A 114788-nucleotide genomic window follows, 5' to 3' on the forward strand; every position below is an offset into this window, starting at 1 on the left:
CGGTTTTTATTGTAATCAATAATTTTACCGGCATCTACAGCTGCCGGATAATTAATTTTGATATTTGGATCAACCAATGGCTTGTTAAAGCCTAAAAACACTTTACCATCCGGATCTATACGCTTGGTACTTACACGGAATTTTTCGGGTGTTTGCTTAAACAAGTTCAACTGTACATTCGATGTATCTGATTTTAAGTTGATTGTTCTTTTAGAAAAGGCAATCAACTCATTATCATTGTTATAAACTTTATCTGGCGACGCTTCTTTCAAAGCGTATATGGTATATCTGCCTTCATGTAAGTTATTGAGCGAGAAGTTACCAGCTGAATCTGTAGTGGTATAAATACTGGGCTTCTTTTTACCAAATAAAGCAGAGTCGCGCTCAATTGGGAAAATCATTACCGTTGCATCTTTCTCTTTTTCAGAATTAAGAGTATTGGTTACGCTACCTGATATACTCAATGAATCAATCACATTACCGGTCGAAAAAACGTAAGTGAAATTTTTCATTACGTTGCTTTCATTTACATCGGCAATGGCCTTACCAAAATTAAATACATAAGTAGTGTTTTTTAATAAGGTATCCTTAAGGCTAATTACTAATGATCTCCCTTTGGTATTATATTCCGGTGATTTTTCAAAAGCCGGACTTACACTAATTTCCTGGTAGGCGTTCGAAAGTTTGAAATATTCATCAAAGTCCAGCTTAATTTCTTTTGCTGCAAAATTTCGGGTCATGTTGGCTGGGGTAGCTTTAAGTAGCTTTGGTGGCGTACGATCTCGCGGCCCGCCCATGGGTCTTTGAATATTGGCACAGCCATATAAAACTAGTCCGGCTATAATTATGAGGATTTGAATGTAAAAACTACGAATGTGTTTTAAAGGCATTTTTAAGCGATATAAGCGATTTTGCTATTTTTTAATATAAATATATTAAAAGTAAAAAATAATGGCTCTAATAAGATATATTAAAGCTATTTTTAAGTGCCATTTTTAAAAAATTGAGCTTACCTGGATATATGCACCATCAGCACAGATATGTCTGAAGGTGATACACCTGATATACGTGAAGCCTGGCCTAAAGTGCGTGGCTTAATACGCATCAACTTTTCCCGAGCTTCTTTTGACAGCGATACCAATTGCTGATAGTTGAAGTCGGGATTAATTTCCTTATCCTCCATCTTCCGCATCTTCTCTACAATCTCCAGCTCCTTATCAAAATAACTCTCGTATTTAATTTTTATTTCAGCCTGCTCAATAGTTTCCTTATCATATGCTGAAAGTAATAAAGCTAATGACTCATCAGCTTTCCTTAAATCATTAAAAGAAACCTGAGGGCGGCTAAGTAACGAAAACAATCTAACATTTTGAGAAAGCGGGGATGTGCCTAATTCATCCAATAATGTATTTACTTGTCCTGCTTCTACCGACTTGTTTTTGGTGTAAGCTACAATTTCATCAGAGTTTTTTACTTTTTGTTTTACTTTGTCTAAACGCTCATCACTTATCAAGCCCAACTCATGGCCAGTAGGGGAGAGGCGAATATCAGCATTATCCTGACGAAGCAACAACCGATGTTCGGCACGTGAGGTAAACATACGGTAAGGCTCTTCGGTACCTTTTGTAATCAGGTCATCAATCAACACACCGATGTATGATTCTGATCTTTTTAAAATCAGCTCGTGTAAATCATGTACTTTTTGGTGTGCATTTATACCTGCCATTAAACCTTGTGATGCAGCTTCCTCATAACCTGTGGTACCATTAATCTGGCCAGCTAAAAATAAGTTGCTGATCAGTTTTGTTTCCAGGGTAGCCTGTAATTGGGTAGGCGGAAAATAATCATATTCTATAGCATAGCCTGGGCGGAACATCTTTGCTTTTTCAAAGCCTGGTATTTGCTGCAATGCCCGGTATTGTACATCCTCTGGTAATGAAGTAGAAAATCCGTTTACGTAAATCTCAACGGTATTGAAACCTTCTGGCTCTACGAAAATCTGGTGACGTTCGCGTTCTGCAAACCGGTTAATTTTATCTTCAATAGAAGGGCAGTAGCGTGGACCTAAACCTTTGATGCGCCCGGTAAACATGGGCGATTTTTCGAAACCTTCTTTCAAAGTTTCATGTACGGCAGCATTAGTATACGTAATCCAGCAGCAACGTTTCTCGGTTGGGCGTTCGACATCGGTGTAGGAGAAGCGACCGGGATCTTCATCACCCCATTGTTCTTCCATTACACTATAGTTCAAACTACGGCCGTCAATACGAGGGGGAGTACCGGTTTTCATCCGTCCTGCTTCAAACCCTAATTCAACTAATTGCTCAGTTAAACCGGTAGCAGATTTTTCACCGGTACGGCCACCGCCGAAACGTTTCTCGCCGATATGAATTACACCGTTTAAGAAGGTACCATTAGTAAGTACTACGGCACTACATTCAATCTCTATACCGAGTGAAGTGCGTACACCACATACGGTGTTATTTTTTACTACTAATGATGTAACCGTATCTTGCCAAATGTCTAAGTTGTCTGTTTGCTCTAAAGTTAGCCGCCATTCTTCGGCAAAGCGCATACGATCATTTTGTGAGCGTGGGCTCCACATTGCCGGTCCTTTTGACAGGTTAAGCATCCGGAACTGAATGGTGGTTTTATCAGCGATGATACCAGAGTATCCACCGAGTGCATCTACCTCTCTTACTATTTGTCCTTTTGCTACGCCACCCATTGCCGGGTTACAACTCATTTGTGCAATGGTGCCCATGTTCATTGTAATCAGCAAAACTGACGATCCCATGTTGGCTGCTGCTGCCGCTGCTTCACAACCAGCATGACCTGCTCCAGCCACTATTACATCATATTTTTTAAACATCTATACCTCCATGTTCCACGTGGAACTATACGCAAATTTACCACTCCTAATCTCATGTTTCACGTGAAACTTTAAATAATGATACTAACGCTACAAACGTCCTTATGGGGCTTATATTGCTTATACGTAAGGTGTAGAGTTAGCTGAAGTGGAGTGTTTGCAAAGATACATATTATTAGTATAGATTAGCAGTTAGTATTGAGCTAGCTTTTGATAAGTCATGGTTAAAGAGTCTAAAATTCGCCACCTTGCTAACGGAAAGACTTAAAACTATTACTTGTCTGTAACTGTTTATGTACCTTTGAAATTACGTATGAGTAATCCTTATCAACGAAAAAAGCGATGGAAATATTTACTGTTGATTTTTGCAGTAATCATTGCCGGCAGCTCTTTATTGTATACCCAATATCTTGTTAAAAACATAGCCCGATCTGAGCGAACACGTGCACAGGTGTGGGCACAAACTATGAAGCAAATCCTATCATCGGATGATAACGATTTCCTAAACTATGTATTCCTGGTGCGTGATAGTTTATCTGTACCAGCCATTGTAACTGATGAAACGGGGGAGTTTAAATTTACCAAGGGGTTAGACTCTACCAAAACGTTCATCAAGATGGATGGCATTACAGATGTTGACGGTAAGAAAGCCCCAAAGTATGACCTGGAATATTTTCAGCGTGAGCTGGCCATTATGAAATCGCAGCATGCACCTATCAAGATTCCAATTTACAGCAATACCTATTGGATGGTATATTATAAGGATTCCTTATTGCTTACACAATTGCGGGTTTTCCCTTACATACAGCTTACTATCATAGCTGTGTTTTTAATGGTAGCATATACGGCATTCAGCTCATCCCGAAAGTCAGAACAGAACCAGGTATGGGTAGGTCTGGCAAAAGAAACGGCTCACCAGTTAGGTACACCCATATCATCCTTACTGGCTTGGCTTGAATTGCTGAAGGATAAATTTAATGCCGAAGACGATCCACTATTGGCCGAAATGGCTAATGATGTAAAGCGCCTGGAAATTGTAGCCGACCGTTTTTCTAAAATCGGGTCTAAGCCAGTTTTAGAACCGCATTCTGTTTACGATGCCGTAAAAGATTTTGTAGACTATTTTAGAGTACGGGTAACAGACAAAATCAGTTTTGAATTACATGGAGATTCTAAACTAATGGCTGGCATCAATATACCCTTGTTTGATTGGGTAATTGAAAACCTTCTTAAAAATGCGGTCAATGCGATAGAAGGGAAGGGGAATATCCGAGTGGATATAACACCCAGTAAAACCAAGAATCAAATTTATATTGATGTAACAGATACCGGCAAAGGTATACCACGCTCTAAATTTACTACCGTTTTCAGGCCGGGATATACCACGCGTAAACGCGGCTGGGGACTTGGTCTATCGCTCACTAAACGTATGGTTGAAAATTACCACAACGGCCAGATCTTCGTAAAAGATTCAGAGGTAGGAAAAGGAACAACTTTCCGGATCATCTTAAAAAGTATTAAAAATGATAACCCCGCCACAACCTGATGAATATGCATCCTTTTATGCCAACTATGTTAAGCTGGCTACCGAAAGGGGAGACGTATTAAAAACCCTTTCAGGCTTAAAGGATAGTACGCATAAGCTGCTATCCCAAATACCTCAAGAAATGGAAGACTACGCTTATGCCGACAGGAAATGGACCATTAAACAATTGGTAAGCCACATGATTGATGCGGAGCGTATTTTTGCTTACCGCTTATTGTGCATTAGTCGTCAGGATGGAACTAATTTACCAGGTTTTGATGAGGAAGAGTATGTTGTAAATGCAAATGTAAACGAACGTACATTAAAAAGCTTGGCCGACGAATTTAAAGCAGTCCGTGAAGCCAATTTGTATTTATGCAACGCCATCCCTTCATCCAGATTATCATTTAAAGGTTTGGCCAATAATTCACCGGTGTCAGTAAGGGCGTTGCTTTATATTATGGCTGGTCATGAATTACATCACCTAAATATTTTGCGGGAGAAATATCTATAAAAGAGCTTCTTCATAATTTTGAAGAAGCTCTTTATTTCCTAGGCGCTAGTTATATTAAATCTTTCTCCGGTACATATATGCTCTGCTTTTCTGTCGTAACCGTTTCTTTCTTTTCAATGCGATAAGACAGAAACAGGCCTAAGCCGCCAAATATGGCAATTAAACTAAAGTAGATAGCTTCGTTTTCATCTGCTGAAGCTGTAAATAATGTTCTGTCGAGTACAAAGGCCAAAAATAAGCCGATTCCCGCACCTATTAATAATAACCCCCATTTCAAATTCTGGTAAGGGGCAGATTGCGATTTGTATCGGCGTGGATCCATGCCACGTTCAATCATGGCCAGTCGTTCTCTTTTACTTAAATATACGATGCCGAATATCATGGCAAAAAAGCCAAGTGGTACTAATATTCCGATTAATTCTTTAGAGACTTCCATATGTTTAATTGTTTGTGTTATATAATTTGTAAACCTTCACCGGTGTATTTGTAAGCTATGACCACATGGTTTAAAAGCAGGTTACACTTATTCATAAAAAAAGTGTAAATATTTTCGGTAGATTATTTTCAATTTACTGTAACCTGAACTACGCCGGCATCGTCAGAGCGGTAATTACAAATGCAGAGCAAACTTTCGGATATAGAATTAATAGAAGAAACCCTGGCGGGTAATCAGTCGGCCTATGCTGATTTGGTTAAACGGCATCAGCGTTTTGTATTTACCCTGGCTATGCGATTTAGTAAGAGTAGGGAAGATGCAGAAGAGATAGCGCAGGATAGTTTTATTAAAGCATACCGGTCATTAGCTGCATTTGGTGGTCAGTCAAAATTCAGTACCTGGTTATATACTATTGTATATACCACGGCAATGACTTTCTTGCGGAAGAAACGGTTAAATACATCATCTATTGATGATGAAGCAACCTTTATACAACTTGAAAGTCAAAACAGTGCTTTTGATAATAATCTGGCCGAAAACAAATCGCGCTCATATTATTTAAATAAAGCAATAGAGCAATTGTTACCTGATGATGCAATGATCATTACCTTGTTTTACAAAGGGGAACAATCATTGGAAGAAATAGGTACCACATTAGGGATAGAACCTAATACAGTAAAAGTAAAATTATTCAGAGCTCGCCAGCGTTTAAAAGAAAAGCTGGAGCGAAATTTAAAGCACGAAGCCAAGGAATTAATATGAACACGATAGAAGAAAGACTGTGGAGTTACATTGATGGGACCTGTACGGCACAAGAGAAGGAGGAGATAAGCAAGCTTATTCAGGAAGATAAGGAATATCGTATGGTTTATGATGAATTGCTTTCTTTCAATCAGGAGCTTTCTGTAATGGAACTGGACGAGCCATCTATGCCATTTACTTATAATGTAATGGAAGCCATTCGTACGCAGGAAGCGCAAAAGCCGCTTAAAGCAGCAATCGACGTAAGAATTATTAAAGTAATAGCGGCATTTTTTATAGTTACTATTTCGGTATTGCTTATTTATACAATAGCCAATGTTAACTGGTCGGCCGGTAATACAAGTGCTGTTGAGTTTAAAATACCATCTATTAAAAACTATATCAGTAAATCTGCCATGCAGGGCTTCATCTTTTTTGATGTGGTATTGGCTCTTTACCTTTTGGATGGCTATTTACGGAAGCGTAATAACCTTAAGACTATGTAAGTACTGACATTATGTATCACATAGTGTGCATCTTCTGACACTAGTGTATAAAATTTTGCACATTTTGACATATACTATTTATAAGGTTTAAAGCCTAAGGTTGTACGTTCCTTTTAAAATATGCAGTTTTCGTTTGTATCAACGTTTTTTTAATTACGTTAATCGATTGCGAAGTTTGGCACAGTGATTGTAATATATATTACGAATTGGTAAACTTACCAATTTAATTGTGATAAGGTTTAGGTTGAAAGTCCCCCAGAGCAAGTCCGGGGGGCTTTTTTTATTTATAGCCATATCAAATTATCTTTCTAATCAAATAAATGAAGATGCTAACTGATAACGGTTTATCTTTGGATCATCTTAATTGAATATGAAAAAGATTTATTACCTAATTTGTACAATGTTATTGTGCAGTGTTATGTACGGTGTACAAGCACAAGGCATTAAAATGCCGCAAGCCAGCTCATCCCAAACCATTACTCAGGAATTTGGCCTGGGGAAAATCACCCTAAATTATGCCCGTCCTAACGCTAAAGGGCGCAAAATATTTGGCGGCCTGGCACCCTATGGTGAGGTTTGGCGTACCGGAGCTAATACCGCTACTACAATCGCTTTTACTGATGATGTAACGATTGAAGGCAACAAAGTGCCTGCAGGCGAATATGCGCTATTCACAATTCCCGGCGAAAAGGAGTGGACCATCATTTTAAACAAAACCACCAAGCAGTGGGGAGCCTATGAATACAAACAGGCCGACGACTTTTTACGCTTTAAGGTAAAGCCGGTAAAATCCGGAGAGATGATAGAAACTTTTACTATCCAGTTTGCCAACGTTAAGCCAACCACTGCCGAGATACAATTATTGTGGGAACACACTGCCGTAAAACTGCATTTGGCAACTGATGTAGACAGCCGTGTTATGGCAAGTATTGACGAAGCCATGCAGGGTGAAAAGAAACCATACTTTGCCGCAGCACAATACTATTTTGAAAATGGCAAGGATTTAAATAAAGCATTAGTTTGGATTACAGAGGCCGAAAAATCAAACCCTAATGCACCTTACTTCAAATTATGGAAAGCCCGTATACAGCTTAAAATGGGCAATAATGCCGCTGCCATTGCTACAGCAAAAGAGGGAGCCCGTGTAGCTAAGGAGCAAAAGAATGAGGAGTACGTTCGCTTGAATGAAGCACTAATTGCACAGGCTAAGTAATTGAATACATACTTAAACAAGAAAGGCGGACAATACGATCCGCCTTTCTTGTTTTATGTAAGGAATACTTTCTTAGATAAAATTTATGAAATGAAAAAGCAGCCTTCAATAAACTCTATACCGAAAGCTGGTTTAAATTCTTGATAAGCAAAGAAAAGTATCCGGATATTAAGCGTCAGATTCCTGGCGGCCTTTAACCAATACCTTTAAAAATAAAGCTGCGGTGAGTAAACCTAAAACAGCACCTACTGGTATATAAATAAAACCTTGGTTAACGATAGCACCGGTAAATAAGCCGGCTACCAGGCCAATAATATAGAAGTATGAATCGTAGCTTTTATCTTCGTGATGTGACATAATCGTTGTTCGTTTTTCTGTAAGCAAAAGTAGTTGATTAAGTGCGGTATGCCAAACTTTGTTTGTAGCAAAATTATTTAAATTTCTAATTTACTGCAACGTATTCTTAATTAGCACGTCTGTTAAGCTGTATCCTTCTCCTTTAAACCACAGCTTATGAAACCTATCCACATCCTCACAAAGGCAGTAGCTATCAGTAGCCTGCTGGTGATTGGCATTACCAGTTACAGCCATGCCCAAAGTAAAAGCATTAAGCTTACTATTAAAGACAAAGCAACACAAAAGCCATTAGAGCATGCAGCCGCAACTCTTATCAATTTGAAAGACAGCATGATTGTTTGTACGCAGGTAACACCCGAAAGCGGTATTGCTCAATTTAACATCAACACAACGGGTCGCTATCAACTTATTATTGAGAAAGAAGGGTATTCAAAAGAAGCCCGCTATAGCATTATTACTAAAAAAGAGGAAGATCGTAACGATATGGATATCGCTATGCAACCAGCAGTCAAAAAGCGATTAAATAAAAGGGGACGGTATTAAGCCGTCCCCTTTTATTTAATACGCTTCTGTAACGTTAGAAGATATAATTTGTGCTCAGGAAATTGGAATCATGATCGTTCACAATTTCGTTGATCAACTGCTTGTTGGTATCGTTCAGCTTGGTGGCTACCAGTGAACGGATAGAGAACGAGCGTAACGCATCATTAACTGATAAGGTACCCTCTGCACTGTCTTTACGGCCGGTAAAAGGAAATACGTCCGGGCCGCGCTGGCATTGTGCGTTGATGTTTACGCGGCTCACCAGGTTCACAAACGGATCAATCAGGTCGGCGGTTTCCTGTGCATCGGTACTGAAAATACTTACCTGCATACCATGCGGCGAATCAATTTGGTACTGGATAGGCTCTTCGATTGATTCGAATGGCAATACCGGTATTACCGGACCGAATTGCTCCTCGCGGTATAGTTTCATTTTATCGTTTACCGGGTATACAATGGCCGGGTAAAAGAACGAAGCTACGTTTTCGCCACCATGTTCATTTACCACGCGGGCACCATTAGCTTCGGCATCGGCAATACATTCTTTCAGGTAATCGGGCTTGCCCGGTTCGGCAACAGGGGTCAGGTTCACGCCTTTTTCCCACGGCATACCGTACTTCAGTTTAGCCACGCCTTCGCTCAGCAATTTCAGGAATTCATCGGCCACATCTTTGTGTACGTGAATAATTTTAATGGCTGTACAACGCTGACCGTTGTAAGACAGCGAACCTAAAATACACTCGTTAACAGCAATGTTCAGATCAGCGCTTTTGGTAACAATAGCTGCATTTTTAGCATCTAAACTCAACACTGCACGTAAGCGGCTGATTTTTGGATGGCGTTTTTTCAGATCGTTAGCCACCTTGCTGGAACCGATGAAGGCCAGTACATTAATTTTACCGGTAGCCATCAGTCCCGGTGTAACGTTAGCACCGCGGCCATAAACGGTATTTACTACCCCTTTAGGGAACGATTCCTGGAAAGCTCTTAGTAATGGGTAGTGAACCAGGGTACCATGTTTTGGTGGTTTGAAAAGGATGGTATTGCCCATGATGATAGCCGGAATGAGGGTAGTAAAGGTTTCGTTCAGCGGATAGTTGAACGGGCCCATACATAATACCACACCCAGCGGCGAGCGGCGTATCTGCGCTACTACTCCTTCGGCCATAGTAAAACGGGATGATTCGCGGTCGATATCCTTAAGGGCATCAATAGTAAGCGTAATATATTCAACCGTACGGTCAAACTCTTTAGTTGAATCGGCCAGTGATTTACCAATTTCCCACATAATTAATTTAATCACCAGGTCGCGCTGCTCTACCATTTTGTACACGAATTTTTCCATGCACTTAATTCGGTCGGCAACACTCATTGTCGGCCATTCGCCGCGGCCATTATCAAATGCAGCTTCTGCAGCGGCCAGGGCTTCCATTGCTTCCTTTTCGGTACCCAGCGGGTAGCTGCCGATTACCTTACGCTTTAAACCCTCGGGGGTGGGGATACAAATTGGCGATGTTACTTCACTTACCTCGCCGTCCCAGGGCAGCATATCCCCGTTAACGAGATATTCCCGCTGATGCAGTTCCTCGATACGGTATTGCTCCGGTATCTGGCTCTCATCAACGAACAGCTTGTTCAGCTCGTCATTAAAACTCATGATAGTTGGTTAAAAGTTAATATATGTTTTAGCTCGTGTGTTAATCTCTAAAGTAGGAGATTGATGTAATGGTTTCATTACTTAAACGCAAATATTAATGAAATTACATTTCATCAATATTTACACCTTGTTATAATTCGATTGGCTTCATTTTCGGAACCAGGCTTTTCATAACTACCCATGCTATAATATAAGCCACGGCACAAAGCACAAACATGATGGAATAACCGGTTTCAATATGGCCGGCTGCCCGGTAATGGTCAAACAGTATACCACCTCCTTTACTTAACAAGAACGAACCGATGCCACCGGCCATACCACCAATACCCGTAATAGTAGCAATTGCCTTTTTAGGGAACATATCGCCTACGGTAGTAAATATATTGCATGACCATGCTTGGTGTGCAGATGCGCCAACAGCAATAAGCGCTACGGCCCACCAATAACTATACTCGCTTAAAGTAGGGGTAAGCAGCACTACTAGGGGGAACAAAGCAATAATAAGCATAGCCCGCATACGGCCGGCATAAGCATCCATGCCACGGTTAATAAAATAAGTAGGAAATGCACCGCCGCCCACAGAGCCTATTACTGTAATGGTATATAATATGGCTATGGGCATTGATATGGCCGTACCCGTCATGTTATAGCGTGCCTCAAAATAAGCCGGTAACCAAAACAGGTAAAACCACCAAACGCCGTCTGTCATAAACTTGCCAAAAGCAAAGGCCCAGGTTTGTTTATATTTAAGGCACTCTGTATAAGTGAATTTTTTCCCTTCAGTTTCGGTTTCAACTTTTACCGTTTCATCAGATCTTATATCATCACTGTGGATATAGGCGTATTCAGCTTCATTAAGCAATTTGCTTTTTGAAGGTATCTCGTACATAAAGAGCCAGAAAATAAGCCATACAAAGCCTAAGGCACCAATGCCGATGAATGCCCATTGCCAACCCCAGTTTACAGCAATCCACGGTACCACGATAGGGGCCAGAATAGCACCCACGTTAGCGCCGGAGTTAAAAATGCCGGTAGCCAGCGCGCGGTCCTTTTTCGGAAAATATTCGGCAGTGGCTTTAATGGCAGCCGGAAAGTTACCGGATTCGCCCGCAGCTAAAACGGTACGGCCCAATGAAAAGCCCAAAACCTTGCTGGGCACCAAATGAGCAACTGCATGCAGTATGGCACCTACCGACCATAAAACAATTGACCAGGCGTAGCCCTTTTTAGTACCCAGATAATCAACCACCCGCCCGGCAAACAGCATGGAAAAAGCATAGGCCAAAGAAAATACGCCTACGATGGTTCCATAATCGCTATCCGTCCAGTTAAAATCCTTGGAGAGGGTAGGTTTCAGGAGGCTTAGTACCTGCCGGTCAAGGTAATTAATGGTAGTGGCAAAAAACAACAGGGCGCAAATGGTCCAGCGGTAATTGCTCATTTTAACATTACTCATCATCTCTTCATCATTTAGGTTTGGTTAGCAAGTATCAGCGGCCGGCTCTTACCAGCTCAATGGCTTTCAGGGTATCGTTATATAATTGGTCGTATAACTTGCCCTCCAGCACTTGTTTGCTGATTAGTTTACTGCCCATGCCCACGGCACATACGCCTGCTTTAAACCAGGTGGCAATATTGCCGGCTTCCAGCTCCACGCCACCGGTAGGCATAAACAACTGACCTGGAAACAGCTCTTTGATTGAGCTAAGAAAAGCCGGCCCCAGAATATTAGCCGGAAACAGCTTGATCAGCGCGGCATCATTACATTGTGCCGTATAAATTTCGGTAGGCGTCATGCAGCCGGGTATCCATAGCATGTGGTTATCCTGTGCTATTTTGGCTACCTCAGGGTTCACAATTGGAGCTACTAAAAAGTCGGCACCAGCATTGATAAAGGCATCAGCCTCATGAACCGATTTAATAGTGCCTATACCCAAATGCAGGTCGGGCATCTCAGCCTGTTGCAGCTCTTTCAGCAGCTTAAAGTTTTGAAGCGCGGCTTCGCCGCGGTTGGTATATTCAAATACACGTACACCCGCCTTATAGAGGGTGCGGGTAACTTCAATGCTTACATCGCCATCCTGATAAAAGAATAGCGGGAGCATGCCCTGGCTGATAATACTGTCCAGAACTTCTTGTTTATTTTTCATGATAGAAAATTGCGTTTTGAATGAACTCCGCGGTACGGTCTGTGGCATCGCTGTTCACAAATAATTTGGTAAAGGCGGCAGCTGTAGCAAACTCAACCGTTTGCTGCGCATCCATGCTATTGTAAAAGCCATAAATAAGGCCGGCCATATAGCAGTCGCCGCTACCTACTTTATCTACAATGGTATCGGCCTGATATTCTTTTGAATCGTGCAGTTTACCTTGGGTGTACAAAGCAGTGTAATAATCAATGTTGGTATTATTGGCATCAAACCTGAAGGTATTGGCCACAGCCTGGCATTTTGGAAAGCGGCTGATAATTTCTTCAGATGTATGCTGCGCTGCTTTTAAGTATAAACTTTTCTGGCCTGATTCTACCACATCGGGATACAGTGGAATACCCAGCATGTTATTAGCTGCCCATATGTTACCCATAATTACATCACAATACTGCGCCAGCTCAGGCATTATATCAACCGGCTGCTTACCATATTGCCATAGTTTTGATCTATAGTTTAAGTCGAGCGATATAGTTATGCCTTTTGCCGATGCGGCCTGTAAAGCTTCTTTGCAAACATCGGCCACATTTTGACTCAGGGCAGGGCATATGGCGCTAAAGTTAAACCAGGTAACACCATCCAATACTTTATCCCAATCAATCAAGCCGGTGGTTAGCTCGGCAAAGGCGGAGTTGGAACGGTCGTAAATCAGGGCATCGTGTTTCAAATCCTGGCCCTTAGTAAGGAAGTATAAACCCAAACGTTTCCCGTGGAACATTATGGTAGAAGTGTCTATATTCTTCTCCTGCAGCAGCTCCATAATCTGTGCCGACATACCATTTTGAGGCAGTGCCGTGAAATAACGGGAGGGAACATCCCACAAGGCTAAAGCGGTAGCCACATTCAGTTCTGCGCCGCCTACAAATACCAGGAAATGGTTTTCGCGCAGCCACTGGCCGCCAGCATCGGGTGTAATGCGCAGCAGAAACTCACCGAATGATAACACCGAACCCGAACGATAATCTTTTTCTAAAAGGCTGCTCATGGTTTATTTATCAAAAGGGAAGTAATTTTTAGCATTGTAGTAGCAAATGTCCTGCACAATTTTGCCGGTCCATTCTATATCGTTTGGCAGTTCGCCGTTCTCTATATCATCGCCAAACAGGTTACACACCAAACGACGGAAGTACTCGTGCCGTGGGAATGACAGGAAGCTACGCGAATCGGTAAGCATACCAACAAAGCGGCTCAGTAATCCCATGTTCGACAGGGCGTTCATCTGGCGTGTCATGCCGTCTTTCTGATCCAAAAACCACCAGGCCGAACCAAATTGTACCTTACCGGCTACCGATCCGTCATTGAAGTTGCCAATCATGGTAGCCATTAATTCATTGTCGGCAGGGTTGAGGTTATAAACGATGGTTTTAGCCAGCCTATCTTCCGTATCCAGCTTATTCAGAAATTTAGATAGTGCCTTAGCCTGGTTAAAATCACCAATGGAGTCAAAACCGGTATCGGGGCCTAATTGTGTAAGTAAGCGGGTATTGTTGTTACGCAAGGCACCTAGGTGGTATTGCTGTACCCAGCCTTTTTCATGATCCCAGATGGCAAACTGGAATAGCATGGCCGACTTAAATTTCAATATCTCGCCCGGCATTAGCACATTATTGGCTCTGATTTTTACGAAAATAGCCCGAATCTCGTCGTCGGTATAATCCTCAGCATAAACCTGCTCCAAACCGTGATCAGATACCGAGCAGCCGTTTTCGGCAAAGTAATCATGGCGTTGCTTGAGTGCCGCCAGGTAATCTTCGTAACTATGTATGGTTACATTAACAACTTCTTCCAGCTTGCTGATGTAAGCACACAATGCCGGAACATCGTCGGCATTCATGGCTTTATCAGGGCGGTAAGCAGGTAACAATTTTACCGGTGCATCCGGCTGTTGTTTCATTTGCTGATGGAATTCCAGGTTATCCAACGGATCATCCGTGGTACAGATGGTTTCCACGTTCATCTTTTTGATGAGGCCCTGCACCGAATACTCCGGCGTTTGCAGCTTGGCAGTACAGTCGTCATAGATCTGCTGAGCGGTTTTGGGCGATAACAGCTCCTGAACGTCAAAGTAGCGCTGCAGCTCCAGGTGCGTCCAGTGGTATAAAGGGTTACGCAGGGTATAAGGCACCGTAGCGGCCCATTGCTCAAACTTTTCGCAATCGCTTTTGCTGCCGGTAATATAGTCTTCGTTTACGCCGTTGGTACGCATGGCACGCCATTTATAATGGTCGCCGTACAGCCATACCTGCGTCAGGTTCTTGAAATTGATATTATTGGCTATCTGGTCGGGTAGTAAGTGGCAGTGGTAGTCTATGATGGGAAGATGCTTGGCATAATCATGATACAGGCGTTGTGCCGTATCCGTTTGCAGCAAGAAATTTTCATCCAAAAAATTTTTCATAACATGTATTTCTCCGCAGTTAACGGTAAACTAAATTGGGTTTCAAGATGTATTGGTTTATAATCTGGCGCAAAGTACTACGCCATTGATAATCATCACAGTTCGGTAACTATATGCCAAACCATGCTTATCATCAGCAATTTTAATCGAATTTAATTATGAAACAACATTTACCCGGATAAAAAACTCCGCAAACGTTTGCTTAAACCATTAAGGCAGGTTTTGGTCTGTATGTTAAAACTGTGAAACAACAAAGTGGAGCAACAGAGTGAAGCGTTTAGGTTACAACATAGCAGTATGCTATACAGTATATGCAGCAGCTAACACACCATAGATAGCGTATTGCTGTTGTAACAAGCTTTTATAACTTTGGCACTCACTTTGCAATATTCAATCACAAATTCACTTTAATAATGAAAACGTTAACTTTTAAAACAGCCGTATTAAGTATAGCCGTTGCTACTGCAACTTTAATTGGATCAGGCTGTAACTCTCTTACTAAAACTCAAAAGGGCACAGCTATTGGCGCAGGCGCTGGTGGTACCATTGGTGCTATTATAGGTAAAAGCGCAGGTAATACTGCATTGGGCGCTATTATTGGCGGTGCTGTGGGTGGTACAGCCGGTGCTTTTATTGGCCGTAAAATGGACAGACAAGCTGCCGAAATCAAACAAACTGTACCGGGTGCTACTGTAGAGCGTCAGGGTGAAGGTATCCTGGTTAAATTTGATTCAGGTATCTTGTTTGATGTAAACAAAACAGATTTAAAATCAGCAGCCAGAACTAACCTGCAAAACTTGGCTACCTCTATGGCTAACAACCCACAAACCAATATCCTGATTGTAGGCCATACTGATAATACCGGTAGCGCTTCATTAAATCAGGACTTGTCGGAAAGAAGAGCAGCCGCTGTTAAATCATACATTTCATCAAGCGGTGTAAGCAGCTCACGCTTATCTACCCAGGGTAAAGGTTATAACGAGCCAATTGCCGATAACAGCACCGAAGCCGGCCGTGCACAAAACCGCCGTGTAGAGATTGTTATTGTAGCTAACGATCAATTAAAACAAGAAGCTAAACAAAACGCCGGATAATTATAATTGATTCGAAAAGAGAAGGGCCTTGCTTTAAAATAGCAAGGCCCTTCTCTTTTATGATAGTTACGCTTAATACAGCGCAATCTTAGCTTTCAATCTGGCGGATAACGCGGCAGGGGTTGCCGGCAGCAATCACATTGGCCGGAATATCTTTGGTAACTACGCTGCCCGCACCAATAGTGGTGTTATCACCAATGGTTACACCGGGGCATATAATGGCACCGCCACCAATCCATACATTGTTGCCTATGGTAACAGGTGCAGCCAGTTCCGGGCCCTTAATACGCTCCGAAGCAATAACCGGGTGATAGGCGGCATAAATTTGCACATTAGGTGCCAGGGCTACATTGTTTCCGAAGGTAACCTTTGCACAATCCAGTATAATGCAGTTGAAATTGATAAACAAGTTATCACCGGCATAAATATTACTGCCGTAATCACAGTAAAAAGGAGCCTGTATATCTATACGATCCGTACACTCACCCAGTAATTGTTTAAGCAAGGCTTTGCGCTGATCGTTATCGGCGTAGCTGGTAGCATTATAGCTTACAAACAGTTCGCGGGCTTTCATGCGCATGGCAGTCAGCTGTTCATCGCTTGCGTCATACAACTCGCCCGAAAGCATTTTTTCCAGTTCAGTTTTCATAAATTATGCTGTTATACTATACCGAACATACGCAAAATAGTTAACGTGTATTACAGTACGCGGCACAATAAGCCTTTCAGGTATTCGCCTTCCGGGAAAGAAGCCCTTACAGGGTGATCTTCTGGTTGGCAAAACTGGTAAATGAATTGTACCTGCTTACCGGCATCCAGTGCCGCCCAGGCCAGTACCTGTTTAAAGGTATCAATATCCATAGCACCCGAGCAGGAGAAGGTGGCCAGCAATCCACCGCTGTTGAGCAGCAGCATGGCAATACGATTCAAATCTTTATATGCGCGCGAGGCCCGGTCAAGCGCTGAACGCGAAGGGGCATATTTGGGTGGATCCAGTACAATGATGTCGAATTTTTCGCCATCCTCTTTAAAACGGCGCAATTGTTTGTTTACATCCGATTGGATGGCGGTATGCTTATTTACATCCAGCTTATTCAATTCAATATTTTTGCGCATGGTATCAATAGCCAAAGCAGAGCTATCTACACTGGTAACTGAAGCGGCGCCTTTTTGTAAACTGTTTAATGTAAAGCCGCCGGTATAGCAAAAGCAATCCAAAACCTTTTTGCCTTGCGTATGGGTTGCCAGTATGCGGCGGTTATCGCGCTGGTCGCAATAAAAGCCGGACTTTTGGCCCTCGGCTATGTTGATTCCATAAACCAGGTTATTTTCTTTTACCTCAACCAGCTCAGGCGGAGCCTCGCCAGACAGTACTTCATTGGCGGTTTCCAGCCCTTCGTGTGCACGTGATGAGGCATCGCTTTTATCATAAATACCTTTGGGTTGCAGTAACCGTTGCAACTCATCAATAATAACGGCTTTATTGTTTTCGATACCTGAGGTAAGGATCTGTAAAGAAAGATAGTCGGCGTATTTATCTACAATGAGCCCCGGCAGGTAATCGGCCTCACTGAAAATAAGGCGGCAGGTGTTGTTGGTGCCATCGTGTAAAATGTTGCTGCGGCTTTGTACGGCAGTGGCTACTTTTTGCCTGAACCAGGCTTCGTCAACCGGGGTTTGCTCGTTCCACTCCAGCAGGCGCAGGGCCACGCGCGATTCTTTGTTGTAGAACCCGTAAGCCATAAAACCACCCTGTGCATCCAGTAAACGTACTACATCACCATTTGCCGGCTTACCTTTTACGCGCTCAATAGCACCAGAAAATACCCATGGATGGCGTTGCAGCACCGCTTTCTCTTTACCTTTTTTCAGGATCACATCAATCATACCGCAAAGATACGAAATATTGGGTTCGGGGTGCGAGGATTGAAGAATGGGTGCGAGGAGCGGAGTGAGAGGATAGAGGAGCACGGGCTCGGGGAGCGAAGTTTAAGTAACAGTTGTATGGTATCAGCAAAAGGTAGGTTATAACTTACCGGAGAAAAACAAATCCTCTTCGCACCTCAACCTTCTCAACTCGGTACCCGAGCTCTTCACATCAACTGCCCACTCTCCGCACTTCGAACCAAATATCCCCCACTCCTCAACTATAACTCACTCAGTACTCTTTGTACCCAGGCTTTGCCCCAGTTTTCGATCTGGCTAGTAGTCCATAATTGTGGGTAAAAAATGCGTTTCTGGAAACGGGGAGGAAGATATTTTTGCCAGTTGGTACCACCGGTGGCGCTAATCTCTTCCGGTTCGCGGTGCAGGTAACGCACGGCCGATTTATAGTGCGATAGCGGCCAGTTTACGTTAACGTTTACATCTAATTGCCGCAGTTCATCTTCCAGGGCTGTGGTTGATTCTCCTCTACTTTTCAGCTGCCGCCAAAGGGCGTTAAAGTTGGTGTGTACGTTGGCCTTACCCAATTCAATAAAGGTTTTGGCGTACTTTTTTTCGAACTGTTTAAGGGTAAGGGTTTGCTTGCCTGTGGATAGCTCGGTAGCGCCAAACTTCCAATAAATATGTTCAAACTGCGCCTCAATGCCGGCATCCTGCAGTTCTTCGCGTTTGTCTTTAGCCACGAGATTGAGAAAGTCTGACGCATAGATTTCAATCATGCGGTACTGGCCCGATTGGAAACCGCTGGCCGGCAGCAATGACATGCGGAATTTCAAAAACTGTTCCTTTTCCATGCCATCCACCATAATTTCGAACGATTGTGTAAGCGCTTCAAAATAGCGGTTAATACGTTTTAAGCGAGCCGTGAAAAAGTCGACAGTAAGCTCATCTCCCTTTTCGGCAATCTGCCTGCACTCGTGTAGCGAAAGCTTAAAGTACAGCTCCGTAATCTGGTGATACATGATAAATATCTCCTCGTCAGGGAAAGGCGTTTTAGGGCTTTGCAGGCTTAGCAGCGTATCTAAATGTATATAATCCCAATAGGTCAGGAAATCAGCATGCAAAAGCCCGTCAAGGTAGGAAGGCATATCTTGCCCCATGGCCTCGTACTTAGCTTGCAGCTGTTCCAGTCGCTGTTCAATTTCGGGTGAAATGTGCATGTACAAATTTAGCAACAATCGACCGCATTTTGCGGTTGGCTGTAAGGGTATAGTTTGTGGCTAATAACGGCGGCTGAAATTAAATTTATAGACAACGCGCAGGCCCGAAACGGGAACGGTTTTATCATACACCGGCATTACATCAGCACGTAATGAAAATTCCAGGCTGCTGTAATGGTCAACAGCCCAATCGTAGCCGCCGCCTAATGTGCCACCCAAACCCGAGCTGCCGGCATCATCGCCACCTAAGTAAATGGATGGGCCTGCAAAGGCAAAGAAACGCTTATAAAAGTAATATCTCGCCGCAACATTTAGGAAAACCAGGTCAACACTGCGGCCCGAGCCTACAAAGTAGTAGCCATTGTAAACGCCCTTTTTATCGCTTTCTATGTTTTCGAGCCCGATAGTTGGCATTAGCGTAAGTGCATCTTTTAAACGGATGTTGCCTTGTATTACCTTGTCGCGCCCGATATGATAGCCGCTTTGCAGCGGATAGTTGATGCCGCCACCAATTCCAATGGAGCTGCGGGCCTGGCTGTAGGTTTTATGCGCGGTAAAAAAAGCTAGAATGATTAAGGAGAAGGCTAGTAAAAATTGTTTTTTCATTGTTTTATAATAAGTCGGGCCAGCCACAAGCCAGCAGGTTGTACTACCGTGTAAAGACGTATACTGATGCCTGTTTGTTACCAGCGCTAATAAATAATACGCACATGTAATTGTATATCTGCTAGTTAAGTTTTAAAATCAGTTAGAATAACCTGAGTTGCTCAGCCGGGCCGTCATACCTGCTTTTGGGGGCAATTTCGCCAAAGTTGGATACGGATATACCCAGCAAGCGTATTTTTACATCCTGCAAATCGGTTGCTGCCAGCAGCTGTTTGGCAGTAGTTAACAGGGTTTCATAATCGCCAACAGGAGCGGGGTACGACTGATTGCGTGTTATCTGTTTAAAATCACTGTACTTAATTTTTAATGTAACTGTACGGCCTTTAAGCTGGTAACGTGCCAGGCGGTCGGTTACGGTTTGGGCTATTTTGACAAGCTCGGCGTACATCTCTTCTGGCTCGGTGAGGTCATAGGCAAAAGTATCTTCGGCACCCATTGATTTGGTTTCGCGGTGCGGTTGTACGGCACGGTCATCAATACCCCGTACAATTTTATAATAGAAGTGCCCGGTTTTACCAAAGCGTTTCACCAGTTCGTCTTCAGTAAGTTGTTTCAAGTCGGCACCGGTATGCAGGCCCATATTTTTCATTTTTTGGGCAGTTACCTTGCCTACGCCATGAAACTTTTCTACCGGCAAGCTTTCCATAAAAGCCTGGATGGATGATGGGCCAATAAACTTTAGACCATTAGGCTTATTAATATCAGACGCAATTTTGGCTACGAATTTATTGATGGATACTCCTGCCGAAGCGGTAAGCTGCAACTCATCCTGTATGGCGTTTTTGATTTGCTGCGCTATCTCGATAGCGGAACCAATGTTCAGCTTATCGGTAGTTACATCCAGGTAGGCTTCATCTAAAGACAGGGGTTCGATGAGATCAGTATAACGGCTAAAAATTTCGCGTATTTGTTTGGATACTTCTTTGTACACCGCAAACCTTGGGCGCACAAAAATAGCATGCGGGCACAGCTGTAACGCTTTTTTGGAAGGCATGGCCGAGCGTATGCCAAACTTACGTGCCTCGTAACTGGCAGTAGCCACTACGCCGCCCCGGCCTTCGGGCAGGCCGCCCACTACCAGCGGTTTCCCGCGGTATTCGGGGTAGTCGCGCTGCTCAACCGATGCATAAAATGCATCCATATCCACGTGGATAATTTTGCGGTGAGGCGTGGCAACTGGCATAACAGCAAAGATAAAGCGAAGTTGGCAAATTTGTTTCGTTGCCGGCATGGTATCAGCGCCAGCCTGTGGCAAACGTCATAGGATATAAAACAAAAAAGCAGCGTGATTAACGCTGCCTTTTATATGGTTTACTCGTAGCTGTGCCGCTCATAATCATAGTCGGACTGGGCGGAGATGATCTTCTTTTTTCGCTGTATGTCGGCATCCAGCTGGTGGTCAAACAGGTTGTCGGTTACGGCCACTTCGCGGTCTTTGTCTTTTTCAGCAAAGTGGATATTGGCCTCGGCCATCCGGGCCAGTGCCACATCATAAGGCCCTTTGGGCGACATCAGCTTCACAAATACCGGCAGACATTCAAACAAAATGAACAGGTAGCCGATGAAGGACTGAGCCAAATAGGTATCCAAATCGCGTGCACCGTCTGAGCGGAAGGAGAGTTGCCCCAGGGCCCAGTTGCGGTCGGCAAAACCGGCAATATTAGCCAGGCTGTCCAGCTGTGAGCCGGTAAACAGGCGGGTGCTGTTCAGCCCTTCATAATCTTTACGCTGACTCAGGTACTGATCCATTTTAGTCAGATCGTCGGTCACGGTTTTCAGGCGGTTTTGCTTTTCGGCCAATACCTCTTCCTTCCGTTTGGCATTAAAGCCGTAGCCTGCAAGGCCCGAGGTCTGGGTGGTTTTGTCGCCAAATACCTCCTGGTTCAGTTCCACGCGCGACCGGTTGATGTCTTTTTCGAGCGAATCTTTTTCAGCTTTCAGGTCCTTGTTCTTATTCAGTTCCATCGCATACTTCTGCAAATAGGTTTTTTGCAGGGTATCTATTTTGCGGTTCTGGCCTTTCAGGTAACTGGCTTTCAGCTTTTCGCGAATCTCTTTGTCAAAAATTTTCAGTTCCAGCGGGCGCGATATCACCATACCAATCATAATGGCGAGTAAGATACGCGGCGTAGCCTGCAGTATCTGCTGGTTGGTGCTGCCCTGCTTGTTAATGCTGGCTACAATGTACCGGTCCATATTAAAAATGGCCAGCCCCCATATCAATCCAAAAAAAGTAGCAAAAAGTGGTGCCAAGGCGTTGCCGCTAAACACAAAGTACATAGCATAGCCGCCCGATAAGCTGGCAAATAAAGCGGTAAAAAATATGGTAGCCCCTATACCCACATACTTGTTATGTTCAATAGGGTACTTCTTCAAGGTGTCAATATGCGCGCCCGAGCAGAACCAAAAAAAACGGGTTACTTTTTTCATCAATCTTAAAACTACAAAAAATGCAGATATTCCTGTACATAAAACGCTTGTAAAGGGCTATTGTTACAAACCTATGATTTAATTTATATAGCCAAAAAACCTACCTTTGGCTCAAATTACTGTTGACTATGAAAGAGATAACTGTAGAAGACCTGAAAAGGATGAAAGATAACGGCAAAGATTTTCAACTGGTGGATGTTCGCGAGGATTTTGAGTACCAGATGTCGAACCTGGGCGGCGAATTGATACCGTTGGGCGGCATTTTAATTGAAGCCGACAAAATTGATAAAGAAAAACCGGTAGTAATTATGTGCCGTAGCGGCAAACGCAGTGCGGCAGCCGTTATGCAACTGGAGCAGCAGGGCTTTACCAACCTGTATAACCTAAAAGGCGGCATACTGGCCTGGGCTGACCAAATTGACCCGACCATTACGGTGTACTAAACTATGGCGCTCAGGATATTTTTAAATGTGCTATACACCATTGGTATAGCACTTAGTTTGTTTACTTTTTACTGGGGCTTTACGCACGGTCATTACCCCTATGTGGCCGGTGCTGTAATTGTTGGCGGCGCATTTATTATGCTTAAGATACGCCTGCTTAAAGAAGTGCGCGCTATGCAAAGCAACCCTAAAGCAACAGCAACGCCCAAAGCAAAAAAATAGAAGCCTTTCCAAGTTTCTTTTTGAAACAATATGTGAAAGCATGGTCCCACTCAAACCCTCCTTCACCGGGAGGGTTTGGGTGGAGCTTTTAACCACCAACCTGCAACTATCATTTAATTATGTGCCTGAGAATGCGTACTTTTGTACACTTTTTTGCAGTGCACCAACCGCATTAAACCCGATTGTAACGGAAAGCTTTTAGTAGTGGCCGGTGCCGGGCAAAAAACTTGCAGTGTAAAGCGGGGCTATCAGAACCGACAAGGCATTGCAACTGATTTTCAAAAGAAGAATACACAACGATGTTAGAGAAATTAGAGCTGATAAGAGACCGCTGGCAAACTGTTGAGAACGAACTGAGCAGCCCTGAAGCAATGGCGGATATGAAGCGCTTTGCCCAGCTGAATAAGGAATACAAGGATTTGACCCTGATTGTTGATCAGTACAAGATATACAAGAACATAGTAAGCAATATTGACACAAACAAAGAAATTTTAGCTACCGAGAAAGACGAAGAGTTTAGGGAGATGGCTAAAATGGAGCTGGACGAGCTGCTGGAACAACGTGAGGCCAAGGAAGAAGAAATTCGCCTGATGCTGATCCCGAAAGATCCGGAAGATGCCAAGCACGCCATTGTGGAGATACGCGGCGGTACTGGTGGCGATGAGGCTGCCTTGTTTGCCGGAGATTTATACCGCATGTATATGCGCTATTGCGAGCGCCGCGGCTGGCGTACCGAGCTGGTGGATTGCACCGAAGGTACATCAGGTGGTTACAAAGAGATTGTATTTAACGTATTGGCCGATGATGCTTATGGCACTTTAAAATACGAATCGGGCGTGCACCGTGTGCAGCGTGTACCAGATACCGAAACGCAGGGCAGGGTGCATACCTCGGCCGCCACTGTGGTGGTATTACCCGAAGTGGATGAGTTTGATATTGAATTGCATAACAGCGATATCCGTAAGGATTTGTTCTGTGCGTCTGGTCCGGGTGGGCAGTCGGTGAATACTACTTATTCGGCCGTGCGTTTAACCCACATTCCAACCGGTATTGTGGCGCAATGCCAGGATCAGAAATCGCAGTTGAAAAACTATGATAAGGCTTTACAGGTATTGCGTTCGCGCGTTTACGAGATGGAGTTGCAAAAGCACCTCGAAGAAACTTCGAAAAAGCGTAAAACCATGGTATCAACCGGCGACCGTTCGGCTAAAGTGCGTACCTACAACTATCCGCAAGGCCGTGTTACTGAGCACCGCATTGGCTTAACCATTTACAACCTGCCCAACGTAATGAATGGTGATTTACAGGAAATTATGGAATCGCTGCAATTTGCAGAGAACGCCGAAAAGTTGAAAGAAGGAACGGTAGCTTAATTTTTTGAAAAAATATTTTGCGGAATGTAAAAATAGATTCTATATTTGCATTCCCAAACGGGAGGAGTGGTAGTTCAGCTGGTTAGAATACATGCCTGTCACGCATGGGGTCGCGGGTTCGAGTCCCGTCCATTCCGCTAATTGCAATGTCAAAAACGACTAAAAGCCTGTAAATTAAACGTTTACAGGCTTTTTTATTTGGCTCTATTTGCCATCATATCTAACCATTCTCTATAAAAAAGTTAGCATATGGTGAGCATTTTATAGAGCCAGCAAAAATGCTCACCAATATACTTATAAAGCGCTGTTTTACAAGTAGTTCATCCATTAAACATCTTGATTGTAAGTGGCATAATTAACACTTTTGTTTCACTTTAAAGGATTATGTGCAATGAGAACTCAAATGAATTTGCTTTTCTACTTAAAGAAAAGATCAAATTACCAAAGCGGCCCGGTAGCTATCTACCTCCGCTTTAATGTCAACGGCCAAAGAGCCGAAACCTCCATGGGAAAAGTATGTGAACCTTCCCGTTGGAATTCCAAGGCTGGCAGAGCCATCGGCACGAAAGAAGATGCGCGTACCCTGAACGCTTACCTGGATAGTCTACAGGCGCAGGCACAGGAGCTCTTCCAGCAGATGAAGCTGGCGGATGACGTGCTCACTGCCGAAAACATCAAGAACCGCTTTACCGGCAAAGGCGAAAAAATGCATACGCTGCTGTCCATATTTGCAGACCACAATGAAAGAATGAAAAGCTTGGTGGGCCAGGAATTTGAGAAAAGCACCTTGCAGCGCTATGAGACTTGCCTAATGCATGTCAGGGAGTTCTTATCCTCCCAGTACAACCTTTCTGACCTGCCGGTAAGTAAAATCAGTTTTAAGTTTCTCAATGACTTTGAATACTACCTGCTCAGCATTCGCAAGTGCGCTAACAACACCGCAATCAAGTATGTGAAGAACTTGGGCAAGATAGTGCGTATCTGCCTGGGTAACGGATGGCTAACTGTTGATCCTTATACCAACTATAAGCCTAAGACGCAAAAAGTGCATCGCATGGTACTCACTAAAGATGAACTGATCAAGCTGGCTGAAAAAGAACTGACCATAGAAAGGTTAAGGCTGGTGAGAGATATTTTCGTTTTCAGCTGCTATACGGGCCTTGCCTACGTAGACGTGAAAAAGCTGAAAAGATCGGAGGTGAATAAGGGCATTGATGGCGGCCTGTGGATCTTTACCAAACGAAAGAAAACCGAATCGCTATCCCGCATACCTGTTTTGCCTACGGCTGCTGCGATCATCGATCATTACGCTAATGACCCGCAATGTGTTTATAAAGGATTACTGCTTCCCGTAATGAGCAACCAGAAGATGAATGCTTATTTAAAGGAAATAGCAGACTTATGCGGCATCCATAAGCCGCTTACCTTTCATATTGCCCGGCATACGTTTGCTACCACCGTCACCTTGAACAACGGTGTTCCCATTGAAAGCGTAGCCAAAATGATGGGACATTCCAGTATCAAGACCACGCAAATCTATGCGAAGGTAATGGATCACAAAATCAGTGAGGATATGCAGGCATTGAGGAATAAGCTGTATGCCGTTTAAGCTTTCATTAATTAACACAAATAAGCTATAGCTGACAGTAAGCCACTGCCAGCTATAGCAATAAATAACAAAATCTCAGGCTATTCTTAAATGAACTATATTTGTATGAAGACGTTAACCAACTATATGCGTACTCCAGCTACAGATAACCTGCGTTCCAAATCTATCTTCGAACTATCGGATGAGGAACTGCGCGAACGGCTGAGACCGACTGCGGAACAGGTTACCCAAGAAATCTGGGCGAAGAACGGGTACATCACTTACTATGATCCGGCTATCTGCCCGGATACCCTTCACATGATCCATGAATACCGCGACCGCAAAGAACTGGTGCGGATAGACCCCAGCGGCACTGTTCACCTGGTTAAAATACTGTAATTATGACCAGAGCAAACCCGCAGCTGCTAATCATCGCGGGGCCCAATGGTGCAGGCAAATCTACCTACTCTAAAGATATGTCCCCGGGGGGTGCCTTCGTATTTGATGCCGACAAAGAAAGAGCCGTATTTAAAAACAGTTTCCCGATTTACCGGATGAAAGCATTGCTTATGCGGTAGAACAGGTCTTCTTCGACCGGGTTGACCTGTCCTTGAAGCAAAAGGCAAACCTGACTATCGAAACCAATTTTCGGGACTATAAACTCATGGATACCGTAGAGCGTTTTCGAAAACGTGGCTATAGCACCAGTTTGATCTATTTAGGTTTGGTCAGTATCGAGCAATCTATCGACCGGGTTCAGCACCGCGTTCGCCAAGGCGGCCATTTTGTAGACAACTACAGCATCCGGTATAACTATGAAGAAGGCCTCCGAAACCTGGCTTACTTCGCGGATCGATTTGATACTGTAAGGGTAATTGACGCTTCGGGCGATTACCTGAACCTGAAAACATTGTATCAGGCAGTGGACAGAGAAGTCGTTTCCCTGGCGAACGAACTACCGGGCTGGGTAGCGGAAAGTATAATCACCATGGCGAATAAACTTCGTCCGGGGTACAATCGTGAACAGGATGATGAAGAAAACCGACGTCGAGGGCCAAGGCGGTAATTCTTGAAGCATATGAAATGTTAGGTATGATAAAGAAAAGGTTTTAAGAATAACTTTATTCTTCATCATTATACTCTACTTTTTTCCTTGTCCAGGGTCCACCGATAAAGTCTCTTTCCGCATCTTCGCCGTAGTCTAAGTCAAATACCTCGTTCAATGTTTCGTCTCTTAACACAAGTTGCTCTAAAGCAACTATCCGTATATCGTCGGATGCCAGCTCGTCTCCGGTAACAAACTGCCAATCGCCATCGTTTTCATGCACCACATAGAGAATGGGCTTGCCATCTTCCAGCCACTGCCGTGAAGTAAATGCCGTTAGATTTTTAGGCTCCCTGAATTTAAAATTCATGTTGCGGTCCAGTAACGGTTGTTTGTAGATAAACACTTCTTCAAAATCCTCCTCCCAGGGAAACCGGTCATTCCGGTCCGTCCAAACCAGTTGAAGCGCAGGAAAATCATGATGACCGTAATAATTGATAGCAGCGTTGAAATAATCGCCAACGCCTGCCGGTGCAACAGGCAGAAATGCCGCTCTACTAGCATTAAAGATATCGTCATACTCTTTTCCTGTATCTATCCGTTCACCTTGCTTGATAATGGCTGCAACATCATTAATGATCGCATGCCCTAAATCGTTAGACAAGCCAAAACAGATGATCTCAGGATGGTTATAGTTTTGCCATAAGCCGATGCTGTAGGCAAAAGAGGGTAAATAACCTGTCGAACTGACCATGATGACCTGCAGGCCATATTTTTCAATATTGAGGCGGGTCGTTTCCTGTAGCTCTCCGGGGGATATACAATTGTGATCGTTTTCTATGCTCATTGCGGTTCGGTACGCAGCCATCATATCTCCAGATAGCTTGAAATATCGGCTTTGAAGGCTTTGAGTTCAAATATACTATATCGTTCCAACTATTCTGATCGTAAAGTTTCCTCGTTAAATAGCTTTTTACCTTTAACTCTGCCAGCCCTTATGAGAGGCAAGGCTTTTACAGAACAAGGCTTTACGACGCTTAAACAGCAGGAAGCAAGAAGCAGGAGAATTGTCAAGGATGGTGCAGCCGTAGAAAACCAACACCTGCACCATTTACTGTATCCTTGACGATTCTGCTGCGATGCTAATTTTGTGGTAGCGGTGTAAGGCAAGGTAATTTCTTTTATCGCAATTTTAGTGGGTTCCTTAAAACATCATCTAAAGCTTCCTTTTCAATCTCTTCCTGCGAACTGATACGGCACTTTGCCAAGTAATCATCAATTTCTTCGCGCTTGAGATAAACCTTTTTGCCGCCTGGTTTATACATCGGCAATTCTTTTCTGCTCGTTAGCTTATAAAGGGCCGACATCGATATACCCATATATTCTGCGGCCTGCGCAGTGGTGAGTATGGGCCTATATTTCTGATGACCTTCCATTGGTAAACCGGACAACATTTGTTCTATCCTCGAGATCTTTTCCAGCAGCAGGGCGATGGCCTGCGGTAACTGGTCGAATGTTAGCTTTTCCATTTGGTTCAATTATTTCGTGTTAGCTAATTTACTTGTATCCGCATGTCGCCGTTACCAGCAAGCATAAGTCTTCACCAGTATTAGTCTTACTTATAATTTATAAGTAAGACTGATTGTAAATGTTCCTTAATAACACTATCGAGGAAGTTACTCAAACTTCTCAGCCAGGTAAAGTTCCTGTCCTTTATAGCGCTTTTTGAGTGGCTTCATATCCCGGCTCACCTTGGTATCCGTAACCCTGGCATAAATCTGCGTCGATCGAATATTTCTGTGTCCTAACATTTGCCCAACGGTTTCTATCGGTACGCCGTTGGTCAGCGTCACCGTCGTGGCGAAGGTGTGCCTGGCACAATGAAACGTCAGTCTCTTGGTCCAACTCATAGCTTTGGTAATTTCCTTCAGGTAAGCGTTAGCTTTCTGATTACTGATTTTTGGTAGCAAAAAGTCCTCATCCAGAATGCGCGGATAATCTTTGTAGTGATCAATGAGCTTCAACGCTGGACTCAGCAGCGGAACACGAACGCGGTTATTGTTCTTTACCCGGTGGGTCTGTAGCCACAGCCCGCCGTCTTCCCCTTTCACCAAGTCGGGTTTCTTTAGCTTAATGATATCCGCATATGACAGGCCCGTATAGCAGCTGAAGAGAAAAAGGTCCCGGACTATGTTCCAGCGTTTACGTGAAAGGTTCTTAGTTGCCAGTGCATGCAGCTCCTCGCTGGTCAGGTACTCACGAAACACCTCTTCTTTTTTTGCCCTGTAGGCAACAAAAGGATCGCGGTTGATCCAGCCGATTTCCATCGCTACTTTCATGATTGTCCGCAACTTCTTTACCATTTGAACTGCGGTATTGATCTTCACGCCGTACTCCGCTTTGAGGTAGTAATCAAAGTCCCTGACGAACCGGTAGTCTATTTCGTCCAGCCGGATATCTTCCGTTTTGCACCGCAGCATCAGAAAGCGCTTCAATACCCGAAGCACCGACCTATATTTTTGCAGTGTAGCTGGCCGGTAATCCTTACCGATGAGCCCCGCGATTTGATTGGTATGATAGTTCCACGCATCGGAAAGCATTTTGGGTGGATCGAGGTCTTCGCCCTGCATCAGCTTCCGGATAAGAAGAGCGGTAAATGGCTTCCCTTCAGCGTACAACTGCTGTTTGCAGGCGTAGGCACGTGTTCGCAAGGTGTCCAGCCAGCTATTGATCTGTCTGGCTTCGGCATTAGACCCTTTAACTTTTGCCGCCTTGCTGTCCCATTCCTCACGCTTACACCTGCGCCCTGTGGACCAGTCCTCCCGCTTACCATCCACCGTCATACGGATGAAGATATGATCAGTATCCTTTTTGCGGCTGGTGGAGCGTTTGGGATAAAAACGCAGATTAAAAGTTTGCGTTTTGGCCGGTAGTACTATTTCTGCTTCGGGCTTTTTTTTTCAGGCCCGGACAACATCTTTTCAATGTCTTCCTGCTTATAGTAAAGGATACCGCCCACTTTATGGTGATTCAGTGTGCCATTCACTCTCAGGTTCTGCAAGGTACCGGATGAGATTTTCAGCAGCTTCAGGACATCTTTGGTTTTCAGCCAGCCTTGCGCGGACAGGCCCTGCGTCTGCAGAACTGGCTTAAGCATATCAAAAAGCTCATTTTTAAATTTTTCAAGGTCTCTCTTGGTTAGTAGTTCATCAGGACTCACACGCAATAATAATTTTTGTTATCCATATAGTATCTTCATCGTAATCTGCCTATATAATTGTACAGGTACATACCCCCCTACAAGCAGGTGTGTTACAAGCGTAGCGCGTTTCACTTCTGCACCACTTGGCTGCGAGGCGTACGGCGGAACATCGTGCAGCCATTTGCCGCAGCAGCACCTTTTGCTTTACTTCTCGCTCATTTCCACGAATAAGCGAGCCGTTGTATGTGATGGTCAATTGTCTCAAAGCGGTTTTAGCTTTCTGACATTTAACTTTACTTAGTGAGGCAAACTATTGTCCTCACCCTGCGGCTGTACAAGCAGCCTCTAACTATTCTATTAACTTATATAAAAAACGGATCGGCTAAAAATCTCTTTGTTCATCTAATTTATCTTCAGATGCTTCATTATTCTACTATCAGGTTAATGCCTGCCTTATCAGCCTTGTAGGCGATCTTGTCTTTCAGTTTCCCATAGCTCCAGTTCCGAAGCACAAAGGCTTCCTCTTTGGCCGCTTCCTCTTTCTCCATCTGGTTCGTAAGGATCAATGTTGCCGCATGATACTTCAAGCAAAAGTCGATCAGTTTTCGACTATACACCTGCAGCTTGTAGTCCACGTAATCCCGTTCCATGTGGTGGAACTTTTTCAGCGGCTTTTGCTTCCTTGTCCTGCCGTGCCCGGCTTTATTCATCGTCCAGCTTTTCTGTACCCTGCGCCGGGCGGATTGGATAGCCAGTCTTCGGTACAGAAACTCTTCCTTATTTCCGATGGTTAGCTGCACCTTTCCGATCCTGACGACCAAAGGGTGCTCTAATGACAGCGAGGCTTCGGCGATCACTTCCTCATTCAGCAGGTGCACTTCCTTGTCCTGCTCGAACGTGGCCAACAGGTAGATCTTCTTATGGTCTTCCAGCTTGAGGTAGCTGGTCGAAAGTTTGTATCCGGCGCTCATAACACCGCGGAGCAAGTCTCGTTTATCGTCGAAGTTTCTCCCTAAGTAGGTCTTGAAGGGAATGCCGAACAGCGTAAACGTAAAGTATGCACCCTCTTTAACTTCGGCCAGTTTCCTCAGGCACTCCCCGCTGAACGGCATGGCGATCTCTTTCTTAAAGTTTTTGATGGTGCGCTCGCCTGTATAGTAGTGCTGCTTGTCCCGGCTGAAGCTGCCCACGAGGATATTATTCAGGTTATTGTAAACGTTACTGGGCAATATGCCCTTGAAATGATTTGTGAGAACCTTGTAAGTGGAATTGGTACGCGAGGAAGTTAAGATGCCGTCGGGGTCCTTACTACCATCGGTCACCTTCAGCTTGATACCTTCTGTTAGGTATACCATATCCTTGATCTGCTCCTGTAGAAACTGGTGCGTGTAAACCAAATTGGCGCAGCGGTAGCAGGCACTTTGCCAAGTCATGATCTTGCCTCTCGCTTCATATACAAAGTCCGCATCTGAGCTGTCGATCAGCAGTTGTATCTTTCGGGTCAGGTGTATCTTTTCCATATGCTGCAGGTTAAGCGATAAGGAAAGTGACAGGCTTGTGCGCGGCAGCGTCAACATAAGCAGGCTGACTCCCTTTCTTCTTTTGCAAGCTTACCAGCTTCCATGCTTTGACATATTCGCGCTGCACGTAGGCTTGCGGCAGGTCAAGGTTGACTGCAATCCGCTCAAAGCTGTATTTGCTTTCCGAGCGCAAACGGTAGATCTGCGACTGTTCTTTAGAAAGGCCTTCTATATCATATAGCCAGATGCGCTGGTTAACATCTGTGGTATGTGCCACGAAAGGTTCTGCAAAGAGCTTCTGCGGTCTGACGAGCATTGTCTTAAGCTTCTCTACACCTTTTCTTACGTCCAGACTGGCGGCGGTAACGGTGATGTTATAACGTAAAGCAATCTGCTTGTAGCTTAGTCCGTCGATGTAATAAAGTTGTAGCAGGTTCCTTTCCCTGCCGTGCGAGAGAAACGGAATCATGTCTTTGATTGCTTTCAGCTGGCTTTCGGTTACGGCATCTTCGTCATCTTCCACTAACGGCTCACAAAGACCCAGCACGGTATCGTAATCTTCTATGGCGTCCAGGTAAGTGAACCTGCGGTTGAAGCGGCTCACTGGATTGCGGAAGTAGGCATAACATTCCCACTTGACGTTCTGACGAAGGAACCTAAGTGCATGTTCCTGGCTGGTAATGGTCTCCCGGTAGTTCCAAAGCTTGAGAAAGGCTTCCTGCACAATGTTGTCGATTGTAAAATCATCGTTGAGCATACGGATGCCATACCTATGCACGGATGCGTAGAGACACACATAATATTTGTTGAATTTATGAGTATCTGCTATTGCTCCTTTATTAATATCAATTGGGAGCCTCACATGACTGTAAATGCCGTTATTCATGATACACTCTAATAATTTTTAAAATTATATAAAAGTGTATTTAAAAGCAACTTAAATTTATAATAATACAATTTAAATAGCTTAATAAACCATTTGTATGCAAAAGCGGATTTTTCTATCCTACTTATATTGGCATAAAATAGCTGTGATTGCTACACAAATGGCCGAAAAACGTAATTACAATAGGATAAAAGCGGTCCTTGCAGAAAGAGGAAAGACCAACATTTGGCTAGCTGAACAGCTGCAGCGAAATAAAACGACCGTTTCCAAATGGTGCACAAATGATATTCAACCTACCGTTGAATCGTTGTTTGAAATAGCAAAAGTATTGGAAGTAGACGTGCGGCAGTTGCTTGTTTCTTCATTGGACGGGAAATGAGAATGGATATTATTCTTAAGACCTTGGTTCCGACAAACTATCGCCCTCGGCTTTTTCTTCGCCTTTTCAGTGCGTCATCTTCATCGTCGGCTATCTGAATACCTGTATAACTCCATAACCAAGTATCATTATAACGATCACCCATGTTATCCTGAGATATAGATACAGACTCCTGATCTTCGCTTGCTGCGTGTTCACGACTTGCTCCAGCGTATTCACCCTCGCCGTCAGATGCTGCTGCTGGTCCGTTAACTGGCCCGTTGCTTTCTCGTTGTTCAGTGTATGCCACTCGATCTGTTTCAATGCTCCTAACAGCCGAGACAATGCCTTTTCCTGCTGATAGTTGCCTGGTTCTAGCGGCTGAGAATTCTCCGTATTTTGCTTTTGTTCGGCTTGTTGCCTGGCCAGCTGCCGCGCTGTCTCTGCTTTGTTCATAGTTGATCTGTTTAGCTATCTCTCCCCACTTAAACTTATTCCCTAGGGCCTTGCCGGTGACTTTGAAGCTCTCATAGAAATAAGTGATGCCGGTTATCCTGCCTGTAGCCGGTGACTGATTGAACAGAAAGTGAATGCCCGCATGCTCACCTTTACGAATAAACGCCTGCAAGTCCTCGTGGCGTTCTTGGAGTAAAGTCTTCAGCAGCTCTTGCAACAACATCTTATCTGAGACTTTTCCAGTGCGTTCAATCATTTTCAGTTCATTCTTCGTTGGTGCCCGTTCTGATATATAGTTCTGCTGTTCTGTTGCTATTGAGCTACCTTGCTCTACAGTACCACTGTTATCTTGCTTTATCGCTCCACTGATCTGTTGCACTGTTGTTCTATTGATCTGTAGCCCTGTCGGTATATAGTTACTGTGCTCCACTGCTTTGTAGTTACTTTGCTCTACTGCTATCAAGTTATACGCTTTTTCTAGTTTCCGTACCAGTGCTTCGCTTCTTTTGTAGTTGTTACTGTCCGACACCACGCTGCCATCAAAGCTGATGCGGTTCACCAGTAAATGTACATGCGGATGTTCTGCGTCATAATGCCGGAACACGAGGTACTGGTTGTTGGTGAATCCCATACCGTTAAGGTAGTCGTGCGCTATTGCTAACAGCTTATCATTATCTAGCACTGCTACTTCCTCCTTCGAGAAATTCAGGCTGGTATGATACACATGCCGCTTTAGCGCGGGCTTAAGCATTTTGACGACCTCTACCTGCGCCCGGATGCTCCTGCGCTCGAGAGCGACAAAACTCATATCCAGCAGCTCGGCCCTTTGGTCAGGGTCAGGGTGGCATAGTTTTTTCAGGTTGTAATCCAATGCGCCCATAAAGCTTTTACCTATCTTTTGACTTGCGATCATGCGTTAACAATTCATCCAGCATTCTTTCAAGAACCCAAAGTAGTTTGCTTAATAGAGATAGTATATCTTTTGGCCATATCCCTGAATTGAGTGCTTTGGTTACCTGATTGAGATTGACACCGATCTTGTTCAATTCAATCACCGCTTGCTGTTCTATTCTTGGCAGTACTGGCTGCGGAAACTTGCCCTTAAATACTTTGGTCCGGACCAGTTGCCCGATGGTCTGGCCACAGGCCGCACTGGCGGTTTCCAGCTGGCTCATTTCTCCATCCGTTACTCTAAAGAGGACCACCTTGGCGAGCCTTTTCTCTTCATCCGTTTTAGGCCTTGCCACTATGTCCCCTTTCTGCTAAACGTAGTGCGGCAGCCTCCGGCAGGCACCTTTCAGTGCTGATCCGGCAAGCCGTTTCGGTATACCGAAACATGGCTTGCTCCTTTACCGCAGGACCAGTCTGCCCCCTGGGTGCAGTTATGCTGTTATACCTGTCCAGTATCTTCATACCTCGTAACCTCCTTCGTAAATCAATCTGACTTTACTGCCCTCGTAATAGTTATAGGTCGGGAGATACTCGATGTAACCGAAAGCTTTAAGCTCCCTAATACACTTGTGATAAGTGGCAATAGACTGCAACCGCGCCAGCGGCATCAGCTCCCTGCGACTGACGGTAAACAAATCGGTGCAGCCGCTTTGCCGCCACAGGAAGAACAGTGCCAGGTACAGGCTCTGGTGCGTTGGCAACAGACGGACATCACCTTGGGCCTTAACGTAAAAGCCCATTATAGGCATCAGCCTTTCCATGACTTCTCCTTTCCTTCCAGCAGCCTGCCTATATCCTCCTGCTTATAATACAGGATACCGCCTACCTTGGTATAGCTTAGCGTGCCGTTCACGCGCAGGTTTTGCAGCGTGCCGGGTGAGATGCCCAACAGCCTGCGCACTTCTTGGCTTTTGATCCACTGTTTGCTCTCCGCCCTATCCGGCTGCAGCATGCTGCGCATCTCTTCTAATAGCTCGGCCTTAAAGGCCTTCAAATCTTCTTTTGTAATCAGCTCATTCACCGTCATCGTTCATCGTTTTGTGATCTTGCATAATCAAATAACCTGGCTGCTTTTCATTCTTGCTTATAAGCAACTATTGCTTAAGGGCAAGGCACAGCGGCTTGATTAAAAGCTAATTTAAAGCTTTGTTTTGATAATATAAAATATGTCAAAACAATTGCTTAGATTTGAAGTGTTGTATAAGTTCAAGCTTCAATTCAAATTGATAGATTATGATATGGTTTGGTAGGTGGTTGCTAACTAAGGTTGGGCGTGAATAAGTAAAACCAATTAAAACAGCGTGTTAATTATTTTTTAAAAAAGTGAAGAAAGTCAGTTACAAAACTTACCTCAATGAGCGCCTCAAGCAGGTGGACTTCCACGGACAGCAGACCTACCCGCTGTATGTGCAGGTGACCTACGAGCGCAAAACCATCTTTTTCAAGAGCTATTACTTCGAGCTGTTCTCCAAGCCCCGGTTCAGGGTCACTTTGCCTGACGGTACGACGAAAGGCCCAGATATGGCGCTTGCAATCGAAAAAGAAGAAAAGGTGATCCGGTTTGTGATTGATAAGTTCGGGAATGGGTTTTCACTCGAAGGTTTCCGGAAGTTTTACGCCTACTTTAGCAAAGACATGTGTGAGGAGACAGCGTTTGACTTTATCGATTACCTGTACGTTTTCTTTGATGATAGAAAGCTGCCCAACCTAGCAGAGCTCATCAAGTTGGGAACACAGCATGTGGTAACCTATGACTTGATGAAAGAGCTGGAACGAATGCTGGATAAAGACTTATACCAGGAACTAATAGCTGGTGCTTTTGAGAAGGCTCCGCCTTATTTGCAACTCTATAGCTTTATGTTGCATACCAGGGTCTGGCCGGAGCTTTACCTAACGGCTCTGGAATGGTACGACAACCTGGAAACGATTACGGCTTTTAAGAATTACGTAGAAGAGCATTTCCCTGAGCTGCCATCCAATGAATTGATTGGGCAGGTGCACAACTGGCCTCATTATAGACGCAGGTGACAGCATGTATAAACAGCGATGTGATTCAAACCGATCAATAGAACGAAGTGAAAGTAATTGGACGCTTCATTTGGCAAAGTGATCTTATTATTAGCTACTATATAGATTTATAAAAAATGTAATAGATTCTTTTCCAGGCGGCAACTCTTTGAAAACGACTTGCACATCTTCAAGCAGCTAATTAAAGACAGGTAATTATGTAAATGAGTGAAGATATACGTACTTTGCAGTAGGTTTTTATAATATGGATAAGAAGATAGGGATTTTTTCATTTTTTGCTGGCGCGGGATTTTTAGACTTAGGGTTCGAAAGAACTGAAAAATTTGAAACCGCTTTCGTCAATGAGTATCATCGGCCGTTCATGGACATTTACCGTGGCGCCCGTAAAAACATGGGCATACCGGAACCAATGTTTGGCCATGAAGTAAAAAGCATAACTGATTACCATGATAGCGCCGAGTTTGAAAAGCTTAAAGAGAAAATTGAAGAAGCAAAAGAAAGATTCGGTACAATAGGGTTTATAGGCGGACCGCCATGCCCGGATTTTTCAGTGGGCGGCAAAAATAAAGGGCAGCATGGAGAAAACGGAAAGTTGTCCGGTACTTATGTTGAGCTAATCTGTAACACACAACCTGACTTCTTTCTATTTGAAAACGTCAAGGGACTATACAGAACTGCGAAGCACAGAGCTTTTTTTGAGAGCCTTAAGGATCAACTACATGACGCGGGGTATGTTTTGACTGAGAATCTTATAAACGCTATTGAATATGGTGCTCCACAAGACAGACAAAGAATTATACTAATTGGCTTTCGTAAACAGTTTCTTAAATCCGCAAGAATTCAAAGCAATGGTGAAGATTTAATTGCATCGTTTGACTGGAATGCTAATAAGGTATTTCACAAGGAAGATATTTTTAAATATTCATGGCCATCAACAAGTCCGTTTGAGGAAGATATTAAAAAAGAAATTGCTGAAGAAACCTTTTTAGAACTTACTGTGCAACATTGGTTTGAGAAAAATGATGTTTTAAATCATCCGAATGCACAGCATTACTTTACCCCAAGAAATGGACTGCCTAAATTTCAGTCGATTTCAGAAGGCGATGATTTGAAGAAATCATATAAGAGATTGCATCGTTGGAGGTATTCGCCTACTGCAGCTTACGGAAATAATGAAGTTCATTTACATCCTTATAAAGCGAGAAGACTTTCTGCCGCGGAGGCACTTGCTATTCAATCTTTACCAAAGGAATTTGTTATACCAAATAATATATCCCTTACGGATATGTTTAAAACAATCGGCAATGGAGTTCCGTATCTTGCAGCACGTGCTCTCGCATTGAGCATTTATAAATTCATTGATAATCTTAATCTAGTAAACGAGAAAGCAGTTTATGCAGAAGCTGACAGCCAGTAATATTGTTGCATACATAAATCATTTGGACAAAAATGTTGCTTATTCTTACATCAACACTAAGAATAAAGGCCAAATAAGAATTATTTCAGCAGACAACCACCAAGGGCCGATTAGGATAAGAAGGTGGACTCCAGCAAAAGGCGAGACTTACGCCTCTGCAAAAGAGGAAACTATCTCTACAGAAATGATTTGGAGAGTTGCAAATGCATTTTCTCCAGGAAGGCCGATTAATTTTGACAGGGTATTGGGTGGTAGTTATAACACAAGATCTGTGTTAGAAGCTTTATTAGCACATACGCCGCAGTTTTATTTTTGTTATCCTGGCAGAATTGAGAATATGGGAGGCGTTTCAACAGTACAAAGTGGGCATAAGCACTTGATATGGTTACCTGATTCACCACATAGAGCGGGCGTGCTTACAAAACATGATTCAGATATCATCATATCCGAGGTTCCGCAAGCAGACGCTTATTACGATTCACTCGCTACACCTGTGACTGACTCTTCCGACTTATCGGATATAAGTATTGATGTTAAGAGAAGGCATGCGCAAATTCAAATAGCGTTATATTTTATTGGTAAACAACTTAATTTCCGGACTTGGATTGCCCAAAATGACAAGGGAATCCTCTATAACAACAAGAGAATAGGTGAATACGATGGCGTAATTCAGCGTTTACAAGACGAAAGACTTTTAACTGCTTACCAGGACGCAGCTCACGAGGCTCTGCTTATTGATTGCATTTGGTTTAAAAACGGGTCACTGATGCCGGCCGTTATGGAGGTCGAACATTCTACTGGTGTAACAAGCGGTCTTGTCCGGATGAAGCGATTTAAAGATAAATTTATACCGTTACAAAATGTAAGATACGTTATCGTGGCAGCTGACGAAGATCGCGAAGATGTAGTTAAGAAGGCAAGTCACCCACAATTCAAAGACTTGGACACCAAGTACTTTCCATATTCTGCAGTAGAAGAGCTCTACGCTTTATGCCAAAAGCGGAAGTTAAGGGGAGTTACAGAGGAGTTTTTAGATTGCTATATGGAGTCTGTTTTAGCTTGATCAATACTGAGCAGACACAGTCAGCGATCTGCTCAGTATTTTTTTTAATATCTTTTTCCCAAAATCGTAGAACTGTCCAGCCCCGCGCAGTAAGGTGCTCATTAACTTGTCTGTCACGTTCAACATTGCGCCGGATCTTGTTTATCCAAAATTCTTTATTCGTTCCAATACGGGCTTCAAGCGCGGCAATATCTTTACCATGCCAGAACTCGCTATCACAAAAGACTGCAAGTTTCAATTTCTTGAAAACAAAATCGGGTTTCCCGAAAATTGTAATATCATTTTTGCGATAGCGTGCACCTTTTGTCCAAAGAGCTTTGGCAAGCATAATCTCAATCTTTGTCCCTTTGCTCTTGATGCGAGACATATTATAACTTCTAACTTCCTTCTTGTGAACATCTGTCATTCTTGAAATAATCAATCCTTTAAAAAAATGTTTTAGCAGTTAGTTGCTTTCGCTCACTAGATTCAAATTGTAACTAAAAATATCTTACAATCGCTGATTGTTGCAGATTCATGTATATTAGGGTTTTGTTAGATCACCTAAAATATCACAATTCTAAATGAACGAACTCGAAATCCAGATTGGAAACGAATATAAAATCAAGTTTGAAAAAGGCAAAGACTTAGATACCTCAGTATTTAAGGACTTGTATTTGAGTGCCGCCCGAAATGTCTCCGAAATTTTAAATCAACAGCGATCAAAGAAAAAGAAGTCCGAGTTTTTTCAAGAGAGCGATTATAATAATGTTATTGCCTTTGTTGGAGAAAGAGGTACGGGTAAGAGTTCTTCCATGTTATCCTTTGCCCAGGCCTTAATAGACAATTCTAACTCTCAATTCGAGAGTACTTTATTTGATAATCATCCCATCATTAGAGCATGTAATTTTCATTCGATTGACGTTGTAGACCCATCCTTATTTACGCAAAAAGACACCCTGTTTGAAATTATAATATCTAAAATGTTCCTGTCTTTTCAAAAGGATGTTAACGCAGCTAAAGAAACAAGTGACCAATCAGAAAAAAGAAAAATTATAAAGCAGTTTCAAGAAGTATTCAAAAACCTAAAAACAGTTCACAAGGAAAAAAAAGAAATCTATGAGCAAGAAGTTATTGATGTCTTAGCGGAATTGGCAAATGGCACGAATCTTCGGCAAAGCTTTCATGAACTTGTTCTCGAATACCTTAAATATTTTAAAAAAGAAAAAGGTACACTTTTAGTCATCATTGACGACTTTGATCTTCGAATTTCTGAAGCCTATTCAATGCTGGAAGATATAAGGCAATTTTTAATACAGGATAACGTGATCGTTCTTCTCGCCTGCAAGATGGATCAATTAGCTCAATCTGTCGAGCTAAAAATTTCCAAAGAATTTAAAGAACTTGCATCTTTTAAACAAAAAGAAGCAAGGGAAACGGCGAATAAATATTTAGAGAAATTACTACCAACGGACCATAGAAAGAATACCCCTAAGTTAATTTTGACATCAGTTGTTACAGATAAATCGACTGAATATGTCAATAAATTCAAAATCAAATTAGGAAACGAGGAATTAGTAAAAGGAAAAACGATTCATGAAGGAATATTACAGCTAATTTATGACAGGTTAGGTTTATTTATTTCATATCCTCAAGTTCCCGAAAATTTTATAGTTCCCGGCACAATAAGAGAACTAGTAGATATAGTGTCATTCGTACATAGTTTGAATGAAAGCAATATTGCCGAATTTTTAAGTTACTTCTATTCTGAAATCAGAAACTTAGATGACTCAACAGTAGAGCAGTTATTTCAAGATATTGAACAAATTAGTCCATTGTATTTGAACGAAATGGTTAGGACATCGGTTGGAGAAAAGTATAATTTGTCAGTTCCTCAAAACTTAAAAGTTGCAAAAGATTCTTTTGGAACTATCTTAGGCTACCTAGAAGCAGCCAAGGACTCCTTAGATATTACAGAGAGAGAATCATTCAACCTTATAGCTTACATCAAAACTTGCTATTCAATCAGAGTTCGGTCGACTATCAATCAGCAAGATTGGGTAGCATTGAACTACATTATGCAAAACGAGCTACTTAGACAACAGGGATCAATTTTTCCACGAGAAGCTACTACGCGGTTTACGAGAGATGTATTTGAATTTAGTGGAATGAATGAATTGCAAAAGAGCTATTTTTCTCATGATCTTTCAAAAGATGACTTGTTGTTTCTTGGATGCTTTATATCTAATTATGGTCGGCAAGAGATTGCTACAAAAAGACCAGAATCATTCAACGACGGAAACTTCTTAAACAAAGTTGGACCTACAGTAGATTACGCTACTTTTAATTGTTTGTCATTCATATACCATCTTGGAGGGCATTCAAATTTACTAGAAAATTTAAACATCATTTTAAAAGATGACAAACCATCGTATTTGTTAGACCAAATAAAAATTTGGCCACCCACAAAGTCTTATTACCTTTTTTTTAATGCTCATTTTCTACAAGAGTTCATTAACGAGCTGAGTATTTTAAGCAAGTCATACCGAGAAACTTTAGGCAATTTCGCTGAAACACTTTTTGAATACTTGGTAGCTAATTCAACTAAGGCTTTAGATGCAATTAATAAGAGATATCCGTTTCTAAACTTTGATATAGAATGGTTTATTAGTAATCCAATATTTACCTATTGGGAGAAAAATTTCCAAAAAGTGAATACAATGTTGAATAGGGTTTATGAACAGCAAACAACTCGTATGGAAACCGAAGCCGGGCGGCGGAACCTTGGGAATTTAGCTCGCACAATACTCAGCAAAAATAGAAAATATTTTAATCGGACCTCTGGCCTCTCCCAAACAGCTATTAAACGGGCTATGACTGCTGTAACTGACAGCTTTAAGGATTATAGTGACATTTACAGGCTGATGACGAAGAGCCGGAATCTTATGAATAGGAACTTTGAGCAAGGGTTGATCGAGTTTGAAGAATTGTTATTGCAACTAATGAATGGATAATCTTCGGACATCAATAAAGTCAATATTCACGCAGACTTCGATTGATTATATCTTGAAGCGCGTGTTTGACAACGGTAGTAATGGAATTTCGATCGACTATCCGAAAGAGCTTTTCTTTGAACAAGCGTCCCAGCAATTTCGTCATTATTCTACAAATGAAATTCTGAATGTCTTTTTAAAGTTGAAAGGTGACTGGTTTAAAGATGTATATTCTCCTCAGAAACCGGGGCTTTCTATATTCAACCTATTAAATCATTTTAATAAGCAGATTTTAACAGAAATAAAATCTGAGCCATACATACATTACCAACATTTGCTTAAGTGGAGAGACGTTTCTTATGAAATTGGAGAGGACGTCCTAACAACGTCGTATTTCGCCTACATGGATAATCGGTCCGGCCGCAAACGTGAATATTTCGCTTGGAGGCCTGTTGTTTTCACCACTAACAATAGGTTAAAGGCAATGCTTAATAAAGGCTTAGCAGAGAATCACTTTCATTTAAAAGGATCAGCACCTGTCTTTGATCTAGCGTGGATTTCATTGATGAATAATATCCAAGGCAGAAAAAAAGAGTTTGATCGCTTAAAGAAAAGCACGAGGTTGACACCGATAATTCAGTCCTCATTTGAAGGACAGGAAACCGATATAGAAATCCTAGTTTATAAAGCAGCATTTATCCGAAGGTTCCTATTCGAAGTTATTAACTATATATCCCATACGGAAACTGCCTTTAAGCGTACCCTTTCTCCGCCTTCTAATCGTATTGACTCGTTTGAGCTACTTGTTAACCTGTCTCGGATTCAAGGGGATATAGCCTCATTAAAGGAGATTTATGGGCATAAGGTTGAATTTCGGGGGAGTTCGGTCGTGCCGGACTATGCAATTACAAAGAATTTGCACCCTTACAATTATAAAGGTAGTGCAATGCTGTGCGGCGAAAGACTACTTTTATATAAATGCTTTTCTCTAATTTACTCAGCAAATCAAGGATTCGAAATAGGTAAGGAATTATTCTACACATATTTACTGATTAAAAACGCTTTGAGGAAAGAACTGCTGCAGTTGAATGGAGCAACAGGATTTGGTAACTTCCTTCGTTATCAAGACAGAAAAGAGCTTTTCATTCCGTCTCACTCGGTATATGAAGAAGTGTTTTTAAATTTAGCTGTTTCTGATACAGTTAAATTCCAACCGATAAGAAGTTTTGAAACAAGACTTGCTCCCAAGTTTCCAGCAAGTGAGTTACAAGCACAGTTGTCGAAAGTTGAGAGGACTATTTCAAAAAATATTTTCAAACCGTTAGAGATTGAAACACCTTTACCAGCTATAAATTCTGTTGCCACAACTTACAATCATTTTCACACGCTACATTTTATAAAGAAGCCTGACAAAAGTATATCGGGGTCAATGGAAGGCATGATTATATCAAGGCACGCTGCCTTGAGAATGGAGGTCGCTAAACAGGCCAAAGCCATAACTGATTTGCGAGAAGGAACATCCGCTTTTGCGACGAAAGTAAGAGGCATAGATGCGGCATCTTCTGAATTTGATGCGCGTCCAGAAGTTTTTGCACAGGCTTTTCGGTTTTTGAAGGACCATAAATTGAGCGGTAGAAGAAGTTGGTTGAAGGAAGATTTAGAGGAAGTTAGATTGATGGCAACGTTCCATGCCGGCGAAGATTTCTATGATATCATCGACGGAATTCGGACAATCGATGAGGCAATAAACTTTTTAAATTTAAATCAAGGTGATAGATTAGGTCATGCACTTGCTCTCGGTATCAGTGCTAAGGAATTCTATGACTTCAAACTAAGGAAGATCATTTTACCTAAACAAGTGCTGCTAGATAACATTGCTTGGTTGCTGGGTAAAGTACGAGAGTTTGGTATAAGTAACCATTTAGAAGAAATAGCTCGACTAGACTCTGTTTATCAATCGTTGTTCAGGGAAATTTATTCGGATGGTTTAGATAGTTCTGTGTTCAAAAACAAACATTTTCCAAGTTCAACTTATTACGATGCTTGGAAGCTGCGAGGCGATGATCCTAAATTGTACTTAGAAGACTTGGGGCAAGATATATACGGGATTATAAACTATACCTACTGGGATCGATGTAGAATAAATTATTTTTTTCCATTAGAAACTGCTATTCGTCGGTCAATTGATGCTAAGTTTCTCTATCAGCAATATCACTATAACCCTAAGGTTAAAGAAGTAGGTAATCAGATAAAACAGTTCGACATTTCTACAGAGTACATTCACCTAGTTGAAAAAGTGCAGAACAAATATCAAAGAGTTATCAGTCAAAAGAATATTGGTATTGAATGCAATCCAACTTCCAACTATCTTATTGGAACCTTCAAACGCTATGCAAAGCACCCTATTATCAGATTTAATAATAACGGCCTGCTAACGGACCCGGAAAACCTTGCTGTTTGTCCTCAACTATTTGTCTCTATAAACACCGATGATCAGGGAATATTCAGTACGTCACTTGAAAATGAATACGCGTTATTGGCAATTGCTTTGGAAAAGGAAAAAGATGCAAACGGTGATCCGTTATACAATCCAACCATGATTTATCAGTGGTTAGATAATATCAGACAAATGGGAATTGAACAAAGTTTCAATACAATTTAGGATAACGATCACAGACATTTCGTTAGTTAATTTCTCTATCGCTTCAAAAACGAAGCTTTAATATAATTGTAAGCTTGAAACCAACTAGACGTTAATCAGTCGAAAATTCCGAACCTAACCGACTTTCACTGGATTACTAGTCTAAGACACGCCAAACGTGCTTTAATATATAAGCTTGCTATACTATGGTCAAATTTAGCCTCAAAGCCTAAATTACCTAAGTGTCATTAATTCCACGAACGATTGGTTCAGCCTAAGAATTTAAACCCATATTCTGTATTATTACTCAATGAAAGTTAATTATTTAATAATCAAATATTCCGACGCATTGACGTAGGTGACTAACATCTACGATGTTTTTATCTCTTTTCTTTTGCGCAGCATTTTAGCCCTAAACTTCTTCGTATGCTGATCTATGATGGCAGTGCCCGAAAAAAATTCGTCGAAATACCAACGTTTATGCTTTCCTAAAGCGTCTAAAACATATCTAAACGACAACTCATTTTCAATGTTGGACAAGTTATCTTTTAGCATATCTATGGTTGGCATCCAGTCATACAAATACCTGCATTCATCAAACACCAGCATATCCATGTACATTTCTGTATTCTTTGCCTTGTATCTCCAACGCCTGCTTTTAGCAATATTGATATGGTAAGGCATAGAAATTTGCCTAATCATTAAATCTTTGAGTTGATGAAATAAGAATACATCGCAAAAAATATGTTTTTCAAACGCCTTCCAATTCTTAGCGATTCTTTTTAACGAATTAGAGTAGAATATTTCCAAATCTGGATCTTCATCTTTAAGATAATAGAAAGCCGTCATCTTTTCAAAAAAATCATTTCCGTTCTTGCTGTAGGATGTGAGTTGATTAATGAATTTTGGGCCATGTTCCGATATTTCTTTATCATCCCCATTAACTAGGATAAAACCAAGGAAATAAGCAAACGACCAAGGCAAGGCCCAAGAACCGTGATCAACAAATATGTCGCCACCACCGCCATTTCGCTGATATGTAAATAGTGACTCTACCTTCTTTCTTAATATATATCGCGGCTTATTTTTATAAAGCAATTTGTCAAAAAATAAATTTCTTTGTTTTTGATTATTCATAAACCGATCAACATGAACGTTCAGACAGAATATGTCCATTATAACACGTGTCACAAATTGGCTATAATATGGTGCCAAATCGTTTTTTACTAAATCAAAAAATTCATCTTCATAAATTCCCTCTGCTTCCACACCATCACCGAATCGGCCCGTATCTTTGACCTCTAAGAAGGATTTTGGATAGAGATAACCTGCTGCGAATTTTGATAATAATTCAAACCCTTTTTCGTCTTGTTCTTTTGAAACTAAGGCAAAATTAGTGATTAGTATTCCCAGGCTAGCTAACGATTGGTGTTTAGCTATCGCAGTTATAGTTTCGAGATTCTTTGGTCCATCTGCTCTGCTGTAAATCGTATCGCAAAAGTCAAGGTAGATAATATCAAATCGAATAGGTGTATATTCGATAAATGATTTAAAATCAGATCTAATAATCTTCAAAAACGGGAAGTTTGCAGCAATTAAACTATCAACTGCGATTTCATACGTTCTCTTATCGGATTCAATTGCCCATATATTTTCTTGTAATACTCCCAATTTTGTTAACACGTTTAAATCGTTTAATGGATCGGGGCCACATAAATAGGCGATTTTAAGATGCTTCGGTTCTTTGGTTGTTACTATCGAATCAAAGAAATACTCCCAGCGCTCAATTGTCTTGGTATTAAGATAGGAGTTTATATTTTTGTCCGAAGAATTTCCACTTTCAGCAATTTTTTCCCATACCCTTCTCAAATAACCACGGTCAGCTAACGTTGATTTATTTCGCTTTTCTGTGAGCAACAACACCGCTTTCGAAAGACTATTATATCTGGCAATATTTTTTGCTTCTTCGTTATACATGTAAATGGCTTAGAATATTGAAACAATATAAAAAAAGACAAGCAGTTATTGTCATTTCTCCCGAAAAGTAGAAATGACAATCAACCTTAATGATCTTGTTATAAGCTTACAAATTTCCAACCGGAAATTAAGTTTGTTTTAGATGTCAAAGCTTTCAAGATAAAAGTAGTCAACGAATGACAGCGTGTTGCCTAAGAAGCAAAGAATGCTTCCAACCAAATCAGACTCAAACCACCAGCTATAACAGAAAGCTAATTTTTCAATCCTCCCTGAAATAGTTCGAAAAATGACTACCCTAGGTCGACTTTCAGGTAACCTGTCCGGGATTCGAGATATCACGGGTATGACTTTAAACCGCTCAATAGTTTCAGCGTTTTCAGTAGTTGGTTAGAATTATGTCTAGCCTGGGTTAGTAGACCAGGGCTCCGGAATTTGGTTCGAACCGAGTTAACTGATCAAAGACAGATAACGCGAATCAACGATAAGGTGCTTGCCTCGCGGCCTTTATTGCTTATATCATCAAGCAGGTCCATTAGCAACGATAGCAATTAGCTCATCTGATTATTGCAATATAACTAGTACACCTACTCTCTTTCAGTGGATTCAAATGAAGCTGACTTTAAAAAAAAAGCACTAATTAAGATTTGAAGCAAACAGCATGACGTAAAAAAACTAAAAATCAATCGTGAAACAGGCAATATTCCCAATAGGCTGAAATAAAGTAGACATTAGATTTTAGTTATTTCAATTTTGCAAAAACTTTTTGTATACTTGAGTAAGTCAACTACAGTCAATTAGATTGAAAATTGGTGAGCATTTGGTGAGCACCGATTAGAAACGTTTATAGATATTGTACAAAAGCAGTTTTTCGGAGCAAGTTCGAGTCCCGTCCATTCCGCTAAAAAGGTAACATTACCAAGCAAAACCCTTCAAATGATATCATTTGAAGGGTTTTTTGTTTTACGGCCAAGCCAAATTATTCAAGTTTTCGCAAGGAAAATGACAATAATTCGGGAGTTAATAGCCGAGCCACAAAACAACTCCCGAATTAACTGATATATATCTGTATATCAACCTGTTCAGTGATTGCGCATCTTGATTTCAAGTGACTTAATTAACAATTTTGTTCACTTTAAAAGCAAGTTAAAACAACATGAGAACTATGCTCGCCGTGCTTTTCTGCCTGAGAAAGCCTAAGAATTATGAATCAGGTTCAGCCCCTATTTATTTGCGCATCACTGTGGATGGCAAACGTACCGAAATTTCCATTGGCCGGAAATGTAATCCTGACCGCTGGGATATTGATACCGGCAGGGCGACCGGCAATAAAGAAGATGCCCGCTCCCTTAATGCTTTCATGAGCAGTATTGAGCATCAGCTTTACGAAATCCATAGACAGATGACTGCTGCCGATGAAACAGTAACGGTAGAAACCATTAAGAGTCGCTACACAGGTAAACTAGAACGTGCAAGAACCCTTGTGGCCATATTTGAAGACCACAATGAGAAGATGAAAGCTTTGATTGGGCATGAGTTTGAGAAAAGCACCTGGCAGCGTTACGAAACAGCTTTAATGCACACCAAGGATTTTATGCAATGGCAATATAATATTACTGATATCCCCGTTAGCAAGATCAACTTTGCATTCCTGAACGATTTTGAATACTACCTTCGGACTGTCCGTAAGTGCGCCAATAATTCTGCTATAAAATATATTAAGAACCTCGGTAAGATCGTGCGGATCTGTCTGGGTAATGGCTGGCTGACAATCGATCCATATCTGAATTATAAGCCACGTACCCAAAAGGTTTACAGGCAGGTACTCGACACTAAAGAGCTTGACCGGTTGACAAAAAAGAAAATCCCGAACGCACGCTTACGCACGGTAAGGGATATTTTTGTTTTCAGTTGTTACACGGGGCTGGCCTACGTTGATGCACGAAAGCTTAAACGTTCTGAACTGGTAAAAGGAATTGACAACAAAACCTGGATATATACCCAGCGCCAAAAAACAGATACACTTTCCCGTATCCCTGTCTTACCTGTGGCAGCAGGTATTATTCGCACCTACGATAAGCATCCGCAATGTATCGCTGAAAACCTATTATTACCTGTTATGAGTAATCAAAAAATGAATGCTTACTTAAAAGAACTTGCAGGTATTTGTGATATTGAAAAGGAACTCACTTTTCATATTGCCCGCCACACGTTTGCCACTACCGTTACCCTAAATAATGGTGTACCCATTGAAACGGTATCTAAAATGATGGGGCATACCAGCATCAAGACCACGCAGATATATGCCAAAGTTTTGGATCATAAAATCAGCGAAGACATGTCGCAATTAGAGGCTAAACTGTTACCAAAGAAACGTGTAGCCAAGACCGCCTAAATATCAACATTCATAATTCTTAATATTTCAATTTTTATATTTGTATGAGAACATTCCGTCAAACCATGAGTAACAACGCAGCAATCGACTTACGTTTAAAATCCTTTTTTGATCTATCAGAAGAAGAAAGGCAGGAACGACTTAGGCCGACCTACGAAGCGATGAAAAAGGAAAAATTTGCTAAAGGTGGTTACATCACATATTACGATCCCTCTGTTTGCCCAACTACGTCCCATGCGGTACACGAATACGTTGACCGCAAGGACTTGATGTGGATGGACGATAAATATCAGGAACACTTTATAAAAACCCTTTAATCTTATGTCAAACCCGCAACTATTATTTGTCGCGGGGCCAAATGGAGCGGGAAAATCGACTTTCTCTAAAGATTTGTCGAAACCTGGTGCCATTATTTTTGACGTGGACAAAGTTGTTGCACAGATAGAGGCCCAATCACCTCATATGCCTAAACGACGCATATATGAGGAAGCGACTAAAGATTTTTTTAGACAGGCGAATACCGCTGTTAAAGATAGACGGCATTTTACTTTGGAAACAAATTTCAGAGACGAATCATTGATGGATGTTGTTGCTCATTTTAAAGCGCACGGTTATGCCACCCAGTTGATTTATTTGACTTTAGATAGTATTGAGCAATCTGTTTTCCGTGTGAATGAAAGAGTTAAAAACGGTGGACATTTTGTAGATATAAAAAACATTCAACAGAACTACGATTTAGGGTTGGAATATATCGAACGGTTTGCCGATCACTTTGATAACGTAGAGATCGCTGATGCTTCAAAAAGTAACCAACATTTTCGTTCCTTGCTTAGCATCCAAAATCGAAGCGTTGTTTATCAAAGTATTAATATACCCGAAAAGTTTGTCGATCGGATAAACTCTATTGTCGAGAAATTCATACCACCTTCGCCTACACAAGAATTGCGACCTTACAGAGGCCCAAGTCGTTAACATACTTCCTGTCAGCCGCTTCAAATGGAGCGGCTTTTTCATTTTCCGGAAAATGAGGACAAATACTTTTGTGCCCAGGTATCTACAGCTTTTACTATTTCATCAGCTTTCGCAAACGGGTAAGTTTTCTCCACGTAAGTTTTAAATTTCTTTTTAACAGAATCATCCTGCCAATCCATAACAGAAAAAATAATCGGATCTCCTTTTTGCGGGCCATCTTTAAATCCATAAAGCGGCAAATACGGAGGCGCATAAAAAAAGGAATTTTCTATCAACTTATTATAAAAGTCGGCTTTAAACATACGTTTAAAGTCATGAAGCAAGTCATACGGGTTCACTGTAGAGACCGCATTTTGTATAGCGTCCCGCATATACGGGTTTCCCTCGTCCCAAAAGAAATTAAACAGGTATTCAAAAAAGCCACCTTCCAGCATATCACACAGATCAGTGCTCATGCCATCATATGATGCTTTGAAAATGTCGAGCGAAAAAGCATCACCAAGTTGTTCAATACAATACTTAATAATCACTTCTTCCCTGCTCTTTACAAACTCCAACGATGGCCCTCTAGAAACTATACCCGGAACAACGATCAAATACTTACGCTTTGAGAGTAACTGGAAATAATAGCTTTTAAAAAAGATGCTTTTTCGTTCGTGAGTAATCTGTATGTATAAGGGAAATGTCGGCGTACCATGAAAGTCCACTTGTTTAAGCCTGTCATTCAAATATGTTTTGTAAGCGATCTTCCCCATTATTTAAGTACCTGCCAATGATGATTTTTCAAATGTAATATATCTCTCGTTAAATATATTTCAGTGGAATGATACAAAAATAAGAAATGTTTTGATATTATTTTATTTTATCAAAACATTAACTAAATTTGTTCTGCATCATTTAGGCATTTCAACGATTCTCAAATAGATGTTGATAGTCGTTAGGAGCATTGATAATTAATTTTTACTGTTTTGCAATTTAAACAAATCAAATATGGCGGCAATTGAAGTGATCACGAAAGACGATTTGAATGATTTTAAAAAAGACCTGCTCCAGGAGATCAGGCAAATGATCGAGCCTGTAGAAAGCCAGGGGAAAAAGTGGCTTAAAAGTGTAGAGGTAAGAAAGCTTTTAAATATATCACCAGGCACCTTACAAAACCTGCGTATCAATGGCACACTAAGGTTTGCCAAAATTGGCGGAATGCTTTATTACAAGTTGGAAGATATTCACAAACTGTTAGAAGGAGGTGTAAAATGAAAGCCTTATCATCTTCAATGGATTTAAAAGGCTATTCAAAGTTATTCAGATCACTGGGTAAGGATGAGCGGTTGTTTCCCACACATGTCAGTCTTTTCTCAGGGCTTTTCATTTTTTGGCAGCGCTCAGGCTATCAGCGTCCATTTAAAATAAGCAGAAGCGGTTTAATGGCGACGTCAAGAATTGCATCCACCGCCACTTATCAAAAGTGCATTAAAGAGTTACGGGACTTTGGTTACATCCTCTATCTGCCATCCTATCACCCGACAAAAGCAAGTACGGTTGACTGGCCGGAAAACTGGAAAGTAAACGACTCTGAAAGCCATGTTGGTAATAATATATCTATGTAACTGGATAAATTGTTATCCAGCTATTTTGTATTGGGATAACCACATAAACATATATCAGTGTACCAATTTACCGGCATATCAATTTATTACTCAATTATCTCAAGAATGATATTACCCACCATTCAAGTCCACTCCCTCAAGTACTTCTCTTGGCCATTAAAAATGGTTGTCGCGCGAAGTGCGACAACCATTTTTAATATCAACTGTGCAAATATGGATGGCTACCTGGCTTGTCCCATAAGGGAGCAAGCGGAAGTTGGGCAGAGCCCTACTTTGCTTGCTTTTTGCGCTGCAAAAAGGGTTTGAAGTATCCTCCGGGGATACTTGCCTGCTCCTACGGCTTTAAAAAGGCCAATTTCAGGATACTTAATGGTATCCCATATAGCTGGCTATCTGTACATCTATGTATCAAGATATATAGTTTAATGCCAGCAAAGTTTTAACAAAAAAATTGTGATGTATGCAAGACATTAACACCAGGTCGGTAAGGTATCCCGAAGCGGTCGATCAAAAGTTTGAGAAGATTGCCTTGAAATTGGGAAGGACAAAGCGACAGATATTTATTCAAATGGTAGATTATTTCTACAAAAGCAAGAAAGATCCAATGGATCTGAATGATGAAATGCTAAAGAACTCGCTCATAAAGAACCATAAAGATTTGATTGGCTTCATTAAAACCCAGGAAAATGATTTGCTGATACCTACCCGGCGGGAAGTAGACCGAATGGTTGAAGCATTTAGGAATGTTATAATTTTTTTTAACGAAACGTTGTCGCCAGGTTTAAATGCAGTACTGGCCGGGCAGCAAACAGAATCAGACAGGTTTAAACTAATTGCTGATGTTATAAAGCGTGTAGAACTTCAGCAAACGGGTAAGGAACAGTTAAAAAAGCAATTCGCGCTCATACTTGACGGCTATGCCAAAGCCAGGGAAAATATCAGTGGTTTCAATACCAGTCGGGAAAAGGAAGAACTGTTAGCAAATACAAAAGCACAAATAGAAATATTAAGATAAGGTATGTTTATCAACATAACAGACAGTAAAACTGCCGACAACAAAGGCAGTGCGGGAGGTTTAGTTAACTACCTGGAAAAGGAAAACCGCTTGGATAATGCTGAGCATGAATATTGGTTTAATCAGACAGATAATTGTTTTTCCGCCTATGAAGTAAGGCAAAAGATTGATAATAATATTGCTAAACTTGGCCGCAATGATGCAAAATTCTTCCTTGTAAATATTAGCCCAAGTCAAAAGGAACTCACTCACCTGCTCGCAGAAAATAACCGGGAACAAATTAAAGAACTACTTAAAGGATATGCTGTATTGGTGATGGATGAATATGCGCGCAATTTTAACCGACCGAATATTAAGGATAGTAACGACTTGATATGGTTTGCCAAATTGGAAAATCACCGCTATTATAGCTACGAGGACAAAGAAGTAAAAGAGGGTTTAAAAAAACGGGGAGAACGAAAGCCCGGAGAACAGATGCACATACAAGTGATTGTTAGCCGCAAGGATGCTAGTAATACCGTAAAGCTCAGCCCAATGAATAATTCACGAGGGCGAAATGTCGAGCATTCCAAAAAGATGGGGGAATTTGACAGGGTGGCTTTCAAACAATGCGGTGAGCGTATTTTCGATCAACATTTTAAATTTGACCGTGGCTTGCATGATACTATGGTGTATGCCAATGTAATAAAAAATGGTAGCCTTGAACAAAGGCGCCAAATGGATCTACTCTCTACAGGAGAACAGTTTACCCCCAATAAAGCTCATGTCAAGGAATTAGCTGAAGGAGTTGCACAGCAAAAATTTACTACGCCACAAAAAATGATGGCATCTGCCGGTACTACAATCGGAAAGTTTTTAGATGTGTTACTCGAGCAAGCACCTATTGCTGCCGCCCCACATCCAGACCGGCCAAAAAAGAAAAAGAAAAAAGGGCAAGGTTATAGTTATTAAAGGTTTGCTCATGATCAAAACAAATTTATCTTTCAATAAAAAATTTGTTGATCATAAAATTAATCGTAATATTGCGATATAAATCATGGGCATTACCAAAACAGACATCTTCAACGAACAACAAAACAAGCTGGCAGTGCAGTTAAAAGCCATTGCGCATCCCGCACGTATTGCTATTTTACAGCATATCATTGCGACTAATGCTTGTATCTGTGGTGACCTCGTGGAAGAACTTGGGCTGGCACAGGCAACTATTTCACAACATTTGAAAGAGTTAAAAAATGCCGGACTGATCCAAGGTACTATTGAGGGTGTGAGCGTTTGTTACTGCATTGAGCCGAAAGCTTGGGGAGCACTGCAACTGGAACTAAACGTGCTGTTTGGTTCTTACAAAGAAACCGGAAACTGCTGTTAAGTTTTTTTGAAATGATATATCGTAATATTGCAATAAAACTATGAAAACGATGACATGGGGCCATTTTAAAGCCCAACTGCAAGCCAACCCGGAGTTGCACCTGCAATTTCAGTATGATGAAGATAAATTTGTAGAAACCTCATTTCATATCACCGAAATCAAATTGACCCCGATCACTTCGGTAGATTGTGGAGGTGTAATGAATAAATGGACAGAGGTAATCATGCAGCTTTGGGAACCAAGCGAGAAACAAACCGAAAGAAGTATGAAGGTGGATAAGGCGCTTTCAATCATTGCACTTGTAGAAAAAATGCTGCCGCTGGATACTGATGCAACCGTGAAGATCGAGTTTGGCAACTCGCAGTTTGATACACGCCAGATGTTTCCTGATGAATTCATTATCGATGGCGAGAAACTAATCGTTAACCTTACCCCGGACTTTGTTCAATGTAAAGCGCAAACCCGTGGCGGCTCCTGTGGCACCAATGACAAAGGCGAGGAATGTTGCGCACCGGTAACAAAAAAACCAAAAGTGCAATTAATTAACCTGGCGGTAGCCGCCGAGGCTTGTTGCACACCGGGCGGTGGATGCTGTTAAACTTAACAAATGACGATAGAAAACGCACAACCATACCGGGAACAGGTAATAGAGTTACTGTCTAAAGCAAAACTGCCTGTTGTGGATCTGCCCGCACAACTGAACGATTTTAATATCGCCATGGTGAAAGATAAAATTGCAGGTATTGCAGGGATAGAAGTTTACGGCACTTACGGTTTGCTAAGATCGGTAGCTGTTTTGCCAGAGTTTCTTGGAAAAGGCATTGCAGGTAAATTAATCGACCACATTATTACATTTTCATCCGAAAAAGGCCTTTCCACTTTATACCTATTGACGGAAACCGCCACTGACTATTTTGACAAAAAGGGATTTGCAAAGATCAGCCGGGAGCATGTTCCAGTAGAAGTTCAGCTATCTTCCGAGTTCTGCCATGTTTGCCCGGCGAGCGCTATAGTAATGAAATACACAATTAATAAATAATGAAAAACATATTAGTACTCTGTACAGGTAACAGTTGCCGCAGCCAGATAGCAGAAGGTTACCTGCGTTATTTTGCGGGCGACAAAGCAACTATTTATAGCGCCGGTATCGAAACACATGGCGTTAATCCCAAAGCTATCGAGATCATGAAGCGTGATGGTATAGATATCTCCGGCCACACTTCCAATAATGTAGATGAATATGCCGATACCCCTTTCGATTACGTGATCACAGTTTGCGACAATGCGAAAGAGAATTGCCCTTATTTCCCAACTAAGGCCATTAAACTGCATCAAAACTTTCCCGATCCGGCCAAAGCTACGGGCTCAGACGAACAAATTATGGAGCAGTTTCGCGAAGTGCGGGAAATGATCAGGAAATACGCAAGGAATTTCGTCAATGAAAACTTAAAGGACTAATGAGTATCGATCACTGCGCACCGGCTGTCGAAAGAAAAAAGTTAGGCTTTATTGACCGTTACCTCACGCTATGGATCTTCCTGGCGATGGCGATTGGCGTTGGCCTTGGCTATTTTTTCCCCTCGTCGTCCACAATGATAAACTCCTTTTCAACCGGTACCACTAATATTCCGCTCGTTATTGGATTAATTCTAATGATGTACCCGCCGTTGGCCAAGGTTAAATATGAGAATATGGGCGAGGTGTTTCGAAATACCAAAGTGCTAAGTGCTTCGCTTATCCTCAACTGGATAGTCGGGCCGATACTGATGTTCGTATTAGCTATTACCTTACTGCACGACCATCCTGATTATATGATTGGCCTTATCCTGATTGGCCTTGCCCGTTGTATTGCAATGGTAGTGGTCTGGAATGAGCTGGCCGAAGGTAATCGTGAATATGCAGCAGGGCTTATCGCACTGAACAGCATTTTCCAGGTATTGCTGTACAGTGTTTATGCTTATGTATTTATTACTTTTCTGCCGCCGTTATTCGGCTTAAAAGGGCTAGCCGTTAATATTACCATTGGCGAGATCGCGAAATCGGTCGGCATTTATTTGGGTGTGCCATTTGCCGCAGGAGTCATCAGCCGTTATTCGATTATCAAACTGAAAGGCGAAACCTGGTTCAACGCTAAGTATGTACCCTTCATATCGCCCATTACATTAATTGCCTTGTTATTTACTATTATCGTGATGTTTAGCCTTAAAGGCCAACTGATCGTACAGATTCCTTTTGATGTAGTACGTATTGCAATTCCTTTGATGATCTATTTTGCTATCATGTTCATTGCCAGCTTTTTTGTCGGCAAGTATTTTGGTGCAGATTATTCCCGGTCAACTTCTATTGCCTTCACTGCTACGGGTAATAATTTTGAACTTGCTATTGCGGTAGCTATTGGCGTATTCGGCATCAATTCAGGAGAAGCCTTTGCAGGGGTGATCGGGCCACTGGTTGAGGTTCCGGCACTGATAGCTTTAGTGAATCTGGCGTTTTGGTTCAGAATAAAATATTGGCCACTCTATAAATAAAAAGTGACCAATAATGCTTTTTTTGATTAATAGTTAAACGCTAATCCAGCGCCCAATCCCATATCGCTATCATAATGTGTTGAGAGTGCAAGGTATTTGGTGCAGAGATATCGGAAACCTGTCATATATTCCTTGTCGGTATTTACCATCAGGCTAAAACGCAATCGCGATGTAACAGGAATATCTTCACGCCCTAACTGAAAGCGCAATTTGCCATTGCCGTCCACCCGCATATCGGCCACAAACAGCATCGGTAAAGTATAGGCTAAACCTGCTACCACAGTGCGCCTTTGTTCTTTGTTACTTGTCTGCCCGAACATATTCCGAGAATCATCGCCAAAGATGTTCTTCTCATGCTTGCCGGGTCTTTTATAATGATAGTCAAAACCAACATAAGGTAATAGCCACTGCATACGGCCAATATATCTTCCTACCATCGTCTCGCTTTCGTAACCCATTTGTGCATCAAAGCCTAAATGCCAAAGTGTACTGATCTGCCACCTGGTATTAGCATACATAAATTGCCCGTCGCTGCCGTTACTTTCCAAACTGGCCTGCCCCATGAGGTGGAACATGCGGTCGTCGGCAAAAAGCTTGCGCTGAGCAAGTTTTGGGTCTGGCACGGCAGGGTTAGGCGGCGAGTTTTCATAGCTGAATATCCGGCCCATACCACTCATCATATGATAAAGGATATGGCAATGGAAGAACCAGTCGCCCCCCTGTTCGCTGGCAGCAAACTCCAGGGTATCACGCTCCATAGGCAGTATGTCAAGCACGTTCTTGAGCGGTGCATAGTCTCCTTGTCCATTTAGTACCCGGAAATCATGACCATGCAGGTGCATGGGGTGACGCATCATGCTGTTGTTGTATAGGATCAGCCGGAGATTCTCGCCTTTTTTGATCAATATCTTATCAGTTTCCGAAATTGTTTTGTTATCCAGCGTCCAAACGTAACGGTTCATATTACCCGTCAGATCGAACTTTAACTCGCGCCATGGACCTTTCGGCAAGTTGGTTTTTTGTGGAGCGTGGAGCATGCCATAATTGAGGGTTACAAAATCATGGTTCCCACTCATGTCCATTCCTCCCATGTTCATGTCACCCATGGCCGTATTCTTACTACCATTATTGGCTTTTGGCATAGGCTTTTTTTCCGGACCAGTGATCTCGGGGTACATTACCGTGTTCATATCCATCATCTGGTTCTGCATTTTCATACCTTCCATCTCCTTCATATTGCCGTTCATATCCATCATATCGTTCATCATCTTCATGCCGGCAAAATATTTAGGGCGATCCATCTTCTTTGCAGAAACCCTGGTGCCGCTTCCTAACCATATCGATGCATATTTACTGCGGTCTTCAGGTGTCACCAAAAACTCGTAGCTTTTATTATAAGGAATAGTAACTACTACATCGTAAGTTTCAGAAACTGCGATAATAAGTCGGTCAACTTCCACCGGTACCACATCATTGCCATCATTGGCTACCACGGTTATCTTTCCGCCTGCATAGGATAGCCAGAAATAATCGGATGCCCCGCTATTGGATATTCTCAATCTAACCTTATCTCCGGCTTTGAACCGAGCGGCCTCCAGCTGATTTTTACCATTTAGTAAAAAATTATCGTAATACACGTCAGACAGGTCCATTGCGTTCATCCGTTTCCATTCGTTGGCCAACTTTGTACCGAACGCCCCTTGTTTTATCGCTTCGGAATAGCTTTGTGTACTGCCTTTTTGCACCGCAAACCAGTCGGAAGCAGCATGCAACCTACGGTCCACCTCTCCAGGTTTTACGTCCGTCCATTCGCTGATCACTAACGGTATAGTTGGGATATCCCATTCTCTTCGCTTTTTTAATATAAAGCTGCCATACATGCCGATCTGCTCCTGTAAGCCATAGTGACTGTGATACCAGTGCGTTCCATGTTGAACTATTGGGAAACGGTAAGTGTAAGTACTGTGCGCTGGAATGGGCATTTGCGTTAAATAAGCAACCCCGTCTTCTTTATTTGGCAGAAACAAACCATGCCAATGCAAAGAGGTAGGTTCGTCAAGGTTATTGTGAACCACGATCTCTGCAGTATCGCCTTCTGTAAATGTTAAGGTCGGCATAGGAATTTGCCCGTTCACCGCAATAGCGTGTTTCTTTTTTTTACCAAAGATGACTGTAGTATCGGCAACAAAAAGGTTATATTTTACTGTTCTGGGTGGCCCATCAGGCAGAAGAGTTTTTATAGACCCCAGATCGGCTTTGGCCTCCTTCATCATTTCAGTGCCCATTTTATCCATTCGCATCCCGGGCGTTTCCTTAGCTTTATCCATGCTGCTATTCATATCCATTCCGGGCATTTGCTTTGCAACTTTCTTTGCCGTATCCATTGCCATCCCGGCTTTTTCAGACGCTTTTTTTACCGGCTTTTTACTCGTGGCTTTTGTTTTTTCTTTAACTAGTTTCATGCCGCATTTTGGGCAATTTCCTGGTTTGGCGGAATGGATCTCTGGGTGCATTGGGCAGGTATAGGTAACTGATTGCGTTTTTTGCATACCCGGCATATCAGTGGTTTGAGTCTGTGCTATTGCAAGTTGGCTTACAAATAGCAGCATTGCATATATTATTTTTCTCATGTCTAATTTTTTAAGGACAGGCTATCACCTGTAGTTTTAGCCCATTGCTGGAGCCGCTGTTTTTCTTTTTGGGAAAGTATCGCATTGCGGTGAATAAGAATATAAGATGACAATGGCATCGAGCCCTCGGAAAGGCTTTGTCCGATCTCCCTCAGCCGGCTTCTTTGTCGTCTTTTAGTATAACCGGCGAACTCCGTAAAGTTCAATTCTTTCTTACCATTACGAATATGATCATCCAGTATGTACCGGACAGGCTGAATTTTTGAATACCAAGGATACTCAGTATGATTGCTGTGACAATCATAACACGACCCTTGTAAAATTACGTTAACATCCGCCGGAAAAATAGTCGCCTTTGAAATATCATTACCTCCGCGTGCGATTCCTTCATTGTGCCCCCGCGGGATGAATTGAATAATGATAAATAGAGCCAATAAGGCAATGAACGATATCTTTAATGGCCTTTTCATCTGATTTACTTTAACTCTTCCTTGATAATTCCGCAAGTTGGCATATCCGTGCCGAGGTAAGGATTACTGATCGCTTTAGTTTCGCTTAGCCATATCGCACTTTTTTTATCATTATACATAGGGCAGCGGTCGACATATAGTGGCTGGCCCGCCCCGAACAGCTTGACCATGTCATACATATCCTTACTCAGTATATCGAAATGTTCGCGCTGATGGGGTAGCTTGCCCGCACTCTCGCCGATATGTTTCGCCATTTCCTGCGCATCATCGGCGATATCCGTAAAGGACTTTTGTTGTTCAACAGTCAGTGCGGACCTGTCGAATTTAGCGAATCCGTCAGCCAACGATCTGCCGGCAGTTGCCGCATCGTCGCTGTTGTCTTTGGCAAGCGCATTCTTTAGTTTTAAATAATCTTCGACCAAGGCCTTTGATGTTGCTAACGGGGTAATATTTGCTGCGGATGTTTTTGCCGTGTCACTTTCGGCTGTTGAATGGGGGGATTTGCTGCTGGAGTTACAGGCGGCAATAGCTAAAATAGCAACGGCCAGGGTGAGTATGATAAATGATTTTTTCATGATCCTAAAATTGATTTTAACAGTTCAAGGTGGTGAACTGCCTTGAACTGTGGAGATTGATTATTTATTCAGACTTTCGGCCACTTTACCGCAAGTCAACATTTGCCTGCCATAATAAGGGTTCTTGATTTCAACACTTTCGCTTAGCCAAGTTGCTTTCTTCATGGGGCAATACTGAGCGTAGACAGGCGTAATATTTAATTTTAACCCTTTAACAGCTTCCAGCATATTTTTAGAAAGACTGGCGAAATATTCACGTTGGTGGTCGATTTCAGTGCTTTCACTGATATGGCGGGAGTCAATCAGAAGTTTATCCATATAGGGTTTCCAGTTCTTTTGCTGGTCAACCGGAATATTGATTAGACCAACAAGCAGCGCTTTTGCTTTGACCTGCGCTTCTGTGCTGTTGTCGGCTACCAGGGCGTCTTTTAACGCGAAATAACTGGTTAAAATAGTTGGAGATGTTGCCTGCGCTTTTGCAGCCAACACGGCGGCGAACAGGCTTATCGATAACAGGATGGATTTAAGTATCTTTTTCATGTTTTTTAATGGTTTGATATATTTATTATTTGTCCATTCTGGCCAGAATGCGCTTCATTTCAGCGATCTCTTTCTCCTGAGCCTGAATAATTCCCTGTGAAAGCTTTTTAACTTCCGGGTCTTTGAGGTTGGCATTTTCACTGGTCATGATAGCGATGGAATGATGCGGTATCATGCCCCTCATGTATTGTACATCTCCGATCGGTGTCTGGGTCCGAACGGCTGCCAGAGCTAAACCGAATACGGCGATACTGGTAATTGTGATGATCCTGTTCAGTTTTTTATTTTGATACATCATCCGCATGAGGCCAAGCATCAGCAGCGCCATCGGGCAGATCATCAAAAGTGTCATGTAAAACCGGGTCAGGTTCAGATAAATATGATCTGCTTCATAGACATTTAGATACATGACGGCATACATGATTATAAAAGATAGCGTCAGCATTAATGCGAACGATCGGTAATTGTTCTTTTCCATTTGGTTGATTTTATATATTATTTATAGATTTCCTGTCTGCCGGTGCGCTGGCTTTAAATTGACTCGGTGTCATTCCGGTAGTTTGCTTGAATTGGGCTGAAAGGTGTGCGCTGCTACTATAGCCCATTTTAAAGGCGACCTCAGTAAGATTAAGTTCGCCGTAGGACATTAACTCCTTAACTTTCTCGATCTTTTGCTGTATGATGAATTTCTCGATCGTTATATCTTCGGCATCAGAGAATGCACGGCTTAAATAAGTATACTCCTTATTTAATTTATCAGATAAGTAATTGGAGAAGTTGATATGGGTATCAGTCAGATCGCTATAGTGAACTTTTTCGATCACCAAGTTTTTAATGCGTTCGATCAGACGGTCTTTTTCACTGTCGATCAGTTCAAAACCCAGCACTTTCAGAGCGGCACTTATCTGGTTCAACTGTTCAGTATCTGCATCGGGGTGAATAGTGGCCTGGCCCAGAACAACTGTTTCTGCGGTGAGGCCAAGGCTAATAAATTGCTGGCGAACGACCATGATGCAGCGGTCGCAAACCATATTTTTAATATGTAAGATCATTTTAATTCAAGCTAATTAATAGACAATAAAATGCCGGGCCGCTTTTGCAGCAATGCTTGAATCAGATGAGAAGGGTACGGATCTTGATAAGATAGGTTATACCGGCCGGGCCGGGTGGCGCATGGCTATCGGTCCATAAATTTGTCGCCAGATGGTAGTTTGTTTGAAAGACAGATAACTGGTAAAAAGATGAGGCCTTTAAAGCGGTCAACTGAAATTTTACAGGATCAAGAGAAGGCTTGATGTTTTCTTTCACCACATAAGAGCCATGCTGGTCGCAGCATTTGCAGTCCTTCCCGCTTGTGCAAGGCTCCTTTTTGTGATGATCCTGTTGCTTGCCCAAGTGGGCTATAACCATATTCGGTTTGCTGTGGCTATGGCTTTGGTGCTGAGCTGCATTTGCCACTACCTTGAAAACATCGCGCGCCAGGCAATGGACAATGCAAACGAACATACCTGTGGTCAACATCAGGTAGAATGCAGCAAAGCCAATGACAGCGGTCCTCTTCATTATATCAAAAATAATATATAATACAATAGTTAATTTATAGAATTTTGATTAAATGTTATAAAATTACATATCATTCCCTTTAGCTATTTGCTTTTTTCCGTAGAAAAAGCAAAACAATCCCAATGGTATAAATAGGAGGTTAAGCCAGGTACCATAATCCCATTTAACATGCGCCTGTGCCATTTGCATGGGTTGCCCATGTGTTTTCGGCAGCCAGTTCAGTGCTTCAAACAGGTAATCGACGCTTATTGCGGTAATGAAAATGCCGGTTGATAAAATAAGCAACAAAAGCCACATCCTTTTCCATCCGAAATAACGCCGGTAAACCATCAGCATCGGGATGGTCACGAGGTCGGACAAGATAAAGGCGATCACTCCGCCAAAAGAAATGCCACCATGCCAAAGCAACGCCGCCAGCACGATGTTGCCAACCGAACAAACGAAAGCAAAAACAGCGATCAGAATGCCAACAATGGCGTTCCAGGCTAAGACCAATAAATGCGGCAAATGGCTTTGTCCGGTGAGAAAAAGGCTTTTCAAAAAACTTTCGGGTACCAAAACCATTAACACAGCAGAGAGCGCCACACCTATGATAATATCTTTACCAACCATCATCACATCCATATAAAAATGGCCTGTGGCTGCTTTAATTTTATCAAGAAAACTTAACTTTTGATTTGAATGGTCGTGCCCGTGATGGTGAGCATGATCATCGTTATGATGTGATGTATCTGCGACTTTACTCAGAGACTTTGAAAAAAAGAGCTTGATCAGCAAGGCTGATATCAGGATAAATAACAAACCGCCGATCACTTCACCGCCAAAAAATGGCCAGCCCAACAGCGTAACGATCACAATGAATATTTCAAAAACAAGATTAGTGCTCGATATCATAAACGACACAGCATTTGCCCAGGTAGCCCCTTTGACGAGTAATGTACGGGCCATGGAGGCTGCCGCGTAAGAGCAAGACGAAGATATTGCTCCGAAAAATGTAGAAAGCCCGACGGCCCCCGCCGTGTCTTTACCCAGCCGCGACGATATAGTTTCTGTTGAGATAAAAGCCCGGATTACTGCGGATAGCAGGAAGCCGAACAACAGCCCCCAGGCAATGTCCCACAACATGAGGAAAAATTCGGTAATAATCTGTATGATAGTATGCATCATTTATCAATCATAAAAGCCTAAATGCCCGCCTTTGTTTGAGACCAGGAAATCCCCCCGTTATAACCTTCATTTAATGCCTCGGTTGCTAGTTCTGCTTTTGTGCCTTTGGCCGATGATTTAAATACTTTTTTGCAGGCCAGCAGTTTTTGCTTTCTATCTGTTGGTTCTCTACAAGTCATTAAGACCGAGGCTAATCCATAGCGGGGAAACATACCCGAAATGGTTAAATGCAAAATAGCTGGTAAAGCCATCAAGCTATTTACGGGATTCTGCGATTGTTTTATAAAATTATGCTAAGTGCATGATGGCATATAATGCGCTGACAGAGATCAGTATCCACAACACTACACCTTGTAAAAGTGGTTTTAGCCCTACGGAAGCCAATACCTGACGTGATAAACCGGCACCTATCAGGAACAAAGTCAACGTAAGTCCCGCTTTAGCGATCATTACCATATAGGGGCTGATCAGTTTAACCACCGGCAGATAAGTATTGGCTATCATAGCCAGGATGAATAACCCGATGAAATAAGGGATTACCACTTTTTTAGAATTGTTCTTGAACAGGAACGTTGAAAAGAAAGCAATCGGTACGATCCACAGCGCCCGGGCCAGTTTTACGGTGGTAGCCACCTCTAAAGCATGTGCGCCATATTTGCTGGCGGCACCTACTACCGAACTGGTATCGTGAATGGCAATGGCACACCATAAACCGAACTGTGTTTGCGACAGGTTGAAGTAATGCCCGATAACCGGGAACACGAACAGCGCGACAGAGTTCAAAATAAACACACAGCCCAACGCAACAGATATTTGTTTTTCTTCGGCCTTGATCACCGGAGAAATGGCGGCAATGGCGCTGCCGCCACAAATAGCGGTACCGTTGGAGATCAGATAAGAGGTTTTCTTTTCAATTTTTAGCCACTTGCCGATCAAAAAGCCGAATAATAATGTACTGCTAATAGACGCGATGGTAAACAATATGCCTTCTTTTCCGGCTTGCATGGCGCTGTGTACGTTCATACCAAAACCCAGGCCCACAACAGATACTTGTAATAACAAGTGAGTCGCTTTATGATTTAAGTGCAGGTACGGGTGACCGGATAATTGTGCGACCGCCAAACCTAATAACAGCGCGATGGCCGGGCTTACAAATGGTGTTAGGCACACGGACACGCAAAGTATAAAAATAACCTTGCGGGTGTTTTCATTCAGGTGCAGAAAAGTAAGAGGCTGGGTTAACTGATGTTGGGTATTCATGATCTTTTGTTTTTTGGTACCCCAAAATTCCGCCTTATTTGGTAATGATTTTTATCATAAAAGGCAATGAACGATAACCACAGGTTATGGAAAATTTTGAAACCATATGTAATTAAATAGCTGCTCGGTATTGAAAGGCGTATGATGGATATGCTCTACGCTACCTGTTAATTGAAACTGCTGCTGGAAAATATTCGATAACGAAGCAGGGGAATGACGTTCAACAGCTAATCCGCTGCACCGTTCAGGGCCGCTAATACCAAAAGTCCCGATGATCAGCCATCCTTTATTGGTCAGATGTTTAGCTGCTACTTCAGCATATTTGCTTTGATCTGCTGTATTGGTCAAAAAATGAAATGCTGCCCGGTCATGCCAAATGTCATATTGATCGTCAGTTCCGATATCCAGCACATCACTTACGATCCATTTAATTTCATTAGCTCTATAGCCTAACCTCAATTTTGCCCTATCAATAGCTTTGGTAGAAATATCCAATACGGTAATGTTGGAGTAACCCAATTCCAACAGATGATCGGCCAGTAAGCTGTCTCCGCCACCAATGTCGATAATGGCGGCATCCTTGGGAAGATCAAAACTGTTGATGATGCTTAACGAGGTTTCCGGCTTTTCTTCGTACCAGCTTACTTCGGTCAGCTTTTTATGAGCATAAACGTTTTCCCAGTGATCTTTTTTGTTTGCCATCGTTAGTATATAAAGTTTTTGATAGTCTCGCCCAGATCGAATACATTGGTTTTTGAACCAAATGCGTTGGCTACGATACTGCTACCGGCGGCGCTTCGGTAGCCACCGGCGCAATGTACAACTATCGGTTTGCTGAAAGGTATGTCTGCTAAGCGTTCCCTTAACTGGTATAAGGGAATGTGAACAGCATTTTTAAAGACTGGCTGCGCTTTTACTTCTGCTCCATTCCTGATATCGACTATGGTGTATTGTTCCAGGTGCGTAACAAAATGCGCTAAATGCAATTCTGCCATTTGTTCGTGGCCTCCGTCAATCACAAATGCGGCTTCTAAAAAAGCTTCGTAACCGATTTTAGCGGCTTTACCGATTACTTGCTTTAGTTTCTCCTCGTTTTCAGCTACTAAATAAAACGCTTCTTTGGGTGCGATGATGCTGCCCAGCCAAGTCTCAAATTTGCCGCCATCCTGAATATTGATCGATCCTGGCAAATGCCCTTTTTTAAATTCCTGTTCAGGGCGGGCGTCGATAATAAACATTTCGCTGTTCAGCTCGACCGGTTTTTTGGCCAGAACGCCAGCTAATGCTGGTTGTAATGGTGGTGCGCCATGCTTATTCAAGGCAACATCATAAGCAAAGTATTTTGGTATGAATGGCTGATCTTCCAGCAAGGTCTGCACAAATTCAGTTTCGCTCATTTCCTGTAACGACCAGTTGCCCGCTCTTTCTGCGCCGATAGTGCTGCGATTAGCATCGCTTAGCGCTTTACCGCATAAGGTACCTGCGCCATGTGCCGGGTAAACCCAAACCGCATCGTCCAACACCAACAATTTGTCGCGCAGTGAATGATACATCTGTTTGGCTAATTCCTCACGCCTCGCAGTGAGGTTTCCGGCCTGCTCACGCAGATCAGGCCTACCGCAATCACCAATGAACAGTGTATCGCCGGTAAACACGGCTTTATCCTGGCCATTATGTGCTAAAACAATGCTGATGCTATCCGGCGAATGCCCTGGTGTGTTCAGGGCTTTGAGTTTTATTTTGCCGAATGAGAGCTCATCGCCATCGTCAAATGTTTGATGGGCATATTCAGCGCCCAATAGTTTAGAGCAATAAATGACCGCTCCAGTAACCTGTTGCAATTCCAGGTGCCCGCTCACAAAATCGGCGTGCGGGTGGGTTTCGATCACACCGATAATGGTGGCTTCGTGTGCTTTGGCGTAAGACAGGTATGGCGTAATATCCCTTGATGGGTCAATCAGCACGATCTTGTTTTCACATTCGCTTAATATCGCATAAGAATAATGCGACAGGCCTTTATCTTCAAATTGTTCGATCTTCATATCAATGAGGGAGTTTTTCACGTAATAGACCATAAACCCAGGTGCCTGCTATGGCACTCAGCAGCGTTACTGTTGTAACTAAAATACCACTACCGATCTGCGCGAACAACGGGCCGGGGCATGCGCCGGTAAGCGCCCAGCCTAAACCAAAGATCAACCCGCCATAAACATATCCCCAGTTAAATTTCTTGTCCGGGATAACAATAGGCTTCTGATGGATTGTTTTAATGTTAAAGCGCTTGATCAATAATATGGAGATCATGGCTACTACAATAGCGCTACCGATGATCCCATACATATGAAAGGATTGCAAGCGGAACATTTCCTGTATGCGGAACCAGGAGATCACTTCGGATTTGATCAGGATGATGCCAAAGCATATCCCCACCAGTAAAAACTTCAGATTCTTCATAGCTGTAATAAATAAGGTAAGATCAACCACGTCATAACGAAGCCGCCGATCATAAAGCAGCAGGTAGCTACCAGGGAAGGCCATTGTAAAGAGGAAATACCCATAATGGCATGGCCGGAAGTACAGCCGCCGGCATAGCGTGTACCAAAGCCAACCAGGAAACCGCCGATCACCATAAATACAAAGCCTTTTAAAGTGGTTAGTCCTTTGAAACTAAAAATATCCTGTGGCAGTAAACCGCTGAAATCTTTAATGCCCTGCTGCTGCAAGGCAACAATGGTTTTAGGATTGATGCCCACCGGTCCGGGATCGGACAATAAATGCGCGGCGATGAATCCGCCTATAACGATGCCTGCAATAAAAAACAAATTCCATGTGTCCTTCTTCCAGTCGTATTTAAAAAAGGAAATATTTGCCGGGATACAAGCCGCGCATATCTGCCGCAAAGTAGATGAGATACCGAATGTTTTGTTACCTAATATTAATAGTGCCGGCACGATGAGCCCTATCAACGGCCCGGCTACATACCAGGGCCACGGTTGTTTAATGATGTCCATGTGAGTTAGTTAAAGTGCTTATTAAAACAAAGATACCCATAGCCAATACAAACCAGCCAAAGGCAGGCTTCAGGCGTGTATCGCTGATGAACCGCGTGAGGTAACTGCCGAGGATGATACCGGCAATGGCAAAACCCGAAAAGACGGCTAAAAACGCATAATTTATTACTACATGCCCGGTGATATCACCCAATACACCCAGCAGCGAGCTAATGGTCATTACCATAAGCGAAGTACCCACTGCTTTTTTTATCGGTAAACCTGCGAGCAATACCAGCGATGGAATAATAAGAAAACCACCGCCAACACCTACAAAACCAGTGATAAGGCCAACAGCTATGGCCTGCAAAATTAATCTTGGATAACTAAGCTCTTGGGAACTACCACGATCTTCCTTTTTATTCCGGATCATGGAAAGGGATGCTGCCAGCATCAGACCGGCAAAAACCAGCATCAGCAGCATGCTTTTGGCAACAGTCCAGTGTCCGAGCGTAAATAAGTGAATTGGTATCACTGGCATTACCCATCTCCGCATGATAAATACGGCGGCCAAGGATGGTAAACCAAAGATCAACGCGGTCTTAACATCCACATTGCCTTTTAGGTAATGGCTGGCCGCGCCTGCGGTACTGGTTAGTCCAACTACAAATAAAGAGTAAGTGGTCGCTAACACCGGATCGATAGCAAAAAAATAAACGAGAATAGGTACGGTGAGAATAGAGCCACCGCCGCCTATTAAACCAAGGGATAAACCAATTAAAACCGAAGCTGCGTAACCTGCTATTTCCAAAACCTGATGATTGATGGAACAAAGCTATTCGCTTTCAGCCCGGCAATTGGTGACTTATGTTACACAGGGAAATTTAAAGTGATCTTATTGCGGGAAAGGGAGATCATTTCCTTCTTTTCCATTTGCTTAAGCAAGCGTGATACTACTTCGCGCGTTGTGCCCAACTCTTCTGCCAATTGCTGGTGAGTGATCTGAAATTCATGGGAATTGAATACTGCGGCTTTCTTCTTGAGCAGTTCTACAATACGGTCATCCAATTTTTGAAAGGCAACTTCATTGATCACAGTAAGCAATTCTTCGAAACGCTGGTGGTAAAGTTTAAAAATAAAGTCGGCCCATTCGGGATAGCTTTTTACCCATTCGCTGGCTTTGGTAATGGGCAGCATCAAGACATCGGCATCTTCTTCTACCTCCAGGCGTACTTTTGAGGTATCCTCATGTATCCCGGCCAGGAATGACATGATACAGCTTTCGCCGGGCTTGATGTAATATAAAAGGATCTCGCGGCCGTCCTCATCCTGCCGCATAACCCGCATACTGCCGGATAAAAGCACCGGCAATGACCGCACATAACTGTTGGATGACATCAGCACCGTGCCCGCCGGTAATTGCTTCCGCTGGCTGTTTTCTTCTAACGCTGATTGCAATGCTGGCCCAAACTGTATCATGCGGTAAATTTAGCAGGCTTGCGGCGCATTATAAAATCTTAGAGAGTTGTGTATTACTGTTGAATACACCATGTTTACTTCTCGTAAACCAATCTATCCGGCGATACGCCCATACTTAATAAGATGTCGTTTACATCGTTCACCATTTGCTCCGGCCCGCATATATAAAAATATTGCTTAAGGTCATTGACGTTTTCTTTGAGAAATGCATACCCGATCCTTTCATTCAAATATGGATCTTCTGTTTGCCCGCTAATAAGAAATGTCACTTTGCTGCACAACATATCTTTAAGATCATCCTCAAGAATAATATCACCCTTTGACTTATTCGCAAAGAATAAAGTGTTCCCATTTAGCTGGCCAAATTGATGAAGTTGTTTTAAAATGGCTAAAAAAGGCGTGATCCCTGCGCCACCCGCGATAAAATATCCGGGGCCTTTATATTCAATTGACCCCCACGGGTCATTAATGATCAACTCATCACCTTTTTCCAATTTGTCTAATTGTTCGGTCATACCATGATGATCCGGATAGATCTTGATGGTAAATTCAAGAAAGTTCTCTGAGTTTAAACTTGTAAAGGTAAACGGGCGGAGGACATCTGTCCATTCCGGTCTGTTGATCGAAAGTTCGGTGGCTTGTCCCGGGTTAAACCGATAACCGGCGGGCTTTGTTAGCCTAAACCTTTTAACATCGTGAGTGATCTGTTTAACAGAAATTATTTCAACCGTATGTTTCATGATGTGTTAAACTAAGTGTGATGGAATTTAACTTTAAATTACAATTCAGGCAAATTTGTATGTCTGTATTTACTAAATATTGATTTAATAGGGCATGTCATGGTTAGTGCAGTTACCTCCAAATAAAACAACACCGGAGCGAGAATATATATGGTATGGGTGCCGCAATACCAATCTATGGCGCTGAGTGCTGGCATGGTTACTACCAAAATTCCCCTGATCATAGCTTCCTTACTGGTAAGATTTTGAGGGGCATCTTTGTCGAACCAGCCTTTCTTTGTTTTGACACCGATCACAGGTGTATCTTCTACTGCGGTGTGTTCCACAGCATTTTTAGGGCTGTGATCGAATTTACATTCCTTGCCGTTTTCTTTGAATTTGGGGGTCGATGACCAATTGATACGTTTTCATGATATTTGATTTTGTTATTCAAATATCGATAGCTTTTTGGGCTGATTTTTATCACGAATCCAACTTGACGATAACTAAAAATTATCGAGTATGTGTCTTAACCATGTTGATATATCGTGAATAAAGACTTGCCTGTTCTTTTCACTTCCTGCGGGATATGCGGTGGTCAGAATTTCAGATGGAGAGACACCGGCATCGATAGCTGCTTTCCTGACATTGGGAGCAATTCGCTTCATTAAAATGATAACGTGTTTAGGTTGAATCAAACGCATACGATCTGCTAACTGTTCGGCAGCATAAGGCGTTAAGTTAACTGATGTTTCTTTACCCAGAGGATATAGATGATCCAGGACGCTGCCGGACTTGTTAAAAAAATCAAGAAAATCGTCAGCAGAACTAAATTTACCAAAAGCCTGTTCAAAGGCCGCGCGCATTGCCCGGAATAAATTGGTGTTTTTTAAATAAAAATGGTTGTTGGTAGAGCCAGGTGCTTCGGCAATAAACATGATAATGACTTTTTTCTTCTTTTCAGTCATATCAGATGCTTATAGGCTCTTATAGCTTTTAGCGAATCGCATAAATATTTCTGCTAATGATGAAGGTTGACCGTGTGGCAGGATAAAATAAAATGGCCGCTCAATAGTCAGGTCTTTAATGTCGATGATCCGGCATTCGTTATACTTCAACTCTTTCAAGATCGACTGCACCGATACAAATGCAAAACATTTGCTGTGTAGCAAATAAGACTTTATACTTTCCGTGCCGCCTAACTGCATTTCTATCTTCAGATCTGATAATTTGATATTGAAAGGCTTTAAAGCGTGAGCAATAACGTCTAACGTTCCCGAACCGGGTTCACGGAGCAATAAAGGCAGTTCTATTAATTCCTCCGGTTTAATGCTGTCTTTTTTAAAAGTATTCGAGGCACTACAGATCAGCACCAGTTCATCACTCAAAAATTCTTGGTAGCTCAACTGCGGATTACGGAGGATGCCCTCTACAATGCCGAGGTCAATCTCTTTATTCAGTAAGGCCTGCTCAACCTGCTCCGTATTACCTGGCACCAGGTTCACTTGTACATCTTTAAACTTTTCGTGGAACCGGGCTAATACCGGGGGAATCACGTACTGCGCAACAGTATTACTGCCACCGATACGCAACGTACCCGAATGTTTTTTGATCAGTAGGTTCATATCAAAGTCCAGCTCGTTGTAAACAGCGGCCAGTCTATCCGCATAAGCCAGCAACATTTCGCCAGCAGGTGTGAGCGATATTTTTTTATTCCCGCTACGCTCTATCAGCGTGGTTTTAAACTGTTCTTCCAGCTCTTTAATATGCTTGGTCACAGCAGGCTGGCTAATAAAAAGTTCCGTGGACGCCTTGGTAAAGTTCAGCCGCTTGGCCACTGTATGAAAAACCTGTAAGCGGAAATCGAACATATTGATAAAGGGTTATTAACTAAGTCGGTAAAATAACAACAAAAATGGGAAAGTAGCTGCTGCCAAGGCGATGACTGATACAGCTATATTTATAACCTTGTTGCCAATTATTATTGCTTGGTCATCAAATTCATAATGGACGTAACGTTGAATAGTTTTCATGATCTTCTTTATTTATGTCTCAAAGATCAATCATAAAACTAAGTCATTTTCATTGTTAAAACAGATGGTTGATAGTCTAAAGTTATGAAAAACAGCTCAAACATGTAAAGCAAAAGCAGACTGATTCTGTCGATCTGTTTTTGCTATAGTTTAACAGTGAACTTTATTCCCATCCCCACTTTTTAAATAACGCATGGCCATCGATACTTTGTAAGAATTGAATGAATTGTTTGGCTTGCGCTGCGTGTTTGGTATTGGATGTCAGCGCTACCGGCGTACCACGAAATAGCCGTGATGCCAAAGGCAGTTCTACAACCTGTGTAACATCTTTCAGATTCTCATGCCATGAGGCATAGGTGATCCAAGCATCGTAACTTTGATCTTTCTTCCAAGCCTCAATACCCAACGCAGTATTGGCAAAAGATCCGCCAATGTTTCGCTGTATCCCACCGATCAGGTTTTCCTTACCCGCAATATCTTCCCATAAACCCAACTGTCCTGCGCCATTTACGTCAAGTATTTTAATGCCAGGTTTGGCAAGGTCTTTTAAACCGATAATATGTTTGGGATTACCCGGCCTTACTAAAATAGCTGCACGTCTTTTATAAAGTTCTACACGTGTTGCAGCATCAACCATTCCCGGATGGGTTTGCATGAACTGCGTAAGCATATATTCCGCCCCGCCGTAGATCACATCGGCATTAGCCTGCGCTTGCGAAAGCCACTTAGACTCGGGGCCACCGGTCACTTTTACCGGAATTCCTGTTTTAGCGCTGAATGCTTTAGCGCAATCCTGCATGGCTGATAAAGGGCCACCTGGGCCGTAAATATGTAAAGTGTCTTTTTGAGCATATAAGTTGCCGCAAATGGCGGCAACCAATGCCAAACTTATCATGATCTTTTTCATCGTTATTTAATTTATTGACCGGTCATGACCGTAACCTTATTAGTTTCTTTGATCAATATCACCATTTTGTAATCCGCCATAGGTTTGGCTACACTTTTAACAATGCCCGTTGACTGTCCGCTAAAAGTCCCTTTATCATCTGTTTTAAATGAATTGATGACGTAATCTGCGTTGTAAGGCTGTTGGGTAGAATTGGTCAGGGCTAAAATGTAAGCGGTGTTCGGTTCCAGTTTTTTGAAATCCTGCTGTACTAGATCAGTTAGACCCACGCTTCTTACATTCAACATGCCGGTAGGCATCATTACGCCGGTGCTTTTTAGCTTGATCACCTGGCTTTTATTGGCTGCGTTCAAGGGCGACAATCCCGTGGTGACCGGTGTTACCGGACCGGCGTTAACGGCATAAAGTAAAGCTTGCGGGCACTGGCCAATAGGGATCGTTTTTACAATAGCCATTTTTAGAAGGTCCACTACCTGCACCTGATCATCATTCTCCAGGCCGACATAAGCAAATTTCCCATCGCCGGAAGGCCAAACGCCATGTGGCAATGAACCGGTAGCTATGCTATCTACCAGTATGAAGCCCTGGTTAATATTAAAAATTTTCAGGGTGTTTTCGCCACCAACGGTCACAAGCATTAAGGGCACCTTATTGGTGACAGTAAACGTAACGTGATTGGTAATAGGCCCGGTATTGAATACCTTTTCAATTTTGTTAGTGGCTGTGTTGATCAATGTTACCTTGCCGATATCTTTATGTGTCAAGGCGATCCATTTACCATCGGGGCTGCAAAATATATTCGGCGAGAAAGGGCTAACCACCGGAATACTTTTCACTACCTGATAGGTAGCTGTATTAACAATATCCAGTCGGGGGGTGAAACTTGAACAAACGTAGGCCCATTTGCCATTTGGCGTAAAAGAAACCATGCCAGGGCCGTCCGCCACCTTCACCTGTTTAATTTCCTTCATCGTTGCCGCGTCGATCACACTGATATATGCTTCACCTCTTACCGAGATCCAGGCTTGCGAGCCAGATGGGTTAAATGTAGCCTCATGCGGAGACCGACCTACATAGATCGTCTTAAGCACCTTGTTAGTGGGGGTAGATATAAAAGTAACCGAATTTGAGCCAATTGCTACGGCCGCCAGTAATTGTCTTTTAGGCGTATAACCTAATCCATGTACCAATGCCTGCCCCTTGTAAAGCGGGCTTAATATCTCAGGCTGTGGCTTTCCCAATACGATATCGCCCAGAAAAGTTTGCGTTTTAGGATCTATCACTGACACAGTATTGGATATTTGGTTACCCGTGTAGACGCGGTCCTGTGCGCTTAATTTGGTCAGCGGCAATACCAGGAATAGGAACATTAATTTTTTCATAGGTGTTTGTTTTACGGGATATGACTGAATTTCTTCATTTGATCAATTTCAATCTGCTCATCCGAGATCATACTTTCGGCAAGGCGCTTTATATTTTTGTTGGTGCCGTATTGCAGTGCCACTTTAGCCATGTCAATAGCGGCTTGGTGGTGAGGGATCATTACCCGGGCAAAAGCATTGTCATCATTGCTTAGCACTTTTTCCTTTGGCATCTGCTGCATCATTACCATCATCATTTTTTGGTTGGCCTGTTGATGGGCTGTGCCCGAGCTGACGAATGTTTTAGCACTACGCAGCAATAATTCCATTTGCTGTATCTGCACCAATTGTTCAGCCCTGATACTTTTGGCCAACTGGACCATCTCCCGGTTTTTACCGTGCTCTATTTCATAGTTCGCCATATCGACTGCGCCCTGATGGTGCGGGATCATCATTGTCAGGAAATCTTTATCCGATGAGTGGGTCGGTGCTGACTTATCCATACTCACCATCATTTGATCCATCATTTGCAAATAAACATTTTTTGAGGCAGGCATTGGCATAGACATATCGTGGTGTTGCGCTTTGGCTGCATCCAAAATTGACATCAACAAAATAAAAAAGCTGAGTTTTAGCATAATATAAAACGAATACTTATAAACATTGAACCAGTCTATTGTTTTGTTGGGTCTGGCGTATAACGTAAATAAGGTTTCACAGTGCGATGTCCTTGAGGGAATTTTGATTCAATGTCTTCCGTCTTAATACCCAGGCCAATAATCACATCCTCGCCTGCTTCCCAGTTTGCGGGAGTAGCCACGCTAAATTCATCCGTCAACTGAAGCGAATCTATCACCCTTAATACCTCGTTAAAGTTGCGGCCGGTTGATGCCGGGTAGGTAATCATTAATTTGATCTTCTTATCAGGCCCGATAATAAAAAGTGAGCGGACGGTAGCTGTCGCTGATGCATTCGGGTGGATCATGTCGTATAATTCCGAAACTTTTCGATCGTCGTCGGCGATCAGCGGGAAGTCAACGTTACAGTTTTGTGTTTCATTGATATCGCTTATCCATGATAAGTGCTTATCAAGCGGATCAATGCTTAAAGCCAGCGCCTTAACATTTCTTTTATCAAACTCGCTTTTTAATAAAGCCGTTCTTCCGAGTTCGGTTGTGCAAACAGGTGTATAATCTGCCGGGTGAGAGAATAATACTCCCCAGCTGTCGCCAAGGTATTCGTAAAATTCGATCTCGCCGATGGTTGTTTGTGCGGTAAAGTTGGGAGCTAAATCCCCTAAGTGCAGTGACATATCTTTAATTATTAGTCGTTATTTTGTTATGAACCCGTATTTTTTATAGATGGCTTTTGCGGTCGGGCTCACCAAAAAATCCATAAAATCCTGCGCAGCCTGTGCGTGTGGTGCTGTTTTTAATTGCCCGGCCACATAAGTCGCGCTAATATTTTCACCTTCCGGTATTTCTACCATATCGGTAGGGTGGCCGATCATTTTTTGATAATAGGCTTCGGTAAACCATACCGGTGCAGCATCACTTTGTTGATACATAATGCGCATTGGTGTTTGGCGATGGTGTATCTGGGTCAGAAAGGTTTTACCGTTTTTAACCTTGGTATCCATGATCGTATTTTTTAAGGTTTCACCACCCACTTTTACATAAGCTTCCTCTATACGCTTACCGATCCCTTCCCATTCCGGATTGGGCATGCTTACACGCACATCATTACGCCCCAGGTCTTTCAAACCCTTCACTTTTTTAGGATTGCCCTTTTGCACCATAATAGCTAAGCGGTTGTAAGCATAGGGTGCGGTCTTGCTGAAATATTCCGGCATCTGATCGATACGGCTTTTTCCTGCGGTGTAAACATCAGGCTTAAGCGTAATACGCATATTTCCGATAACGATACTACCCCCCATGATCTGTTTAGCCAATATGCCCGGTGGCAGGGTTTCGGCAAATACACGTTGGTATTGCGGGTATTGTTTTTTAAAGGCGGACATCAGGTCATCGATACACATGAACTGGTTCCCAGCAAAGAAGACCACCAGTTGCGGATCGTTAATGTCGCCGAACAGGTCGGGTACATTGTCAACTCCCGGAACTGTAAATTGCACCTTGCTTTCAGGCGGGGTATTCCAGGGTGGATCGAACCGATGATCCTGTGCTTTTGCCTGGCTTCCCAAAGCTATTATTGCTGTTATTGCAAATGTTATTTTCTGAAGATATTTCATGATGTTTTATATAAATTGAATGAGGGTACTGGTTAAGGATGCACGGTGGCCCAGCCTTCGTACTGGCGGATGATGATCTCACCGTTGCCGCTCGGCACATAAGAGATAAATGGGAACAGGTCAGCTTTATCGATCTTCCTTTCCTTAATGGTATTATCACATTGTGCCAATACCACTCCTTTTGCCTGGAGGTCCTTTAAACTTTGCTCATAAGCACTACTTTTCATGTAAACAGCTACACCGTCACCAAAAGCGATCAGCTCAACATGGAGTTTGCCCTTCAGCCTTGGATCTTCCAGCGCATTATTGATGTTTCTTAATGTCCCCTTGATCTTTTTGTCATCGCCGGAATTGATGATATAAAGCGCATTGTAATGCTTGAGCTTTGCAGTTGCGCCGGTGAAGACGGCGGGATCGGTTTGTTGTGCTTTGACATTTTTTGCAAAAGCGGTGAGCGCAAAGGCTGCTAAAATGATGATGTACTTTTTCATGTTTTCTATTTGTTTATGATTTTTTACTGGTTAATTCTTTTTGAGCGTCTTTAATGGGTTTGAACGGCCCGTATTTATGCTGTTTCTCGCTAAACTGGTCGGCATAAGGCCCGAACGGAAAATCTATCGGTTTCTTCTTCAGGTCTTTCCAGTCATTACGTTGATCCTTATGAGGGCGCGGCTGGGAGTTAACGAAGGCACCAACGTTCCATGCTTCTTCATCTGTTAATTGCGGACTATGATATGAAGCGCCATACGGCATATTATTTTTTACAAAACCTGCAAAATTGGTCAGCCTGTACATACCTGCGCCATCGTTATAGCTGTGCTTCCCCCATAATGGCGGGTTGGCGTAAGTTTTTTTATCAGCATTCAGCAGGCCCTCGCCATTAGCACCATGGCAACTTTGGCATTTCATCATAAACACTTCCTTACCCTTGGCCGGGTCTGCTGCCTGATCCATGAATGCCAGCTTTTCTGTTGCATTTCCGAATAGTTTCTGACCTTTCTTTACGTCCTTACCGACCCACTTCATATAAGCCAGCATGGCCTGAATCTCTTTACTGGAAGGGTTAGGCACTTTACCGGCCAAACTACGCTCGAAGCATTCAGCGATGCGTTCTTCGGGCTGCTCCACCCGGCCGCTCCTGTTGCTCAGTTTTGGGTAACTGGCAATAAAGCTGGCATAATTATTACCGAAAAGGCGTGACCCGGCATCAAGGTGGCAGTTCTGACAATTCATCCCGTTCGTGATCTTCGCGATGCTGCCTTGAGGGCCAAAATAACTGGCGGTATGTGCGACCAGCTCCCTGCCATATTTGATCATCTCGCCATCTTTACCTGCCGGGATAGTATTTTCATCAGGGGCTTTCCATGCATCAGCCGGAATAGGGCGTGGTGTAGTGCCGGCAGAGGCTTCAGTAGATGGAATGGTAGCAGGCTGATCGGATCTGCCATTTACCTGTTGGGAATCCTTACCAGGTTTATGGTCAATCGGTACGATCAATGTCACGATCACTACTATTATACAAACCGCAAACAAAACACTTACGGTTATTAAGGCTTTTGATACCTTGACCAAAGCTTTGGTCACTTCTCTATTTTCGTCTTCCTGTTTCATTTTGCTTATTGGTTGATACATCAAAAGTACAAGCGCAAAAGGCTGAAATTATATCACAAAATATGATGATTGATAATCTGTGGTTATTGATCATTTATTGATGATCATTTTTTGGCTGGTAAAATTCATCTTCTTCCATCAGGGAATGTAGAGTTCTTTTCCAAACAGAATATAGCTCGCCGCCGGAAGCGCTGAGGATTGCCTTACCTAAATTGCTTTTCACAAAAGATGCGGCCTCATCTAAGGCTACCCATTGGTATTCATCAGCCTCCTCATCAGGAAAGCAAATTTGTTTGACCTGGTCGGAGGTTATAGGTTTGGCTTTGAATATCAGGTGTATGCTATCACCATAAATAACCCTTTCACCCATTACCGGTTCCGAATAATATACATGGAACAGGCATTCTATATTTGGCGTGATACCAGTTTCCTCCTGACATTCACGGATAGCACCTGCCATTGGGTTTTCTCCAGATTCCACGATGCCTCCGGGTAATGTCCATCGTTGAGTCGATCTTTTCCTGATAATCAAATAGAGATCGTTGTACGGAATCAATACACAGGCGGCTATTGTTTTTCGCGGAAGTCCTTTGTAATATTCTTCAGGGGCTATAATCATACGATAAGATCTTAAAAGTTTCTACATGCAGGTCTTCGGATCCAACGCTACTTTTTTTACTAATGCATACCTGATGTGATTCGGCACGAGATACATATGCGTTAATTAAGCTGTCGACAACAGACGCTTGTACCACATTACAGGTATAAAATTGAAGTCAATGATTCGATGTTAGGTAGACCACGGTCAGGAGTTTTTACGATAGTGGTCTTCAATAGCCTGCCCAATAATATTGGCAGATTCTTGCGAAATATCGCCGTTAACAATGCTCCATGAGTTATCCCCATTATTGATCAGGGTGATCGTTCCGTTACCTGTCTCAACTACAAATGTTTCGTCCAGGTGTGTTACGTTATAATGCAGTTCGGATCCGCCTGCCAATGTAGCTGTTATAACAATTTGTGATTCTACTCCCATGTTTTATTAACCTTAAACCATTGTAATTGTTCAGACGAAAGGTTTTCAGAGATTCGGTAACAGATACCAAAGCAGCAGCGCGCTGACGAGCACTATCCCAACAGTCAGCAAAAGCGATAGGGCGAATGAAGGAAAATAGGCGTTTCTAAGCAATTGTTTTTCAATACGTCGATACCTCAAATAACTTAATAAAGCCATCAGGGCACCGATAGCGACGAGTATGATCCCGATGGTTGCGGAAAAGCCTTTGCCGGGCAGTACGACCTTATCAGTAATAACGAGGGATAATTGCTTGACGAACAAACTGAATTTCACCACCACAAAGCCAAAACCCATTAATGCTATGCTGGTTCTTATCCAAGCCAAAAATGTGCGTTCATTGGCCAGATGGTCACCGGGATTGATGGTTTTGTTAGATTTATCATTGATTGCCATCCATTGACAACTAAAGTAAGTGCTTTTTGTTCAGAATATTAAGACCAATCATAAATTAAAATGATTATTAGTGTTTTATACCGTAGTAGGTATTTTTGAAAATGCATCGCGAACATCACGTCAACAGCTCGGAAACTATTAGGGACATTGTAATTGGCATGTCTGACGGATTGACTGTACCCTTTGCTTTGGCGGCAGGTTTAAGCGGTGCCGTAAATGCTTCCGGGATCGTCGTTACCGCAGGTATGGCCGAAATCGTGGCAGGTTCAATTGCGATGGGCCTCGGCGGCTTTTTAGCCGGGAAGACGGATGCCGATCATTATCGCTCAGAACTTAAACGGGAATATGATGAAGTAGAACGCTTACCTGAACAGGAAAAAGAGGAAGTTAAGCAGGTATTTGCCGGATTTGGCCTGTCAAATGATCTACAGCTGCAGATCGCGAATGAAATGTCGAAAGACAAGGATAAGTGGGTAGAATTTATGATGCGCTACGAACTTGGTTTAGAAAGGCCTGATCCCAAGCGGGCTAAGAAGAGTGCATTGACTATAGGGGCTTCGTACATCGTCGGCGGTATTATACCGCTGTCACCTTATGTCTTTATCAGTGACGCTACCCAAGCTTTAAGCGGATCATGCATAATAACGCTGATCGCTTTATTTATTTTCGGTTATTTCAAGAGCAAACTTACAGGGCAGCCACCTGTTAGCGGCGCGATCAAAGTGGTTGTGATAGGCGCTTTAGCTGCCGGAGCTGCGTTTTTATTAGCAAGGGCTATTAATCAACATTAAAGATCGTAAAGATCATAACCCATTTATTGGTTTCTAGGCATATAAATAATTATGCAAGCACCGATCACAGCGATCAGGGAACCAATGACGTCCCAGCGGTCAGGCTTAAAACCATCTACTTTCCAGGCCCAAATGAGTGCCATTAATATAAAAATACCTCCATATGCGGCATAAGCCCGACCAAAGCTTACTGTTTGCCAGGTCGCGACAACGCCATACATGGCCAGGATAAATGCGCCTATCATGCCATACCAAACTGGTTTTCCCTCTCTTAGCCATTGCCAAACGAGATAACCACCACCGATCTCGAACAGCCCGGCAAGTACAAATACAGATACGGATCTAAGCACATTCATCATCGTTAAAGGTAACTATTATATTATTACAGCAATACTTGGTGCTTTTTTGCAACCGAATTGACCAATTGAAATGCCAATAAACTCATCGCGCTACTTATGCCTATGCCACCAAACACATCGGAAAGATAATGTGCACCTAAATAGATTCTGCTAAACCCAACAAATACGGCCCAAATGTAAAATATCAAAATTGTTTTTCTACAGCCTGGAAAGGTCAAGGATAAAACGGTTGCCAGGAAAAAAGCATCGCAGGTATGTCCCGATGGGTAAGACCATCCGCCAGCCGGGCCTAATACATGAACATTCATCAGGACGTGGAAAGGTCTTTGTCTTTGAACAATAAATTTCAATACGGTAGCTGCTGTGGCAGAGAAGACAGCGGCAGTCACTATCACCAAACACCTATATTTCAACGCCTTCTCTGTAGTGAACAGGGAAACGATAAGTGCGATAAAACATATTCCATAGGCAATTATACCGGCTGCATTGGTAACAGTTAGCCAAAATAAGTCCCTCGTCGGGTTATGAAGGTGATTTAAAAATAAAACGATCGTTTTATCCTCATTGTAAAATAGGGTGGCAAGCACTATTGATGAGCTTACGCAGAACAGGCATAACAATCCGGCATTTTTACGAGAGATCATAACTAAAATATCATTACGAAAGTTCCGCAAATAATAAGAGCCGCGCCGAGGGCGGCTTTAAGGGATACGGTTTCTTTAAGAAAGATGACCGAGAGGATAATAGTAAGCGCCACGCTCAACTTATCTACAGGAGCAACCTGAGAAACCGTTCCCATCTGCAATGCTTTGTAGTAAAAGATCCATGACAGGCCAGTTGCCAAACCTGACAGCCCGAGGAATATCCAGGTGTTTCTGGATAACTCTGCCATACCTTTAACTTCGCCGCGCGCCAATGCTATCCCCCAGGCTACAAAAAGTATCACTATCGTACGGATAGCGGTCGCAAGGTCCGAATTAACATTCTTTACGCCGATCTTGGCAAAGATGGCAGTGAGGGAAGCAAAGAATGCTGATAATAAAGCGTATATCCACCACATTTTAATTGATCTTTTTATGTTTACTTAACCATTTATTAGCCTTATAGGTAATGTATGCTGAGGCCGATCCCAATAAAGCACCGCCCAGCACATCACTGGGATAATGAACGCCGAGATACATACGCGAATAGCCCACCGCTGCTGCATAACCATAGGCAGGGACAATTACATACCATTTAGGAAAAGACAGGCTCAATGTCGTAGCCGTAGAAAAGGCAACTGTGGTATGGCCAGACGGCATGCTATAATCCGACGGGAACTGTTTGGCAAAAATCACGTCGCTGTGGTTAACAAATGGCCGGTCACGATGTATTACAGCCTTGAGCGTAGTGCTCAATATCGCCGAACCGGCCAGGGCTCCCAGCGCTACGTAAGATTGCTCTTTCAGATTTTTATCATGACCGATCTGCCCCGCGACAAACAGAGTTACAGGGGTAGCAATTGCGATGGGTAGCGCACTATTGGTTACTGCGCGCCACGTGGCGTCTGGTCCTGGGTTTACCGGGCCATTAATGCTTTCCAGTAAACGAAGGTCAAGACTTTGCGCACGGGCACAACTTACCGATAGTAATAACAAAAGAGAAAGCCATATCCTATTTAAAAACAGTATTTTTATCATGTCGGGTGATTTTAAATTTTATTGGTTTTTAGATGCTTTCGGTAGCCAAGCCTGATCAGGGAAGGAAATACAAAAAGCAATAAAGGCAGCGCTGCTAAAAAACCACCAATAACGGCAACTGCTAACGGCTGCTGCATCTGAGCACCTAAGCCAATACCCAGGGCCAACGGCATCAACGCCAGAATGGCACCGATGGCAGTCATTAACTTAGGGCGGATACGCAAGCTTATCGCGTAATTGATGGACGTATCTACGTCGCCAGAATCTGACAGGTTGAACCGGAATTGGTTAAGCGTAAAAATGGCGTTCTCGGCGATAATACCGACGATCATGATTATCCCAGTATAGCTGCTTACATTTAACGGAATATTGACCAGGTAGAGGGCCAAAATGCTGCCGCATATTCCAAGAACCGAGATCAGGATGACAAGACCGGCCAGGAACCAATCTCTGAATAGAAATAGTAATACCGCAAACACCAATACCACGGCAAGTCCAAGGATCAGCAGTAGTTCATTGAAAGATCGCTGCTGTTCCGAATATGCGCCGCCGTAGCTGATAAAATAACCTTTAGGCAAATTCAATCCGGCTGAGAGTTTTTGTTGTATCTCTTTGATCGCACTGCCAAGATCGCGGCCGTCCAACCGGGCTGTTAAAATAATGTTGGATTTAAGATCTTCGCGCGTTTGCTGCACCTCGCCGGGCAAGACATTGACCGTGCAGAAAAAAGACAATGGCCGTGTTTGTCCGTTTGGCAAAAAGATAAGCTGCTTTTTGAGGTGTTCAAGGTCATTGTCCTTAAAATTGGTAAAGCGCAGTAATATCTTGCGCATCTGCTGCCCGTCCTGCAAATCGCCGATCTGTATACCCCCTGTCAGCGCAGCCTGTGAGGCCGAGGGCTCCGCAATGGCAGCGTTCATGCCCAACGGTACGCCCCCGGTATATGCCGATAATTGCATCTGGAAATCGGTCAGGGAAATTTTGAACAGGTCCAGTTTGTCCTGATCAGGAACGAATTCCAGCGAGGGGCCGGCAGGGATCAAGCCATCGTCAAGGTCGGCCACACCGCTGATCTTTTGCAAAATACCAGTCGCTCGTTTATCCAGTTCCTGAAGTTTGGTATAGTCATCACCGAATATCTTGATCTCGATCGGTGCAGGTGTGCTCATCAGGTCGCCAAGCAGGTCGGAAATACGCTGGCCGAAAGAGATGTGCATCAGCGGCACATGTGCAGCTATTTTATCCCGGAGCTCGCTGATCACTTCGTCTGTAGTTTTATTTCTATCTTTTTTAAGCTGAATAGAATAGTCGCCAAAGTTAGGCTGCGTAGTTTTAAAGGCCATCTTAACACCTGTACGACGGGAATAGGTTTCCACTTCGGGCTGTGCCGTAACGATCTTTTCCATCTGCCGGCATAGCCGGTCTGTTTCTTCTAATGAAGTGCCTGCGGGCGAAAAATAGTCCAGTACGATAGTTCCTTCATCCAGGTTCGGTAAAAAACCAGTTTCCAGTTTAGCGGATGCGATGTAGGCAGACAGGCCCAGTAACGCAATAAACAACAGCGCAAATACTGGTTTTTTAAAGGTGCGTGTTAGCCAGGAAAGCTTATCGTTCGTGAAGTCGTTATGTTGATGTTCACTGCCTTTATGCGGCCGGTAACCTACCACCAGGTGCAAGACCGGCAGAAGAAGCCAGGTAACCAGGAACGAGCATACCAAAGTGATCTGCATGGTATCAGATAGTTCTTTAAAAAAGCTACCTGCCAGTCCGCTCATCAGCCTGAACGGGAAGAAGATGACGATGGTTGCAAGTGAGGAACCGATCATAGCGGGGAACAAGGCCTTGATCGCATCTATCACCACATCAAAAATATTTTTTTCGGGATATTCTTCATGTTCCCGATGTATCTGTTCAATGATGACGATGGCATCATCGATGATCAGTCCCACCGAGGCAGCGATAGCTCCAAGCGACATAATGTTAATGGTGATACCGGCCAGGTAAAGTACCGTGATGGTAAAGCCCAGCGTAACAGGTATGGATAGCATCACCGCCAAACTTGACCTCCAGGATCTCAAAAAGAAGATCATGACGATAACGGCAAGGATCAATCCTTCGTAGATCGTTTTGATCACGCTGTGAATACTATCGCCTACAAAAGCGCTTTGGTCGTAATATGGCGTAAGTTCATAATCGTCGGGTAAAGCTTTACGTACTTCGTCGGCTTTTGCAGCCGCATCTTTTGCAAAGTCAATAAGGTTTACTCCGGGCTGCTTAACCAAGTCTATCTGAATGGCGTTCTTTCCGTTAGCGTTGACAATAACAAATTCCTGTTGCTCCTGCACATCTACAGTGGCAAAATCGCGAAGTTTGATCAGTCTTGCGCCATCATTACGAATGGTCAGGTTAGAAAGGCCGTCTACATCCATTACACGAGTATCCGTGAGGGTTAGGTACATCCGGTTAAAATCAGCCAGGTTACCATTGGAAAGGACGTAGTTATTGTTGGCAAATGCTGTTTTAACTTCAGATGGTGTGACACCCAATGCAGACATTTTAACGGCATCGGGTATGATGACGAACTCTTTGGAACGTCCGCCTCTTGTCACCACATTAGCGATGCCTTTGATCCTTGAAAATATGGGCCGCAATGTAAGGTAGGCCTGGTCTTTTAAAGCGACTTGCCCATGGGATTTGCTGGATAGCGTATAGCCATATACGGGGAAAAGCGATTGGTTCATCGCTTCGATGGACATGTTGATGCCAGGCGGCAAAAAGTTTTTGATCTCATTCACCCGGCTCTCCATCTGTGTTTTTTGTGCGTAAGTATCCAGGCCCCAGTCAAAATAAACATCTATGGTTACGCTGCCCCGGCTGGTACTGCTTTTTACAATAGTTACACCCCGAACTTTTTTAACCGCGCTCTCTAAGGGTTTGGTCACCGTCAGCATCATCCGGTCAATGGGTAATTGACCTGCCTCGGCAATGATGGACACACGCGGGAACAGCACCTCGGGAAAGAGGTTGGTTTGCATATGCGTATAGCAATAGATGCCCGCAGCCAATAATATGGCACCCACGAATAAGATAGGGCGGGAAAACTGCCGGAAATAATTTTTCTTTTCTGTCATGTCCGGTTATTTAGTAACAGTTACCAAGGCAGTGTCGGCTAAACCATAATTACCAGTGATCAGGATCTTATCACCTTTTTGAAATGTGGGAGAAAGGATCTCAATAGACGCATTATTCTTACTGCCGGTCTTTATCGGGACTTTTACTGCTGTGCTGTCATTAACCAATTTCATTACCCAAAAATTTTTCAGTAGCTCGTCGCTAACCACGCATGACTTGGGAAGTATTTGCTGGTTTCCCGGTGCAGAGCGATCAAAGGAAACCTTCGCCAGCAAATTTTCGGGCAAGAATAGATCCTGATCGGGCCGGGCAAGCAAAACTTGTGTTTGTTCGGTCGCGTTCATGGTAGCCAGTGGCGTGGTAATGGTAGCTTTATATACCGTGTTATCGGGAAGGGTGATCAAACATTTCTTGCCCGGTTTAACCAGATTTGCATATTCATAAGGGACGTTGACCTGGAAAGCCAGATCATTACTGGCGGCGATCGTGCAAAGCTGGGTACCCTCCAGTACGTACTCCCCGGTTTGCTGCTTATCAAATGTGGTAATGATACCCGAAGCCGGCGCAGTGACGGTGATCAGTCCGAAGTTTTTTAGTGATGGGTCTACTTTTTTAATATCCGAACCCAATGCTTTACGCTCCTTAGATTCCAATAAATAAAGCGGCTGCCCTTTCCGCACATGATCGCCTAACTTAACATAGACACTGGTAATAAATGCTGCGATGGAGGAGGTAACCATGTTTCTTTTAAGGTAAACCGAAGTGCCGGAAAGCACCAGGTCATCACTGATGGTACCAACCCCGATCCGGGTTATCTGAACAGCGGTTTTTGGCCTGGCTTCGTTAGCCGGAGCAGTGTTATTGCTGTGGCAGGCGGCGAGTGCCAGCAAAAGGCTTAAAAGAATGATGTAATTTTTCATAAGCATTACCAATTCCAGTAATTATAGGCGTTGATCAATAAGTTTCGGTTGGTTTCCAGTTGCAGCAGGTCACGCTGTGCTGTTGTGCGGTTCTTCAGAACATTAATAAAATCGATCACCGACAGCTGGGCCTGGATGATCTGTGTGCGGTAGCTACTTAGAAGAGACTCGTAATCGCTCAGCTGTTTTTGCTGGTTTTTTACCCTGCCATCGTAGGACATCAGTTCATCCAGCGCCTGCTTTTTACGAAGATCATTTTGCAGTTGCGCGGTACTTTTATTAAAAGCGACGGATCGCAGCTGTAGCGTCGTTTTACGACGGCTGATCTCTTTCTGATGTCCATCCAGGATGCTCCATGTCAGGCTTAAACCTGCGGCCAGCCCGAAACGATCATAAACATTATTGAAATGTGTGGCATTAAGCCCCGTATTGCCAAAAACACTTATTTGCGGCCGGTATTTGGTTTCAAAAGCATTTTGGGTCGCAACCAGACCAAGGCTATCCAGCCTGAATTTTTCCAGGTATGCGGATCGGTCAACCGGTGTTTTTAATTTTAGTTCCAACGCGGCCAATTCCACCTCCGTTGTATCACGGCTGCCGCTCATGATCCTCAATTCCAGCAGGTTCTTGTGATAAGCTGCCTGATAGGTCAGTAAAATATTCTGGTTGTTTTCGTATTCGATATTTAATAAGATCAGGTCGGAGTTTTTAAGCAAACTGGCATTCACAAGTTTTTTGACGATCAGCCGCTGCTGGTCTATGATCTTCATATTGGCGGTGGAATTACTTACCTGCTTTTTATCGAGCAGGCATAAAATGTATTGATCAGTAATGGCCTTTTCCAGATCGTGCCTGGTTAACTTTACAGTGTTTTGATCGATCTGTGCGTTAACCAGCGACTGCGCTGCCAAAATATCGGCCCGCCGGCCTGCAAACAAAGGTTGGTTCGCCACCAGTAATCCTTGTAAGCTTCCGCCATTGGTTGTACCAAGGTCGTATCCGTAATAATTGGTAGCGCCGCTGGAATTAATATCAAAGCCCTTGTGTCCGGCATCGGTAACATATACCGGGGCGAAGAGATAATTAGCATTAAGGCTCAGTTGTAATTTGGTGGTTAATGCGCGTATCCGTTCTGCTTCTGCCTGATTGACCACTTGCTGATTCCTGGCATTATTGAGCAGTGGGCTATTGGTATAACTCAGCTCAAGGAAATCATCCAACTTTGACTGCGCCTTTAGTGATCCTGAGAAAAGGCACATTAGTATAAAAAAGATGAATAGGTATCTCATAGTCATTACATCGGTTGGTAGATCCGGATCGCGGCAGGTTGATCGCTCGTCTGAGGCTCTGCGAGCACATAGCGATTGATCTGGGGGATGAATAATGACGTACCTGCACCAACCCGCGTTGTTAACTGGCCAATGCTGGCCAAGCGTTGTTTATCAACCCCAATGATATCTATAAACCCTTCGCCACAAGACACATAAAGCTGTTGACGCTTTGGGTCAAGATAAATGCCATCCACATCTTTATGTATGGATATTGAGCCTGCTTGCTTTTCGCTTGAAACATCGTATACAACCAAACGACCACCAGCACATCCTATATAGAGTAGCTGGTGTTCGCGGTCAAGCACCATAGGCACATTGTCGTTTAATGGGGATACCTTCCATTTGGCAATGATCTTCGACGTTTTGCGGTCGATCACCTGCACCATCCCTTTACCCGGTACATTAACATAGATGCACTGGGCGGTCAATTCAAACTGTTTGGGGAAGCCCGCCAGCGGGATCTGTCCAATGATCGTTTGCTGCCGCAGGTCGATAATTCCGATAGCGCCGAAAGTATCGCCAACACCTACAAAAAGCTGATGTGTTTGGGCATCATACCTTAAATTATTGCATTTTTCCCGGAAAGTATAAGTTTTAACGGTTTGAAAGTTATGGCTGTCAACAGCGCTAACCTTACCATCTTTACCCGTTGCTACATAAAGCAACCCTGTTTCATGATCGAAAAAGCACCACTTGGGTTCATTAAAGCCAGACAGGCTTTTGATCAATTTACCCTTTTGCAGATCGATCACTTCCACTGAATGATCGTCCTGAGCTGAAAGAAAAAGGCGATGACCACCAATATCATAAGCCATCAGGTCAAAGCTTCCTTTAACGGCTGGAAGGGTTATCGTACGGACTAATTTGAGCTTTTCCTGTGCATTTGCTGCACCTGTTAATAATAAAAATGATAGCAGTAAACCATATCTTTTCATAATGTCGCTTTAACCAGATCAAATGTGGCCGGACATTCTGAAAAATTTCTGAAATGCTAAAAAACGATAGCGAATTGGTGCTTCTGTTCCCTGAACTGATAGTGTAACTTCAACTGATAAAGCTGGCTGATCTCGTGAGCTATGGCCAAACCCAGACCAACGCCCTGGCGATTAGTGTTCTTTTTTCCGAACCGGGAAAACAGTTGGCTATGATCGAACGAAAGCGGTGTACCCGAGTTTTCGATCAAAAAACAATGATCGGTAATGGCAATATGGATATGTCCTTTCGCGGGTGTGTGATGAACGGCATTGGTGATGAGGTTGGAGAGTAATATTTCTATCAGGACCGGGTGTCCCTGCAGCATTCTATCTGCATTCAGATAAACAGAAAGGCTGATCGGTTTGTCATCGATCAATGCCTGAAGGTGGTCAAGTATCTTGGCTACGGCCGTTTTTATGCTCACTTCAACCAGGTCAGGGAATTGTTGATTTTCTATTCTGGATAACAATAGCAAACTCTGGTTTAAATGTGTTAAACGCTCAATTACCTCATATGATGATTGCAGGTGATGCGCTTGCTCTCTGGTTAGGCCCTGGGATTGAAGCAGCAGATCAAGTTTAGACTGTAAAATGGCCACAGGTGTTTGCATTTCGTGCGAGGCGTTCTCAATAAAGTTTTTTTGATCTGAGTAGGTCTTTTGATTTTTATTGACCAATTCGTTCACTACCCTGTTCAACTGGTCGAACTCCATGACCCCCGAATCCGTATAGATCAAGGTTTGCTCTTTATCAACCTCATAGTTTTGAAGCCAGTCAATGATCTGGTCAAATGGGCTCCATATTTTTTTAGATATATTCCTGTTGATCAGTAGCCATCCGATGAAAAGGATGATCAGCAAGATTCCTTGTACTTCAGCAATGCCAACAATGAGATCCTGGCTTTCGACTAAAGATCGGCGAATAGTAGCACGATATCTTCTATGATTCACTTGCAGCGATGTTGCCAGTTCGCGGTATGGTTCCATTTCATGCGCTAAGGTGTCCAGATACAGTTTGGGGTAAATAGAATCGCGGAGTGGTGGCGCAGATGCCCCGATCTTAACATCGTTATCCATAGCCAGCCATAGTGCAATGTCCCGCTCGCTCTGTAACTTTTTAGTCCTGATGATCAACTCCTCTTTCCGTAACCTTAAAGCATCATCTATATCCTGATAATACAATTGCTCGATCACAAAATAAAAAAGGGGGATGCTCACCAGCAGTACAACAATGGCGTAACCCAGCAGTATCCTGGAGGTTTTAGTCAATAGCTTCATCGCAGTCAAGTTTATAACCTACACCATAAATGGTTTTAATGTAGTCACGGCAGCCCGCATCGGTCAATTTCTTTTTCAGGTTTTTCATATGGGCATACACTACATCGTAACTACGGAAATAGCCACTTTCATTTTGGGACAGGTGCTGTGAAATGGCCGATTTTGAGATAATACGTTTTCTGTTGGAGATCAGAAACAACAGCAGGTCTAATTCTTTCTTGTTTAATACAAGTGCTTTATCATGCACAAATACCATTTTATCTTCGACTTGTACACGCAGTTCATTATGCACAAAAACTTCAGCGCCACTAAAATTTCGGCGGCGGATGATCGCATGTAGCCTGGCGCTTAATTCTGCCAGATGGAATGGTTTAGCCAGGTAATCATCAGCACCAAGCTTAAGGCCGTTTAATTTATTATCCAATTCATTGAAAGCTGAAACGATTATTACGCCATCATCTTTTTTAAGCTTTTTTATCAATTTAACAAGATCAAAACCGTTACCGCCAGGTAGTGAGATGTCAAGTATGATACAATCAAAAATATCATTTATGATTTTTTCACAGGCGGTTTCGTAGTCATTAGCTACTTCGCAGCGGTAGCTCTGACCGGTCAGGAACAAACGGATGCTTTGCAACAGTTCCGGCTCATCTTCAACGATCAATATTTTCATAATTAAAAAAACTTTATTTCCACTAATAGGCGAAAGCTATATAAAAAACAGAAAAGCATCAGCCTTTAGCGCGTTATACTCCCTCAGTTATGCTTCCGATTAGCAGACGGTTCAATCCTTTTCAACCCTGTGTTCCCGCCATGATCATTTCTGTGGTGTAAAAGCCCTTCCGGCCGTACTTTTCCTTTGGCTGCACGTATCTGTAGTTTTCCAAAAGCCTGTTCAACTATCGCCGCTTTACTCATGATTTTTCTTTTTTAAAAGAGATCCGGTATTTGCTTAATTTCCGGTGTAAATAGCCTCTTCGCGTCATAGCTTCTGAAAGCGTAGCCTCATGGGCATAGTGATCATCGGATATTTTAGGAACAGCAATGCGCTGCGCACTGTAGATGCCTGAATGCCCACTAAAGATATATGCGGTAAAACAAGCTACGGCAAATAGTAGCGCATGTTCACCACCAAAAAGCTCGATACCCATAAAAGTACAGGCAAGTGGTGTATTTGTAGCACCGGCAAACACTGCGATAAATCCCAATGCGGCAAAAAGGCTTACAGGGGCATTTAACACTATCGATAATGTATTTCCTAATGTTGCCCCAATATAAAATAGCGGGGTAACTTCACCTCCCTTAAACCCGGTGCCTAAAGTTACGGTGGTGTAGATGGTTTTCCAGAGCCAGCTCCAGGTATCCGAGCCGCCGTTGTGGAAAGCTGAGGGGATAGTTACTGCCCCAGGATGCTCCGCATCAATACCTAAACCTAAATAATCAGGCTTGCCGTTAATAAAATAAAGGCCGATGATAAGCAGGCCGCCAAATACCGGGATCATCCATTTATGCTTAAAAAGTTTAACGCAGATAGTCTTGATCTCATGCACCATGCCGGCAAAAAGATAACTTGCCAGTCCAAATGCCGCGGATGCCAGGATAACCTTTAATAACAACAACAGATCAAAATGAAACAGATCGGACACTATAAGCGGCGCATAGGCCGGTAGGGTGTCGATGTGGTAATGCACATGGGTAACATGCCAGGCGGATACGGTCATATCGCCGACAACAGCAGCGATCAAGGCAGGAATTAATGCGTCATATTGTATCTTACCGATAGTGAGCACTTCCATCGCGAATATAGCACCAGTAACAGGGGTGCCAAAGACAGCGCCGAAACCTGCTGCCATACCGGCGGTTAATATCATACGCATATCGGGGCCTTTCAATTTGAACCAGCTACCAAACATAGAAGCGATACTGCCGCCTATCTGCACCGCAGTACCCTCACGTCCGGCTGAGCCACCAAATAAATGAGTGATAACTGTGGTGATCAGAATAATAGGGGCCATGCGTTTAGGTACACCTCCACCCGCTTCATGGATCTGTTCCATGATCAGATTATTTCCTTTTTCAGAGGATTTACCTACCGATTGATATATGAAATGAATAAGTATCCCGGCTAATGGCAACAGGAAGAGCAGCCAAAAATGCGCGAAGCGAAAATGAATGGCGGCGCCCAAAAGCCATAAAAAGAAAGCGATCATACTGCCGACCATCAGCGCTATAGGGATTACCAGCACCGTCCATTTAAAGAGCTGTTTTAGGATGGCGTAATGTTCTTTCAGGTTTATCGTATTGTCGTCCATTTTCCGATCATATTTTAAAAGTTTCTATTCCAGCGAACGACGCTTTAGCGCCTAATTCTTCTTCTATACGTAGTAACTGATTGAATTTAGCGATCCGCTCGGAACGGCACCCGCTACCGGTTTTGATGTGCCCCGCGTTAGTAGCTACTACGAGATCTGCGATGGTTGTATCTTCGGTTTCACCGCTCCTGTGAGAGATGAAGCAGTTATAATTATTTGCCTGTGCCAGTTTCACAGCTTCCAGCGTTTCCGTAATGGTGCCGATCTGATTTAATTTGATCAACACACTGTTACCAATACCCTCCTTGATCCCTTCGGTGATGATGGCAGGATTAGTGCAGAAGATATCGTCACCCACCAGTTCAACTATATTACCTAAAGCAGCTGTCATTTGTTTCCAGCCCTTCCAGTCATTCTCGCCCAGTCCATCTTCTAATAATACAATTGGATACTGCTTGATCCACCTATCCCACAACATAACCAATTCTTCGGTAGTGATCTGACGCTGATCGCTTTTATAAAACAGGTATTTACCGTTTTGCCACATCTCGCTGGTGGCGGGGTCAAGGCAAATTGAGATATCCGCGCCCGGTTTGTACCCCGCTTTCTGAATAGCTTCCAGTATCACCTCCATTGCTTCTTCGTTAGATTTTAAATTTGGGGCGAAACCGCCTTCATCACCTACACCGGTATAGTAACCTTTGCTTTTAAGGAGGCTGCGCAAGCTATGAAATACTTCTTCCCCCATACGGATGCTTTCCTTAAAGGACGGCGCATTGTGCGGAGCGATCATGAATTCCTGGAAATCGATATTATTATCAGCATGTCTGCCGCCGTTGATAACATTCATGCACGGAACAGGCATTGTATAAATATCTCTTTCGATCAGCTGACGATATAGAGGGATGTTTTTTGAAACAGACTGTACACGCGCAAAAGCAATAGAGGCGGCCAAAATTGCATTGGCTCCTAATCGTGATTTATTTTCAGTACCATCCAACTTAATAAGCAACTCGTCAAATGTTTTCTGGTCAACAAACTCCGTGGCCGACATAACTTCTGCAACCTCGCCATTCATTTGAGCGACGGCCTTTTCGACACCTTTCCCGTTATAGCGTTTAGCGTCGCCATCACGCAGTTCAACCGCTTCCTTTTCTCCGGTACTGGCGCCTGATGGTGATATTCCCCTTGCTTTTGCCCCGTTTTCGAGTTCAATCTCAGCCTCCACTGTAGGGTTGCCACGCGAATCCAAGATTTCTCTCGCTTTAAATTGTTTGATTTTCATATATTAAGATATTTAAGATTTATCAATGTGATACAGACACACCAGGCAATAAAAAGGATCGCAACAGCCAAAATGGTCCCCACGGGCCGGGTACGCGCAAAGATCAGTACGAAAATAGCTGACAGTATCATGCCCCCGCTGATTTCTGTTAAGAGCTGAAGTAATTTATTGTGTCCGCCACCTGAAAAAGAATTGATGAGGATGAAGCTCTCCGCTTTACCAAGGCTTAGCCCAAAAAGGAATAATGGCACCAGGTAGCAACCTAAACCGGCAGAATTTTGCTTAATAATGTAAAAGAGAGACGCTGATCTTTTCACCTACAAATAATTTTACGCGCAAAACCTGCATGGTCTTGTGCAATATTTGTAGACGTCATCAGCACGAGGCGGTTATTTTAAACGGAAGACATCATTTCCGTTTTAAGATGAACAAAGATATATATTAATACTGTAATATACTAATGGCCTGAGTATTAATTAAAAACCGTCATTTAGATAAAGGATGGAGAATGGTCCCTTTTTCACCCCTATCCGCAAAGATATCCCGCCGCCGGGATAAAAAGTCAAGGCTATACAAGCGTGGCTCGGGTTGTCCGCTTTCAGCGGATGCGCCACGGCCTTGACATTTTAACCGGCTCGCGCGGTTGGTTGCTTAAGCGATGAATAAGGAATGGTGAGTTCAATTGCATGGCGGCCAGCGAGAAGAAGTCTATTAATTTTGAAGTCTCTATTTCATTATACGCATAGATAGACATACTATAAAAATTTATTTAGGGTGAGATTTTTGTCAAAAAACGCCATTTAGGGTGAAATTTTTGCTTTTTAGGGGTTGTTTCATTAGTTTAGGGTGAAATTTTTGCAGCATTTTGATTATGGATAAGAGTTTGCCATTGCATTTACAGGAAATTATTTTTTCAAGCAGTGAACCGGGCCTAAGCAGGCAGATCGGCCAATTGGTAAAAGAAAAGAAACTTCGTAAGTTGCTCCCCCGCGTTTATACACCGAATTTTACTGACTCTCCGGAAGAAATTGTCAAAAGAAACCTGTTTTCCATTATCGGCCATTTATATCCGGGAATAATACTAAGTCACCGTTCGGCACTGGAGTTTAAACCAACCAATACCGGTGATATTTTTTTGACTTACAGCTATAAGCGAAAGTCAAAAGTTCCAGGAGTAACCTTAAATATTATGGACGGGCCTCATTATATTGATGGCGACAACCCGCTCACTCTAGGTTTATATGTTTCGCAACAGGCACGGGCGTTTCTCGAAAATTTTCAGGATTCCCGAAAACCCGGACCTGAATCAAAAACTTTAACCATACCTGAACTGGAAGAACGATTGGAAAAGATAGCAAGGGTAAAAGGTGAGGCTGGGTTGAATGAACTAAGAGACAAAGCAAGGGAGATTTCGGGCAGAATAGGGATGGTAAAGGAGTTTAATAAAATGAATAAGCTGATCAGCGCTTTACTGGCAACTGGCCATGCCAACATTTTATCATCGCCCATAGCTATTGCCCGCACATTCGGGCATCCTTATGACCCGAATAGAGTATCACTTTTTGAAAAACTTTTTGTAGAGTTACAGCAGGATGAATTTCCATCTTTACCTGAGGAAAATTCATCAAGTTATACCTTTCGGAATTTTGCATTTTTCGAGGCTTACTTTTCAAACTACATAGAAGGGACAGAATTTGAAATTGGCGAAGCGAAGAAAATCATTCAGACAGAAACACCACTGCCAGCCCGCGACGAGGATTCGCATGATATTTTGGGTACCTATAAGTTGTTGAGCAACTATCAAGAAATGTCAATTATCCCGCAAACTGCAGAACAGTTGCTGCATGTTCTGCAGTATCGCCATAAGATTTTACTTAGTGCCCGTTTATCAAAGAAGCCGGGAGAATTTAAAGATAAGAATAACCGAGCAGGCGATACTTTTTTCGTTGACCAAAGCTTAGTAAAAGGAACGTTGACAAAAGGTTTTGACTTTTATAGGAATTTGAACGATCCTTTTGCAAAAGCAGCCTTCATGATGTTTATGATCAGTGAAGTCCATCCATTTCTGGACGGCAACGGCCGACTGGCTCGGGTGATGATGAATGCAGAATTGGTAAAGGCGGGACAAACCAGGATCATTATACCAACTGTTTACAGGGAAGATTATATGGGAGCGCTACGTAAATTAACACGCCAGCAAATACCATCCGCCTATATTCGTATGTTATCCCGCGCCCAGCAATTCAGTGCGACAATTACTGGTGCAAACATGGATGAAATGCAATATCAGTTACAAAATGCCAATGCTTTTTCAGAGCCGGAAGAAGGAAAACTAACATTTCAACCAGTTATGTACAATAACGAAGTATCAAAGGATGAAGATAAGGAAAGACACAGGGGATTTAAGCGATAAAATATTGATAAAGTTAACGCAATCATCTCTACATGATATACCATGTCAAGGGGATTTATCTTTTCTTATTAGTGTTCGTGCCTGCGTTATGCATATAATTTAAGCAATTAAGAGGCTGAATTATTGGTAACCCTTGAGCCTATTGCCGCAAACAAAATGTAATACCAAACCTTAACTACTTATCACTCAAATCAAAATTGATCAATTATGGACAAAGGGCAAAACAGTGAACCGAACGGCAATGGAAGACGTGCTTTCCTGAAGGGAACGTTTCCTGTCATGGCAACCGCATTCATTCCGGGTATCGCTTTAGCAAAAAACACAAATAACGCAGCTGAACCATCATTCCCGGGCTTGATCATCAGAGAAAAAGAACCGGTCAATTTTGAATTTCCTTTTCCGATGCTATCAAGCGCAATCACGCCAAATAACCAATTCTTCATTCGAACTCATTTTCCCATTCCGAAATTGCAGGCAAAAGAGTGGAAAATGACGATCGGAGGGCATGTTAATAAAGAGATTACACTAACCTATGATGAGTTACGTGCATTGCCTGCTAAAAAAGTGATGGCAACATTGGAATGTGCCGGAAACGGGCGAGCCAACCTGGCTCCAAAGGTGAAAGGCTTATTGTGGGAACAGGGTGCCGTCGGAAACGCAGAATGGACCGGCGTACCACTTTCTGTATTATTAGAAAAGGCCGGGGTAAAGCCGGGAACAGTAGAGATCATTTTGGAAGGCGCAGACAAAGGTGAAGTCTCGGAAGAACCCAAGTCTCCCGGCGCTATCCACTTTGCCAGAAGTTTACCACTTACTAAAGCGATGCAGGCGGAGGTGGTCATTGCCTATCAAATGAATGGAAAAGAGCTTAGCCCGGAGCATGGGTACCCGGTAAGGGCTATCATTCCGGGCTGGTATGGTATGGCTTCCGTAAAATGGCTTACCAAGATAGTAGCAGTGGATAAACCGTTTGAAGGTTATTGGCAAACCCTGGAATATGCTTACTGGAAACGCACTGATGACCAGCCGACACTGACCGCTGTGACCGAGGTACAGGTAAAAGCGGAGATTGCCAGACCGGCTCTAAGTGAGGTGGTGCCCGCTGGAAAAAAATACAGGGTGCATGGTGCTGCCTGGTGCGGAGAAAATGAAGTAGCAAAAGTTGAGGTAAGCTTCGATGAAGGTATAACCTGGCAATCGGCAAAGTTATTAGGCAAGTCCGTTAGGTTCGCATGGCGGCTTTGGGAATATAACTGGCAGGTTCCGACGGGACAACAGCGGCGTAAGTTAATGTCAAGAGCAACGGATAGTAATGGAAATACACAGCCCATGCAGCATGATAAAGATCGGAGAACTTATATGGTAAACAAGATCGTAACGGTTGAAGTGGAAGTGCAATAGAATATTGCCAGGTGAATATCCTATGGTCTATTCTAAACATAAATAATTCCGATAAAATTCAATTTATCTTATTCAACAATAACGCAAAGATAGCCCACCGCAGGGATAAAAAGTCAAGGCTATACAAGCGTGGCGCGGGTTGTCCGCTTTCAGCGGTTGCGCCCCGGCCCTGACAGTTTACCCGGCTAGCGCTTTTGGTTGCTTAAGTGATGAATAAGGTATGGTGAGTTCAATAGCGTGGCCGCCTATTACACCAACTCATAATGTCTCTCTATGTTTTAATCATGATTACAATTGGCTGCTATTTGTCAGTTTTTCTTATTTTTGTCAGTATCATTTGATATTGAATGCTATTGTCCTTGCTCAGAAAAAATTCGGGAGCACAGTAGTTGAAGATTGGTAAAATACTGAATAACAGCATATAAATGGACAGGGTTACGGAGCCGTCCATTCCGCTAAAAGCAAAGTCAAAAATGACTAAAAGCCTGTAAATTAAACATTACAGGCTTTTTTATTTGGCTCCAATTGCCATTATATCTAACTATTCTCCATAAAAAGTTAGCATATGGTGAGCATCTTCCTGGGTCAACCGAAATGCTCACCACGTCGATTTTAATAGCCTGTATTACAATTTGTTCATTAATTAAACATCTTGACTGTAAGTGGCATAATTAACACTTTTGTTTCACTTTAAAGGATGATGTGTAATGAGAGCTCAACTAAATTTACTTTTCTACTTAAAGAAAAGATCAAATTACCAAAGCGGCCCGGTAGCGATCTACCTCCGCTTCAACGTTAATGGGCAAAGATCGGAAACCTCCACCGGTAAGATCTGCAAACCGCACGCTGAAACCTATCGACCAGGTCAGCGCCGTGTCCGTCAAGGTGGGCATTTCGTCTACAACTATAGCATTCGGTACAATTATGAAGAAGGATTAAAAGTAAAAGGTGAAGCAGCTTTTTCTTGACAGGTTGGGTTAATATTAACCCTCCTTCAATAAATATGTAGCCTGCAATTCCTGCAGCAAGCAGAGGCACAAACTTCATTATTGCCTGTTTTACCATAAATCTGAAAGATCTCTGAATAATGGCTGTTGAGATACATTAACCCAAGCCAGGCATCTGTTTCAAAACTTATTTCAATTATGGACAAAAGAATACTTCTGTTCTATGCTTTCTTGTAATCAAAGATCAGTAATCAAAGATCATTGTCTTTTCCAGCAAGCAGATAAGTACGAGCATGAAGCTTTTTAACTAAAATGTTAAATTTCCTTTGTGATTATACCATGTCAAATTTTTTATTGAAGAAGTCGGAATGGTTAAATAAATTCTACTATGACACTTTTCACTTACTAATGGAGCAAGCAGCAACGTAGAAAATTCATTTTTAGCTACAAACCACTGATTACAAGGTTTGAATATTCGAAAGATGGTAATAATTCGCTTTATTAGTTAGGAAAAGATTTATTTTCGTTGATATAGATTATTTGTTTTGGTGATGAAGAAATATTTAGAAGTCTCGTTTTTGATAAGCATTTTTCTCGTTTCATTCGCATTGTATGCTTCAGCACAACAGAAATTATTCGAAGGTACGGTTAAGGATAGTAATAATCATCCTGTTGTATTTGCAGAAGTTAAGGTTTTTCGGGGTAAACAATTTTCCCGACCATTACTAATCCGCACCACAAATGATAATGGACACTTTTCCTTTTATACGGATACCCTAAAAGGCAGTTTCCTGCTGCAGATCAGCCACGTGACTTTTGATACTCTTCAAAAAAATATTGACTTCAATACAACCAGCGCTCCAATGTTATTTCGTTTAAATAAAAGAGCTGTTGGTCTAAAGGCAGTTAACATTACCGCAAGTAAAGATCTCATTTACCGGCAACAGGATAAGATTGTTATGAATGTTGAAGACAACCCCAACGCCATCGGGCAAAATATATTTAATATACTTCAGCTTGCGCCCGGCGTTTCTGTCTTTAATTCATCTATTTCAATTAATGGCGTACCAGGAGCCAGGATTTACATTAATGGAAGGCCTTTGCAATTAAGCGGGGGCGGCTTAGCAGGTTATTTAGGCAGTTTGAAATCTTCTGATATTAAATCCATTGAAATCATCGCACATCCGTCCGCAGAATATGATGCAGAAGGTACAGGAGGCATTATTAATGTCGTGCTAAAGACAACAGCTCAATTGGGGTGGTCCGGTTCTATAGGCTATACGCAATCCTTTGGATTGGGAAAGTATCCGGCATTCAATCCTAATATGGGCATTAACTTTAAAAGAAATGGCTTATTGTTATCAGCTCATTACAGCTACAACAATCAGAAAGACTTTTTGGAAATGACTGAGGAACGGAAGTTAAGAGATGGAAGTCAGCAAAATACTACTACAAATAGGATTGGTCATTATTTAAGCAATAGCGCAGACATTTCGGTTAGTTATGACATTTCAAAAAAACATAGCGTAGGCTTGAACTACAATGGTAATTATAGTAACTCGAGAGAGCAGATGATCAGTTCTACTTTTATTAATTTTCCTAACTCTTTCGATAATATCACTTCAGAAGGCCAGTTTCCCAACCAATCCAATCTATCGTATAACAACATTGGTATGAATTACGATTGGAAAACAGATACCTTAAATTCAAAATTGTCAGTGGTGGTTGACTATACGAGAAATAAGAATGACGCAATTAGCGAGTCAAACAGTACTACTTATAATTATCTGCATCAGCAGCTGCAGGATACACTTTATAATTTCGTTTTCCCAAGCCTTTCAAGTATATGGACTGGCGAGCTGAAGTTTAATAAAAAATTCAAATCTGGTCAGGAGTTGATTATGGGAGGTAAGTTTACCACTACAGCTATCAACACAGATAATACCTACAATATATTCACCAACAATGCTTTTCAAGTAGACAACAACCGTTCATTCGAGTACCGCTACAGAGAAAAAATAGCGGCAGCATTTTTACAAACCGCGGGCAAATTTGTTCTTTTTGATTACAAAGCGGGCTTACGGTTGGAAAATAGTTATGTTGAAGGGCTATTGTCTCAAACAACGGCAAGCGTTGATAATATACGGCGTTATCTGAACCTTTTTCCTTACTTATATCTAGGTCGCAAATTGGATAAGAAAGGTAAAAATATAGCCTCTTTATCCTACAATCGCAGAATTACCAGGCCCTCTTATTCAGCACTGAACCCCTTTAGTTACTTTATTGATAATTATACAATTATTTCGGGTAACCCTAATCTAAAGCCTTCTTATATTGATGTAGTAGACCTGGGTTATACATTAAATCAGAAGTACGCCCTGAGTATAAGCTATAATTCAATTAAAAACCAAATCAACCAGGTTTTGGAAACCGATAGTAACTCAAATATCACAACTATTATCAGAAGCAATCTCGGAAGCACTAAGCTGTTTAATGCGAATTTTTCAATACCCATACAGATAGAAAAATGGTGGACGACAAATAATACTTTATTACTACAACATGTGGAAATAGAAGCGCCTCAATTTAACATTGATAAAAGTACTTACAGGTTGCAGTCTAATCATCTTTTCAAAGTAAGTCCCTTAACTACGGTTAGTGTGTCAGGGTTCTACACGCCGCACACAATTTATGGCAATACTATCACAGGCGAATATTCAAATATTAGCATCGGAATTAGGCAACGCTTACTGAAAAAGAAGCTTATCGTTGGAGCAAACATTTATGACCTTTTGGAAAAGAACAACCCTCGTTTAGCAAGTTACTATAATAATGATGTCATTAAGCGTTATCAGAAGTTCCAAACCCGCTTACTGGTTTTCTCATTAGTCTACAACTTTAAAATTGGAAAAGCATTCCAAACGAAGGACAATGAGAGAAGCAATGAGGATGAAAAAAACAGGCTTTAACTACCTATAAAATCAGACGGCGTAGAAGACTTTCATAGTTAATCGTCAACTGCATTTGTTTGCTACTCTCCGGCTGTAAAAGTTTGCTATACAGTTCAGGAGTTGCATGGGGTTTCTCTATTCTGATTTGTATAAACCTGGACTGATTAGTATGCGACTGAAAAGTTGGATGAAGTAAAAATCCTTTCATTTCGATACCGGATACGGAAAGAAGAACGGTTCTAACTCCCGTATAATTTTCATGTGCCGGTAGCTGTACCTCAATTATATAATGATAAGGGGTGTTTGCTTTTATAGTTGTAGCAACCGGCCGAACGATAACAGGAACTTTTATTACACCTGCTATTATGGTAAGCACAACAAACACACCGGCGACTAACAACATACCATTGCCGATAACCCAGCCAGGTTTTTGCCGCATGATAGTTGTAATTTCCGTGCTGTGGGTACTGTCCTCGTTTGGAATCATGTGATTCTTATTTGCCTAGTTCTAGCTGATTCTTCACTAATGTATAGTATTCCCCCTTTTTTCCTGTCAAAGTTTGGTGATCGCCCGCTTCAACAATTTTCCCATTCTTTAAAACAATAATCTGATCCGCGTTTCGCACTGTGCTTAATCTGTGAGCTACCACTATGACTGTACGACCTTTTGTGAAATTGGTTAAGTTGTTAACGATCACTTTCTCATTATTAGCATCTAACGTGCTGGTTGCCTCATCCAAAAATAAGAATTCCGGTTCCCTGTAAATTGCGCGGGCAATCATAATCCGCTGACGTTGCCCCGAACTTATACCATTGCCTACCTGGCCTATTTTGGTGTTAACGCCAAGCGGTAGCTCCCGGATAAAGTCTTGAATATTTGCTAACTCAATAGCTTTCTGCAACCGGGTCGGATCAATAGGTTCGGTAATAGCTATATTCTCTTCAATTGTACCTGAAAATATATAGCCGTCAGACATAACAACACCGCAATGCTGCCACCACCATTTTGGTGAAATCTGACTAAGTGAAGCATTCCCCAATAAAATAGTTCCGACGTTGGGTTCGTAAAACTTTAAAAGTAATTTTACAAGTGTTGTTTTTCCACTGCCGCTTGCGCCAACAATTGCTGTTGTTTTACCAAAAGGAATATCAAGATTGATATCTTCCAGTACCATATGTCCTGTACTGCCATTATAGCCGAAAGAAACATTTTTTAAACTCAATGCAGGAGATGAATCATGGCCTTTTGATCCTGTTGCCTTATCCGCGACCTGCAAAAAATCGGACATCTTATCCAGCTCGTGTTGGGGGGTAATAAGTCCTTGTTTTTCTTCATTCTCTTCCTGATGGATTTCGCCCAAGCGCTCTATGCTAACTTGAGCATCCTGATAATTTTGAAAAAAAGAAAGCAATTGGTCAATAGGTGAAATGGTTTGTCCGATAATATAAGTGACACTTAACATCATTCCAAGCGACATCTGCCCGTCAATGACCTCTCTGGCAGAAATGTACGCAATAATAATATTCTTAAGTTGATTGAAAAATCCGGACCCGATAGTTTGATACTGACTTACCACGAGTGCCCTGGTTTTTATATTAAACAACCTGCTCTGTATTCGTTCCCAGTTTAGGCGATGCGCTATTTCTCCGCCATTGAGTTTAATTTCCTGTATACCGGTAATAATTTCAAATAACTTATTCTGACTGTCAGCACTTTGCAGAAAGCGCTCGTAGTCCAGATCCTTCCGCTTCCTTTGAAAGTAAAGCATCAGGAAAACAGAAATGGAAGATCCTATGCTGAAAACAGTAAAAATAAGCCAACCGTAGGTAAGAAGTACGGCTGAGAATACGAAAAGGTTTAATACCGCAAAAAGTGAATTGAGTGTAGAAATGCTTAAAAACCGTTCAATTTTTTGATGGTCGGAAATCCTCTGGTTAATATCACCAACCATCTTTGAATCAAAATAGCTGATGGGCAGCTTCAACAATTTGATTAGAAAGTCAGATATTATGGTAATGTTTATCCGGCCCGTGATATAAAGTAGAAGCCAGCCCCTGATAACCTCAATCGCCATACTGCCAATAAAAATGGTGAGCTGAGATATTAATATCAAGTATACAAAGTTGACATTTTTTGAATTAATTCCGTAGTCGACGAGATGTTGCGTTAAAAAAGGCAGTACCAATGAAAAAAGACTTGCCAAGAACATTCCGAGAACCAGTTGAAGGACGCTTTTTCTGTAAGGCCTTAAATAGTTTAATAAAAATCTCATGCTCCAATCTGAAGCCTTCTCGTCTTGGTAAGAAAAAAAGGCATCGTCTGGCTCAAGTAACATGGCAACGCCACGTTCATCGGAAGAATTAATCCAGGCTTTTTGAAAGGCTTCACGCTCAATCTTTAATAAACCTCGAGCTGGGTCCGCGATTTGAATCTTTTTAATATCTGCATTTAGGTCTTGTGGTGGTATTACGATAAAGTGGTTTTGGTTCCAATGCAGTATACAAGGCAGCGGAGCCAAGGTAAGTAGCTCTTGGAAGCTCAATCGGACAGCATTTGTATTAAAGCCTATTTTCTCAGCGGCACGACGGATCCCCGTTAAAGAAACGCCTTCTCTTGAATAAAGAGATTCTTTTCTTAAAGAATCAAGTTTATAATGTTTGCCGTAATAGCTTGCTATCATACGAAGACAAGTAGGGCCGCAGTCCATCTGATCTAGTTGTCTGTAAATAGGAAAGCTCTTTTTAATCAACTGCATTTAAATGCGCATTTTTTCTTCGTATTAAGCCTTGATTAACTCGTAGATCTCTTCACTTTGCAGGAAGTGCTCTTCTAAAGGCAATTGATATTTTCGTTTTGTATTTTTTGCAAGGGCATACCACCTGAAGAATGTATCAAACTGATCTTCGATATAATAATATTTTGCAAGCATAAGAGCTGTTCTAGCTATTTTTCTACAGTTCTGTAAGGCGGTGCTATGATCCAATGAAGCAACTATTTTCCACACGGATCGTTGAATTTTATTGATGTATTTTGAAGGATATTTGTGATTGATAAGAAATAATAAAAAATCGCTGCACAAATGCAAAAATTCGCTTTTTGTAAATTCATCTGAGGTATTTGTAACTAACTCAAGCCGCATTGCATAAGCAATTTTAAGTGTAATATATTTATCGGATTTCTTCAATAAGTAGCATTCGGAGAAATACCGATAAACGGTTGATAAATAATTTTCCAAGATCATGGAAGGGTATTTATCCCGGTAATTAAGCCTTAATTTAACCGCTTTGAAAAACATCATTCCCGCCAGGCAGGGCATTTTTTGCCAACGGTAAAGAAGTAATCCTATCGAAGTACAGCAGGATGCATAGAAATTGTTAATTGCTTCAATCAGATCCGGGTCCGTATAAATATGTACATAAACCGCTTTTAGTGTTTTAAAAGCAAGCGTTATCTTTTCCTGCCTTTCATATAGCTGGGCCAGTTGTAATAAAATAAAAACATGATTTACTTTAGATGCAAAGGAATTATCAAGAAGGGCTATGCTGTTGTTAAAATAATATTCTGCCGGTCCGTAATCTTCTGACATAGCATGAATAAATGCAGCTATATAGGATTCGAAGGAATGATTCCCAACCATGTTCCTTACTTCGTCATCGTGAATATGATCGCGGATTTTAGCTAATTGATCGGTTGATAAAATTCTGTTTCTTTTGTAGCTCTCGGATAATTCGGGATATTTCTCCTGATAAAATTTAAAGATATCATCAGTAGTTTTCGAATAAGAGTCAAATCCTTTCTTTTTAATATATGCTGTAGTCTGGAAGAAATAATCTTTCATGTTTCGGTATGCTGATGAATTTAGATCCATAAGAGCGACGGCAAGGATTCATTGGATGTAAGTTTCATGATATTATATCCAATTCCAGCTAAGCCATAAAAAAGGCCTGTAACAAGAGGGTTTTCGCTCCATCCTCCGCACTTTAGTTTTTTAATAACGTCGATTTCCTGCATGAACTTCTGCAACAGTAGTTGATGATCGAAGGATGGATCTATAAACTTTCTCAATTCGAGCATTCCTAAAAAGCCAGAGCCTATAGAATGATCATTTGAAATCATCATGGGCAAATATTTGTCAATATTGATTTTTGCAATTTCGATCTCCTGAAGCAAGAAGTCGTTCACGTAATAATTGCTAATCAATTTGCGGCTTAAGCCAATTCCCGCAGAACCATTTCCCCACGAGTGATGAATATCACCTTCAAAATCTCTTGATTTTCTCCAAATCTGCTTTTTAGGGTCAAAGAGACTCTGATCGTAATTTAAGGCCTTTATTGCGCAATCGTGATAGCGGCTGTCCTGTAACAGGGCAGCTGCTTTAAACAAAGCATATGAAGCTGAAGAGTTACCGTGCGCAAAACCGCCCCACTGGTCAAAAAATGGCTTTTTCCAAGAAATCATGTCAGGGCCAACCTCATGGCTGCCATTAGCAAGATGATCTGCAAGTGCTCTAATGATTTGGTATATACTTGCATCTTTTCGCTGCTCATACATTTTTAAAAATATCAGTAATGGGCCGGTTACGCCGGATAAATAATCAAAGAACTTATCCGAGGAAATTTTTCTTGATAAAAAATCGATGATGGAATCAAGAGTAGCTTCAGTAATTGAAAAACGATCATCAAGAAGAATTTCGTTTGAAGTAAGTCCGGCATAGACAATACTAATCGGAAAACTAACTACACCGATTTTATTTAAAGGGCTATCCAGTAAAAAGTCCCTGTTACTGATAAAATACTCAACAGACTGATCGAAAATTTTTGTAGCGGCAGCAAGGTATCGGTCATCCTTATATTGCTTGTAAAGTGCGGCAAAAAATATTCCCAAGCCTCCGATGCCCTGGAAAAGATCAGGCCCCTGAATGCCTTGATCCCAAAGATCATCTTTTGTTAAAGTAAAATCGATATAAGAAAAATAAGGTTCTTCAGCGGGAGATCTGTTTAAATGCATTAAGAACTCACCGATACTAAGGGGTAAATCGTCCCGGATGGTTTCCGATTTCTTTACTGAAGTGCTATAGTCGACCGGATCCGAAACGTTACCATAGATATACAGCGCACGTTTTAAAATATTTAATTGCTGTCGCTGTGTGTCTGTATTTAAATTCTGGACCTTACGTATACATGATTCCAGCCCGGTGGAGGCAAAAAAATCTTCCGCTAAAATATTACCGTCAGCATCCATCAGACTTTTTGAAACGGGATTGGAGTAAAAGTAAGGGACCTCATTGTTGCTTAGCTGCTTTATCTCGCTTTGCAGGATTTGCTCGGTAACATAAAATCCGTCGTAACCCCGCCATACAAGTTCAAAGAGCTTATTGTATTCGTAGTAGTTACCCATGTAGGACGGATAGTAAGACTCGTTCAACATGCTGGTATAGACGTGTGTAAAACGGATCAGGATACGACATTGAACATCAGCTAATAACAGCTGTTGCTCTTTTAAAAATGCAACGATCTGCGATTGGTGCTTAACCATTAATTCCCACGCGGTATTAAATCCTTCTACAAGCTCATGATAATGATCCTTAACCTCATAGGTTTTGTTTTCATATTTTGGCAGGTTGTTATCAGCTGAAATTACCTTGATAGGTTTTAGGGTTGACGCGTTATTTCTGTTTTCATAGACGGTATAAGTGTTACCGGAAACTTTACTCAGACCGCTGTTGCTGAACCCTTTATTATTCACAGTTTCGAATCCCAAAGATGGAACCAATCCGGTCTTGATGATACTTTCTAAATACTCTCTTCCTCCCGAGGAGCTGGTTTTATAATCATTTCCATTTTTTACGGTGGGTAGCATTAGCATTTCAAGATCGAAAAAAACAGGGAAGTCTCCGTTTACAAGAATGTTATCGGCGATCAGGTCCTGTATATTCAGCACATAAGCAAGTGCCAGATTGATGCCCTGCCTGAAAAAGAATTTTGCTACAGCAGTGCGGCTCATCGCCGGTTGGTACGCTACTCCTTTTTGCCAGGCATAATTTTGTTTAACAATTGTTGCTGGCAGTTCAAAACTTTTAGGGAGGCCTAAATTTTGCAGAAAAGAGCTAATGTTATTTATAAAGGCGTCTCCTGTGAGATTTTTCGGCTTATAGTAGATAGTTTGAGGCTCATTGTTTTCATCAAGGATTGAAAAACTCGCCGTAGTCTGCCATCCTTTATGTGGATCTCCCAAAAATAAGTTAATGTCAGTCAATGCTTTGATTCCCTGCAAGTCGAATTCTTGCTTAATTTCCTTCCAGTCTGACTTCAACCTGCTGCAAAGTATATTTAAATTAGCCTCAAAAAAGCTACGGAATTTGAAAAGAACAGATAGCAGGACAGGATACGCCTCGAACAAGTATTCTATCCATTCATTCGAATTCGAGGCTTCCAATACAAATTGCAATAGCGATTCTTGTTTGTTTTCTAAGCCATAGGCTTCTAAATAAACAAAATATTCATAGGAGGCAACTGGCCGGAGAATTTTGAAGATTTCCTTTTGGATAGCCAGACGAACTGATGAACCGGCTTCGGTTGCATTTACATTAAGAACAATTTCTAATTCCTTGTGAAAATCGTTATAAATGTCACCTAATATGCCGGAAATGGAAAGTAAAGAGCATTCTAAAACCGAGGCAAAATGCCCTGTTTGTTTCTTGATAAACTCTTCACTCAAATGATGGTTGTATTGGAGGATTTCAGTTAAAAAGACGATCTCTTCGGGAGAGGGCGCCTTTTCATGTAATTGCTTTAAATACTTCTCAAAGTCGGTTTCATCGGTAAAATGCGAGGTTTGTATCCTTTTAGTCCAAAAACATGGATCTTCAAAGCGAACGGTGACTGTTTTCCAATCTTGAATCAGCGCCATTATAATTTAGAATGATTGTAGTAAGGTTTAGCGTAAACTTCGTGTTAGTTTAACGCCCTTAAAAATCTGGGTAAAGATTACAGCCAATCTTTAAAAGAAAAGGCTGTACTCAGTTTGATGAGACAGCCCTTTCAGACAAGAAATTGCAAGTTATTCCACTTCAGGTGTTTGTTTACAAACACAGGTGCTGTCACAGCATGCAGTACCACTTGTACTTGAGGTACCAGAACCGTCTAATAACGCGGTTCCACCAGTAATGAATTTCAAATCATCTTGGCTTAATGATTGACCAACATTTAATGACATTTTTTGCTTAACTGCTTGTAATTTCTTTTTCATGATAACGTTTATTTAATTGAAACTCAAAACTATAAATTAAATCGATTTTTCCAAATAATAAATTTTTTAATTTCTTCCTTAAAAATAATCTTTCTCTATGACTTATTATTCCGGCTTTAATGCAATCCAGATTGTATCAAATTGGTTAGGTTCTATTTCATCCCTTATGTAGATTTTTGACTTCAGCTACTGCAGCGCTGATCCATGATTACTGAAGTTTGAGCCTTTGGAGGTAAAATTACTCTTCTTATAAGCGGATAAACGTCTGGTACATAATGATCACTGTAGCATCGCGTTTAGATTATTAGTAAGGAGCATCCGTAAACTTGCCTTAGGCGCAGGCACCGTTCAAAGGGCTGCAGTGTGGAGACTTTGGTTTCCATGAACAATTAGATTTTATTAAAGTGAAAATTTATATTGTACTCTTGAAATAAGTGTGTATATTTGCATTCCCAAACGGGAGGAGTGGTAGTTCAGCTGGTTAGAATACATGCCTGTCACGCATGGGGTCGCGGGTTCGAGTCCCGTCCATTCCGCTAAAAGCAATGTCAAAAACGACTAAAAGCCTGTAAATTAAAAGTTTACAGGCTTTTTTATTGGCCCGATTTGCCATTATATCTAACAATTCTTTAAGAAAAAGTTAGCATATGGTGAGCGACTTTCGGGGCCAGCAGAAATGCTCACCAAAACACTTGTAACTTATTGTTTTACAAGTCGTTCACCTATTAAACATCTTGACTGTAAGTGGCATAATTAACACTTTTGTTTCACTTTTAAAGGATGATGTGTAATGAGAACTCAACTGAATTTGCTTTTCTACTTAAACAAAAGATCAAATTAGCAAAGCGGCCCGGTAGCGATCTACCTCCGCTTTAACGTTAACAGGTAAAGACTCGAAACATCACCGGTAGGTGTGCAAGCCCTTAGGCTGGGATTTTTAAGTTGGGAATAGCTATGATACAAAGAAGATGTACTTGCGTGCTTTAAACAGGTATATAGACAGCTGCATATCTGAAAGATTGCGGATGTGCACAGTCCCTGAGCCGCTTTTAATCTATATTGCCAAGCATGCGTTTGCTACCAACGTCATTTTTACCAACGGCATTCCTATTGAAAATGTCGCTAAAATGATGAGCATTCCAGCATCAAGGCTACGCAGATCTATGCAATGGTTATGGCGCACAAAGTCAGCGGAGATAGCAGGTACATAGATAAGTAATATGCGGTATAAGCTTCCATCAATTAACACAGGCTAGGGGCAACCCGGTGCCAGCTATATATCATTAAACAACAGGCTATAATTTAAATGAACTGTATTTGTATGAAGAGGTTAACTTAACTATACGCGTACCCGGCCCAGATAACCTGCATTCTAAATCTATCTTCGAGCTATCAGACGAGGAACTACGCGAGCGGTTCAGGTCATTTGCCGAATATGTTACGGGGATATCTGGTCGAAGAGCGGGTATATCACTTACTAGGATCAGCTATCTGGCCGGATATACTCATAAATTCATGAATACCTCAATCATAAGGGCCCTGATGCAGATTGCAGCCCAGCAGTGCTATTTACCTGATTAGCTTTGTAATCATGGTCGCTGTTGATTTGCTTGATGGTACAAAAAAGCCCGTCAAACTTGACGGGCTTTTTTTATTTATTTAAAGTTAAACGTCATCACAGTTGTTGGGTCCTCTACACTGGCCATCTTAGCATAAAGCTGACCGTTTTCAGTATAGTAGTCAAACCTAATCGTATTGTTTAACAAGAAGGTATCCATTGGAACCATAATTTTAGAGACATAACCTCCTGATGGACCGGAGTACTTGGTAAATTTATAGTTGCCGTTTCCATCTACCGTATAGGTATAAACAATTGTAGTTTCCCAACCGCTTGAACCTCCATTTTGACTGGAAAAACCAACGAAAGATAATCTTTTGTTAACCAGATCCCAGTTCAAATTGATTTTGCCGGAATTGAAAGCATAGCCCAGTATACTTGGATTATTTAAATTGTTGTGGAAATAGTTTAAAATATCAGCTCCTTTCTGACTAGTACCCGGAAAGATAGTTTTGAAAGGTGATACCATACCGGAGTATTTAGCACCCCACATTAGGTTGATAGGTACTAAAGGCTGTACTGAGTTTTTAACGACATACTCTTTTCCTGCATTATCATAAACCACTAAGGTATTGGCATCTTTCCAGTCGATCCTCACAAATCTTGTACCTTGATATAAAACACCACCATCGGTAAGGGTTATACCGTTTAAGGAATAAGCAAATTTGGCCGTTCCAGATGCAACCTCACCACCGTTAGTCACTCCCGTAAAATCCAATGTTCTGCCACCATTAATGGCATTGCTTATGTTTACATTTACGCCAACTTTTAAAGTTGTATTGCTGGATGCTAATTCAAAATAAGGAAAATTGTTGGCAGTTATATAAGCATTTAATTTATCGATAGCTGTTTTGTAACCACCGTTCGAATAGGCATCTTTTTGAGCGGCGGTAGCTTTAACCATCCGGAGATATTGGCGGTATTTTTTGCCGATAAATACAATACTGTCAGGCGTGCTATGATCAAATAAAAATTCCGAATCGCTGCTATATCCTTTACCTTGCACTCCGCCTAATGTACTTGGATCTGGATCAGACAACATGGAGATATAATTGTAGGTATCAAATATCAACTCCGCACCAATATTAGCTTTCACCCGGTAAGTTGAAGTTTTGACCTTGGCCGAACTTTCGCTGGTAATGTCAGAGTACATTACTACGTTTTCATTTGGGCGATCAAAGCTCATGTAAAAACCAAAGCCGCCACCCGCCGAGGTAGATAAGTTTGCTATCCATCCGTTGGAAGATGATGCAAGCAGGGTGTTTACTTCATTGATATCCTGCTGCATACGCACTTCCGGCTTATCGCCAAAAACCAGTTCTTTTTCTGATTTTTTACAGCCAACTATTGCCAATATGGCCATAAAAAGAAATAAAAGTTTTTTCATTGTTTTATAATGTTTGGCCTAATTGTCCATAAAAATAGTTAGCTGGTGTACCGCTTTGGTAAAAGCCGGCGTAGCTGTTGAACTTATCAGGGCTAATGTTTGCCGGCAGCCAGTCTGCAATAAATGTTTTACCTGTTAAGTAAGCTTGTATGCTGGGCGTAAATGCATCTTTAAAAATATCGCCATAACCAAAGTTAGTTCCTGTGTCGTTTGCTACTTTAGTGAATGTTACTTCACCGGTTGTACTATTTACAGCATAGCTAAAAGAGAAATCGCCAAAAAACTGCGTAGTTCCCTGAGTGAAAGCCACTCTTACCGTTAATTTAGTAGTGCTTGCAAAACGCAGTTGGACGTAATCAAGATGCCATCCATAAGTGCTCGCTAATGATCCTTTAAGCTGGTTGTAAGCAGCCGCAAAGTCTGGTGAAATTTTGTAATCCGTATAGGTTTTGTCTTCCAGGTTCATGGTCATAGTTTTAAACGGTGCGTTTTTTGCAAGCCAATAACGGAAGCTGGCGTTTTGCCATTGGTATGTATTTCTGATAACGTTTTGTACCTCTTTTTGAAGTGTTCTGAAATCAATGCGAAGATTCACGTTAAAATACTGTACTACGCTGGCTTCTTTGGCTTTCAGGGCTGCCTTGCCTGTTGCAGTAGATGCGTTAGCCCAAGCATCAAACCAAGCCTGGCCGTTTACCAACAATACCTTAACCATTTCAGCAAAGTCTTCACCCGGAGCTGAGGAAGCATACGGCGTTACGTAACCATTATCTCTGGCAGTTTCATCATCCAAATCTGTCCAGGTAGCGTTGTAGCTTGATTTGGTTATGTTCTTGAAATCCTCAGGCATAGGCACAATTTGGTTCAGAATATGCGTAAACTCGTGATGTATAACCGAAATTTTATCTACGTGCGAATTAGGGTTATTTACATCAAAGTTATTTACATCATACAACGTAACCCGTATACCGCCAGATGCGGTACCCACAACATAGCTGCCATTACCTTCGTATGAGCCCGAGCCGAACAATACAAATTGTTTAGGCACCATTTTTTTAATAAAGGTTTCGCCGGCAATTTTACGGTAAGGCAATATAAAGCCGGCAAGTACAGATTGCATTTGGGGCTGTACATTCTCAATTTTTACGGAGGCTACATCCCTGTCATCACCGTGGTAAAAGCGATTGTATCGATAAATAGTCTCGATGTTATATTCATCTAAAAAGGTGGTTCTCAGCCACGCATCGAGGGGCGTATTGGCTACCGGATCATCAATTGCATAATCCTTGAGATTTGCATTTACTTTTTCTTCCTTCCGGCAAGAAATCATGGTAATTGCTGCAATAAGCGCAATCAATATTTTGTGTTTATTTTTTCTCATGATGGTTGAAATCTTATTTTAAGATTACCTTGGATTTAATTCTATGCCTGAAAGTTTTGTTTCCTGCGGAATCTGGAATAACCTGCGGTTATCGTCTGGTGTTAATTCGATGAAAGATTCTGCACCTTTTTCATTATACACGTTATGACGAACAGTGATGCGATGACGCAGGATATCCATCCATCTCATACCCTCTTGTAAAAACTGTGCTTTTTTGGTATCCAGTATAAACTGAATCAACACCTGTTTATCATCATTGATCTGATAATAATCTTTGATTTTCTGAAGGGTTGGTGCATCATTCTGCGGGTTGTAATTAGGCAACAGATTGCTGTACATAGTAGCCATGTCGCGCATTGCATTATCATATTGGCCCAACTCGGTATAGGCTTCCGCTCTATTTAGCAATGCCTCGTCTGTACTGAACAGTATAGACATGATATAAGGAAAGCCTGTTGATGCATTAGGGCTGGTTCTGAAAAAGTACTCGTTGTATTTATAAGTAGTATAATTTGGCACGCCATAAAACAAGATTTTGTTTGCCATATCTTTGCTTTTTGTATAGTTATAGTCTTTACTAAACATGGTTACCAACTTTTGGCCATAACCATAACGTGGCGTGTTTGCCTCCCTTTGGTAACTAGAATACTGATTAGCCAATAGCAGGTTGCTTTTTTGGTCTGAGCGGGTAAATGCCGCCTTGAATTCTTCGGCCCCTAATGCATTTAATGTCGTATTTATAGGGCGTATGTTGCCGGTAAAATCACCACCCGAAACGGTGCCGGATGCAAAGTCTACAACTTTTTGCCATTCCCCTTTAAACAAATAAAAGCGGGCAGCAAAAGCATTGGCAGCGGCAGGCGTAAAGTGGTATTTAGGAACCTGGTATGCTGATGCGTTTATTAATTTCAGTCCATCCTGCAGATCTTTCTCTATCTTTTCATAAGTTGACGCCACGGTACCTCGCTCGTAATGCTTAATTACCTCGGTTTCGGGCTCTGTTACATAGGGTACACCGGGTGAGCTGTTTGCACCGCCAATCTGGTATGCTTTCGAAAAAAACGTTACCAGCATAAAATGTGCATATGCACGGCATATAAGCGCCTCACCTTTGTAAGGATTAACTTCAGCGCCAATACGATACTGTTCTATAGATGCCAAGGCTTGGTTTGCAGCTGCAATAGCTTCATAACAGCCATTCCAGTAACTGGCAGGAGTGCCGGTATTGGTGCCTATTACATCCTGCCAAAAATATGGCCGGGTTAGTACATCACTCAAACCACCAACACCGTTCCCTTTATCTTCTGCATTATCAGATGCCGATTCCGTAAAGTATAAATAATCGGCGGTTGGATATGCGGTAGCCACTAACTGGGCTACTTTTTCAACGCTATTAATTTCAGTTCTGTTATCAGGAGTTTCATCTAGATACTTGTTACATGAGGTAACAGATATCAGACTAACTAAAGCTGATAAATAATATTTTTTATTGATTTTCATGATTATAATAAAAATTAGAATCCAACCTTCAAAGACACGGTATATTGTTTAGGTATGGGTAGAGCAACGCCGCCGCTACCAAAAAACTCCGGATCTTGTCCATTTAAACGTTTGTCAGAATAAAGCAAGGCAATGTTATTACCAACAAAGGTTAGTGAAGCGGCCTGTAAACCTATTCTGTTAATCCATGCTTTCGGCAGTGCATATCCTAATGATACTTGTTTGAAGCGGATGAAATCGCCGTTAGCTACCCGTTGATCTGAAAAGTTGTACAGGTTGTATGGATATACTGAACCAATTACAGAACCGTTTGCATCCCTAACCACCTGTGATTGGGAAAATTGATCGAGCAATGCAGGTACTGTGGTGCGAGTCTCATCGCCCGGCTTTTGCCAGCGGTTCAGCAGATCTTTGGACATGGCATAATAGTCCGGATAAGTTGACGAGTAGACGTTACCCATACGGACCTTGTTGCCTGCAGCAAATGTAAATAATGCCGATAGTGTAAAGCTTTTATAAGTAAACTGGTTGTAAAAACCACCGGTAAACGTTGGGTCAACCGGACCTTC

120 protein-coding genes, 2 tRNA genes and 1 riboswitch (2 of these 123 running past the window's edge) are annotated in these 114788 nt (G+C 42.3%); of the genes, 39 read left to right on the top strand and 83 right to left on the bottom strand.

What is annotated here, in order from left to right; translation table 11 throughout:
* Nucleotides 1-797, bottom strand: partial view of an Ig-like domain-containing protein gene (locus tag KHS38_RS14475; protein ID WP_213489316.1) — the 5' portion only. 754 nt of this gene lie to the left of the window's left edge; the window shows 797 of its 1551 coding nt (coding positions 1-797); its start codon is at nt 795-797; its stop codon lies off the left edge, out of view.
* A gap of 212 nt (nt 798-1009) precedes the next feature.
* Nucleotides 1010-2872: a tRNA uridine-5-carboxymethylaminomethyl(34) synthesis enzyme MnmG gene (gene mnmG, locus KHS38_RS14480; protein WP_213489317.1), complete on the bottom strand. Its 1863-nt coding sequence runs from the start codon at nt 2870-2872 to the stop codon at nt 1010-1012.
* Nucleotides 2873-3185: 313 nt separating this feature from the next.
* Between mnmG and KHS38_RS14485 the strand changes: the two genes are divergently transcribed.
* Together KHS38_RS14485 and KHS38_RS14490 are read left to right on the top strand one after the other, a co-directional pair.
* The gene (locus tag KHS38_RS14485) at nt 3186-4418 is read left to right on the top strand and encodes a sensor histidine kinase (protein WP_213489318.1); all 1233 of its coding nucleotides are present in this window, start codon (nt 3186-3188) and stop codon (nt 4416-4418) included.
* Nucleotides 4396-4911: a DinB family protein gene (locus KHS38_RS14490; protein WP_213489319.1), complete on the top strand. Its 516-nt coding sequence runs from the start codon at nt 4396-4398 to the stop codon at nt 4909-4911. The genes KHS38_RS14485 and KHS38_RS14490 overlap by 23 nt, the downstream gene beginning before the upstream one ends.
* 49 nt (nt 4912-4960) lie before the next feature.
* Here KHS38_RS14490 and KHS38_RS14495 read toward each other — a convergent pair whose 3' ends face one another.
* On the bottom strand, nt 4961-5347 hold the full coding sequence (locus KHS38_RS14495; protein WP_213489320.1) for a DUF6249 domain-containing protein: 387 nt from the start codon (nt 5345-5347) through the stop codon (nt 4961-4963).
* A 180-nt stretch (nt 5348-5527) separates the two neighbouring features.
* Between KHS38_RS14495 and KHS38_RS14500 the strand changes: the two genes are divergently transcribed.
* From KHS38_RS14500 to KHS38_RS14510, 3 genes are all read left to right on the top strand, one after another.
* On the top strand, nt 5528-6109 hold the full coding sequence (locus KHS38_RS14500; RefSeq protein WP_213489321.1) for an RNA polymerase sigma factor: 582 nt from the start codon (nt 5528-5530) through the stop codon (nt 6107-6109).
* Complete coding sequence (locus KHS38_RS14505; protein WP_213489322.1) at nt 6106-6594, top strand: hypothetical protein; 489 nt, start codon at nt 6106-6108, stop codon at nt 6592-6594. The genes KHS38_RS14500 and KHS38_RS14505 overlap by 4 nt, the downstream gene beginning before the upstream one ends.
* Before the next feature lie 418 nt (nt 6595-7012).
* Nucleotides 7013-7807: a DUF2911 domain-containing protein gene (locus KHS38_RS14510; protein ID WP_249665419.1), complete on the top strand. Its 795-nt coding sequence runs from the start codon at nt 7013-7015 to the stop codon at nt 7805-7807.
* Between the two features lie 168 nt (nt 7808-7975).
* Here KHS38_RS14510 and KHS38_RS14515 read toward each other — a convergent pair whose 3' ends face one another.
* Nucleotides 7976-8164 carry a hypothetical protein gene (locus KHS38_RS14515; RefSeq protein ID WP_213489324.1) on the bottom strand — a complete coding sequence of 63 codons (189 nt, stop codon included), beginning with the start codon at nt 8162-8164 and terminating at the stop codon, nt 7976-7978.
* 156 nt (nt 8165-8320) lie between these two features.
* Here KHS38_RS14515 and KHS38_RS14520 point away from each other — a divergent pair, with 156 nt between their 5' ends.
* Nucleotides 8321-8707: a carboxypeptidase-like regulatory domain-containing protein gene (locus KHS38_RS14520; protein ID WP_213489325.1), complete on the top strand. Its 387-nt coding sequence runs from the start codon at nt 8321-8323 to the stop codon at nt 8705-8707.
* Nucleotides 8708-8741: 34 nt separating this feature from the next.
* Here KHS38_RS14520 and KHS38_RS14525 read toward each other — a convergent pair whose 3' ends face one another.
* The 5 genes from KHS38_RS14525 to uxaC form a co-directional block, all read right to left on the bottom strand.
* Entirely contained in the window at nt 8742-10364 is a 1623-nt protein-coding gene (locus KHS38_RS14525) for an NADP-dependent glyceraldehyde-3-phosphate dehydrogenase (protein ID WP_213489326.1), read from the bottom strand.
* A gap of 130 nt (nt 10365-10494) precedes the next feature.
* Complete coding sequence (locus KHS38_RS14530; protein WP_213489847.1) at nt 10495-11820, bottom strand: MFS transporter; 1326 nt, start codon at nt 11818-11820, stop codon at nt 10495-10497.
* A gap of 34 nt (nt 11821-11854) precedes the next feature.
* The gene (locus KHS38_RS14535; protein WP_213489327.1) at nt 11855-12514 is read right to left on the bottom strand and encodes a bifunctional 4-hydroxy-2-oxoglutarate aldolase/2-dehydro-3-deoxy-phosphogluconate aldolase; all 660 of its coding nucleotides are present in this window, start codon (nt 12512-12514) and stop codon (nt 11855-11857) included.
* Nucleotides 12504-13556 (bottom strand): sugar kinase, encoded by a 1053-nt coding sequence (locus KHS38_RS14540; protein ID WP_213489328.1) that lies wholly within the window; start codon nt 13554-13556, stop codon nt 12504-12506. The genes KHS38_RS14535 and KHS38_RS14540 overlap by 11 nt, the downstream gene beginning before the upstream one ends.
* 3 nt (nt 13557-13559) lie before the next feature.
* Nucleotides 13560-14969: a glucuronate isomerase gene (gene uxaC, locus KHS38_RS14545; RefSeq protein ID WP_213489329.1), complete on the bottom strand. Its 1410-nt coding sequence runs from the start codon at nt 14967-14969 to the stop codon at nt 13560-13562.
* A gap of 413 nt (nt 14970-15382) precedes the next feature.
* Here uxaC and KHS38_RS14550 point away from each other — a divergent pair, with 413 nt between their 5' ends.
* On the top strand, nt 15383-16063 hold the full coding sequence (locus KHS38_RS14550) for a YiaD family glycine zipper/OmpA-like lipoprotein (RefSeq protein WP_213489330.1): 681 nt from the start codon (nt 15383-15385) through the stop codon (nt 16061-16063).
* 88 nt (nt 16064-16151) lie between these two features.
* Here KHS38_RS14550 and KHS38_RS14555 read toward each other — a convergent pair whose 3' ends face one another.
* From KHS38_RS14555 to KHS38_RS14580, 6 genes are all read right to left on the bottom strand, one after another.
* A complete protein-coding gene (locus KHS38_RS14555; protein ID WP_213489331.1) occupies nt 16152-16712 on the bottom strand; it encodes a sugar O-acetyltransferase in 561 nt (186 codons plus the stop codon).
* A 50-nt stretch (nt 16713-16762) separates the two neighbouring features.
* Nucleotides 16763-17950: a class I SAM-dependent rRNA methyltransferase gene (locus tag KHS38_RS14560; RefSeq protein ID WP_213489332.1), complete on the bottom strand. Its 1188-nt coding sequence runs from the start codon at nt 17948-17950 to the stop codon at nt 16763-16765.
* Between the two features lie 260 nt (nt 17951-18210).
* Nucleotides 18211-19167: a tryptophan 2,3-dioxygenase family protein gene (locus KHS38_RS14565; RefSeq protein WP_213489333.1), complete on the bottom strand. Its 957-nt coding sequence runs from the start codon at nt 19165-19167 to the stop codon at nt 18211-18213.
* 60 nt (nt 19168-19227) lie between these two features.
* Complete coding sequence (locus KHS38_RS14570; RefSeq protein ID WP_213489334.1) at nt 19228-19773, bottom strand: hypothetical protein; 546 nt, start codon at nt 19771-19773, stop codon at nt 19228-19230.
* A gap of 142 nt (nt 19774-19915) precedes the next feature.
* Entirely contained in the window at nt 19916-21016 is a 1101-nt protein-coding gene (gene dinB, locus KHS38_RS14575) for a DNA polymerase IV (RefSeq protein WP_213489335.1), read from the bottom strand.
* 128 nt (nt 21017-21144) lie between these two features.
* Nucleotides 21145-22263, bottom strand: a complete 1119-nt coding sequence (locus KHS38_RS14580; RefSeq protein WP_213489336.1) for a DUF4407 domain-containing protein — start codon at nt 22261-22263, stop codon at nt 21145-21147.
* Between the two features lie 128 nt (nt 22264-22391).
* On the opposite strand from KHS38_RS14580, the gene KHS38_RS14585 reads away from it, so the two are divergent.
* The 8 genes from KHS38_RS14585 (at nt 22392) to KHS38_RS14620 (ending at nt 26955) form a co-directional block, all read left to right on the top strand.
* Nucleotides 22392-22706 carry a rhodanese-like domain-containing protein gene (locus KHS38_RS14585; protein ID WP_213489337.1) on the top strand — a complete coding sequence of 105 codons (315 nt, stop codon included), beginning with the start codon at nt 22392-22394 and terminating at the stop codon, nt 22704-22706.
* Between the two features lie 3 nt (nt 22707-22709).
* The gene (locus KHS38_RS14590) at nt 22710-22928 is read left to right on the top strand and encodes a DUF6358 family protein (protein ID WP_213489338.1); all 219 of its coding nucleotides are present in this window, start codon (nt 22710-22712) and stop codon (nt 22926-22928) included.
* Nucleotides 22929-23227: 299 nt separating this feature from the next.
* The gene (gene prfA / locus KHS38_RS14595) at nt 23228-24301 is read left to right on the top strand and encodes a peptide chain release factor 1 (RefSeq protein WP_213489339.1); all 1074 of its coding nucleotides are present in this window, start codon (nt 23228-23230) and stop codon (nt 24299-24301) included.
* A 63-nt stretch (nt 24302-24364) separates the two neighbouring features.
* Nucleotides 24365-24438 (top strand) — tRNA-Asp (locus KHS38_RS14600).
* Between the two features lie 266 nt (nt 24439-24704).
* Entirely contained in the window at nt 24705-25910 is a 1206-nt protein-coding gene (locus KHS38_RS14605) for a site-specific integrase (RefSeq protein ID WP_249665420.1), read from the top strand.
* A gap of 105 nt (nt 25911-26015) precedes the next feature.
* Nucleotides 26016-26288, top strand: a complete 273-nt coding sequence (locus tag KHS38_RS14610) for a hypothetical protein (protein WP_213489341.1) — start codon at nt 26016-26018, stop codon at nt 26286-26288.
* Nucleotides 26289-26290: 2 nt separating this feature from the next.
* The gene (locus KHS38_RS14615) at nt 26291-26467 is read left to right on the top strand and encodes a hypothetical protein (protein ID WP_213489342.1); all 177 of its coding nucleotides are present in this window, start codon (nt 26291-26293) and stop codon (nt 26465-26467) included.
* Nucleotides 26468-26553: 86 nt separating this feature from the next.
* Nucleotides 26554-26955: a hypothetical protein gene (locus KHS38_RS14620; protein ID WP_213489343.1), complete on the top strand. Its 402-nt coding sequence runs from the start codon at nt 26554-26556 to the stop codon at nt 26953-26955.
* A 55-nt stretch (nt 26956-27010) separates the two neighbouring features.
* On the opposite strand, the gene KHS38_RS14625 is transcribed toward KHS38_RS14620, so the two are convergent.
* The 6 genes from KHS38_RS14625 to KHS38_RS14650 form a co-directional block, all read right to left on the bottom strand.
* Nucleotides 27011-27781 (bottom strand): DUF4262 domain-containing protein, encoded by a 771-nt coding sequence (locus KHS38_RS14625; protein ID WP_213489344.1) that lies wholly within the window; start codon nt 27779-27781, stop codon nt 27011-27013.
* Nucleotides 27782-28115: 334 nt separating this feature from the next.
* On the bottom strand, nt 28116-28463 hold the full coding sequence (locus KHS38_RS14630; protein WP_213489345.1) for a helix-turn-helix domain-containing protein: 348 nt from the start codon (nt 28461-28463) through the stop codon (nt 28116-28118).
* Between the two features lie 147 nt (nt 28464-28610).
* A complete protein-coding gene (locus KHS38_RS14635; protein ID WP_213489346.1) occupies nt 28611-29777 on the bottom strand; it encodes a site-specific integrase in 1167 nt (388 codons plus the stop codon).
* 92 nt (nt 29778-29869) lie between these two features.
* Nucleotides 29870-30091 carry a helix-turn-helix domain-containing protein gene (locus KHS38_RS14640; protein ID WP_213489347.1) on the bottom strand — a complete coding sequence of 74 codons (222 nt, stop codon included), beginning with the start codon at nt 30089-30091 and terminating at the stop codon, nt 29870-29872.
* A gap of 470 nt (nt 30092-30561) precedes the next feature.
* A complete protein-coding gene (locus KHS38_RS14645; protein ID WP_213489348.1) occupies nt 30562-31656 on the bottom strand; it encodes a hypothetical protein in 1095 nt (364 codons plus the stop codon).
* A 10-nt stretch (nt 31657-31666) separates the two neighbouring features.
* Nucleotides 31667-32542: an RNA polymerase sigma factor gene (locus KHS38_RS14650; protein WP_213489349.1), complete on the bottom strand. Its 876-nt coding sequence runs from the start codon at nt 32540-32542 to the stop codon at nt 31667-31669.
* A 97-nt stretch (nt 32543-32639) separates the two neighbouring features.
* On the opposite strand from KHS38_RS14650, the gene KHS38_RS14655 reads away from it, so the two are divergent.
* Nucleotides 32640-32921 carry a helix-turn-helix transcriptional regulator gene (locus KHS38_RS14655; protein ID WP_249665421.1) on the top strand — a complete coding sequence of 94 codons (282 nt, stop codon included), beginning with the start codon at nt 32640-32642 and terminating at the stop codon, nt 32919-32921.
* 37 nt (nt 32922-32958) lie between these two features.
* Here the strand turns inward: KHS38_RS14655 and KHS38_RS14660 are convergent, their stop codons facing one another.
* Genes KHS38_RS14660 through KHS38_RS14680 form a run of 5 tightly spaced genes read right to left on the bottom strand, consistent with a single transcriptional unit; the run spans nt 32959 to nt 35334 of the window.
* Nucleotides 32959-34269, bottom strand: coding sequence for a relaxase/mobilization nuclease domain-containing protein (locus KHS38_RS14660; protein ID WP_213489350.1), 1311 nt, complete (start codon nt 34267-34269; stop codon nt 32959-32961).
* Nucleotides 34244-34603: a plasmid mobilization protein gene (locus KHS38_RS14665; protein ID WP_502887935.1), complete on the bottom strand. Its 360-nt coding sequence runs from the start codon at nt 34601-34603 to the stop codon at nt 34244-34246. Before KHS38_RS14665 ends, KHS38_RS14660 begins: the two co-directional genes overlap by 26 nt.
* Nucleotides 34590-34769: a hypothetical protein gene (locus tag KHS38_RS14670; protein ID WP_213489352.1), complete on the bottom strand. Its 180-nt coding sequence runs from the start codon at nt 34767-34769 to the stop codon at nt 34590-34592. Before KHS38_RS14670 ends, KHS38_RS14665 begins: the two co-directional genes overlap by 14 nt.
* Complete coding sequence (locus tag KHS38_RS14675) at nt 34766-35068, bottom strand: hypothetical protein (protein ID WP_213489353.1); 303 nt, start codon at nt 35066-35068, stop codon at nt 34766-34768. Before KHS38_RS14675 ends, KHS38_RS14670 begins: the two co-directional genes overlap by 4 nt.
* Nucleotides 35056-35334 (bottom strand): helix-turn-helix domain-containing protein, encoded by a 279-nt coding sequence (locus KHS38_RS14680; protein ID WP_213489354.1) that lies wholly within the window; start codon nt 35332-35334, stop codon nt 35056-35058. Before KHS38_RS14680 ends, KHS38_RS14675 begins: the two co-directional genes overlap by 13 nt.
* A gap of 296 nt (nt 35335-35630) precedes the next feature.
* Here KHS38_RS14680 and KHS38_RS14685 point away from each other — a divergent pair, with 296 nt between their 5' ends.
* The 3 genes from KHS38_RS14685 to KHS38_RS14695 all read left to right on the top strand — a co-directional run bounded on the left by KHS38_RS14685 (nt 35631) and on the right by KHS38_RS14695 (nt 38815).
* On the top strand, nt 35631-36335 hold the full coding sequence (locus tag KHS38_RS14685; protein WP_213489355.1) for a hypothetical protein: 705 nt from the start codon (nt 35631-35633) through the stop codon (nt 36333-36335).
* A gap of 244 nt (nt 36336-36579) precedes the next feature.
* Nucleotides 36580-37752, top strand: coding sequence for a DNA cytosine methyltransferase (locus KHS38_RS14690; RefSeq protein WP_213489356.1), 1173 nt, complete (start codon nt 36580-36582; stop codon nt 37750-37752).
* Entirely contained in the window at nt 37730-38815 is a 1086-nt protein-coding gene (locus KHS38_RS14695; protein WP_213489357.1) for a type II restriction enzyme NmeDI-related protein, read from the top strand. The genes KHS38_RS14690 and KHS38_RS14695 overlap by 23 nt, the downstream gene beginning before the upstream one ends.
* Here KHS38_RS14695 and KHS38_RS14700 read toward each other — a convergent pair.
* Entirely contained in the window at nt 38769-39221 is a 453-nt protein-coding gene (locus KHS38_RS14700) for a very short patch repair endonuclease (protein WP_213489358.1), read from the bottom strand. The genes KHS38_RS14695 and KHS38_RS14700 overlap by 47 nt on opposite strands.
* Before the next feature lie 157 nt (nt 39222-39378).
* Between KHS38_RS14700 and KHS38_RS14705 the strand changes: the two genes are divergently transcribed.
* Nucleotides 39379-41808 carry a P-loop NTPase fold protein gene (locus KHS38_RS14705; protein WP_213489359.1) on the top strand — a complete coding sequence of 810 codons (2430 nt, stop codon included), beginning with the start codon at nt 39379-39381 and terminating at the stop codon, nt 41806-41808.
* 61 nt (nt 41809-41869) lie between these two features.
* On the top strand, nt 41870-44449 hold the full coding sequence (locus KHS38_RS22465; RefSeq protein ID WP_213489360.1) for a hypothetical protein: 2580 nt from the start codon (nt 41870-41872) through the stop codon (nt 44447-44449).
* 348 nt (nt 44450-44797) lie between these two features.
* Here KHS38_RS22465 and KHS38_RS14715 read toward each other — a convergent pair whose 3' ends face one another.
* Nucleotides 44798-46405 (bottom strand): SEN1985 family protein, encoded by a 1608-nt coding sequence (locus KHS38_RS14715; RefSeq protein ID WP_213489361.1) that lies wholly within the window; start codon nt 46403-46405, stop codon nt 44798-44800.
* A 1153-nt stretch (nt 46406-47558) separates the two neighbouring features.
* Here KHS38_RS14715 and KHS38_RS14720 point away from each other — a divergent pair.
* The 3 genes from KHS38_RS14720 (at nt 47559) to KHS38_RS14730 (ending at nt 49769) form a co-directional block, all read left to right on the top strand.
* A complete protein-coding gene (locus tag KHS38_RS14720; RefSeq protein WP_117392383.1) occupies nt 47559-48797 on the top strand; it encodes a site-specific integrase in 1239 nt (412 codons plus the stop codon).
* 65 nt (nt 48798-48862) lie between these two features.
* Nucleotides 48863-49114, top strand: coding sequence for a hypothetical protein (locus tag KHS38_RS14725; protein WP_117392384.1), 252 nt, complete (start codon nt 48863-48865; stop codon nt 49112-49114).
* A gap of 4 nt (nt 49115-49118) precedes the next feature.
* A complete protein-coding gene (locus KHS38_RS14730) occupies nt 49119-49769 on the top strand; it encodes a zeta toxin family protein (protein WP_117392385.1) in 651 nt (216 codons plus the stop codon).
* 38 nt (nt 49770-49807) lie between these two features.
* Here KHS38_RS14730 and KHS38_RS14735 read toward each other — a convergent pair whose 3' ends face one another.
* On the bottom strand, nt 49808-50524 hold the full coding sequence (locus tag KHS38_RS14735; protein WP_183553390.1) for a hypothetical protein: 717 nt from the start codon (nt 50522-50524) through the stop codon (nt 49808-49810).
* Nucleotides 50525-50759: 235 nt separating this feature from the next.
* Between KHS38_RS14735 and KHS38_RS14740 the strand changes: the two genes are divergently transcribed.
* The 9 genes from KHS38_RS14740 (at nt 50760) to arsB (ending at nt 56285) form a co-directional block, all read left to right on the top strand.
* Entirely contained in the window at nt 50760-51026 is a 267-nt protein-coding gene (locus KHS38_RS14740; protein WP_117392387.1) for a helix-turn-helix domain-containing protein, read from the top strand.
* On the top strand, nt 51023-51376 hold the full coding sequence (locus KHS38_RS14745) for a hypothetical protein (RefSeq protein WP_117392388.1): 354 nt from the start codon (nt 51023-51025) through the stop codon (nt 51374-51376). Before KHS38_RS14740 ends, KHS38_RS14745 begins: the two co-directional genes overlap by 4 nt.
* A 460-nt stretch (nt 51377-51836) precedes the next feature.
* Nucleotides 51837-52391 (top strand): BfmA/BtgA family mobilization protein, encoded by a 555-nt coding sequence (locus KHS38_RS14750; RefSeq protein WP_213489362.1) that lies wholly within the window; start codon nt 51837-51839, stop codon nt 52389-52391.
* A 3-nt stretch (nt 52392-52394) separates the two neighbouring features.
* On the top strand, nt 52395-53342 hold the full coding sequence (locus tag KHS38_RS14755; protein ID WP_158829898.1) for a DUF5712 family protein: 948 nt from the start codon (nt 52395-52397) through the stop codon (nt 53340-53342).
* A gap of 85 nt (nt 53343-53427) precedes the next feature.
* Nucleotides 53428-53757: an ArsR/SmtB family transcription factor gene (locus KHS38_RS14760; RefSeq protein WP_158829896.1), complete on the top strand. Its 330-nt coding sequence runs from the start codon at nt 53428-53430 to the stop codon at nt 53755-53757.
* Between the two features lie 40 nt (nt 53758-53797).
* Nucleotides 53798-54355 carry a DUF6428 family protein gene (locus tag KHS38_RS14765; protein WP_199269835.1) on the top strand — a complete coding sequence of 186 codons (558 nt, stop codon included), beginning with the start codon at nt 53798-53800 and terminating at the stop codon, nt 54353-54355.
* 9 nt (nt 54356-54364) lie between these two features.
* A complete protein-coding gene (gene arsN2 / locus KHS38_RS14770; protein WP_158829894.1) occupies nt 54365-54796 on the top strand; it encodes an arsenic resistance N-acetyltransferase ArsN2 in 432 nt (143 codons plus the stop codon).
* Nucleotides 54796-55215 (top strand): arsenate reductase ArsC, encoded by a 420-nt coding sequence (locus tag KHS38_RS14775; RefSeq protein ID WP_158829892.1) that lies wholly within the window; start codon nt 54796-54798, stop codon nt 55213-55215. Before arsN2 ends, KHS38_RS14775 begins: the two co-directional genes overlap by 1 nt.
* Entirely contained in the window at nt 55215-56285 is a 1071-nt protein-coding gene (gene arsB, locus KHS38_RS14780) for an ACR3 family arsenite efflux transporter (RefSeq protein WP_158829890.1), read from the top strand. Before KHS38_RS14775 ends, arsB begins: the two co-directional genes overlap by 1 nt.
* Before the next feature lie 26 nt (nt 56286-56311).
* Here the strand turns inward: arsB and KHS38_RS14785 are convergent, their stop codons facing one another.
* The 31 genes from KHS38_RS14785 to KHS38_RS14935 all read right to left on the bottom strand — a co-directional run bounded on the left by KHS38_RS14785 (nt 56312) and on the right by KHS38_RS14935 (nt 79312).
* The gene (locus KHS38_RS14785) at nt 56312-58915 is read right to left on the bottom strand and encodes a multicopper oxidase domain-containing protein (RefSeq protein ID WP_158829888.1); all 2604 of its coding nucleotides are present in this window, start codon (nt 58913-58915) and stop codon (nt 56312-56314) included.
* Between the two features lie 2 nt (nt 58916-58917).
* Nucleotides 58918-59385: a heme-binding domain-containing protein gene (locus tag KHS38_RS14790; RefSeq protein WP_158829886.1), complete on the bottom strand. Its 468-nt coding sequence runs from the start codon at nt 59383-59385 to the stop codon at nt 58918-58920.
* Between the two features lie 5 nt (nt 59386-59390).
* Entirely contained in the window at nt 59391-59960 is a 570-nt protein-coding gene (locus KHS38_RS14795) for a DUF3347 domain-containing protein (protein ID WP_158829884.1), read from the bottom strand.
* Nucleotides 59961-60020: 60 nt separating this feature from the next.
* Nucleotides 60021-60500, bottom strand: a complete 480-nt coding sequence (locus KHS38_RS14800) for a DUF3347 domain-containing protein (protein ID WP_158829882.1) — start codon at nt 60498-60500, stop codon at nt 60021-60023.
* A 25-nt stretch (nt 60501-60525) separates the two neighbouring features.
* Complete coding sequence (locus KHS38_RS14805) at nt 60526-60978, bottom strand: DUF305 domain-containing protein (RefSeq protein WP_199269834.1); 453 nt, start codon at nt 60976-60978, stop codon at nt 60526-60528.
* A gap of 10 nt (nt 60979-60988) precedes the next feature.
* Nucleotides 60989-61552 carry a helix-turn-helix domain-containing protein gene (locus KHS38_RS14810; RefSeq protein WP_213489363.1) on the bottom strand — a complete coding sequence of 188 codons (564 nt, stop codon included), beginning with the start codon at nt 61550-61552 and terminating at the stop codon, nt 60989-60991.
* A gap of 61 nt (nt 61553-61613) precedes the next feature.
* Complete coding sequence (locus KHS38_RS14815) at nt 61614-62063, bottom strand: HYC_CC_PP family protein (protein WP_158829772.1); 450 nt, start codon at nt 62061-62063, stop codon at nt 61614-61616.
* Between the two features lie 63 nt (nt 62064-62126).
* Nucleotides 62127-63230, bottom strand: a complete 1104-nt coding sequence (locus KHS38_RS14820) for a permease (protein WP_243485001.1) — start codon at nt 63228-63230, stop codon at nt 62127-62129.
* 17 nt (nt 63231-63247) lie between these two features.
* A complete protein-coding gene (locus tag KHS38_RS14825) occupies nt 63248-63481 on the bottom strand; it encodes a hypothetical protein (protein ID WP_158829768.1) in 234 nt (77 codons plus the stop codon).
* A gap of 37 nt (nt 63482-63518) precedes the next feature.
* On the bottom strand, nt 63519-64490 hold the full coding sequence (locus KHS38_RS14830) for a YeiH family protein (protein WP_158829766.1): 972 nt from the start codon (nt 64488-64490) through the stop codon (nt 63519-63521).
* 84 nt (nt 64491-64574) lie between these two features.
* A complete protein-coding gene (locus KHS38_RS14835; RefSeq protein WP_158829764.1) occupies nt 64575-65192 on the bottom strand; it encodes a methyltransferase domain-containing protein in 618 nt (205 codons plus the stop codon).
* Between the two features lie 2 nt (nt 65193-65194).
* Nucleotides 65195-66532: an MBL fold metallo-hydrolase gene (locus tag KHS38_RS14840; protein WP_158829762.1), complete on the bottom strand. Its 1338-nt coding sequence runs from the start codon at nt 66530-66532 to the stop codon at nt 65195-65197.
* A 1-nt stretch (nt 66533) separates the two neighbouring features.
* Nucleotides 66534-66944, bottom strand: coding sequence for a DUF6691 family protein (locus tag KHS38_RS14845; RefSeq protein ID WP_199269830.1), 411 nt, complete (start codon nt 66942-66944; stop codon nt 66534-66536).
* Nucleotides 66941-67501, bottom strand: coding sequence for a YeeE/YedE family protein (locus KHS38_RS14850; RefSeq protein WP_158829758.1), 561 nt, complete (start codon nt 67499-67501; stop codon nt 66941-66943). Before KHS38_RS14850 ends, KHS38_RS14845 begins: the two co-directional genes overlap by 4 nt.
* Nucleotides 67488-68291 carry a sulfite exporter TauE/SafE family protein gene (locus KHS38_RS14855; protein ID WP_158829756.1) on the bottom strand — a complete coding sequence of 268 codons (804 nt, stop codon included), beginning with the start codon at nt 68289-68291 and terminating at the stop codon, nt 67488-67490. The genes KHS38_RS14850 and KHS38_RS14855 overlap by 14 nt, the downstream gene beginning before the upstream one ends.
* A gap of 59 nt (nt 68292-68350) precedes the next feature.
* On the bottom strand, nt 68351-68959 hold the full coding sequence (locus tag KHS38_RS14860; RefSeq protein WP_158829754.1) for a Crp/Fnr family transcriptional regulator: 609 nt from the start codon (nt 68957-68959) through the stop codon (nt 68351-68353).
* 74 nt (nt 68960-69033) lie between these two features.
* Nucleotides 69034-69699: an FAD-binding oxidoreductase gene (locus KHS38_RS14865; protein WP_158829752.1), complete on the bottom strand. Its 666-nt coding sequence runs from the start codon at nt 69697-69699 to the stop codon at nt 69034-69036.
* 38 nt (nt 69700-69737) lie between these two features.
* The gene (locus KHS38_RS14870; protein WP_158829750.1) at nt 69738-70025 is read right to left on the bottom strand and encodes a hypothetical protein; all 288 of its coding nucleotides are present in this window, start codon (nt 70023-70025) and stop codon (nt 69738-69740) included.
* 159 nt (nt 70026-70184) lie between these two features.
* Nucleotides 70185-70646 carry a hypothetical protein gene (locus KHS38_RS14875; RefSeq protein ID WP_078346161.1) on the bottom strand — a complete coding sequence of 154 codons (462 nt, stop codon included), beginning with the start codon at nt 70644-70646 and terminating at the stop codon, nt 70185-70187.
* A gap of 9 nt (nt 70647-70655) precedes the next feature.
* The gene (locus KHS38_RS14880; protein ID WP_158829748.1) at nt 70656-71549 is read right to left on the bottom strand and encodes a LysR substrate-binding domain-containing protein; all 894 of its coding nucleotides are present in this window, start codon (nt 71547-71549) and stop codon (nt 70656-70658) included.
* Between the two features lie 15 nt (nt 71550-71564).
* On the bottom strand, nt 71565-71711 hold the full coding sequence (locus KHS38_RS14885; RefSeq protein ID WP_158829746.1) for a hypothetical protein: 147 nt from the start codon (nt 71709-71711) through the stop codon (nt 71565-71567).
* Nucleotides 71712-71874: 163 nt separating this feature from the next.
* Nucleotides 71875-72618 carry a substrate-binding domain-containing protein gene (locus KHS38_RS14890; protein ID WP_158829744.1) on the bottom strand — a complete coding sequence of 248 codons (744 nt, stop codon included), beginning with the start codon at nt 72616-72618 and terminating at the stop codon, nt 71875-71877.
* Nucleotides 72619-72629: 11 nt separating this feature from the next.
* Entirely contained in the window at nt 72630-74000 is a 1371-nt protein-coding gene (locus KHS38_RS14895) for a YncE family protein (protein WP_199269829.1), read from the bottom strand.
* 11 nt (nt 74001-74011) lie between these two features.
* Nucleotides 74012-74617, bottom strand: a complete 606-nt coding sequence (locus KHS38_RS14900; RefSeq protein ID WP_158829742.1) for a DUF305 domain-containing protein — start codon at nt 74615-74617, stop codon at nt 74012-74014.
* Nucleotides 74618-74652: 35 nt separating this feature from the next.
* Nucleotides 74653-75291, bottom strand: coding sequence for a peroxiredoxin (locus KHS38_RS14905; RefSeq protein WP_158829740.1), 639 nt, complete (start codon nt 75289-75291; stop codon nt 74653-74655).
* An 18-nt stretch (nt 75292-75309) separates the two neighbouring features.
* Nucleotides 75310-76230, bottom strand: a complete 921-nt coding sequence (locus KHS38_RS14910; protein ID WP_158829738.1) for a molybdate ABC transporter substrate-binding protein — start codon at nt 76228-76230, stop codon at nt 75310-75312.
* A 32-nt stretch (nt 76231-76262) separates the two neighbouring features.
* Nucleotides 76263-76721 (bottom strand): DsrE family protein, encoded by a 459-nt coding sequence (locus tag KHS38_RS14915; RefSeq protein ID WP_158829736.1) that lies wholly within the window; start codon nt 76719-76721, stop codon nt 76263-76265.
* A 13-nt stretch (nt 76722-76734) separates the two neighbouring features.
* A complete protein-coding gene (locus tag KHS38_RS14920) occupies nt 76735-77841 on the bottom strand; it encodes a c-type cytochrome (RefSeq protein WP_158829734.1) in 1107 nt (368 codons plus the stop codon).
* Nucleotides 77842-77935: 94 nt separating this feature from the next.
* Nucleotides 77936-78460, bottom strand: a complete 525-nt coding sequence (locus KHS38_RS14925; protein WP_158829732.1) for an NUDIX domain-containing protein — start codon at nt 78458-78460, stop codon at nt 77936-77938.
* Nucleotides 78461-78646: 186 nt separating this feature from the next.
* On the bottom strand, nt 78647-78877 hold the full coding sequence (locus tag KHS38_RS14930; protein WP_158829730.1) for a hypothetical protein: 231 nt from the start codon (nt 78875-78877) through the stop codon (nt 78647-78649).
* A 45-nt stretch (nt 78878-78922) separates the two neighbouring features.
* Nucleotides 78923-79312, bottom strand: a complete 390-nt coding sequence (locus tag KHS38_RS14935) for a YidH family protein (RefSeq protein WP_158829728.1) — start codon at nt 79310-79312, stop codon at nt 78923-78925.
* A gap of 101 nt (nt 79313-79413) precedes the next feature.
* On the opposite strand from KHS38_RS14935, the gene KHS38_RS14940 reads away from it, so the two are divergent.
* Nucleotides 79414-80103: a VIT1/CCC1 transporter family protein gene (locus tag KHS38_RS14940; RefSeq protein ID WP_199269828.1), complete on the top strand. Its 690-nt coding sequence runs from the start codon at nt 79414-79416 to the stop codon at nt 80101-80103.
* Nucleotides 80104-80126: 23 nt separating this feature from the next.
* Here the strand turns inward: KHS38_RS14940 and KHS38_RS14945 are convergent, their stop codons facing one another.
* From KHS38_RS14945 to KHS38_RS15005, 13 genes are all read right to left on the bottom strand, one after another.
* Nucleotides 80127-80462 (bottom strand): YnfA family protein, encoded by a 336-nt coding sequence (locus KHS38_RS14945; protein WP_233268931.1) that lies wholly within the window; start codon nt 80460-80462, stop codon nt 80127-80129.
* Nucleotides 80463-80485: 23 nt separating this feature from the next.
* Complete coding sequence (locus KHS38_RS14950; RefSeq protein WP_158829723.1) at nt 80486-81106, bottom strand: phosphatase PAP2 family protein; 621 nt, start codon at nt 81104-81106, stop codon at nt 80486-80488.
* A 2-nt stretch (nt 81107-81108) separates the two neighbouring features.
* On the bottom strand, nt 81109-81522 hold the full coding sequence (locus KHS38_RS14955) for an EamA family transporter (RefSeq protein WP_158829721.1): 414 nt from the start codon (nt 81520-81522) through the stop codon (nt 81109-81111).
* Between the two features lies 1 nt (nt 81523).
* The gene (locus tag KHS38_RS14960; RefSeq protein ID WP_158829719.1) at nt 81524-82141 is read right to left on the bottom strand and encodes a phosphatase PAP2 family protein; all 618 of its coding nucleotides are present in this window, start codon (nt 82139-82141) and stop codon (nt 81524-81526) included.
* Nucleotides 82142-82152: 11 nt separating this feature from the next.
* Entirely contained in the window at nt 82153-85272 is a 3120-nt protein-coding gene (locus KHS38_RS14965; RefSeq protein WP_158829717.1) for an efflux RND transporter permease subunit, read from the bottom strand.
* Between the two features lie 6 nt (nt 85273-85278).
* Nucleotides 85279-86193 carry an efflux RND transporter periplasmic adaptor subunit gene (locus tag KHS38_RS14970; RefSeq protein WP_158829715.1) on the bottom strand — a complete coding sequence of 305 codons (915 nt, stop codon included), beginning with the start codon at nt 86191-86193 and terminating at the stop codon, nt 85279-85281.
* A 5-nt stretch (nt 86194-86198) separates the two neighbouring features.
* Nucleotides 86199-87482 carry a TolC family protein gene (locus KHS38_RS14975; RefSeq protein WP_213489364.1) on the bottom strand — a complete coding sequence of 428 codons (1284 nt, stop codon included), beginning with the start codon at nt 87480-87482 and terminating at the stop codon, nt 86199-86201.
* A 5-nt stretch (nt 87483-87487) separates the two neighbouring features.
* Nucleotides 87488-88459 (bottom strand): YncE family protein, encoded by a 972-nt coding sequence (locus KHS38_RS14980; protein WP_213489365.1) that lies wholly within the window; start codon nt 88457-88459, stop codon nt 87488-87490.
* Nucleotides 88460-88515: 56 nt separating this feature from the next.
* Nucleotides 88516-89775: a sensor histidine kinase gene (locus KHS38_RS14985; RefSeq protein WP_158829709.1), complete on the bottom strand. Its 1260-nt coding sequence runs from the start codon at nt 89773-89775 to the stop codon at nt 88516-88518.
* Nucleotides 89759-90448 carry a response regulator transcription factor gene (locus KHS38_RS14990; protein ID WP_158829707.1) on the bottom strand — a complete coding sequence of 230 codons (690 nt, stop codon included), beginning with the start codon at nt 90446-90448 and terminating at the stop codon, nt 89759-89761. Before KHS38_RS14990 ends, KHS38_RS14985 begins: the two co-directional genes overlap by 17 nt.
* A gap of 241 nt (nt 90449-90689) precedes the next feature.
* Nucleotides 90690-92087 carry a voltage-gated chloride channel family protein gene (locus KHS38_RS14995; RefSeq protein ID WP_158829705.1) on the bottom strand — a complete coding sequence of 466 codons (1398 nt, stop codon included), beginning with the start codon at nt 92085-92087 and terminating at the stop codon, nt 90690-90692.
* Between the two features lie 7 nt (nt 92088-92094).
* A complete protein-coding gene (gene eno, locus KHS38_RS15000; RefSeq protein WP_158829703.1) occupies nt 92095-93372 on the bottom strand; it encodes a phosphopyruvate hydratase in 1278 nt (425 codons plus the stop codon).
* Between the two features lie 359 nt (nt 93373-93731).
* Nucleotides 93732-93797, bottom strand: a riboswitch (Fluoride riboswitch).
* Between the two features lie 173 nt (nt 93798-93970).
* A complete protein-coding gene (locus tag KHS38_RS15005) occupies nt 93971-94126 on the bottom strand; it encodes a hypothetical protein (protein WP_158829701.1) in 156 nt (51 codons plus the stop codon).
* Between the two features lie 117 nt (nt 94127-94243).
* Here KHS38_RS15005 and KHS38_RS15010 point away from each other — a divergent pair, with 117 nt between their 5' ends.
* Entirely contained in the window at nt 94244-95785 is a 1542-nt protein-coding gene (locus KHS38_RS15010) for a Fic family protein (protein WP_158829699.1), read from the top strand.
* 207 nt (nt 95786-95992) lie between these two features.
* A complete protein-coding gene (locus KHS38_RS15015) occupies nt 95993-97186 on the top strand; it encodes a sulfite oxidase (RefSeq protein ID WP_158829697.1) in 1194 nt (397 codons plus the stop codon).
* Between the two features lie 749 nt (nt 97187-97935).
* Here KHS38_RS15015 and KHS38_RS22545 read toward each other — a convergent pair.
* Complete coding sequence (locus KHS38_RS22545) at nt 97936-98079, bottom strand: hypothetical protein (protein WP_213489366.1); 144 nt, start codon at nt 98077-98079, stop codon at nt 97936-97938.
* Nucleotides 98080-98684: 605 nt separating this feature from the next.
* Between KHS38_RS22545 and KHS38_RS15025 the strand changes: the two genes are divergently transcribed.
* Nucleotides 98685-101102: an outer membrane beta-barrel protein gene (locus KHS38_RS15025; RefSeq protein WP_213489367.1), complete on the top strand. Its 2418-nt coding sequence runs from the start codon at nt 98685-98687 to the stop codon at nt 101100-101102.
* A 4-nt stretch (nt 101103-101106) separates the two neighbouring features.
* On the opposite strand, the gene KHS38_RS15030 is transcribed toward KHS38_RS15025, so the two are convergent.
* The 5 genes from KHS38_RS15030 to KHS38_RS15050 all read right to left on the bottom strand — a co-directional run bounded on the left by KHS38_RS15030 (nt 101107) and on the right by KHS38_RS15050 (nt 108333).
* Nucleotides 101107-101571 (bottom strand): hypothetical protein, encoded by a 465-nt coding sequence (locus KHS38_RS15030; RefSeq protein ID WP_213489368.1) that lies wholly within the window; start codon nt 101569-101571, stop codon nt 101107-101109.
* Between the two features lie 7 nt (nt 101572-101578).
* Nucleotides 101579-103840: a peptidase domain-containing ABC transporter gene (locus KHS38_RS15035; protein ID WP_213489369.1), complete on the bottom strand. Its 2262-nt coding sequence runs from the start codon at nt 103838-103840 to the stop codon at nt 101579-101581.
* Nucleotides 103841-103864: 24 nt separating this feature from the next.
* Nucleotides 103865-104923: a hypothetical protein gene (locus tag KHS38_RS15040; RefSeq protein WP_213489370.1), complete on the bottom strand. Its 1059-nt coding sequence runs from the start codon at nt 104921-104923 to the stop codon at nt 103865-103867.
* Nucleotides 104924-104943: 20 nt separating this feature from the next.
* On the bottom strand, nt 104944-107994 hold the full coding sequence (locus tag KHS38_RS15045) for a type 2 lanthipeptide synthetase LanM family protein (RefSeq protein ID WP_213489371.1): 3051 nt from the start codon (nt 107992-107994) through the stop codon (nt 104944-104946).
* Between the two features lie 150 nt (nt 107995-108144).
* The gene (locus KHS38_RS15050) at nt 108145-108333 is read right to left on the bottom strand and encodes a hypothetical protein (RefSeq protein ID WP_213489372.1); all 189 of its coding nucleotides are present in this window, start codon (nt 108331-108333) and stop codon (nt 108145-108147) included.
* Nucleotides 108334-108795: 462 nt separating this feature from the next.
* On the opposite strand from KHS38_RS15050, the gene KHS38_RS15055 reads away from it, so the two are divergent.
* Together KHS38_RS15055 and KHS38_RS15060 are read left to right on the top strand one after the other, a co-directional pair.
* A tRNA-Asp gene (locus KHS38_RS15055) sits at nt 108796-108869 on the top strand.
* Between the two features lie 781 nt (nt 108870-109650).
* Nucleotides 109651-109914 carry a hypothetical protein gene (locus tag KHS38_RS15060; RefSeq protein ID WP_213489373.1) on the top strand — a complete coding sequence of 88 codons (264 nt, stop codon included), beginning with the start codon at nt 109651-109653 and terminating at the stop codon, nt 109912-109914.
* A gap of 74 nt (nt 109915-109988) precedes the next feature.
* On the opposite strand, the gene KHS38_RS15065 is transcribed toward KHS38_RS15060, so the two are convergent.
* The 4 genes in view from KHS38_RS15065 to KHS38_RS15080 are tightly spaced (at most 24 nt apart) and all read right to left on the bottom strand, a layout consistent with a single transcriptional unit that may run on beyond the window.
* Nucleotides 109989-111338, bottom strand: coding sequence for a DUF4302 domain-containing protein (locus tag KHS38_RS15065; protein WP_213489374.1), 1350 nt, complete (start codon nt 111336-111338; stop codon nt 109989-109991).
* Between the two features lie 4 nt (nt 111339-111342).
* Entirely contained in the window at nt 111343-112719 is a 1377-nt protein-coding gene (locus KHS38_RS15070) for a substrate import-associated zinc metallohydrolase lipoprotein (protein ID WP_213489375.1), read from the bottom strand.
* Between the two features lie 24 nt (nt 112720-112743).
* Nucleotides 112744-114219: a RagB/SusD family nutrient uptake outer membrane protein gene (locus KHS38_RS15075; protein ID WP_213489376.1), complete on the bottom strand. Its 1476-nt coding sequence runs from the start codon at nt 114217-114219 to the stop codon at nt 112744-112746.
* Nucleotides 114220-114233: 14 nt separating this feature from the next.
* Nucleotides 114234-114788, bottom strand: partial view of a SusC/RagA family TonB-linked outer membrane protein gene (locus KHS38_RS15080; RefSeq protein ID WP_249665422.1) — the 3' portion only. The gene runs 2931 nt beyond the window's last position; only the last 555 of its 3486 coding nucleotides appear in the window; its start codon lies off the right edge, out of view; its stop codon occupies nt 114234-114236.

The sequence above is a fragment of the Mucilaginibacter sp. Bleaf8 genome (genome assembly GCF_018390515.1).
Classification (GTDB): Bacteria; Bacteroidota; Bacteroidia; order Sphingobacteriales; family Sphingobacteriaceae; genus Mucilaginibacter.

What these genes read in the sequence shown, in the direction of transcription:
- KHS38_RS14675 (WP_213489353.1), bottom strand. Translation starts at nt 35,068, where the DNA reads ATGGAAAGGCTGATGCCTATAATGGGCTTTTACGTTAAGGCCCAAGGT.
- KHS38_RS15030 (WP_213489368.1), bottom strand. Translation starts at nt 101,571, where the DNA reads ATGATTCCAAACGAGGACAGTACCCACAGCACGGAAATTACAACTATC.
- KHS38_RS15040 (WP_213489370.1), bottom strand. Translation starts at nt 104,923, where the DNA reads ATGAAAGATTATTTCTTCCAGACTACAGCATATATTAAAAAGAAAGGA.
- KHS38_RS14975 (WP_213489364.1), bottom strand. Translation starts at nt 87,482, where the DNA reads ATGAGATACCTATTCATCTTTTTTATACTAATGTGCCTTTTCTCAGGA.
- KHS38_RS14830 (WP_158829766.1), bottom strand. Translation starts at nt 64,490, where the DNA reads ATGAATACCCAACATCAGTTAACCCAGCCTCTTACTTTTCTGCACCTG.
- KHS38_RS14700 (WP_213489358.1), bottom strand. Translation starts at nt 39,221, where the DNA reads ATGACAGATGTTCACAAGAAGGAAGTTAGAAGTTATAATATGTCTCGC.
- KHS38_RS14920 (WP_158829734.1), bottom strand. Translation starts at nt 77,841, where the DNA reads ATGAAACAGGAAGACGAAAATAGAGAAGTGACCAAAGCTTTGGTCAAG.
- KHS38_RS15035 (WP_213489369.1), bottom strand. Translation starts at nt 103,840, where the DNA reads ATGCAGTTGATTAAAAAGAGCTTTCCTATTTACAGACAACTAGATCAG.
- KHS38_RS14930 (WP_158829730.1), bottom strand. Translation starts at nt 78,877, where the DNA reads ATGGGAGTAGAATCACAAATTGTTATAACAGCTACATTGGCAGGCGGA.
- KHS38_RS14915 (WP_158829736.1), bottom strand. Translation starts at nt 76,721, where the DNA reads ATGAAAAAGTACATCATCATTTTAGCAGCCTTTGCGCTCACCGCTTTT.
- KHS38_RS14885 (WP_158829746.1), bottom strand. Translation starts at nt 71,711, where the DNA reads ATGAAAACTATTCAACGTTACGTCCATTATGAATTTGATGACCAAGCA.
- KHS38_RS14735 (WP_183553390.1), bottom strand. Translation starts at nt 50,524, where the DNA reads ATGGGGAAGATCGCTTACAAAACATATTTGAATGACAGGCTTAAACAA.
- KHS38_RS14960 (WP_158829719.1), bottom strand. Translation starts at nt 82,141, where the DNA reads ATGATAAAAATACTGTTTTTAAATAGGATATGGCTTTCTCTTTTGTTA.
- prfA (WP_213489339.1), top strand. Translation starts at nt 23,228, where the DNA reads ATGTTAGAGAAATTAGAGCTGATAAGAGACCGCTGGCAAACTGTTGAG.
- KHS38_RS14620 (WP_213489343.1), top strand. Translation starts at nt 26,554, where the DNA reads ATGGATACCGTAGAGCGTTTTCGAAAACGTGGCTATAGCACCAGTTTG.
- KHS38_RS14680 (WP_213489354.1), bottom strand. Translation starts at nt 35,334, where the DNA reads ATGACGGTGAATGAGCTGATTACAAAAGAAGATTTGAAGGCCTTTAAG.
- arsN2 (WP_158829894.1), top strand. Translation starts at nt 54,365, where the DNA reads ATGACGATAGAAAACGCACAACCATACCGGGAACAGGTAATAGAGTTA.
- KHS38_RS14585 (WP_213489337.1), top strand. Translation starts at nt 22,392, where the DNA reads ATGAAAGAGATAACTGTAGAAGACCTGAAAAGGATGAAAGATAACGGC.
- KHS38_RS14795 (WP_158829884.1), bottom strand. Translation starts at nt 59,960, where the DNA reads ATGAAAAAATCATTTATCATACTCACCCTGGCCGTTGCTATTTTAGCT.
- KHS38_RS14875 (WP_078346161.1), bottom strand. Translation starts at nt 70,646, where the DNA reads ATGACTGAAAAGAAGAAAAAAGTCATTATCATGTTTATTGCCGAAGCA.
- KHS38_RS15005 (WP_158829701.1), bottom strand. Translation starts at nt 94,126, where the DNA reads ATGTCTATCTATGCGTATAATGAAATAGAGACTTCAAAATTAATAGAC.
- KHS38_RS14805 (WP_199269834.1), bottom strand. Translation starts at nt 60,978, where the DNA reads ATGGAAAAGAACAATTACCGATCGTTCGCATTAATGCTGACGCTATCT.
- KHS38_RS15050 (WP_213489372.1), bottom strand. Translation starts at nt 108,333, where the DNA reads ATGAAAAAGAAATTACAAGCAGTTAAGCAAAAAATGTCATTAAATGTT.
- KHS38_RS14705 (WP_213489359.1), top strand. Translation starts at nt 39,379, where the DNA reads ATGAACGAACTCGAAATCCAGATTGGAAACGAATATAAAATCAAGTTT.
- KHS38_RS14970 (WP_158829715.1), bottom strand. Translation starts at nt 86,193, where the DNA reads ATGAAAAATTACATCATTCTTTTAAGCCTTTTGCTGGCACTCGCCGCC.
- KHS38_RS14935 (WP_158829728.1), bottom strand. Translation starts at nt 79,312, where the DNA reads ATGGCAATCAATGATAAATCTAACAAAACCATCAATCCCGGTGACCAT.
- KHS38_RS14990 (WP_158829707.1), bottom strand. Translation starts at nt 90,448, where the DNA reads ATGAAAATATTGATCGTTGAAGATGAGCCGGAACTGTTGCAAAGCATC.
- KHS38_RS14515 (WP_213489324.1), bottom strand. Translation starts at nt 8,164, where the DNA reads ATGTCACATCACGAAGATAAAAGCTACGATTCATACTTCTATATTATT.
- KHS38_RS14905 (WP_158829740.1), bottom strand. Translation starts at nt 75,291, where the DNA reads ATGTCACTGCACTTAGGGGATTTAGCTCCCAACTTTACCGCACAAACA.
- KHS38_RS14785 (WP_158829888.1), bottom strand. Translation starts at nt 58,915, where the DNA reads ATGAGAAAAATAATATATGCAATGCTGCTATTTGTAAGCCAACTTGCA.
- KHS38_RS14895 (WP_199269829.1), bottom strand. Translation starts at nt 74,000, where the DNA reads ATGAAAAAATTAATGTTCCTATTCCTGGTATTGCCGCTGACCAAATTA.
- KHS38_RS14835 (WP_158829764.1), bottom strand. Translation starts at nt 65,192, where the DNA reads ATGGCAAACAAAAAAGATCACTGGGAAAACGTTTATGCTCATAAAAAG.
- KHS38_RS14820 (WP_243485001.1), bottom strand. Translation starts at nt 63,230, where the DNA reads ATGATGCATACTATCATACAGATTATTACCGAATTTTTCCTCATGTTG.
- KHS38_RS14765 (WP_199269835.1), top strand. Translation starts at nt 53,798, where the DNA reads ATGAAAACGATGACATGGGGCCATTTTAAAGCCCAACTGCAAGCCAAC.
- KHS38_RS14610 (WP_213489341.1), top strand. Translation starts at nt 26,016, where the DNA reads ATGAAGACGTTAACCAACTATATGCGTACTCCAGCTACAGATAACCTG.
- KHS38_RS14695 (WP_213489357.1), top strand. Translation starts at nt 37,730, where the DNA reads ATGCAGAAGCTGACAGCCAGTAATATTGTTGCATACATAAATCATTTG.
- KHS38_RS14590 (WP_213489338.1), top strand. Translation starts at nt 22,710, where the DNA reads ATGGCGCTCAGGATATTTTTAAATGTGCTATACACCATTGGTATAGCA.
- KHS38_RS14510 (WP_249665419.1), top strand. Translation starts at nt 7,013, where the DNA reads ATGTACGGTGTACAAGCACAAGGCATTAAAATGCCGCAAGCCAGCTCA.
- KHS38_RS14740 (WP_117392387.1), top strand. Translation starts at nt 50,760, where the DNA reads ATGGCGGCAATTGAAGTGATCACGAAAGACGATTTGAATGATTTTAAA.
- KHS38_RS14995 (WP_158829705.1), bottom strand. Translation starts at nt 92,087, where the DNA reads ATGGACGACAATACGATAAACCTGAAAGAACATTACGCCATCCTAAAA.
- KHS38_RS14635 (WP_213489346.1), bottom strand. Translation starts at nt 29,777, where the DNA reads ATGACGGTGGATGGTAAGCGGGAGGACTGGTCCACAGGGCGCAGGTGT.
- KHS38_RS14910 (WP_158829738.1), bottom strand. Translation starts at nt 76,230, where the DNA reads ATGAAATATCTTCAGAAAATAACATTTGCAATAACAGCAATAATAGCT.
- uxaC (WP_213489329.1), bottom strand. Translation starts at nt 14,969, where the DNA reads ATGAAAAATTTTTTGGATGAAAATTTCTTGCTGCAAACGGATACGGCA.
- KHS38_RS14985 (WP_158829709.1), bottom strand. Translation starts at nt 89,775, where the DNA reads ATGAAGCTATTGACTAAAACCTCCAGGATACTGCTGGGTTACGCCATT.
- KHS38_RS14950 (WP_158829723.1), bottom strand. Translation starts at nt 81,106, where the DNA reads ATGATCTCTCGTAAAAATGCCGGATTGTTATGCCTGTTCTGCGTAAGC.
- KHS38_RS14615 (WP_213489342.1), top strand. Translation starts at nt 26,291, where the DNA reads ATGACCAGAGCAAACCCGCAGCTGCTAATCATCGCGGGGCCCAATGGT.
- KHS38_RS14505 (WP_213489322.1), top strand. Translation starts at nt 6,106, where the DNA reads ATGAACACGATAGAAGAAAGACTGTGGAGTTACATTGATGGGACCTGT.
- KHS38_RS14660 (WP_213489350.1), bottom strand. Translation starts at nt 34,269, where the DNA reads ATGATCGCAAGTCAAAAGATAGGTAAAAGCTTTATGGGCGCATTGGAT.
- KHS38_RS14690 (WP_213489356.1), top strand. Translation starts at nt 36,580, where the DNA reads ATGGATAAGAAGATAGGGATTTTTTCATTTTTTGCTGGCGCGGGATTT.
- KHS38_RS14730 (WP_117392385.1), top strand. Translation starts at nt 49,119, where the DNA reads ATGTCAAACCCGCAACTATTATTTGTCGCGGGGCCAAATGGAGCGGGA.
- KHS38_RS14945 (WP_233268931.1), bottom strand. Translation starts at nt 80,462, where the DNA reads ATGATGAATGTGCTTAGATCCGTATCTGTATTTGTACTTGCCGGGCTG.
- KHS38_RS14840 (WP_158829762.1), bottom strand. Translation starts at nt 66,532, where the DNA reads ATGAAGATCGAACAATTTGAAGATAAAGGCCTGTCGCATTATTCTTAT.
- KHS38_RS14655 (WP_249665421.1), top strand. Translation starts at nt 32,640, where the DNA reads ATGCAAAAGCGGATTTTTCTATCCTACTTATATTGGCATAAAATAGCT.
- KHS38_RS14965 (WP_158829717.1), bottom strand. Translation starts at nt 85,272, where the DNA reads ATGACAGAAAAGAAAAATTATTTCCGGCAGTTTTCCCGCCCTATCTTA.
- KHS38_RS14755 (WP_158829898.1), top strand. Translation starts at nt 52,395, where the DNA reads ATGTTTATCAACATAACAGACAGTAAAACTGCCGACAACAAAGGCAGT.
- KHS38_RS14890 (WP_158829744.1), bottom strand. Translation starts at nt 72,618, where the DNA reads ATGAAAAAGATCATGATAAGTTTGGCATTGGTTGCCGCCATTTGCGGC.
- KHS38_RS15045 (WP_213489371.1), bottom strand. Translation starts at nt 107,994, where the DNA reads ATGGCGCTGATTCAAGATTGGAAAACAGTCACCGTTCGCTTTGAAGAT.
- KHS38_RS15025 (WP_213489367.1), top strand. Translation starts at nt 98,685, where the DNA reads ATGAAGAAATATTTAGAAGTCTCGTTTTTGATAAGCATTTTTCTCGTT.
- KHS38_RS14485 (WP_213489318.1), top strand. Translation starts at nt 3,186, where the DNA reads ATGAGTAATCCTTATCAACGAAAAAAGCGATGGAAATATTTACTGTTG.
- arsB (WP_158829890.1), top strand. Translation starts at nt 55,215, where the DNA reads ATGAGTATCGATCACTGCGCACCGGCTGTCGAAAGAAAAAAGTTAGGC.
- KHS38_RS14555 (WP_213489331.1), bottom strand. Translation starts at nt 16,712, where the DNA reads ATGAAAACTGAACTGGAAAAAATGCTTTCGGGCGAGTTGTATGACGCA.
- dinB (WP_213489335.1), bottom strand. Translation starts at nt 21,016, where the DNA reads ATGCCAGTTGCCACGCCTCACCGCAAAATTATCCACGTGGATATGGAT.
- KHS38_RS14955 (WP_158829721.1), bottom strand. Translation starts at nt 81,522, where the DNA reads ATGTGGTGGATATACGCTTTATTATCAGCATTCTTTGCTTCCCTCACT.
- KHS38_RS14850 (WP_158829758.1), bottom strand. Translation starts at nt 67,501, where the DNA reads ATGGACATCATTAAACAACCGTGGCCCTGGTATGTAGCCGGGCCGTTG.
- KHS38_RS14745 (WP_117392388.1), top strand. Translation starts at nt 51,023, where the DNA reads ATGAAAGCCTTATCATCTTCAATGGATTTAAAAGGCTATTCAAAGTTA.
- KHS38_RS14625 (WP_213489344.1), bottom strand. Translation starts at nt 27,781, where the DNA reads ATGAGCATAGAAAACGATCACAATTGTATATCCCCCGGAGAGCTACAG.
- KHS38_RS14750 (WP_213489362.1), top strand. Translation starts at nt 51,837, where the DNA reads ATGCAAGACATTAACACCAGGTCGGTAAGGTATCCCGAAGCGGTCGAT.
- KHS38_RS14550 (WP_213489330.1), top strand. Translation starts at nt 15,383, where the DNA reads ATGAAAACGTTAACTTTTAAAACAGCCGTATTAAGTATAGCCGTTGCT.
- KHS38_RS14860 (WP_158829754.1), bottom strand. Translation starts at nt 68,959, where the DNA reads ATGATACAGTTTGGGCCAGCATTGCAATCAGCGTTAGAAGAAAACAGC.
- KHS38_RS15015 (WP_158829697.1), top strand. Translation starts at nt 95,993, where the DNA reads ATGGACAAAGGGCAAAACAGTGAACCGAACGGCAATGGAAGACGTGCT.
- KHS38_RS14900 (WP_158829742.1), bottom strand. Translation starts at nt 74,617, where the DNA reads ATGCTAAAACTCAGCTTTTTTATTTTGTTGATGTCAATTTTGGATGCA.
- KHS38_RS14720 (WP_117392383.1), top strand. Translation starts at nt 47,559, where the DNA reads ATGAGAACTATGCTCGCCGTGCTTTTCTGCCTGAGAAAGCCTAAGAAT.
- KHS38_RS14940 (WP_199269828.1), top strand. Translation starts at nt 79,414, where the DNA reads ATGCATCGCGAACATCACGTCAACAGCTCGGAAACTATTAGGGACATT.
- KHS38_RS14865 (WP_158829752.1), bottom strand. Translation starts at nt 69,699, where the DNA reads ATGAAACATACGGTTGAAATAATTTCTGTTAAACAGATCACTCACGAT.
- KHS38_RS14715 (WP_213489361.1), bottom strand. Translation starts at nt 46,405, where the DNA reads ATGTATAACGAAGAAGCAAAAAATATTGCCAGATATAATAGTCTTTCG.
- KHS38_RS14490 (WP_213489319.1), top strand. Translation starts at nt 4,396, where the DNA reads ATGATAACCCCGCCACAACCTGATGAATATGCATCCTTTTATGCCAAC.
- KHS38_RS22545 (WP_213489366.1), bottom strand. Translation starts at nt 98,079, where the DNA reads ATGCCCACCTTGACGGACACGGCGCTGACCTGGTCGATAGGTTTCAGC.
- KHS38_RS14565 (WP_213489333.1), bottom strand. Translation starts at nt 19,167, where the DNA reads ATGCACATTTCACCCGAAATTGAACAGCGACTGGAACAGCTGCAAGCT.
- KHS38_RS15070 (WP_213489375.1), bottom strand. Translation starts at nt 112,719, where the DNA reads ATGAGAAAAAATAAACACAAAATATTGATTGCGCTTATTGCAGCAATT.
- KHS38_RS14495 (WP_213489320.1), bottom strand. Translation starts at nt 5,347, where the DNA reads ATGGAAGTCTCTAAAGAATTAATCGGAATATTAGTACCACTTGGCTTT.
- KHS38_RS14815 (WP_158829772.1), bottom strand. Translation starts at nt 62,063, where the DNA reads ATGAAGAGGACCGCTGTCATTGGCTTTGCTGCATTCTACCTGATGTTG.
- KHS38_RS14790 (WP_158829886.1), bottom strand. Translation starts at nt 59,385, where the DNA reads ATGAAAAGGCCATTAAAGATATCGTTCATTGCCTTATTGGCTCTATTT.
- KHS38_RS14925 (WP_158829732.1), bottom strand. Translation starts at nt 78,460, where the DNA reads ATGATTATAGCCCCTGAAGAATATTACAAAGGACTTCCGCGAAAAACA.
- KHS38_RS14580 (WP_213489336.1), bottom strand. Translation starts at nt 22,263, where the DNA reads ATGAAAAAAGTAACCCGTTTTTTTTGGTTCTGCTCGGGCGCGCATATT.
- KHS38_RS14645 (WP_213489348.1), bottom strand. Translation starts at nt 31,656, where the DNA reads ATGGAAAAGATACACCTGACCCGAAAGATACAACTGCTGATCGACAGC.
- KHS38_RS14845 (WP_199269830.1), bottom strand. Translation starts at nt 66,944, where the DNA reads ATGAAGAATCTGAAGTTTTTACTGGTGGGGATATGCTTTGGCATCATC.
- KHS38_RS14570 (WP_213489334.1), bottom strand. Translation starts at nt 19,773, where the DNA reads ATGAAAAAACAATTTTTACTAGCCTTCTCCTTAATCATTCTAGCTTTT.
- KHS38_RS14540 (WP_213489328.1), bottom strand. Translation starts at nt 13,556, where the DNA reads ATGAGCAGCCTTTTAGAAAAAGATTATCGTTCGGGTTCGGTGTTATCA.
- KHS38_RS15065 (WP_213489374.1), bottom strand. Translation starts at nt 111,338, where the DNA reads ATGAAAAAACTTTTATTTCTTTTTATGGCCATATTGGCAATAGTTGGC.
- KHS38_RS14775 (WP_158829892.1), top strand. Translation starts at nt 54,796, where the DNA reads ATGAAAAACATATTAGTACTCTGTACAGGTAACAGTTGCCGCAGCCAG.
- KHS38_RS14670 (WP_213489352.1), bottom strand. Translation starts at nt 34,769, where the DNA reads ATGAAGATACTGGACAGGTATAACAGCATAACTGCACCCAGGGGGCAG.
- KHS38_RS14530 (WP_213489847.1), bottom strand. Translation starts at nt 11,820, where the DNA reads ATGAGTAATGTTAAAATGAGCAATTACCGCTGGACCATTTGCGCCCTG.
- KHS38_RS14800 (WP_158829882.1), bottom strand. Translation starts at nt 60,500, where the DNA reads ATGAAAAAGATACTTAAATCCATCCTGTTATCGATAAGCCTGTTCGCC.
- KHS38_RS14825 (WP_158829768.1), bottom strand. Translation starts at nt 63,481, where the DNA reads ATGGCTTTACCAGCTATTTTGCATTTAACCATTTCGGGTATGTTTCCC.
- KHS38_RS14525 (WP_213489326.1), bottom strand. Translation starts at nt 10,364, where the DNA reads ATGAGTTTTAATGACGAGCTGAACAAGCTGTTCGTTGATGAGAGCCAG.
- KHS38_RS14880 (WP_158829748.1), bottom strand. Translation starts at nt 71,549, where the DNA reads ATGTTCGATTTCCGCTTACAGGTTTTTCATACAGTGGCCAAGCGGCTG.
- KHS38_RS14500 (WP_213489321.1), top strand. Translation starts at nt 5,528, where the DNA reads ATGCAGAGCAAACTTTCGGATATAGAATTAATAGAAGAAACCCTGGCG.
- KHS38_RS14650 (WP_213489349.1), bottom strand. Translation starts at nt 32,542, where the DNA reads ATGAATAACGGCATTTACAGTCATGTGAGGCTCCCAATTGATATTAAT.
- KHS38_RS14560 (WP_213489332.1), bottom strand. Translation starts at nt 17,950, where the DNA reads ATGATTGATGTGATCCTGAAAAAAGGTAAAGAGAAAGCGGTGCTGCAA.
- KHS38_RS14605 (WP_249665420.1), top strand. Translation starts at nt 24,705, where the DNA reads ATGAATTTGCTTTTCTACTTAAAGAAAAGATCAAATTACCAAAGCGGC.
- KHS38_RS14760 (WP_158829896.1), top strand. Translation starts at nt 53,428, where the DNA reads ATGGGCATTACCAAAACAGACATCTTCAACGAACAACAAAACAAGCTG.
- KHS38_RS14520 (WP_213489325.1), top strand. Translation starts at nt 8,321, where the DNA reads ATGAAACCTATCCACATCCTCACAAAGGCAGTAGCTATCAGTAGCCTG.
- KHS38_RS15010 (WP_158829699.1), top strand. Translation starts at nt 94,244, where the DNA reads ATGGATAAGAGTTTGCCATTGCATTTACAGGAAATTATTTTTTCAAGC.
- KHS38_RS14630 (WP_213489345.1), bottom strand. Translation starts at nt 28,463, where the DNA reads ATGGAAAAGCTAACATTCGACCAGTTACCGCAGGCCATCGCCCTGCTG.
- KHS38_RS14725 (WP_117392384.1), top strand. Translation starts at nt 48,863, where the DNA reads ATGAGTAACAACGCAGCAATCGACTTACGTTTAAAATCCTTTTTTGAT.
- eno (WP_158829703.1), bottom strand. Translation starts at nt 93,372, where the DNA reads ATGAAAATCAAACAATTTAAAGCGAGAGAAATCTTGGATTCGCGTGGC.
- KHS38_RS14640 (WP_213489347.1), bottom strand. Translation starts at nt 30,091, where the DNA reads ATGCTTAAGCCAGTTCTGCAGACGCAGGGCCTGTCCGCGCAAGGCTGG.
- KHS38_RS15075 (WP_213489376.1), bottom strand. Translation starts at nt 114,219, where the DNA reads ATGAAAATCAATAAAAAATATTATTTATCAGCTTTAGTTAGTCTGATA.
- KHS38_RS14535 (WP_213489327.1), bottom strand. Translation starts at nt 12,514, where the DNA reads ATGAAAAATAAACAAGAAGTTCTGGACAGTATTATCAGCCAGGGCATG.
- KHS38_RS14810 (WP_213489363.1), bottom strand. Translation starts at nt 61,552, where the DNA reads ATGATCTTACATATTAAAAATATGGTTTGCGACCGCTGCATCATGGTC.
- KHS38_RS14980 (WP_213489365.1), bottom strand. Translation starts at nt 88,459, where the DNA reads ATGAAAAGATATGGTTTACTGCTATCATTTTTATTATTAACAGGTGCA.
- mnmG (WP_213489317.1), bottom strand. Translation starts at nt 2,872, where the DNA reads ATGTTTAAAAAATATGATGTAATAGTGGCTGGAGCAGGTCATGCTGGT.